Below are 112,992 nucleotides of genomic sequence, written 5' to 3'. Positions count from 1 at the left end.
AAAGCCGCTATATGCATCTGTTTTGCGATGACATGGACACGCTGATCACCACGGTGGAAGCACTCTCGCCGCTGGAAGACGATGACGATCTGCGTGCCCGGGTTGAAGCACTGGAAGGCGAGGTGGCGGAATTGAAAGCGCGCCTTGACTCGCTGTTACACCATCTGGGGGACTAAACGTGGGGACAAGACTGCGCATTGGGGTGGTTGGCTTAGGGGGCATCGCGCAGAAAGCGTGGCTGCCGGTGTTAGGCGCTGCGGAAAGCTGGACGCTGCAGGCAGCCTGGTCGCCGGGAAAAGAGAAGGCGTTGCGCATCTGCGAAACCTGGCGGATCCCGTATGCTGATTCGCTGGATGCCCTGGCGGCGCAATGCGATGCGGTCTTTGTCCATACGTCGACGGCTTCACATCATGAAGTAGTGAATCACTTGTTGAATGCCGGGGTTCATGTTTGTGTGGATAAACCGCTGGCGGACAAGCTGAGCGAGGCGGAAGCGCTGGTCGAGCTGGCTGCCCGGCGTCATCTGACGCTGATGGTCGGTTTCAATCGCCGCTTTGCGCCACTCTATCGTGAACTGAAGGGGCGGCTGGGCGAGGCGGCCTCGCTGCGGATGGATAAGCATCGTAGCGACAGCGTAGGCAACGATCTGCGCTTTACCCTTCTCGATGACTATCTGCACGTGGTGGATACTGCGTTGTGGCTGGCTGATGGTCAGGCGCGCCTGCGCGGCGGCACGTTGCAGATCACTCCTCAGGGTGAAATGCTCTATGCCGAACACCAGTTCAGTTCGCCCCGGCTGCAGGTTACCACCAGCATGCACCGCCGCGCTGGAAGCCAGCGTGAGTGGGTGCAGGCGGTCACCGATGGCGGGTTATATGCGGTGAGTGAGATGCGCGAATGGCAGGAGGAGTGTGGTCTTGGCGTGGTCCAGCGCCCGGTGGCGGGCTGGCAAACCACCCTCGAGCAGCGCGGTTTTGTCGGCTGCGCGCGACATTTCATCGAATGCGTGCAAAATCAGACGGTTCCGGAAACCGCTGGCGAACAGGCGCTGCTGGCTCAGCGGGTGGTTGACAAACTCTGGCGTGACGCCATCAGCGAATAATCCGTTGTAACAACTGACAGTAGTAATTCATATTGAACCCGGTAGACTATCGCCACTTTCCAGCGCCCGCATTTGCGGGCGTTTTACTCCAGGGTTTGGAATAACAGCGTAATGAATCTTTTAAAATCACTGGCGGCCGTCAGTTCGATGACCATGTTTTCGCGCGTGCTGGGCTTTGCCCGCGATGCGATTGTGGCGCGCATTTTTGGTGCCGGGATGGCGACCGATGCCTTTTTTGTCGCCTTCAAACTGCCTAATCTGCTGCGGCGTATTTTTGCCGAAGGCGCCTTCTCGCAGGCGTTTGTGCCGATCCTTGCCGAATATAAAAGCAAGCAGGGCGAAGATGCCACCCGGGTGTTTGTCTCGTATGTCTCCGGATTACTGACCCTGGCCCTGGCGATCGTCACCGTTATCGGGATGCTGGCGGCGCCGTGGGTGATCACCATCACCGCCCCCGGGTTTGCTGATACCGCCGATAAATTTGCGCTGACCACCCAATTGCTGCGCATTACCTTCCCCTATATTTTGCTGATCTCCCTGGCCTCGCTGGTGGGGGCGATCCTCAATACCTGGAACCGTTTCTCGGTGCCGGCCTTTGCCCCGACGTTCCTCAACGTCAGCATGATTGGCTTTGCGCTGTTTGCCGCGCCGTACTTCCATCCGCCGGTGCTGGCGCTGGCCTGGGCGGTGACGGTCGGCGGCGTGCTGCAGCTGGCCTACCAGTTGCCGCACCTGAAGAAGATTGGCATGCTGGTTCTGCCCAGAATTAATCTGAAAGATGCTGGCGCGATGCGGGTAGTGAAGCAGATGGGGCCGGCGATCCTTGGCGTGTCGGTAAGCCAGATCTCCCTCATCATCAATACCATCTTCGCCTCGTTTCTCGTGTCGGGATCGGTGTCATGGATGTACTATGCCGACCGTCTGATGGAGTTTCCGTCAGGTGTCCTGGGCGTGGCCCTTGGCACCATCCTGCTGCCGTCGTTGTCGAAAAGCTTCGCCAGTGGTAACCATGACGAGTATTGCCGCCTGATGGACTGGGGCCTTCGACTCTGCTTCCTGCTGGCGCTGCCGAGCGCGGTGGCGCTGGGGATCCTCGCTAAACCGCTGACCGTGGCCCTGTTCCAGTACGGTAAATTCAGCGCCTTTGACGCGGCGATGACCCAGCGCGCGCTGGTGGCCTATTCCGTGGGACTGATGGGGCTTATCGTGGTGAAAGTGCTGGCGCCGGGCTTCTATTCCCGTCAGGACATCAAAACGCCGGTGAAAATTGCCATTGTCACCCTGATTATGACCCAGGTGATGAACCTGGCGTTTATCGGCCCGCTCAAGCACGCGGGCCTGTCACTGTCCATCGGGCTGGCGGCCTGCCTGAACGCCGCGCTGCTCTACTGGCAACTGCGTAAACAGAAAATTTTCACCCCACAGCCCGGCTGGCTGACTTTCCTGCTGCGTCTGGTCGCGGCGGTGGTGGTGATGGCCGCGGCGCTGCTGGGCGTCATGCATCTCATGCCGGAGTGGTCTCAGGGGACGATGCCGTTCCGCCTGATGCGCCTGCTGGTGGTGGTGGTCGCCGGAGTAGTGGCTTATTTCGCTACGCTACTGGTGTTGGGCTTCCGCGTAAAAGAGTTTGCCCGTCGCACAGCGTAAGCCATTGCGAGGGAAAGAGGAAACCCGCTTCGCTCAGGCGAAGCGGGTTTTTTTTATGATGTGCGGCGTTCGGCTGCGATGAGGCGCGCATTCTCCAGCAGGCGGATCGCCAGGGCAATTGCCCCGCTGACGACGGCGAGGGTGACCACTCCGTTCCAGCCCGCCAGCACGTACAACTTGCTGCCCAGCACCGACCCCAGTGACATCCCGATAAAGACCACGGTGAACAGCAGAGCGTTCAGGCGGCCACGGGCCTGCGGCTCCAGGCTGTAAACCAGGTTCTGATGTGCCACCAGGCTTGACTGCAGGCCGAGATCGAAGCCAATAGCCGAGAGAGCAATCAGCGCCAGCTGGCCATGCAGAGGGAGCAGCGGCAGCATAAACATCAGGGCGAAGGAGAGGGTGACCAGCGCCGCGCCCATCTGAGTCACTTTACCGGCGCCAAACTTATCGGCCAGTCCGCCGGCCAGCGGTGCCGCCAGCGCCCCGGCGGCACCGGCGATACCAAAGCCACCCGCTACTGCGCTCCCCATGTGATAGTGTTCTGAGAGCATCACCGCCAGCGTCGACCAGAAAGCGCTAAAGGCGACAGAGAGCGCCCCTTGAGCCAGCGCAGCGCGGCGTAACGCCGGATAACGCAGCCACAGATGCGCCATTGAGGCCATCAGCTGCGGATAGCTCAGCGTCGAGTGAATGGCGAAGCGCGGCAGGACCCGCCACATCACCAGGCCAATCAGCGCCACGCTGACTGCAGCCGCCTGATACATCACCCGCCAGCCGAATACGGCGCCCACTACGCCGCTGACCGTCCTGGAAAGCAGGATCCCCAGCAGCAGCCCGGTCATCACCGTGCCCACCATTTTTCCCTGCTTGCCTGCCGGAGCGAGGATCGCCGCCGCCGGGACGATATCCTGCGCCATGGTGGCCGCCATACCGATCAGCAGACTGACCACCAGCAGTGAGGTGAGCTGGCCGGTAAGGCTGCACAGGAACAGCAGGATCGCCAGCATTGCGCTCTTCAGCAGGATCAGCCGGCGGCGATCGTGACGGTCGCCGAGCGGGAGCAGGAACAGAATGCCGAGCGCGTAGCCAGCCTGCGTCAGGGTAGGAACCAGCCCCATCCCTTCTACCGACAGATGGAGGTTGGCGCCCATCAGCGGCAGTAGCGGCTGCGCATAATAGATAGAGGCGACGCTAAAGCCGGCGCCGAGCGCGAGAATGAAGATAATCCAGCCTGCGTCGCGGGTGGAAAGGGAAGTCGGTGTCATGATCAGTACCTCATAGATGCGATGGCGCTATTTTTCCCTGAATGCAGCTGGCGCGGTAGCCGGGCTGGTGGTAAAACGGTTATACGTAGCACGTATAGGCAAAAGAAAAATGAAAAGACAGGAGCGTATAGACCGCATTGAGCTGATGCGCACCTATATTCGTATTATAGAGGCCGGCTCACTCTCCGCCGCCGCGGGGCAGATGGATACCACCCAGGCAACCGTCAGCCGCCGCCTGCAGTCCCTGGAAGGACTGCTGGGGGTGAAGTTGATCCTGCGCACCACTCATGCGATGAAGCTCACTGACGATGGCGAACGCTGTTATCGCCATGCCCGTCAGGTCGTGGACGCCTGGCTGGCGCTGGAGGATGATCTGCGTATTGCCGACGATCAGCCCGTGGGGGTGCTGCGGGTACGGGCGCCCCATGCTTTTGGCCAGCAACAGCTGCTGGCGCCGCTGGTCGCATTTCTGCAGCGTCATCCGCAACTGTCGGTCGAGTGGATGCTGAATGATAATACCGTCGACTTTCTCAGCGATAATATCGACTGCGCCATCCGCGTTGGCGCGGAGGTGGATCCGGCCACGGTATCCGTGCTGCTGGCGGAAGTGCCGCGCTGCGTGGTGGCTTCCCCTGAACTCCTGGCGAAGTACCCGCCGTTAACCTCGCTGGAGGCGCTATCCGGCCTGCCGTGGATCGCCATTAATACCTTTTATCAGCATGAGGTACGGCTCCGGCATCTGGAAAGTGGGCAAATCGTCTCGACGGCCATCACCCCCTGCCTGAGCACTGACAGCCTGTACGTCGCGCGAAATACCGCGCTGGCGGGGCTGGGGGTGGCGATGGTGTCCAGCTGGACAGTCGTGGAGGATATTGCCGCCGGACGGCTGATTGAGCTGTTCCCGCAGTGGCGTCCCGCCTCGCTACCGGTTCATCTGGTTTATCCCTGGGCGCGCTATTATCCGACACGCCTGCGTAAGTTCCTTGACCTGATGCGGGAGATCATGCCGGATCTGGCCGGGATGCAGCGTCCGCAAAGCGCATAAAAAAACCGGCCAGAGGCCGGTTTTTTTATTAAGCACGCTTATTCGACGGGCTGTGGGCGGGTCGGTTCTGCGGTGGCTTTACGCGTCGCACTATGACCACCGGCGGCGCCTTTACCTTCAAAAGCGAACGGCGGGCGCACCCAGGTGCTGTGGCGCGGCGCTTCCGGGACATAGTCCGGAGCAGGCGCCCGGGTCATCGGCGCGGTAGCATGGCGATCGCCAGCCACAACCACGGGTTTGCTTACCGGCGTTTCAGCTTTGACCGGTTCGGCAGGGGCTGTTGGGGCGGCTTCGGTCACCGGTGCTTCCACCACGGTTTCCGTGGCCGGAACGATGGTTTCCACTGGCGCTTCAACGACAGGCGCCGTTTCCACCACTTCAGGTTCAACCGTGACCGGCTCGGCGTCGATCGTCACTGGCGCAATAGCCTGAGGCGCTTCGACAGCTGGCGCTTCGACCGGCGCTGGCTCGACAGCGGCTGGCTCGACAATTTCCGGAGTATCAACGATCACCGGCTCGGCGGCTACGACAGGTTCGACGACCACCGGCTCAGCGGTAACGGGCTCCATGGTCGCCGGCTCGACGGTAACTGGCGCGGCAGTGACGGTTTCAACCACGGCAACCGGTGTCGCAACAGCCTCAATGGCTTCAATGGCGCTGGTGTCCTGAACCGGAACCTCTTCCGGCTGCTGGTCCTGCGGACGAACGACCGGGTAGCGGATCCAGACTTTACCGGAAGCCATCTCCGGCGAGGCGCAGGCGACGGTCAGCGGCATCGGCGACTGGGTCGGATAGCGTTCGTCACGATAGCGACGACGACGCTGACCGCTCACGCGCAGATGACGCGGGGAACGACGAGAGCGGCGCGGCATACCGTTCGCTTCACGGGGTTCGCCGTTTTCATCGTGTTCCACTACGTTTTCCACTACCGCCGGCAGTTCGGCTTTCACCGGCTCTCTGCGCGGGGCGGCGACTTCAGCCACAACGGTCTCAGGCGCGATCTCGGCAGTCTGCTCGGCAACGGCTGACTCAATGCGTACTTTCTGGGAGAGCTGACGCGGTTTACGACGCGGCAGAGTCTGCACACGCTCTTCCTGCTCAGTCTCCTGTACTTCCGGCTCTTCACGCGTCTGCACCTTGGCTTCCTGCTGCGCCTGACGTTTATCGTCATTGCGGCGGCGGGAGCGTTCGCGGCGCGGCTGCTGCTCGTCGCGGGATTTGGCTTTGTCCGCGTCATCGCCGACGGTCTGGCGAGCGTCACGCGCTTCTACGTTTTGCGGCTGCTTTTCGCGACGATTGCGACGGTTTTCTTCACGCGATTCGCGCGGCTCACGACCCTCGGCATTGTCCGCACGGGTGTCGCGATTGTCACGGTTATCGCGGTTGTCACGATTGTCGCGGTTATCACGGCGATCGTTGCGGTCGTTGCGATCGCGGCGGTTGTTGCTCCGCGGTTTACGGCGCTCCTGCTGACGCTCCGGTTTTTCTTCCGCTTTCTTCTCGACCGGAACTTCAACCGGTTTGGCTTCTTCAGTGCCAGAGAAGATATTTTTCAGCGCGCTGAAGAAGCGTGAGAGCAGTCCCGGCTGGGCCGGCGCGGCGGCCGCGACCGGGGCAGCGGCGACCGCAGGGGCAGTCACAGGCTCTTCCAGCATCGGTGCCGGCGGGGCGTCAGGCATCACAAAGGCGGCCAGCGCAGGCTGCTCCGGACGTTTACGTTCTGCTGGCTCCTCGTCACCAGGCAGCGCCATCTCTTCTTCATGCAGCTTCGGCAGCAGATAGCTCAGCGTTGAGGTCTCTTCACCTTTACGCACGCGCAGGACGGAGTAGTGCGGCGTCTGCATCTCGTCGTTTGGCACGATAATGACGCGGACATCGCCCTGACGGGATTCGATTGCGCTCACTGCGGCACGTTTTTCGTTCAGCAGATAAGAGGCGATCGGTACCGGAACGATGGCGTGGACTTCTTTGGTGTTCTCTTTCAGCGCCTCTTCTTCAATCAGACGCAGAATAGAGAGCGACAGCGATTCGTTATCACGCACGGTACCGGTGCCGGAGCAGCGCGGGCAGACGTGATGGCTGGATTCGCCCAGCGACGGGCTCAGGCGCTGGCGAGACATCTCCAGCAGGCCGAAGCGCGAAATATGGCTAATCTGAATGCGCGCGCGGTCCTGACGAACGGCTTCACGCAGACGGTTTTCCACCGCACGCTGGTGGCGAACCGGGGTCATATCGATGAAGTCGATAACGATCAAGCCGCCGAGGTCGCGCAGACGCAGCTGGCGGGCAATCTCGTCAGCCGCTTCAAGGTTGGTATTGAAGGCTGTCTCTTCGATATCGCCGCCGCGGGTGGCGCGGGCGGAGTTGATATCGATCGCGGTCAGCGCTTCGGTGCTGTCGATAACGATAGACCCACCGGAAGGCAGGCGCACTTCACGCTGGAAGGCGGACTCAATTTGCGATTCAATCTGATAATGGCTGAACAGCGGGATTTCACCGGTGTACAGTTTGATTTTGCTGCTGAAATCCGGACGACCCAGTGCGGCGATATGCTGGCGCGCCAGCTCGAGCACTTTCGGGTTATCGATCAGGATTTCGCCGATGTCCTGGCGCAGATAATCGCGGAATGCGCGGACAATCACGTTGCTTTCCTGGTGGATCAGGAACGGCGCCGGACGGCTTTCCGCGGCTTTCTGAATCGCTTCCCAGTGCTTCAGGCGGAAGCTCAGGTCCCACTGCAGGGCTTCGGCAGATTTGCCGACGCCAGCGGTGCGAACGATAAGACCCATGCCGTCCGGAAGCTCCAGGCTCGCCAGCGCTTCTTTCAGTTCAGTGCGGTCGTCGCCCTCGATACGGCGGGAAATTCCCCCCGCGCGCGGGTTGTTCGGCATCAGGACCAGATAGCTGCCTGCCAGGCTGATAAAGGTGGTGAGCGCAGCGCCTTTGTTGCCGCGTTCTTCTTTATCAATCTGCACGATAACTTCCTGACCTTCACGCAGCACGTCTTTGATATTAGGACGACCGTGCGCATTGTAGTTAGCGGGGAAGTATTCGCGGGCGATTTCTTTGAGGGGGAGGAAACCATGACGCTCGGCGCCGTAATCGACAAACGCGGCTTCAAGGCTAGGTTCAATGCGGGTGATTTTGCCTTTGTAGATGTTCGCTTTTTTCTGTTCGTGCCCGGGGCTTTCGATATCCAGGTCGTACAGGCGCTGCCCATCAACAAGGGCGACGCGCAACTCTTCCTGCTGAGTTGCGTTGATTAACATTCTTTTCATCGTAACTTACTCATTATTCTTACATTGACGACTAAGCTGCGGGCAGAGTAATGCCTTTCCGGGGGAAAACCGATGGCCTCGTGTCTGGTTCACGTCGCCAACCTCACGGTTGTCGCGCGCTTAAGAGGCGCAGAGTGTCGGTCGCCTGTGTTTCAAACGGAAACACAGCGCAATTATTCAGGGGAACAGCCTGGGATGTATCACCAGAGAATATTCCATTTATACTCGTCGTCTTTCGCGTTGCAGGCATGGTGGCTTAACCTGCTCACCTCGATCAAGGGATCCAGATGAGCTCCCGGGAGTCCCGGAGTTGACGCCTTCCTGCGACTTGAAATCCATAGAGCCTGTACCGGTAAGGACTGCAACCCGCAGCCCGCTAACTGTCTGAAAGATCACAACGTCTTACGCCATTGCTGCGTGGGCGATCGGTCAGACAAAATTGGTCATTCCGCTAATGTCTTGTTCTAACAAGATGCAATACGGAAAACGGTCTCATTATTCCATTGCTAACCTTGTTATAGCAAGTTGACTTTCACCTTTTATCACCCGGTTACTCACAGTTTTATCACCTGCCCATACAGATTGTTCTAATAACAAACAAAATGGCGGTCAGGTAAACCGTGAAAACAGGATAATGATAAATATAAGCATATAAAAATGAGTGGCGCTAATGCGTCCGGCTATTTAGAATCGCGCACCATGAAAACTGAGACCCCAACCGTAAAAATGGTTGCCATTGCTGCTGATGAAGCGGGGCAACGTATCGACAACTTTTTGCGTACCCAATTGAAAGGTGTACCGAAGAGCATGATTTATCGCATCCTGCGTAAAGGCGAGGTGCGGGTAAACAAAAAGCGCGTGAAGCCGGAGTATAAGCTGGAAGCGGGTGATGAAGTCCGTATCCCGCCGGTGCGCGTGGCGGAGCGTGAAGAAGAGGCGGTATCGCCGCATCTGCAGAAAGTGGCCGCGCTCTCTGAGGTGATCCTCTATGAAGACGATCATATTCTGGTACTCAACAAACCTTCCGGTACTGCGGTACACGGCGGCAGCGGACTGAGCTTTGGCGTGATTGAAGGGCTGCGCGCCCTGCGCCCGGAGGCACGTTTCCTTGAGCTGGTGCATCGTCTCGACCGCGATACCTCCGGCGTGCTGCTGGTGGCGAAAAAGCGCTCGGCGCTGCGTTCGCTGCACGAGCAGCTGCGCGATAAAGGCATGCAGAAAGACTACCTGGCGCTGGTGCGCGGCCAGTGGCAGTCGCATACCAAAGTGGTCCAGGCCCCGCTGTTGAAGAATATTCTGCAGAGTGGGGAGCGTATCGTTCGCGTGAGTCAGGAAGGCAAGCCGTCGGAGACGCGCTTTAAAGTGGAAGAGCGTTACGAATTCGCCACGCTGGTGCGCTGCAGCCCGGTCACCGGCCGCACGCATCAGATCCGCGTTCATACCCAGTATGCCGGGCATCCTATCGCTTTTGACGATCGCTATGGCGACCGCGAGTTCGACAAGCAGCTGTCCGGTACCGGCTTAAACCGCCTGTTCCTGCACGCGGCGGCGCTGAAGTTTACCCACCCGGGGAGCGGGGAGGTGATGCGCGTTGAGGCGCCGCTGGATAACCAGCTGAAGCACTGTTTACAGGTGCTACGTAAGAGCAAATAAGCGCAACGGCGGAATCAGTTCCGCCGTTTTTTTTGCTTTAACCTAACAGCGGATTGTTATTCTCGCGGCGCAGCATCTGACAGAGCGCGATTAAGGGTAAACCGACCAGAGTGTTCGGGTCGCGGCCTTCCAGTCGTTCAAATAGCGTAATCCCTAACCCCTCGCTCTTGAAACTCCCGGCGCATTGCAGCGGGTTCTCTTTGCGGACGTAGCCTTCAATCTCTTTATCGCTGAGATGGCGAAAGTGAACGTCAAAGGGCTCGCATTCGGTTTGCAGATGGCCGGTGGCGGAGTTGTATAGCGCCAGACCGGTATAAAAGGTGACGATGGTCCCGCTGGCCTTTCGCAACTGCCGGCGGGCATTTTCTTCGGTGTGCGGTTTGCCGGTGATTTCACCGTCTAATACGCAAACCTGATCGGAGCCTATAATAAGGTGGTGCGGATAGCGGGAGGCCAGGCTTTGCGCTTTGGCTTGCGCCAGTCGGGCGACAAGCTGACGCGCGGATTCTTCCGGCAGCGGCGTTTCGTCAACGTCAGGCGCGGCACATTCAAACGGTAACCCCAGTTTTTCCAGCAGCATGCGCCGCCAGGGAGAGGTTGACGCGAGGATAAGTTCAGACATATTTTTTCATCCACATATAGCGCTTCGCAGAGCATCATCTTAAACTATGCGCCGCAATGTGTGCGAATAAATGGCAAAAGGCAACCTGAGGCTGCCTTTTTCTTTGACTCTATGACATTACAAAGTTAATATGCGCGCCCTATGCAAAAGGTAAAATTACCCCTGACTCTTGATCCGGTCCGCACGGCTCAAAAACGCCTTGATTACGAAGGCATCTATGCCCGCGATCAGGTTGAACGTGTAGCCGATTCTGTAGTCAGCGTGGACAGCGATGTGGAATGCAGCATGTCGTTCGCTATCGATAACCAGCGTCTCGCCGTCATTACTGGCGATGCAAAGGTAACGGTAACCCTCGAATGCCAGCGTTGCGGGAAACCGTTCCCTCATCACGTCCACACCACGTATTGTTTTAGCCCCGTCAGAAATGACGAACAGGCCGAAGCACTACCGGAAGCGTATGAGCCGATTGAGGTTAACGAATTCGGTGAAATCGACCTGCAGGCAATGGTCGAGGATGAAATTATCCTCTCCCTGCCCGTAGTTCCGGTGCATGATTCTGAACACTGTGAAGTGTCCGACGCGGACATGGTCTTTGGCGAACTGCCTGAAGAGGCACAAAAACCAAACCCATTTGCCGTATTAGCCAGCTTAAAGCGTAAGTAATTGAGGAGTAAGGTCCATGGCCGTACAACAGAATAAACCAACCCGTTCCAAACGTGGCATGCGTCGTTCCCATGACGCGCTGACCGCAGTCACCAGCCTGTCTGTAGACAAAACTTCTGGTGAGAAACACCTGCGTCACCACATCACTGCCGACGGTTTCTACCGCGGTCGCAAGGTTATCGCTAAGTAATCACGCGATACTCGCAGGATTTCCCGTTGCAGGCCATGGCGGGCGTGTGCGTCCCTGGACATTCGGTTAACCCGATCACCAGGGGCATCAATGCCCAAATTGTTGCGTCTGCAGCGTGAACATTCGCGAGTGCCAGCGTGATGAAGCTTAGTGAGGACTCCCCGGGCAACTGGGGAATCACCGAACCGGGCAGCGACGATACCTTGACACGTCTAACCCTGGCGTTAGATGTCATGGGGGGCGATTTTGGCCCATCCGTGACGGTGCCTGCAGCACTGCAGGCACTGAACTCTAATTCGCAACTCACACTTCTTTTAGTCGGCGACCCCGACGCCATCACGCCATTACTTGCCAAAGCTGACTTCGAACAACGTTCGCGTCTGCAGATTATTCCTGCGCAGTCAGTTATTGCCAGTGATGCGCGACCCGCACAGGCTATCCGCAGCAGTCGCGGAAGCTCAATGCGCGTGGCGCTGGAGCTTGTGAAAGAAGGGCGGGCGGAAGCCTGCGTCAGCGCCGGCAACACCGGCGCGCTGATGGGACTGGCGAAACTGTTGCTCAAACCGATCGAAGGTATTGAGCGGCCGGCGCTGGTGACGGTTCTGCCGCACCAGCAGAAGGGCAAAACCGTGGTGCTGGATCTCGGCGCCAACGTCGATTGCGACAGCACGATGCTGGTGCAGTTCGCCGTCATGGGCGCGGTGCTGGCGGAGGAAGTGGTTGGCATGACCAACCCGCGCGTCGCCTTGCTGAATATCGGCGAAGAAGAGATGAAAGGCCTCAGCAGCATTCGCGATGCTGCCGCAGTGCTGAAAACGCTGCCTTCCCTCAACTACATCGGCTATCTTGAAGCCAATGAACTGTTGACTGGAAAAACCGATGTGCTGGTTTGTGATGGATTCACGGGCAACGTCACATTAAAAACCATGGAAGGTGTTGTCAGAATGTTCCTTTCGCTGCTGAAATCTCAGGGAGAGGGCAAAAAACGGTCGTGGTGGCTGCTGTTATTAAAACGTTGGTTACAAAAAAGCCTGGCGAGGCGATTCAGTCACCTCAACCCCGACCAGTATAATGGCGCCTGTCTGTTAGGATTGCGCGGTTCCGTGATCAAGAGTCATGGTGCTGCCAATCAACGCGCCTTTAGCGTCGCGATAGAGCAGGCAGTGCAGGCGGTGCAGCGGCAAATTCCTCAACGGATCGCCGCGCGCCTGGAATCTTTATACCCAGCTGGTTTCGCGCTGCCGGAAAGCGACAGTGACGTGAACTCCCGACAGCAAAGCGGGACGAATGGCCACGATTGACGCCGCGGCAGGTTGAAAGAGGCGGGTATATTACCCAAGAGTGACTGAGCGTACATGTATACGAAGATTATTGGTACCGGCAGCTATCTGCCCGAGCAAGTGCGTACAAACGCCGACCTGGAAAAAATGGTAGAGACCTCTGACGAGTGGATTGTCACCCGCACAGGTATCCGTGAGCGTCGTATTGCCGCAGCGCATGAAACAGTTGCTACGATGGGCTTTGAAGCCGCAAAGCAGGCGCTGGCGATGGCGGGCGTGTCCGCGGAGCAGATTGGTCTGATTATCGTTGCGACCACCTCCGGCACGCACGCGTTTCCGAGTTCGGCATGCCAGATCCAGTCTATGCTGGGCGTTAAGGGTTGCCCGGCGTTTGATGTCGCCGCCGCCTGCGCCGGTTTCACCTATGCGCTGAGCGTCGCCGATCAGTACGTGAAGAACGGCGCGGTGGATTATGCGCTGGTGATTGGCGCCGATGTGCTGGCGCGTACCTGCGATCCGGCGGATCGCGGCACGATTATTATTTTCGGCGACGGCGCGGGCGCGGTAGTACTTGGCGCTTCCGAAGAGCCAGGCATTATCTCGACGCATCTGCATGCTGACGGCAGCTATGGCGAACTGCTGACCCTGCCGAACGCCGATCGCGTCGATCCGGAAAACCCGATCTATCTGACGATGGCCGGCAATGAAGTCTTCAAAGTGGCGGTCACCGAGCTGGCGCACATCGTTGATGAGACGCTGGCAGCGAATAATCTTGAACGTTCAGCGCTGGACTGGCTGGTGCCGCACCAGGCAAACCTGCGTATTATCAGCGCGACGGCGAAGAAACTGGGCATGTCGATGGATAACGTCGTTGTGACCCTCGACCGCCATGGCAACACCTCCGCGGCGTCAGTCCCTTGCGCGCTGGATGAAGCCGTTCGCGATGGCCGTATCCAACGCGGTCAGTTGATTCTGCTGGAAGCCTTTGGTGGCGGTTTCACCTGGGGTTCCGCGCTGGTTCGTTTTTAGTATAAGGATTTAAACATGACGCAATTTGCTTTTGTGTTCCCGGGACAAGGTTCCCAGGCCGTAGGCATGCTGGCCGATATGGCTGCCACCTGGCCGGTGATTGAAGAGACCTTCGGTGAAGCGTCCGCAGCGTTGGGTTACGATCTGTGGGCGCTGGCTCAACAGGGCCCGGCAGAAGAACTGAATAAAACCTGGCAGACTCAGCCGGCGCTGCTGACCGCCTCCGTGGCGCTATACCGCGTCTGGCAGCAGCAGGGCGGCAAAGCGCCGACCCTGCTGGCGGGCCACAGCCTCGGCGAATACTCCGCGCTGGTTTGCGCAGGGGTTATCGGTTTCGCTGATGCCGTTCGTCTGGTTGAACTGCGCGGGAAATTCATGCAGGAAGCCGTACCGGAAGGTACCGGCGCCATGTCCGCGATTATCGGCCTGGATGACGCTTCTATCGCCAAAGCCTGTGAAGAATCGGCCGAAGGGCAGGTTGTCTCTCCGGTGAACTACAATTCCCCGGGCCAGGTGGTTATCGCCGGGCATAAAGAGGCCGTTGAACGCGCTGGCGCCGCTTGTAAAGCCGCTGGCGCCAAACGCGCGCTGCCGCTGCCGGTGAGCGTGCCGTCCCACTGCGCGCTGATGAAGCCAGCTGCAGAAAAACTGGCGCTGGAGTTGCAGAAAATCACCTTCAACGCGCCGACGATTCCGGTAGTGAATAACGTCGACGTGAAATGCGAAACCACGCCGGACGCCATTCGCGACGCGCTGGTACGCCAGCTGTACAGCCCGGTCCAGTGGACCAAAACCGTTGAGTTTATGGCGGCGCAGGGCGTAACGCATCTGTATGAAGTTGGCCCGGGTAAAGTCCTCACCGGCCTGACCAAACGTATTGTTGACACCCTGACCGCTTCCGCGCTTAACGAGCCGGCGGCGATGTCTGCGGCGCTTGAGCAATAAAAGAGGAAAACCATGAGTTTTGAAGGAAAAATCGCGCTGGTTACCGGTGCAAGCCGCGGTATTGGCCGTGCAATCGCTGAAACGCTCGTCGCTCGTGGCGCGAAAGTTATCGGTACTGCGACCAGCGAAAGCGGCGCGCAGGCCATCAGCGACTATTTAGGCGCCAACGGTAAAGGTCTGATGTTGAATGTGACCGACCCGGCATCTATTGAATCTGTTCTGGAAAATGTGCGCGCAGAGTTTGGCGAAGTGGATATCCTGGTGAATAATGCCGGGATCACTCGCGACAATCTGTTGATGCGCATGAAAGATGACGAGTGGAACGATATTATCGAAACCAACCTGTCATCGGTTTTCCGTCTGTCAAAAGCGGTAATGCGCGCTATGATGAAAAAGCGTCATGGACGTATTATCACTATCGGTTCTGTGGTTGGTACCATGGGAAATGCGGGTCAGGCCAACTACGCTGCGGCGAAAGCGGGTCTGATCGGCTTCAGTAAATCACTGGCGCGTGAAGTTGCGTCCCGCGGTATTACTGTAAACGTTGTTGCTCCGGGCTTTATTGAAACGGACATGACGCGTGCGCTGACCGATGAGCAGCGTGCGGGTACGCTGGCGGCAGTTCCTGCGGGGCGCCTTGGCACCCCAAATGAAATCGCCAGCGCGGTTGCATTTTTAGCCTCTGACGAAGCAAGTTACATCACTGGTGAAACGCTGCACGTCAACGGCGGAATGTACATGGTCTGACCGAGATTTGTGCAAAACGTTCAGGAACCGCGCACTTCGCACGGTTCCCTGTGCGGTTTTGTGCGAAAAGATTTGCGTTCTTAGGGCAAACGGCCTCAAAATAGCGCAAAATCGTGGTAAGACCTGCCGGGATTTAGTTGCAAATTTTTCAACATTTTATACACTACGAAAACCATCGCGAAAGCGAGTTTTGATAGGAAATTTAAGAGTATGAGCACTATCGAAGAACGCGTTAAGAAAATTATCGGCGAGCAGCTGGGCGTTAAGCAGGAAGAAGTTACCAACAATGCTTCCTTCGTTGAAGACCTGGGCGCTGATTCTCTTGACACCGTTGAGCTGGTAATGGCTCTGGAAGAAGAGTTTGATACTGAGATTCCGGACGAAGAAGCTGAGAAAATCACCACCGTTCAGGCTGCCATTGATTACATCAACGGCCACCAGGCGTAAGTGAACATCTCCAGGCGGTCATTCGACCGCCTGAGTTTTATCTTTTTATTGTCCCACAAGAATCTATTTTCCCTCCCTGGAGGACAAACGTGTCTAAGCGTCGTGTAGTTGTGACCGGACTGGGCATGTTGTCTCCTGTCGGCAATACCGTAGAGTCTACCTGGAAAGCTCTCCTTGCCGGTCAGAGTGGCATCAGCCTGATCGACCATTTCGATACTAGCGCCTATGCAACGAAATTTGCTGGCTTAGTAAAGGATTTTAACTGTGATGACATTATCTCGCGCAAAGAACAGCGCAAGATGGATGCCTTCATTCAATATGGAATTGTCGCTGGCGTTCAGGCCATGCAGGATTCTGGCCTTGAAGTGACGGAAGAGAATGCAACCCGTATTGGCGCCGCTATCGGCTCCGGTATTGGCGGTCTCGGCTTGATCGAAGAAAACCACAGTTCGCTGGTTAACGGCGGACCGCGTAAGATCAGCCCATTCTTCGTTCCTTCCACAATTGTTAACATGGTGGCCGGGCATCTGACCATCATGTTTGGTCTGCGTGGGCCAAGTATCTCTATCGCGACCGCGTGTACTTCAGGCGTGCACAACATCGGCCAGGCCGCGCGCATCATCGCCTATGGCGATGCCGATGCGATGGTGGCAGGCGGTGCGGAAAAAGCCAGTACCCCGCTTGGCGTGGGCGGCTTCGGCGCGGCGCGTGCGCTCTCCACGCGCAATGACAACCCGCAGGCGGCGAGCCGTCCGTGGGATAAAGATCGCGACGGCTTCGTGCTGGGCGACGGCGCGGGTATGGTGGTGCTGGAAGAGTACGAGCATGCTAAAAAACGCGGTGCCAAAATCTACGCCGAGATCGTTGGCTTCGGCATGAGCAGCGATGCTTACCACATGACGTCACCGCCGGAAGATGGTGCGGGCGCCGCGCTGGCGATGGTGAATGCCATTCGCGATGCGGGCATCGAACCGGGCCAGATTGGCTACGTCAACGCCCACGGCACCTCGACGCCGGCTGGCGATAAAGCAGAAGCGCAGGCCGTTAAGTCAGTCTTCGGTGATGCGGCGAGCCGCGTCATGGTAAGCTCCACCAAATCCATGACCGGGCACCTGCTGGGCGCGGCAGGGGCCGTAGAGTCGATCTACTCTATCCTGGCGCTGCGCGACCAGGCGGTTCCGCCGACGATCAACCTCGACAACCCGGATGACGGCTGCGACCTCGATTTCGTGCCACACGAAGCGCGTCAGGTTTCCGGTATGGAGTACACCCTGTGCAACTCCTTCGGTTTTGGCGGCACTAACGGTTCGCTGATCTTCAAGAAAGTGTGACAGGGCTTGCCCCGGTACTGCTTTAACAAAAGGCCCGTTCGTCGGGCCTTTTTTATTCGGCTTTCTCCGCTTGTCCTCTGCTCCGTGTCCTGAGACACTCACCGACCAGTGAAAAGGAGTCCTTTATGTTCTTGATAAATGGCGTTGAACAGGACACGCTGGCGGCGAACGATCGCGCCGCCCAGTTTGGCGACGGCTGTTTTACCACCGCCCGCATTCAGCAGGGGCAGGTTGCGCTACTGGATGCCCATCTGCAGCGTTTGCAGACAACCTGTGAAAAATTACAAATACCATTTCACGACTGGCTGACGCTGAGCGAAGAGATGCAGCGTCTGGCGCGGCCGCACGCGCAGGGCGTGTTGAAGGTGATCCTCACCCGCGGCGTTGGGGGAAGGGGATACAGTACGGCGGGCTGCGTGTCGCCCACCCGCATTCTCAGTGTCTCTCCATTCCCGGCGCATTATGCGCGCTGGCGGGAGGAGGGCATTACCCTGACCCAGAGCCCGGTGCCCCTGGGGCGCAACCCGTGGCTTGCCGGACTGAAGCATCTTAATCGCCTTGAGCAGGTGCTGATCCGCTCTCATCTTGAGCAGACGGACGCCGATGAGGCGCTGGTCCTTGACAGTGACGGGTGGCTTACGGAATGCTGTGCCGCGAATTTATTCTGGCGTCAGGGACGGGATGTATTTACTCCGCGGCTCGATTACGCCGGGGTCAACGGCATTATGCGGCAGCGCTGTATCGCACAGCTGGCACCATCGGCGTTTCGCGTTGTCGAAGTGACAGCGCGTCCTGAGGTATTGCGTGAAGCCGATGAAGTGCTGATCTGCAATGCGCTGATGCCGCTGGTGCCGGTTCGTCGCTGGGAGGAGACCGTCTGGTCCTCGCGCGAGCTTTACCATTTTTTAGCCCCTTTGTGTGAGCTGTCTGGTTAGTATGAAGAAAATGTTACGTTTTATTCTGCTGTTGGTGGTGGTGCTGGGCATCGCCGCGGCGGCAGGCATGTGGAAAGTACGCCAGCTGGCGGACAGCAAGCTGCTGATTAAAGAAGAGACCATCTTCACCCTGGAGCCCGGTACCGGCCGTCTGGCGCTGGGCCAGGATCTTTATCGCGAGAAGGTGATCAACCGCCCGCGCGTTTTCCAGTGGCTGCTGCGGGTGGAACCTGAGCTGTCTCACTTCAAAGCCGGGACCTATCGCTTCACGCCGCAGATGACGGTGCGCGAGATGCTGCAGCTGCTGGCCAGCGGTAAAGAGGCGCAGTTTCCGCTGCGCTTTGTCGAAGGTATGCGCGTTAGCGACTACCTGCGCCAGCTGCGCGATGCCCCGTACGTGAAGCACACTCTCGATGATGATAGCTATGCGACGGTGGCTAAGGCGTTAGGTCTTGAGCATGCCGACTGGGTGGAGGGCTGGTTCTGGCCGGATACCTGGATGTACACCGCCAATACCAGCGATATCGCCATCCTCAAGCGCGCGCATCAGAAAATGGTCGCCGAAGTGGCGAAGATCTGGGAAGGACGGATGGACAATCTGCCCTATGCCGATCAGAACCAGCTGTTGACCATGGCCTCGATTATTGAGAAAGAGACCGCGGTGGCGGAAGAGCGCGACCGCGTCGCGTCGGTATTTATCAATCGCCTGCGCATCGGTATGCGCTTACAGACCGATCCGACCGTGATTTACGGGATGGGCGAGGGGTATACTGGTAAGTTAACGCGTAAGGATCTCGAGACGCCGACCGCATACAATACCTATACCATCAGCGGCCTGCCGCCTGGTCCTATCGCAGTGCCGGGCGAGGCGTCGCTGAAGGCGGCCGCCCATCCGGCGAAAACGTCATACCTCTATTTTGTCGCCGACGGGAAAGGGGGCCATACGTTTACCACAAACCTGGTCAGTCATAACCGTGCGGTGCAGGACTATCTGAAAGTACTTAAGGAAAAAAATGCGCAGTAACTATATCGTCATCGAGGGGCTGGAGGGCGCCGGGAAGACCACCGCACGTCAGCTGGTGGTGGAGACGCTGCAGTCGGCAGGTATTCACGATATGGTGTTTACCCGCGAGCCGGGGGGCACTGTCCTTGCCGAAAAACTGCGTAGCCTGGTGCTGGATATCCAGTCCACGGGTGATGAGGTCATTAATGATAAAGCGGAAGTGCTGATGTTTTACGCGGCGCGCGTCCAGCTGGTGGAGACCGTGATTAAGCCCGCGCTGGCCCGCGGCCAGTGGGTGATCGGCGATCGTCACGATCTGTCGACTCAGGCTTATCAGGGCGGCGGCCGGGGAATCGACCGTACGATGCTGGCGACGCTGCGCGACGCGGTACTCGGCAATTTCCGCCCCAATCTGACGCTGTACCTCGACGTCACGCCGGAAGTGGGGCTGCAGCGCGCCCGGGCCCGCGGAGAGCTTGATCGCATTGAGCAGGAGTCCATGAACTTCTTCAATCGCACCCGCGCGCGCTACCTTGAGCTGGCCGCTGCAGACCCGTCGATCCGCACGGTTGACGCGACCCAGCCGCTCGACGCCGTCGCTCGCGACATTCGCGCCACGATCGCCCAGTGGATGGCGGAGCAACCGGCATGAAATGGTATCCGTGGCTGCGCCCGTCGTTCGAGCAACTGGTCGGAAGCTATCAGGCCGGACGAGGCCACCACGCCTTGCTGTTACAGTCTCTGAGCGGGATGGGCGGTGAGGCGTTGATTTACGCGCTGTGCCGCTTCCTGATGTGCCGCCAGCCCGAAGGACATAAAAGCTGCGGCCGCTGCCATAGTTGCCAGCTGATGCAGGCCGGCACACATCCCGATTACTATCCGCTGATCCCCGAAAAGGGCAAGAGTGCGCTGGGCATTGATGCGGTGCGCGATGTCAATGAAAAGCTCTATGAGCGCGCGCGCCTCGGTGGGGCGAAAGTGGTGTGGATTAGCGATGCCGCTTTGCTGACCGATGCCGCCGCCAACGCGTTGCTGAAAACGCTGGAGGAGCCGCCGGAGAATACCTGGTTCTTCCTCGCCTGCCAGGAGCCGGCGCGTCTGCTGACGACTCTGCGCAGCCGTTGTCGCCTGCACCACCTGGCGCCGCCGTCGGAGTCTTATGCCCTGGCCTGGCTGGAGCGAGAGGTGAACCTGCCGCAGGAGTCACTGTTGACCGCGTTGCGTCTGTGCGCCAGCGCGCCGGCCGCGGCGCTCGAACTATTACAGGAACCGCAGTGGACGGCGCGGCAGCAGCTGTGTCAGGCGCTGGCGGCCACCCTGGCGAGTGGTGACTGGCTGGCGTTGCTGCCGATACTCAATCATGAACAGGCGGCGGTTCGCCTGCACTGGCTGGCATCGCTGCTGGTCGATGCGCAAAAACGACAGCAGGGGATTGCCCTGGTGAGTAACCCGGACGTCTGGCCGCTGCTGGAGCAGCTGGCGCACAGCCTGCCCGCCGCCCGGCTGCAGGCGATCGCCCATGACGTCTGTACCTGCCGTGAGCAATTGCTGAACGTCGTCGGCGTCAACCGCGAACTGCTGCTCACCGAGCGCCTGCTGCGCTGGGAACATTACCTGCAACCCGGGACGGTTTTACCCGTATCCCACCTCTGAGTGAGACATTATGTTTTTAGTCGACTCCCACTGCCATCTTGATGGTCTGGATTATCAAACTCTGCACAAAAACGTCGACGACGTGCTGGCAAAAGCGGCCGCGCGCGATGTGAAATTCTGCCTGGCGGTCGCCACGACCTTGCCCGGCTACCGCAGTATGCGTGAGCTGGTGGGGACGCGTGACAACGTCGTCTTCTCCTGCGGCGTGCATCCGTTAAACCAGGACGAAGCCTACGAGGTGGAGACCCTGCGCACGCTGGCGGCGGAAGAGGGCGTTGTGGCGATGGGGGAGACCGGTCTGGATTATTTTTATACCCCGGAAACCAAAGCCCAGCAGCAAACCTCGTTTCGCGACCACATACGCATTGGCCGCGAGCTGAATAAGCCGGTGATCGTCCACACCCGTGACGCGCGCGCCGATACCCTGGCCATTTTACGCGAAGAAAAGGTGACGGATTGCGGTGGCGTACTACACTGTTTCACTGAGGACAGGGAGACAGCGGGTAAATTGCTCGACATGGGGTTCTATATCTCGTTTTCCGGTATCGTCACTTTTCGTAACGCCGAGCAGCTGCGCGATGCGGCGCGCTATGTTCCGCTGGATCGCCTGCTGGTGGAGACCGATTCGCCGTACCTGGCGCCAGTCCCCCATCGCGGCAAAGAGAACCAGCCGGCGCTGGTCCGTGACGTTGCGGAATACATGGCGGTACTGAAAGGCGTGTCGCTGGAGCAACTGGCCCAGCAGACCACCGATAATTTTGCCACTCTGTTCCATATTGACCCCGCCCGCTTACAACCTGCTTGATCTGCTTATTATTTTAAGGCTCGTAATTAATAACCAAAGCGAGTAAAGTTCACCGCCACAAAAGTGGCGGTGAAGGTTTTTTGGCAACATCTGGATACAACTTATGTAAGCTGATGTAAATTTTTACCGGAAGGCTGATTGAAACGTGATAGCCGTCAAACAATCATCCCGTTAATTATTTTACTCTGTGTAATAAATAAAGGGCGCTTAGATGTCCTGTCCACGGCACGGTTCTCCCCCCGGGCCAATGCGTGAAAACGTAAAAAAGTACCAAATACTCAGGAGCACTCTCAATTATGTTTAAGAATGCATTTGCTAACCTGCAGAAGGTCGGTAAATCGCTGATGCTGCCGGTATCCGTACTGCCTATCGCAGGTATCCTGCTGGGCGTCGGTTCCGCAAACTTCAGCTGGCTGCCAGCCGTGGTCTCCCACGTTATGGCAGAAGCAGGCGGTTCAGTTTTCGCCAACATGCCGCTGATCTTCGCTATCGGTGTGGCCCTCGGCTTCACCAATAACGACGGTGTATCCGCACTGGCTGCAGTCGTGGCTTACGGCATCATGGTGAAAACCATGGCGGTGGTTGCACCGCTGGTGCTGCATTTACCTGCTGAAGAGATTGCGGCAAAACACCTGGCTGATACCGGCGTGCTTGGCGGTATTATCTCCGGTGCTATCGCCGCGTACATGTTCAACCGCTTCTATCGTATCAAGCTGCCAGAATACCTGGGCTTCTTTGCGGGCAAGCGCTTTGTACCGATTATCTCTGGTCTGGCCGCTATCTTCACCGGCGTGATCCTCTCCTTCATTTGGCCGCCGATCGGTTCCGCGATCCAGACCTTCTCCCAGTGGGCTGCTTATCAGAACCCGGTGGTAGCGTTTGGTATCTACGGTTTCATCGAGCGTTGCCTGGTGCCGTTTGGTCTGCACCACATCTGGAACGTTCCTTTCCAGATGCAGATCGGCGAATACACCAACGCGGCTGGTCAGGTGTTCCACGGCGATATCCCGCGCTACATGGCAGGCGACCCGACCGCGGGCAAACTGTCTGGCGGCTTCCTGTTCAAAATGTACGGTCTGCCGGCAGCGGCAATCGCGATTTGGCACTCTGCTAAACCGGAAAACCGCGCCAAAGTGGGCGGTATCATGATCTCCGCCGCGCTGACCTCGTTCCTGACCGGTATCACCGAGCCGATCGAGTTCTCCTTCATGTTCGTGGCGCCGATCCTGTACGTTATCCATGCCATTCTGGCGGGTCTGGCGTTCCCGATCTGTATCCTGCTGGGTATGCGTGACGGTACCTCGTTCTCTCACGGCCTGATCGACTTTATCGTCCTGTCCGGTAACAGCAGCAAGCTGTGGCTGTTCCCGATTGTCGGTATCTGCTATGCGATCGTGTACTACGTCATTTTCCGCGTGCTGATTAAAGCCCTGGATCTGAAAACACCGGGTCGTGAAGATACCACCGAAGAGAGCAAAGCTGGCGCAACCAGCGAGATGGCTCCGGCTCTGATCGCCGCTTTCGGCGGTAAAGAGAACATCACCAACCTCGACGCATGTATTACTCGTCTGCGTGTTAGCGTGGCGGATGTAGCGAAAGTTGACCAGGCTGGCCTGAAAAAACTGGGCGCCGCTGGCGTGGTAGTGGCAGGTTCTGGCGTACAGGCCATCTTCGGTACCAAGTCCGATAACCTGAAAACTGAAATGGATGAGTACATCCGTAACAGTTAAGACGTAGTATCGGGGAGACTAAGGCAGCCTATTGGCTGCCTTTTTTACGTTACGAGGTGAGGTTTTCTGAGGCGATAACCCTGAAGAGTATCCGGCAAATGCTTAATCCCTCAGCAGCTAAGTCTATAGTTGAATAAGAAAAACTGCTTTCAGGTTGAAAGAGAGGGAGGATGTCGCTCATACTCTTATCTGAACCTGTGCGTCCGCGTTTATCTGCAGAAGCAGGCCAGCGTATGGGATAAAACTAATAAGGAATCAGTCATGGCAGAAGAAACGATTTTCAGCAAAATCATTCGCCGGGAGATCCCGTCGGATATTGTCTATCAGGATGAGCTTGTGACCGCTTTTCGCGACATCTCCCCGCAGGCACCCACCCACATTCTGATTGTCCCGAATGTTCTGATTCCTACCGTGAATGACGTCACCACCGAACATGAGCTGGCGCTGGGCCGGATGATGACCGTCGCGGCGAAGATCGCCCGCGATGAAGGTCTTGCCGACGATGGCTACCGTTTGATCGTTAATTGCAACCGCCACGGCGGCCAGGAAGTTTACCATATCCACATGCATCTGCTGGGCGGTCGTCCGCTGGGCCCGATGCTGGCGCATAAAGGCTAACGCCATGCTCAGGACCCTTTTGGGCGCTTGCCTGGCGGCGGGACTGCTGGCCGGGTGTAGTTCACATCCGGAGATCCCGGTTTCTGACCAGCAGGCGCTGGTGATGGAGTCGAGCGTGCTGGCGGCCGGGATCAGCGCCAGCGAGCCTGCCGTGGTGGCGACGGAGATTCAGGCTACCGCCTCCTCAACGCTGTATAACGAGCGCCAGCAGCCGGTCACCGTGCACTATCGTTTTTTCTGGTATGACGCCCGAGGGCTGGAGATGCATCCGCTGGAAGCGCCGCGCACCATCGTGGTTCCGGCACGCTCTTCGGTGACATTGTATGGTAGCGCCAATATCCTGGGGGCGCATAAGGCCCGCCTTTATCTTTATCTGTAAGGGGTAATTATAATGATGAAAATGTGTCGCTATGCGTTAATCACAGCACTGGCGATATTCCTCGCAGGCTGTGCGGGGTTACGTGAGCAGCCTGCGCCGGTCGAAGAGGCCAAACCGCAGCCGCAGCAGCCTGCGCAGCCGCAGCCCACGGTGCCGACGGTACCGGCGGTTCCTGCCGTACCGTCGCAGCCGGGGCCCATTGAGCATCAGGATCAGCAGTCTGGTCAGCCGGCGCCGCGCGTGCGTCATTATGACTGGAACGGCGCGGTCCAGCCGCTGGTGGGGCAGATGCTGCAGGCCAGCGGCGTCAATGCGGGCAGTATTCTGCTGGTTGACAGCGTGAACAACCGCACCAATGGTACGCTGAATGCGGGAGAAGCCACTACCGCGCTGCGTAATGCGCTGGCCGGCAACGGCAAGTTTACGCTGGTCTCGGCGCAGCAGCTGGGGGTCGCCAAACAGCAGCTGGGCCTGTCGCCGCAGGACAGCCTCGGCAGCCGCAGCAAAGCCATGGGTATCGCCCGCAACGTGGGCGCGCAGTATGTGCTTTACTCCAATGCCACCGGCAACGTCAACGCGCCTGAACTGAAGATGCAGTTGATGCTGGTGCAAACCGGCGAGATTATCTGGTCAGGTAAAGGTGCTGTTCAGCAACAATAAGCTGACGCGCGATGAGCTCTTGTCGCGCTTCTTCCCCCGCTATCATCCTGTCGCCTCGCTGAGCCAGAATGGCCTCAGCGGCGGCAGTGTTATTATCAGCGACGGCGACCAGCGGCACGTGCTACGTCAGCCGCACGACCCATCAGCCGCTTCCTGTTATTTCCGCCGTCAGTATCGCGCGCTCCGCCAACTGCCTGCCAGGCTGGCGCCAGCCCCGCTGTTTTACTCACCCTGCTGGATGGTGGTGGAATATTGCGCAGGGGAGGTGAAAAGCGAGTTACCGGCCTGCCCTATGCTGTCAGACTTATTGTATGACGTGCATCAGCAACCGCGATTCGGCTGGCGTGTTACCCTCGCACCGCTGCTGGCCCAGTACTGGCAGACGTGCGATCCGGCACGGCGCACGCCGCGCTGGCTGCGCTGGCATCAGCGGCTGCGCCGCCGGGGCGAGCCCCGTCCTCTGCGGCTGGCGCCGCTGCATATGGACGTCCATGCCGGCAATATTATCCACAGCGAGTCCGGCCTGAGGCTGATCGACTGGGAATATGCCGGCGATGGCGATATCGCGCTGGAGCTGGCCGCGGTGTGGATTTCCCCTCACCAGCGCCGCCAGCTGGTGGCGGCGTATGCCCGGCGGGCGGCCATCGACGCGCAGCAGCTTTGGCGGCAGGTTGTACTTTGGCGCCCGTGGGTATTGCTGCTGATGGCGGGATGGTATGAAATGCGCTGGCAGCAGAGCGGCGATCGGCAATTTATCACGCTGGCAGATGAAATATGGTGTCAGTTAGACAACGAACGTAAAGGATAAGAGAGGTCAGTGTGGGCCCAGTCATGTTGGATGTCGAAGGGTATGAACTGGATGCGGAAGAGCGAGAGATTCTGGCGCATCCGCTGGTGGGAGGGTTGATCCTCTTTACCCGTAATTATCACGATCCGGCGCAGCTGCGGGAGCTGGTGCGCCAGATCCGCGATGCCTCCCGGAACCATCTGGTGGTGGCGGTCGATCAGGAAGGGGGACGCGTTCAGCGTTTCCGCGAAGGCTTTACCCGTTTACCGGCGGCCCAGTCTTTCGCCGCGCTGCTGGGGATGGAAGAGGGGGGCAAACTGGCCGCCGAAGCCGGCTGGCTGATGGCCAGCGAAATGATCGCCATGGATATCGATATCAGCTTTGCGCCGGTGCTGGACGTGGGCCATATCAGTGCCGCGATCGGCGAACGTTCTTATCATGAAGATCCGCAGAAAGCGCTGGCGATAGCGCGTCATTTTATTGACGGGATGCACGCCGCGGGCATGAAAACCACCGGCAAACACTTTCCGGGACACGGAGCGGTGACCGCCGATTCGCACAAAGAGACCCCGTTCGATCCGCGTCCGGCATCGGTGATTCGCGACCACGATATGGCGGTATTCAAAAGCCTCATCGCCGAACAGCGTCTGGATGCCATCATGCCCGCGCATGTGATTTACCCGGAGCTCGACCCGCGCCCGGCCAGCGGCTCAGCGTACTGGTTAAAAACGGTGCTGCGCGGTGAGCTGGGCTTCGACGGGGTGATTTTCTCCGACGATCTGTCGATGGAAGGGGCGGCGATCATGGGCAGCTATGCCGAACGCGGTCAGGCGTCGCTGGACGCCGGTTGCGATATGATACTGGTCTGCAATAATCGTAAGGGCGCGGTCAGTGTGCTGGATAACCTGTCGCCGATCAAAGCAGAGCGTGTTACGAAATTGTATCATAAAGGTTCCTTTTCCCGTCAGGAGTTAAGGGATTCAGCCCGTTGGAAAACGGTGAGTGCCCAGCTGGAGCAGCTTCATGCGCGCTGGCAAGAGGCGAAGTCCGCGTAACGCTCTGCGGGGCGTTGTTGTCTGGTGAGGATGCGATGATTATCTATTTACACGGTTTTGACTCGAACAGCCCCGGTAACCATGAGAAGGTGATGCAGCTGCAGTTTATCGACCCGGACGTGCGGTTGATTAGCTACAGCACGCGCCACCCCAAGCACGACATGCAGCATCTGCTGAAAGAGGTCGATAAAATGCTGCAGCTTACCGCCGATGACCGGCCGCTGATCTGCGGCGTCGGCCTTGGCGGCTACTGGGCGGAGCGGATTGGTTTTCTGTGCGATATCCGCCAGGCGGTGTTCAATCCAAACCTGTTTCCGCATGAAAACATGGAAGGCAAAATCGACCGCCCGGAAGAGTATGCTGACATCGCCACCAAGTGTGTGACCAACTTCCGTGAGAAGAATCGCGATCGCTGCCTGGTGGTGCTCTCCCGGCAGGACGAAGCGCTGGACAGCCAGCGTTCCGCCGATCTCCTGCACCACTATTATGAAATTATCTGGGATGAAGAGCAGACCCATAAATTTAAAAACATCTCGCCGCACCTGCAGCGGCTGAAAGCGTTTAAAACCCTCGGTTAAGCCTTTTCCCCTGTCGCCAAACCCGCGCCGTGTTCACCGCGCGGGTTTTTTTATGCCTACACTTATTGGTTTCGCTGAAAAAATACGCGACAAAACTTGATGCATATCAATTTTGGTATGACCAATGCACCGTTCATGGTATTCTCGACGGTGCTGAATGGTTTCATTGACGTAACTTGTTGTTAAATAAAGGCTATTATCATAACTTTTATTTAACAATTGGTTAATAATTTTAGGGGTACACATGACTACGCCATTGAAAAAAATCGTAATTGTGGGTGGCGGCGCTGGCGGACTGGAACTGGCAACTCAGCTGGGGAAAAAGTTAGGGCGCCATAAAAAAGCGAAAATCACCCTGGTGGACCGTAACCACAGCCATCTGTGGAAGCCGCTGCTGCATGAAGTGGCCACCGGTTCTCTGGATGAAGGTGTCGATGCGCTGAGCTATCTGGCCCATGCCCGCAACCACGGTTTCCAGTTCCAGCTGGGTTCGGTGGTGGATATCAACCGCGAAGGGAAGACCATCACCCTCGGCGAGCTGCGTAATGAAAAAGGCGAGCTGCTGGTGGCTGAGCGTAAACTGCCGTACGACACGCTGGTGATGGCGTTGGGCAGTACCTCGAATGACTTCAACACCCCTGGCGTGAAAGAGAACTGCATTTTCCTCGACAACCCGCATCAGGCGCGTCGTTTCCATCAGGAAATGCTCAACCTGTTCCTCAAATACTCCGCCAACCTGGGCGCCAACGGTAAAGTGAACATCGCCATTGTCGGCGGCGGCGCCACCGGCGTGGAACTCTCCGCTGAACTGCATAATGCGGTGAAACAGCTGCACAGCTACGGCTACAAAGGGCTGACTAACGAAGCGCTGAACGTCACGCTGGTCGAGGCGGGCGAGCGTATTCTGCCCGCACTACCGCCGCGCATTTCCGGGGCGGCGCATAATGAGCTGACCAAGCTGGGCGTACGGGTGCTGACGCAGACCATGGTCACCAGCGCGGATGCAGGCGGTCTGCACACCAAAGATGGCGAATATATTGAAGCGGATCTGATGGTCTGGGCGGCCGGGATCAAAGCGCCAGATTTCATGAAAGAGATCGGCGGCCTCGAAACCAACCGTATCAATCAGCTGGTGGTCGAGCCGACGCTGCAGACCACCCGGGATGCGGATATTTTCGCCATCGGCGACTGCGCCTCCTGTGCGCGTCCGGAAGGCGGCTTTGTCCCTCCGCGGGCACAGGCGGCGCACCAGATGGCTACCTGCGCGCTGAACAACATCCTGGCGCAGATGAAAGGCAAGCCGTTGAAGGCGTACACCTATAAAGACCATGGCTCGCTGGTGTCGCTGTCCAATTACTCCACCGTCGGCAGCCTGATGGGTAACCTGATGCGCGGCTCGATGATGGTGGAAGGGCGTATTGCGCGCTTCGTGTACATCTCCCTGTACCGTATGCACCAGATCGCCCTGCACGGCTATTTCAAAACCGGCCTGATGATGCTGGTCGGGCGTATCAACCGCATCATTCGCCCGCGTCTTAAGCTGCACTAATACGCTGTCTTTACCCGGAGCCGCCCTGACGGCGCTCCGGGCTCTTCTGCTGAAACCGCGGCGATCCCGCTCGGAATCCTCTGAATCCCCTTGATTTGCTGCGAATTCTCGCACTTTTCATCCGCTATCTGATTTGCGCCCTCCCGGCTCCGGTTGCAAAATTGTATCAACAGCAACAAAGGAGGATCTCCCGTGAATAAATCTATGTTGGCGGGTATAGGGATAGGCGTGGCTGCCGCGCTGGGCGTTGCAGCTGTCGCTGGTCTCAACGTGTTAGATCGCGGCCCGCAGTATGCGCAAGTGGTCTCCAGTACACCGATTAAAGAAACCGTGAAAACGCCGCGTCAGGAATGCCGCAATGTCACGGTGACCCATCGTCGTCCGGTCCAGGATGAAAACCGTATCGCCGGTTCGGTACTCGGCGCGGTGGCCGGTGGGGTGATTGGCCACCAGTTTGGCGGCGGTCGCGGACGTAGTGTAGCGACGGTGGTAGGTGCGCTGGGCGGCGGCTATGCCGGCAACCAGCTCCAGGGGGCGATGCAGGACAACGATACCTACACTACCACCCAGCAGCGTTGTAAAACGGTGTATGACAAATCCGATAAAATGCTGGGCTACGATGTGACCTATAAAATAGGCGATCAGCAGGGGAAAATCCGTATGGATCACAATCCTGGCAGCCAGATCCCGCTGGACAACAACGGCCAGCTGGTCCTGAACAACAAAATCTAAAAACAGATTTATGTATTGATTAGCCCCTCAATCGCTCAGGCTGAGGGGCTTTTTTTATCAGAAGGTTAACGCGTAATTCAGACCGAAGGTACGGCCACGGCCTTTATATTCGTACAGCGATGAACTGCCGTAGGTCGGGCTGTAGAGCAGCGGCGCCCGCTGGCCCCAGATGGTGACATAGTCTTCGTTAAGCAGGTTTTCGATACTGAAGGTCAGTTTCCCCACCGGCAGCGCGTAACTGCCAATAAAATCAACGGTGTTATAGCCTTCCAGCTTGTTACCGGCGGCGTCGCTGAGGTCAAACACCTGCTGGCTCTGCACGCGCAGGCTCCACGGATCCGGCGCCCAACCCACCCAGGCGGTGGCTTTGGACGGTGAGGCGAGGGTGACATCCCATTTTTGCCAGCGGCCGTCGGTCTGCACCTGTGATTTCAGCACGTTGAAGTTACCGCCGACGCTCCAGTCGCTGTCCGGAATAAAGTAATCGACCGCTCCCTCAACGCCGTAAATACGCCGTTTGTCGGACTGAACGTCGATGGTCATGTCGGTGCGGTTGACGACGATGGTCTTATCCGAAGTCGAGTAATACGCCGCCAGCTGGGTGCGCAGGTTATCGCCGGTGTAGCGCCAGCCCAGCTCATACGAGTTAACTTTGATCCCCTGCAGCGGCGAGTCATCGACGTTGACGCTGGAGATCAGCGGCAGATGGCCATTGACCGCCGCGCCGTATTTACCGATGCCGTAGTATTTACCGGGGTCCGGCAGCTCGACGCCCTGCGAGAAGTTAAACCAGGTCTGCTGACGCTCGGTCAGATGCGCCACGATCCCGGCGTTAAACAGGAAGTTATCGTAATCGGTTTTGCCGCCTTTGATGGCGTCGGCGGAGCGCGCTTTGCCGTTGGCGATATCCTGTTGCTGGGCGTAGCCGACAAAGTCGTCAACCCGATTTTCGGTCCACTGGTAGCGAACCCCGCCGCTGAGGGTAAAGATCTCGTTCAGATCGTAGCTGGACTGCAGGAACGGCGCGACGTTGGAGATGCTGTATCCCGGATAGCGGCCGGTGGTGTAGATCGATTCGTTGTGCAGCCCGCCCGACGCCAGCGATTGCTGCAGATCGAAGAACATCTGGTTGGCATTGAAGGTCTCATGATCGGCGTCGAGACCCCAGGTGAGGTCCCATCCCGCCAGCGGCTGGCTGTTAAGGGTCAGCTTTGCCCCATACTGATCGGTATCCTGCTGCGACGAGGAGAAGCTACTGACCTGGCCTTTCGTGAGCGTCGGGAACGGATAGAAGGTGAGGGACTCATCGCGATAGTATACCTGGCTCACCAGATTCTGGCCGAAGAAGTCGGCATCGGAGTACTGGAGGCTGATTAAGTGCCGCTCTGTACCGGGGATGCGATCGGAATTGAGCCCGTCGGTGGTGTACGCTTTGCCGCCGCTGGTGACAGCGGACATGTTCTTCCCGAGCCACAGGCCGTAGTCATCATCGCCCTGGCTTTTATAATACTGGGTGACAAGCTGCAGCTGGCGGTTGTCATCGATCTCAATCGTCCCCGTCCCCATCACGTCGAGGCGGTCAGAGTGCTGGAGCCCCGTTTGCGTGTTATCGAGGATCAGCGCATCGTTATTGCCATCGTACCAGCCGCCGAAACGCTGATAGGCTACCGATAAGCGCCCGGATGCATGGTCTGTCCCGCCGCTGACGGCCGCCGCGATGCGCTCATCGTGATCGTTACTGTTCGCAAACCCGCTCTTGCTGCCCACCTCGAGATCGACCTGGCGATCCTGCTGCCCTTTCTTGGTGACGATGTTGATAAGCCCGCCGGTACTGCCTCCGCCGTACAGCGAGGTCGCCCCGGAGATCACTTCGATATGTTCGATGTTAAAGGGGTCGATGGCGTCGAGCTGGCGACTGTCGGTGCGTGAGGAATTGAGCCGGACGCCGTCGATCAGCACGACGATGGCGCGCCCGCGCATGTTCATCCCGTAATTGGTGCGCCCCTGGCTGCTGACATCGATGCCCGGGATCAGCTGCGCCAGCACGTCTTTGAACTCTTTCCCGCCCTGGACCTGCTGCTCAATCTCCTGGCCCTCAATGACCCAGGTGGTTTGGGCCATTTCGGCCACGGTGCGATGGGTGCGGTTTGCACTAACGATGATGCTGTCTTCATCAGACTGAGCCGCCAGCGCAGGCAGCGAGCTGACCAGCAGCAGGGGGTGGAGCACCCAGAGGCGCTTTTTCATATCCATTCCTTTTATGAGCAAGTTGCTTTGTCGTTGTTATAGGCCGACGCCGGGTCGGCATTAGTTACAATGCGAAACATCTGGAAAAACTCAAAAAAGGATTTTGCACATAATGAATATCGCAATCAATATCATTTGCGTTTATCTTGCACGAGAAAAGGTAATAAAAATCAATCTATTTTGTGGGGATAAAGCCAACAGGAGAGTGGATCCGGCGGCAGAATACCGCCGGAGGCAGGGCACATCAGGACTCGAGGATCTGCGGCCAGAGACGGAGAGTGGTGTCGGTGATTTGCATCAGCTTGTCGAAATCCGCGCCTTCCCGCGCGCTAATCGACATCCCCTGCAGGACACAGTTGAGAAACTGCGCCAGCGGCGCGACGTCGCGGCCCGCGGGGAGTTCGCCCTGCGCTTGCCGCTGCTGCAGAAACTGAGTGAGCGCCTGCTCCTGCATCGCATGGCGGGATTTGATGGTATTGGCGATATCCGTCGAGGAGGCGGCCAGCGCGGCGGAGGTATTGATAATAAAGCAGCCGGCCGGCGTCTCTTTGCTGGTAAAGCAGGTGGCGACCGCCGTGAAGTAGTCGCGCAACGCCTGATCGACGGATTTCCCTTCGGCCAACAGCACGGCTTCGTGCTTCGCGGCAAAGCGCGAAATGTAACGATCCAACACTGCGCGGAACAGGCCTTCTTTATTCACAAATTCCGCATACAGGGTGGGGGCTTTTGCTCCTGTCGCCTCGACCAGATCGGCGAGCGAGGTCGCCTCATAGCCGTGCTGCCAGAAGAGTGTCATGGCTTTGTCCAGCGCCGCATCCCTGTCGAACACCTTCGGTCGGCCACGGCTTTTTTTGGCGCAACTTTGAACGTCAGTTGTCATGGTGCCGTTGTACCTATGTTGGTTTGGTGAAAAGCCATTATAAAAATAAACGATCGCCGGGGCCAGCGCTGTTGGTTTAAAAATAAATAAATCATATGCGTATGAAATTTAAGCATTTTATAAATAGTTAAACGATCGTTATAAAAATGCGTTGACGTGTGATGTAGATCACATTAATATTTACCTATCGATCGTTAAGTTAATACTTACGACCCTACTAAAAAATTCATCTGCACAGGTATAATAATCATGAAAACCGTTAATACTCTGGCTATTGCCGCCGTTCTTAGCTCACTCTCTTTCGCCAGCTTTGCCGCTGTTGAGGTGCAGTCCACCCCAGCGGGTCAGCATAAAGTAGGCACCATCTCTGCTTCTGCCGGGACTAACCTGGGCTCGCTGGAAGATCAGCTGGCGCAGAAAGCGGATGAGATGGGCGCCACCTCATTCCGTATTACTTCGGTAACCGGTCCGAATACCCTTCACGGCACCGCTGTTATCTACAAGTAAGCCCGATGCGTCGTTGCCCGGCCCCCTTCACCGGACAGCGATGAGTAAGACCCTGTTGTACCCCTGTTTGACCCTTGCCAACAAAAAACCCGCCATCAGGCGGGTTTTTTGTTTTGTGCAGCGTAAGACTACAACGACTGCGGTCCAGGGGCAGCATGACGCGTGACGTCAATGGGCATGCCCGAGCGGTAATTCATCGCGCGCTCCATCACCGTCCCGTCGGTTTGCGGCGCCTGTTTGAACTCCGTCATGGTCGCGTTAAGCGTAATGGGCAAGGTCTGCGGGTCGTCATCGATATGCTCAGACAGCGGCTGATGGACTTCAACCAGACGGCGGCCATCCGGCTCTACCGATACCTTGATCGGCGTGTTAATGATATTCACCTTAGTGCCTGGCGAAATGGCGTTGTACAGCGCCTTGATATCGCTGTCGCGCAGACGAATACAGCCGGAGCTGACGCGCATGCCGATGCCGAAATCGGCATTGGTGCCGTGCAGGAGATAGACTCCGCCATAGGCGGCGAGGCGGATGGCGTGATGGCCCATCGGGTTGTCAGGACCGGCTGGCACCACCGCCGGCAGCTCAATCCCCATTGCCTTATAGCGGGCGCGAATGTTAGCGGTGGGCGTCCAGGTCGGATTGGCCCGCTTGTCAGACACGGTCGTGACCATCGTCGGCGTGATGGTGGTTCCGCCCAGCTGGCCGATGCCGATCGGGTAGACGGTCACTTCATTCTTACCCGGCGGGTAATAGTAGAGGCGCAGTTCGGCAAGGTTAATCACCAGCCCTTCGCGCGGCGCATCGGGCAGCAGCGTCTGCAGGGGGATGGTCAGCACGCTGCCGGCGCGGGGAACATAGGGGTCAACCCCGGGATTGGCCTGCAGCAGGGCCAGAAAGCCGACATTGTACTTTTTGGCAATCGCCTCCAGCGAACCGCCGTTATCCTGCACCACGTGGAACGTATTCTGACCTACCAGCCGGCTGCCCGGCGGGGGAAGGGGCCAGGTGTTGGCGCGCGCGGGCAGAGCCAGCGCGGCGACCAGCGCGACCAGCGCCAGCCAGAGCGTAACGGGGAAACGGTTTCTCATTACCATAACTCCAAAATATATAAGTGGTTATTTTTATATGAAAAGCAGATGAGATTATGGCGTGAGTCTGTGTGGGGAAATCCAGGCGGATTGCAAAATGTTTGTAAAGATTGCCAGGTATGTAAGAAGGGAGATACGGCCAGGGGGCCGTATCTCCTGCCAGTCAGGCGACGGCGTTCTCTTCCAGCTGACGCATAAACTGGCGAACCCAGTCCATCCGCGTTTTACGCTCTTCCAGATCCTGCATGAATTTCAGGCGCGTCGGCCCGTCCAGCCGGAAGTGCTGGGGCTGCTTCTGCAGCAGGCCGATCAACCACACCGGATTGACGTTGTTTTTCTCGTTAAATTCAATCACGCCGCCTTTTTCGTTGCTTTCCAGTTTGCGGATCCCCAGTTTCTGCGCCTGCTGACGCAGACGGGCAATATCCAGCAGGTTGCGGGCGGCATCGGGCAGGCGGCCAAAACGATCGATCAGCTCGACTTTGATCTCCTCCAGATCGAGTTCGTTTTTGGCGCTGGCAATGCGCTTATAGAATGACAGTCGCGTATTGACGTCAGGGATGAAATCGTCAGGCAGCAGGGAAGGCATGCGCAGTTCGACCTCCGTCTGCTGGCTGGTGAGATCTTCCAGCGAGGGTTCGCGTCCGGCTTTCAGCGCATCGACTGCGTTCTCCAGCAGCTCCATATACAGAGAGAAACCGATGGTTTCCATCTGACCGCTCTGATCTTCGCCGAGCAGTTCCCCGGCCCCGCGAATCTCCAGATCGTGGGTCGCCAGCGCAAAGCCGGCGCCGAGATCTTCCAGCGACGCAATGGCTTCAAGGCGCTTTTGCGCATCGGTGGTCATCGCTTTCGGATGCGGCGTCAGCAGCCAGGCATAGGCCTGATGATGCGAACGGCCAACGCGGCCGCGCAGCTGGTGCAGCTGGGCGAGGCCAAAATGGTCGGCGCGTTCGATGATGATGGTGTTGGCGGTGGGAATATCGATCCCGGTTTCGATGATGGTGGTGCACACCAGCACATTGAAGCGCTGGTGATGGAAGTCATTCATCACCCGCTCCAGTTCGCGCTCCCGCATCTGGCCGTGGCCGATGGCTATCCGCGCCTCCGGCACCAGCTCCGCCAGCTTGTCGGCGGCTTTCTGGATGTTTTCGACGTCATTAAATAGATAGTAGACCTGGCCTCCGCGCAGCGTTTCGCGCAGGATCGCCTCGCGCACCACCAGGGCGTCGTATTCGCGAACGAAGGTCTTCACCGCCAGACGGCGCGCCGGCGGCGTGGCGATGATCGACAGGTCCCGCATCCCGCTCATCGCCATGTTCAGCGTCCGCGGGATCGGCGTGGCGGTGAGGGTCAGGATATCGACATCGGCGCGCATTGCTTTGATGCGTTCTTTGTGACGAACGCCAAAGCGGTGCTCTTCGTCGACGATCAGCAGCCCCAGATCGCGCAGCTTCACCTCGCTCTGCAACAGCTTATGGGTGCCGATTAAGATATCGATTTTGCCTTCCGCGGCCTGCTCGAGGATCTGCGCCTGCTCTTTAGCGCTGCGGAAGCGGGAGAGCATTTCGATGCGTACCGGCCAGTTGGCGAAACGATCGCGGAAGTTGTCATAGTGTTGCTGAGCCAGCAGGGTGGTCGGCACCAGCACCGCCACCTGCTTGTGGTTCTCCACGGCGAGGAAGGCGGCGCGCATAGCCACTTCGGTCTTACCGAAGCCCACATCGCCGCACACCAGGCGGTCCATGGCCAGCGGCTGGCACATATCGCTGAGGACGGCGTTAATCGCCTGCGCCTGATCCGGCGTGGTTTCAAACGGGAAGCCGTCGCAGAACAGCTGATACTGTTCGCGGTCGTGTTTAAAGGCAAAGCCCGCCTTCGCCGCGCGCTGGGCGTAGATATCCAGCAGCTCTGCCGCCACGTCGCGTACTTTCTCAGCCGCTTTTTGTCGCGCCCGGGTCCAGGCATCGCCGCCCAGCTTGTGCAGGGGCGCGTTCTCTTCCGCCCCGCCGGCGTAACGGCTGATAAGATGCAGGGAGGATACCGGAACGTATAGCTTGGCATCGTTGGCGTAAGTCAGCATCAGGTATTCGCCGGTGATGCCGCCGGCTTCCAGGGTGGTCATTCCCGCATAGCGGCCCACGCCGTGCTCCAGATGGACAACCGGCTGGCCGATATGCAGTTCGGCAAGGTTGCGAATGAGGATGTCAGGGTTGATTGTGCGACGTGAATCCTGCCGGCGGCGCGCCACGCGCTCGCCGAGCAGGTCGCTTTCGCAAATCAGCGCCAGGCCGCGCTGACTGTCAATAAACCCGTGTTCGGCGGCGCCAATCATCAGATAGCGGCCATTGCCGGTGGCTTCTTCCAGACGCAGCACGTGTTTTGGCGCAATTTTAATCCGCGCCAGCATTTCGCTCAGCGCTTCACGGCGACCCTCGCTTTCCACGGAGAAGATCACCGGGCCGGTAAAGGACTCGAGGAAGCGGCGCAGATTATCCAGCGGCGCTTTGTTTTGCGCCTGCACCGCGAGATCAGGCAGCGTCTGGTAGCCCAGATTGGTATTCGCCGCTTTGTCCGCCAGGCGCTCGGTTTTCAGCTGTACGCGCGGCCATTTTTTCAGTTCGCCGAACAGCTCATCGCTGCGCAGCCACAGCAGTTCCGGCGGCAGGAGCGGGCGCATCGGATCGACGCCGCGGTTTTCGAAGCGGGCGCGGGCTTCATTCTGGAAACGTTCCGCGCTGGCCTCGAGATCGCCGGTGTTGACGATCAGGGTGCTGGCCGGGAAATAGCTAAATAACGGCGGCAGCGGCTCGCTGAAGAACAGCGGCTGCCAGTATTCGATACCGGCAGGCAGTGTCCCTTTACTGACCTGCTGATAGATATGCTCGGCATCGCGCTTCACCTCAAAACGGTCGCGCCACTGACTGCGGAACAGCTCGATGGCGGTCTGGTCGGTGGGAAACTCGTGCGCCGGCAGCAGGTTAATGGCCGCCACTTCCTCCAGCGTGCGCTGGCTGTCGACGTCGAACAGACGCAGGCTGTCGATTTCATCGTCAAAGAAATCGAGGCGGTAGGGCTGGTCGCTGCCCATCGGGAACAGGTCGAGCAGCGCGCCGCGGGTGGCATATTCGCCGTGCTCCATCACCTGATCGACATGGCGATAGCCGGCGCCCTCCAGCTGATCGCGCAGCGCATCGCGCGACAGGCGCTGGCCCTTTTTCATCACCAGCGCGTGCCCGTGAAGGAAGCTGTGCGGGCAAACGCGCTGCATCAGGGTGCTGACCGGGACGATCAGTACGCCGCGCTGCATGGTGGGTAACTGGTAAAGGGTGGCTAGGCGGGAGGAGATGATATCCTGGTGCGGCGAGAAGCTGTCGTAGGGGAGCGTTTCCCAGTCAGCCAGCCCCATCACCATGCTGTCGGTGAACTGCCTGATCTCGTCGTTCAGACGCAGCGCGTTTTGCATGTCAGGTGCCACCAGCACCACCGGGCCTTTGTGGCGTTCGGCCATCTCTGCCACCAGGGTAGCGCAGGCCGCGCCGGTCAACTCGCCAAGCTGGCGCAGATCACCAGCTTTGGCCGGCAATGAGTATCGATATTGTTCAGGCATAGACGGTTTCATGGTCTCTTGGGGATTCGCTCTGCCGATATGGAGGGCAACTCGCTGATATTCAATAGTGAGATTATCCGCGATTGGTCTGGATTCGCCAACCCGAATTGCCATCAGGTGTTGGTTCAACAAACATCCGGGTTGCGGATAAGCGTAAAGATATATCAGCAAGGTCTTATCTATCCGATTGTATTTGCTTGGTTTTTAGGATTATTGCTAATAAAGTCGTCAGGTATCAGTCATTTACGCTGCTCGTATTCGCTTATATACTCGGGCATCGGCTATCAGCAACCAGATGGATGACATGTACCAACCTGCCGCACTCTTTATCGGCCTGCGCTATATGCGCGGGCGCGCAGCCGACCGCTTCGGTCGATTCGTCTCCTGGCTCTCAACCATCGGCATTACGCTTGGCGTAATGGCGCTGGTGACGGTCCTGTCGGTGATGAACGGCTTTGAACGCGAGCTGCAAAACAACATCCTGGGGCTGATGCCGCAGGCCATTCTTAGCGCCAAACAGGGTTCGGTGAATCCACAGCAACTGCCGGAGCGCGAGGCGAAACTCCAGGGGGTGACCCGCGTGGCGCCGATCACCACCGGTGACGTCGTCCTGCAGAGCGCGCGCAGCGTGGCGGTCGGGGTCATGCTGGGCATTGATCCGGCGCAGAACGATCCCCTGACTCCGTACCTGGTGAACGTCAAACAGAGCGATCTGCAGGCGGGCAAATATAACGTTATTCTCGGCGAACAGCTGGCGGGCCAGCTGGGGGTTAATCGTGGCGATCAAATTCGTGTGATGGTTCCTTCCGCCAGTCAGTTTACGCCAATGGGCCGCGTGCCGAGCCAGCGTCTGTTCACGGTCATCGGCACCTTCGCCGCCAACAGCGAAGTCGATGGTTATCAGATGCTGACCAACATCGACGACGCCTCTCGTTTAATGCGTTATCCGCTGGGGAATATCACCGGCTGGCGCCTGTGGCTGGATAAACCGCTGCAAGTGGATACCCTGAGTCAGCAGACGCTGCCGCCGGGTACCCAGTGGCAGGACTGGCGCGAGCGCAAGGGCGAACTGTTCCAGGCGGTGCGCATGGAGAAAAACATGATGGGCCTGCTGCTGAGCCTGATCGTCGCCGTCGCGGCCTTCAACATTATTACCTCGCTGGGGATGATGGTGATGGAGAAGCAGGGCGAAGTGGCTATCCTGCAAACTCAAGGGCTGACGCCGCGGCAGATCATGGCCGTCTTTATGGTGCAGGGCGCCAGCGCCGGGATCGTCGGCGCGCTGTTGGGAGCCGTGCTTGGCGCGCTGCTCGCCAGCCAGTTGAATAATTTAATGCCAGTCATCGGCGCCTTCCTTGACGGCGCGGCGCTGCCGGTGGCGATTGAGCCGCTGCAGGTTATTGTTATCGCCCTGGTGGCGATGGTGCTGGCCTTGTTGTCTACGTTGTACCCTTCCTGGCGCGCTGCCGCCACCCAACCCGCTGAGGCTTTACGTTATGAATAAGATCCTGCTGCAATGCGACAACCTGTGCAAACGCTATCAGGAAGGCAATGTGCAAACCGATGTCCTGCACAATGTCAGCTTCAGCATTGGTGAAGGCGAGATGATGGCCATTGTCGGCACCTCCGGCTCTGGCAAAAGTACGCTGCTGCATCTGCTCGGCGGCCTGGATACGCCCACCTCTGGCGACGTGATTTTCTCCGGCCAGCCGATGAGTAAACTCTCCACCGCCGCGCGCGCCGACCTGCGTAACCGCGAGCTGGGCTTTATCTATCAGTTCCACCATTTGCTGCCGGACTTTAGCGCGCTGGAAAACGTGGCGATGCCGCTGCTGATTGGCAAAAAGAAGCCAGCGGATATTGAACGCCAGGCGAAAGCGATGCTGCAGGCAGTCGGGCTTGAACACCGCAGCCATCACCGTCCGTCGGAGCTCTCCGGCGGTGAACGCCAGCGGGTGGCGATTGCCCGCGCGCTGGTGAATAAACCGCGGCTGGTGCTGGCGGATGAACCGACCGGTAACCTTGATGCTCGCAACGCCGACAGCATCTTCCAGCTGCTGGGCGAACTGAACGTCGCGCAGCGCACCGCGTTTCTGGTGGTGACCCACGACCTGCAGCTGGCGAAACGCATGAGCCGCCAGCTGGAGATGCGTGATGGCCGTCTGACCGCCGACCTGACCCTGATGGGGGCCGAGTAATGGCGTCTCCGTTATCGTTACTGATTGCATTACGTTTCAGCCGCGGACGGCGGCGCGGCGGCATGGTGTCGCTGATCTCGGTGATCTCCACCATCGGCATTGCGCTGGGGGTGGCGGTGCTGATCGTCGGCCTCAGCGCGATGAACGGTTTTGAACGCGAGCTGAACAACCGCGTGCTGGCGGTGGTGCCGCACGGCGAAATCGAACCCGTGAACCAGCCGTGGAATAACTGGCAGGAGGCGCTGGCGAAGGTGCAGAAGGTGAAGGGGATTGTCGCGGCAGCGCCCTATATTAACTTCACCGGCCTGGTGGAGAGCGGCAGCAATATGCGCGCCATCCAGGTGAAAGGGGTCGACCCGCAGCAGGAAACCCGGCTCAGCGCGCTGCCCACCTTTGTGCAGAATAACGCGTGGGCCGGATTCAAGGCCGGCGAACAGCAGGTGATTCTGGGGAAAGGGGTCGCCGATGCGCTGCACGTGAAGCAGGGGGACTGGGTGTCGATCATGATCCCTAACGCCGACGCCGACCATCAACTGCTGCAGCCAAAACGCGTCAGGCTGCATGTGACCGGAATTTTACAGCTGAGCGGCCAGCTCGATCATAGTTTTGCCATGATCCCGATGCAGGATGCGCAGCAGTACCTGGAGATGGGCAGCAGCGTGACCGGCATCGCCATCAAGGTCACCGACGTTTTCCACGCGAACAAGCTGGTGCGCGACGCCGGCGAGGTGACCAACAGCTACGTCTACATCAAGAGCTGGATCGGCACCTATGGCTATATGTATCGCGATATCCAGATGATCCGCGCCATTATGTACCTGGCGATGGTGCTGGTGATCGGCGTGGCCTGCTTTAACATCGTCTCGACGCTGGTGATGGCGGTCAAAGACAAAAGCGGCGATATTGCGGTGCTGCGCACGCTTGGCGCAAAAGACGGCTTAATTCGCGCGATTTTCGTGTGGTATGGTTTATTAGCCGGATCGGTAGGCAGCCTGTTCGGGGTAGTGATCGGCGTGATCTGCGCGTTGAACCTGACGTCAATCATCAACGGTATCGAATACCTGATTGGGCATAAATTCCTCTCCGGCGACATCTATTTTATTGACTTCCTGCCGTCAGAACTGCACTGGCTGGACGTCTTTTATGTGCTGGTGACAGCACTGTTGCTGAGTTTGCTGGCCAGCTGGTATCCCGCCCGCCGCGCCAGCCGCATCGACCCGGCGAGGGTGCTGAGTGGCCAGTAATTTATCGTCATCGTCGGCTTTGCTGACGACACAAGAGGAATTGCTGAAATGTATTATGGATTTGACATTGGCGGCAGCAAGATAGCGCTGGGCGTATTTAATCAGGAGCGGCGACTGCAGTGGGAAAAACGCGTCGCCACGCCGAAAAGCAGTTATGAGGATTTTCTCCAGGCGGTGGAGGCGCTGGTCCGCGAGGCCGATGAGCGCTTCGACCAGCAGGGGTCGGTCGGGATCGGTATTCCGGGGATGCCGGAAACGGCAGACGGCACGCTGTATGCCGCTAACGTGCCAGCCGCCAGCGGCCGGCCGCTGCGCACCGACCTCAGCGCGCGGCTGGGGCGCGATGTGCGCCTCGATAATGACGCCAACTGTTTCGCGCTGTCTGAAGCGTGGGACGATGAGTTTACGCAATACCCGCTGGTGATGGGGCTGATCCTCGGCACCGGCGTGGGCGGCGGCCTGGTGTTGAACGGTAAATCGATTACCGGACATAGCTATATCACCGGCGAGTTCGGCCATATTCGCCTGCCGGTGGATGCCCTGGAGGTGGTCGGGCGCGATTTTCCGCTGCTGCGCTGCGGCTGCGGCCAGCTGTGCTGCATTGAAAATTATCTCTCCGGCCGCGGTTTCGCCTGGCTGTACGAACATTTTTACCAGCAACCGCTCTCCTCGCCGGAGATAGTGGCGCAGTGGCAGCAGCACGATCCGCGCGCCCAGGCGCACGTTGAGCGCTATCTCGATCTGCTGGCGGTGTGTCTGGGGAATATACTGACCATTGTCGACCCGGATTTACTGGTGCTCGGCGGTGGATTATCTAACTTTACGGCCATTAGCGAAGGGCTGGCGCAACGATTGCCGCGCCATCTTCTGCCGGTCGCCAGGGTTCCGCGCATTGAGCGCGCACGCCACGGCGATGCCGGGGGAATGCGCGGTGCGGCCTTCCTTCACCTGACCCATTAATCACAGAGGTAGCTATGCAGTCGCGCCGTTTACATCGATTGAGCCGTTTTCGTCGCAATAAACGTCGGTTGCGTGACCGTCTGCGTCAGCGGATTTTCTTTAGGGAGGACAGGATGAAACCTGAAGCGATGGCAAAACCGAGAGTGGTGGTGTTAACCGGCGCGGGCATCTCGGCAGAGTCGGGGATCAAAACCTTCCGCGCGGCGGATGGCCTGTGGGAAGAGCATCGGGTGGAAGATGTGGCGACGCCGGAAGGCTTCGCCCGCGATCCGGCGCTGGTGCAGGCGTTCTACAACGCCCGTCGTCGCCAGCTGCAGAGCCCGGAGATCGCGCCGAACGCGGCGCATCTGGCGCTGGCGCGTCTGGAAGATCTACTGGGCGACCATTTCCTGCTGGTCACCCAGAATATTGATAATCTGCACGAGCGCGCCGGCAACCGCCGGGTGATCCATATGCACGGCGAGCTGCTAAAGGTGCGCTGTTCGTGGAGCGGCCAGGTGCTGGAGTGGACCGGCGACGTCACCGCTGAGGACAAATGCCACTGTTGCCAGTTCCCGGCGGCGCTGCGTCCGCACGTAGTCTGGTTTGGCGAGATGCCGCTGGGGATGGATGAGATCTACAGCGCGCTGGCCGACGCGGATATTTTTATCGCCATCGGTACCTCCGGCCATGTCTATCCGGCGGCTGGCTTTGTGCACGAGGCGAGGCTGCACGGCGCCCATACCGTTGAACTGAACCTGGAACCCAGCCAGGTGGGCAGCGAGTTTGCCGAGAAGCACTACGGGCTGGCAAGCGAAGTGGTGCCTGCCTTTATCGATAAGCTGCTGCAGGAAAACCCGCTATAAACTGAAGCCGCCTGCCGGTAGCCAGGGCCCTGGCCACTGCTTCCGGCAGCGCTGCTGACAAGGATGAAACGTCATGACAGGAGTCAGACCATGCATAATCCGCTGGTTATCGAAGCGATCATGTTGATCGCGGCCATTATCGTTGGCGTCTGGAGCCAGCGCGCTTTACCGCTACACGCCGATAGTCGGCCGATCCTTTTCATACTGTGCTATCTCATCAGCATCGGCAGCGTGTTGTGCCTGCTGCTGGATATCTTAGCCCTGCTGTTCACCGGTCAGGTCGCGACAGGTAGTGTTGTGCGGATATACGGCCCGTTGCTGCTGCTGGTGGTGCTGTGGAAACCTCTCAACTGGGTTGTCGGCATCATTGAAGATTTTGTGCAGCGGCGAGCCGAAAAAGGGAAGGGCAAAGGCCAGCGCGACGGTGGACGACGCTGATCGTTTTCCGCTGCGCCACACACGCTATCGCCCGGCCCGCTGCCGGGCGATACCCGCCCTGAGCAATGACCTGCCTGTTATGATTTCGTCTTTTTCCTCCTGAATCATTTCTTACTCTATTTTGTGCGTGACCGCTGATTTCTGTACGTTTTTTTGTGCAGACCGGCAAATGTAGACCAGATTCAATAGGCGCTCGCACGATCGCGTCGCGACCCTGTTCCCTGCCGGAAGTCTGTAAAGGAGACCCCGTAATGCCGTCACCGATGATTTATCAGGATCTCACCACTGCCGCGCTGCTTGGCCATGCGGCGCAATATCACAGCGAGACCGAGATTGTCTCGGTGAGTACTGGCGGTGAGCAGGAGCGCAGCAGCTGGGGGGAGGTGGCCAGCCGCGCTCAGCGGCTGGCGTCGGCGCTGGCGTCGCTGGGGCTGCCGCCAGGCGCCCGCTGCGCTACCCTGGCATGGAACAATCGCCGCCACCTGGAGATCTATTTTGCCGTCGCCTCCGGCGGCTGGGTGACACACACTGTCAACCCGCGGCTGTCGGTTGACCATCTGCGGTATATCCTCAACGACGCTGCCGACGAAGTGCTGTTTTTTGACCAGACCTTTCTGCCACTGGTGGCGCAGCTGCTGCCGCAGCTGCCGACGGTGAAACACATCGTGCTGATGGAACCCCGCAGCGAAGCGGCGCTCAGCCAGTTGCCCTCATTGCTGTTTTTTGACGATCTGTTGCAGCAGGGGACAGTAGACTATCGCTGGCCGCAGCTCAATGAACTGACCCCAGCTTCGCTCTGCTACACCTCGGGAACTACCGGCCGGCCGAAAGGGGTGTTGAATACCCATCGTTCGCTGGTCCTGCACGCCCTGAGCGGCAACCAGCCGGACGCCGCCGGCATATCGGCGAAGGACAGCCTGTTGCCGGTGGTGCCGATGTTCCATGTCAACGCGTGGGGGACGCCGTTTATCGCCGCTATGGTCGGCGCGCGGCTGGTGCTGCCGGGGCCGCACCTCGATGGCGACAGCCTGCTGCAGCTGCTGGCCGCCGAGAAGGTAACGGTGGGGTTTGGCGTGCCGGTGATCTGGGCCGGCTTGCTGGCGGCGATGCGCAGGACAGAGGTCCGGCTGCCTGAATTTAAACGTGCACTGGTTGGCGGCTCCGCGCTGCCGCCGTCGATGGCCGAGGCCTTTCAGCGTGATTACGGCATTGAACTGACCCACGCCTGGGGAATGACCGAAACATCGCCTATCGGCACCATCAACACGCCGTTGAGCAAACATGACGCGCTCCCGGCACAGGAGCAGCAAAAGCAGCGCGCCGGTCAGGGGCGGCCCATATTCGGCATCGAACTGCAGGTAGTGGACGTGGATGGCGAACCGTTGCCCCGGGATGGTCAAAGTCAGGGGTATCTGCAGGTCAGAGGGCACTGGGTGGTGGAGCAGTACTATGGTCAGGACGCGAGCGCCCTGACCGCGGGAGGCTGGTTTGATACCGGCGATATCGGTACGCTCGACGCCAATGGTTATCTGGTGATCTGCGATCGGGCAAAGGATATTATCAAGTCCGGTGGCGAGTGGATCTCCACCGTTGAGCTGGAGAATATCGCCATCGCGCATCCGGCGGTGCGCAGCGCGGCGGCCATCGCCGCCCGTCATCCGCGCTGGGACGAGCGGCCGGTGCTGCTGTGCGTTCGCGCGGAAGGGGGCGAAGTGGAAGAGACCGATCTGCTGACCTGGTTTGAGACGCGGGTGCCAAAGTGGCAGATCCCGGACCGGGTGATATTTGTCGACGCGCTACCGGTCAGCGCCACGGGTAAGGTGCTCAAAAATCAACTGCGCCAGGCCTACGGAGAGATTTTAATGAGTGAGGGAAAATGAGCCATGCGCGACCCGGTCTGACGACCTGCTCTCAGTATGATGCTGCCCTGTACGCCTTGTCGGCGGCGCGCCAGCGTTGGGCGGAAACCTCAGTGAACCGTCGTCTGGCGCTGCTACGCCAGATCAAGGATGCCCTGGCTGGTATTGCCCCGGCGTGGGTGGCCGCGGCGGCGGCGGCCAAAGGGCTGCCGGCGGGCGATCCGCTGGCGGGGGAGGAGTGGCTGGCGGGCCCCTGCGCGCTAATGGTCGGCTGCAACGGGCTCATCGCCACCCTGGAGCAGCTGGAAGAGAAGACCTTTCTGCGGCGGATCCCGCTGCGGACGCTGGCGGACGGCCGCCTGGCGCTGCGGGTGGTGCCCGGCACGCTCTGGGATCGACTGTTGCTGTCTGGAGTTCGCGCTGAGATATGGATGCAGCCAGGCGTCACCCGGGCCCATCTCGACCGCTATGCGGCGCGGGCATACGACATCCCGCCGACCGCGCGGCAGGGCAAGCTGGCGCTGGTGCTTGGCGCCGGCAATGTGGCCTCGATTGCGCCACTGGATGTGCTACACAAGCTGTTTATTGAAAATCAGGTCTGCCTGCTGAAGCTCAACCCGGTGAATGATTATCTGCACGATCTGCTGGCCCAGGCCCTGGCACCGCTGATTGCCATGGATGCGCTCCGCATCGTCACCGGCGACGCCCAGGCGGGAGCATGGCTGACCAGCCATCCCGCTGTCGATGAGATCCATATCACCGGCTCTCGCGAGACCCATGACGTCATCGTCTGGGGCGACGGTGAAGCGGCTCGCCAGCGTCGGGCCGCCGGGACGCCGCTGAACCCGCGTCGGGTGACTTCGGAGCTGGGCGGCGTCAGCCCTACCATTATCGTACCCGGGCCGTGGAGCGAGGCGGATATTGCGTTTCAGGCGCAGCAGCTGGCGACGCAGAAGATGAACAACGGCGGGTTTAACTGCGTGGCCAGCCAGGTGCTGATCCTGCAGCAGGGCTGGGAGCCAGCGACGGGCTTGCTGAATCAGCTGTACCGACTGATCGCCGCGAATACCCGCCCGGACTACTACCCCGGCGCTGAAAAACGGCTGACCGACTTTCGCCTGCGCGCCCGCCAGCCGCTGGAGATAGCGCGCGGCGACGCGCTGCCGTTGATTGTGGCGAACACCGACGATGACCCGGCGCTCTGTCAGCAGGAGGTCTTTGGCCCGGGGCTGTCGGTCACTCGTCTTGAGGCCGACAGTGCGGAAAGTTTTCTGCGCCAGGCGATCGGCTATGCGAATCAGCGGCTGCAGGGCACGCTGGGGGCCAATATTGTGATCCATCCGCGCACCCGCAAAGCGATTGGACGTAAGCGTTTTAACGCGTTAATCGCTGAGCTGCGCTACGGCACGGTGGCGATCAACTGCTGGAGCGGGGTGGCCTTCCTGTTGGCCTCTTGCCCGTGGGGCGCGTTTCCCGGCCACACGCTCGACGATATTCAGAGCGGGCAGGGCAAGGTGCATAACAGCTTTATGCTGGAGAAAACCGAGCGCACGGTGATTGAGGCGCCGTTTCGGCCGTTTCCGCGCAGTCTGTGGCATGGCGAACTGACGCTGATGCCCCTGCCGCCCTGGTTTATTACCCACCGGGGGCAGGAAGCGGTGGCGCAGAAGCTGGTGGATTTTTATCATCGGCCGCGCTGGCGCAAGCTGCCGGCGATCCTCTGGCGCGCGCTGAGGGGCTAAGGTGAGAGCAAAAAAAAGGCGGAACCGCGGTTCCGCCCTGCGGGATTAGCGGCCCGCTTTCAGCTTCTGGTAATACTCTTCATAAATGGCGCTGGCGCTGCCGACGTCATTCTGCCATTCGCCTTTCTCAATGGTCGCAGCGTCCGGATAGAGCGATTTATCGTTGGCCACTGCCGGGCTGAGCATTTTGCGCGCCGCCAGGTTTGGCGTGGGGTAGCCGATGGTTTCCGCGACCTGTTTGGCGACATCCGGGCGCAGCAGGAAGTTAATCAGCTTCAGCGCGCCGTCGACGTTTTTGGCATTCGCCGGGATCGACAGGCTGTCCATCCAGAAGATGCCGCCTTCTTTCGGCCAGATCACCTCCAGCGGGGTACCGGCCTGGCGTGCGACGTAAGCCGAGCCGTTCCATACCATCCCGAGGTTCACTTCGCCTTCCATATACGGGTTCGCCGGGTTATCGGAGTTAAACGCCGCGACGTTAGGCATTAACTTTTTCAGCTCGTTATAGGCGGCTTCAATCTCTTTCGGGTCGGTGGTGTTGCCGGAATAGCCCAGCTTACGCAGCGCCATCTGGAACACTTCGCGCGCGTCGTCGGTCAGCAGCAGGCTGCTTTTGTATTCCGGCTTCCACAGGTCGGCCCAGCTGGTGATGGTTTTCGGATCAATCGCATCGCTGTTGACGCCGATAGCCGTCGCCCCCCAGATATAGGGAATGGAGTAGTCGTTATTCGGATCGAACGGTTTGTTCAGCATCTGCGGATCGAGGTTGCTGAAGTTAGTCAGCTTACTCTTATCGATCTTCTGCAGCATCCCTTCTTTACGCATCTTGTCGACGAAGTAGGTCGACGGGACGACCAGGTCGTACGCGCCGTCTTTATAGGTCTTGAGCTTGGCATACATGGTTTCGTTCGACTCGTAGGTCGAATAGATGACCTTGATGCCGGTCTCTTTGGTGAACTGCTCCAGCAGGCCCGGCGGTACGTATTCGGTCCAGTTATAAAAATAGAGCGTTTTGCTATCGTCCGCGTGCGCGGCGCTCATGCCGATTGCCAGAGCGCCGGCTGCGAGCAGGTGGCGTGACCATTTTTTCATTTTAACGTCCCCTGAGTTTTATCACGTGCAATTAACTGACTGGCGATGACCATCACCAGCGACAGAACCAACAGAATCGTGGCCAGGGCGTTCACCTCAGGCGAAACGCCAACCTTGACCATCGAATAGATCTTCAGCGGCAGAATTTCATATCCCGGACCGGTCACGAACGAAGAGACCACCACGTCATCCATCGACAACGTGAAGCTCAGCAGCCATCCGGCGGCGACCGCCGGCAGGGCCAGCGGCAGGATGATTTTGCGCAGGATGGTCATCTCGCTGGCGCCCAGATCTTTCGCCGCCTCCAGCATCCGCACATCAAAGCCTTTCAGCCGGGAGTAAACGGTGACCACCACAAACGGCAGGCAGAAGGTGATATGCGAAAACAGCAGCGACCAGAAACCAAGCTGAATACCGATCAGCATAAACAGCACCAGCAGGGAGATGGCCATGACAATATCGGGCGACATCATCACCACAAACAGCATGCCGCTAACGAACGGCTTGCCGCGAAAGCGGTAGCGGTACAGCGCCACGGCGGTCAGCGAGCCGATAAGGGTGGCGAAGGTTGCCGACAGCACCGCCATGGTCAGGGAATGCTGGGCGGCCTGCAGCAGGCTATCGTTGTTCATCAGCAGGCTATACCAGTCGGTGGTGAACCCCTGCCAGTTGATACCAAAGCGCGACCGGTTAAACGAGTTAACGATCAGAATAATAATAGGGATGTAGAGATACGCGTAGATGGCGGTCATAAAGCCGCCGCGCAGCAGTCGACCGATCATTCCAGCTCCACCTTTTTATTCAGCAGGCGCGCCGCGCGCCAGTAAATCAACAGCATCAGGCCCATCACCAGGGTTAAGGTAATGCTGGTTGCCGCGCCGAACGGCCAGTCGCGAATATTCAGGAACTGACTCTTGATCACGTTGCCGATCAGCAGGTTCTTGGCGCCGCCCATCAGGTCGGAAACGTAGAACAGCCCCATCGCCGGCAACATCACCAGCAGACAGCCGGCGATGATCCCCGGCATGGTCAGCGGGATGATAATGCGGATAAAGGTCTGCAGCTTGCTGGCACCGAGATCTTTCGCCGCTTCCAGCAGCGGGCGATCCAGTTTCTCAATGCTGGAGTAGAGCGGCATCACCATAAACGGCAGCAGGATATACACCAGGCCGATAATCACCGCCGAGGGGGTGAACATAATGCGTATCGGCGTGTCGATCACCCCTAACCACAGCAGGAACTCGTTCAGATAGCCTTTGGTACTGAGGAAAATCTTCAGCCCGTAAATACGGATCAACGAGTTGGTCCAGAAGGGGACGATCAGCAGAAACAGCAGCAGGGGGCGCACCTTCTGCGGCAGCCGGGCGAGGAACCACGCAAACGGGTAGCCCAGCGCCAGGCAGGCGAGGGTCGCCAGCAGCGCCATGTTCAGTGAATGCAGCAGCACGTCGTAGTAGAGCGGATCCAGCAGCCGCGAGTAGTTGTCCAGCGTGAAGACCAGCTTGACGAAGTTGGCGTCGTCGCGGGTCAGAAAGCTGGTGGCGATGATCATCAGGTTGGGCAGGAAGACAAACAGCACCAGCCAACCGACGATGGTGGCGATCACCACATTCTGGAATTTACTGGAGTTCTTCATCGGCCAGCACCACCTCCCAGCTCTCCACCCAATTGATAGACATTTTCTGGTCAAGAGAGTGGTCGAAATCCGGGTCGTCTTCGTTAAAGAACTCGCTGACCATCACCATTTTGCCGTTTTCCAGCTCGACCACCGACTCAAGGGTCATCCCCTTATAGTTACGCTCTCGCACATAGCCGATCAGGCCGTCGGCGTCGCTGTTGTGGTGGATCTCATCGACGCGCAGATCTTCCGGGCGCAGCAGGACGTGCAGACGCTGGCCGGCCTCCACGGCAAAATTGACGGTGATGTTGCACTCCCGTCCTTCGACACTGGCACGCACGCGCTGCTCGTCGAGGCGCTCGATCACGGTGGCGTCGAAGATATTGATCTCGCCGATAAAGCTGGCGACGAACAGGTTTTTCGGCTCTTCGTAGATCTCTCGCGGGGTGCCGTCCTGTTCGATTTTGCCATCGCGCATGACCACGATGCGATCGGACATGGTCAGGGCCTCTTCCTGATCGTGGGTCACGAAGACGAAGGTGATCCCGAGCTTACGCTGCAGCGCTTTCAGTTCGTTCTGCATCTGCTTGCGCAACTTGTAATCCAGCGCCGAAAGGGATTCATCGAGCAGCAGCAGGCGCGGTTTGTTAACCACCGCGCGGGCGATGGCCACGCGCTGCTGCTGGCCGCCGGAGAGCTGGTGCGGTTTGCGCTGGGCAAAGTCTTCCAGCTGTACCATCTTTAAGGCATCCAGAACCCGCGGGGTGATTTCCGCCGCCGGGGTTTTCTGCATCCGCAGGCCAAAGGCGACGTTCTCGAATACCGTCATATGCGGAAACAGGGCGTAGCTTTGAAAGACGGTATTGACGTGGCGGTTTTCCGCCGGGACATGGGTGATATCGTGATCTTCGAGATGGATCCGTCCGCTGTCGACGTTTTCCAGGCCGGCGATAAGGCGCAGAACGGTGGTTTTACCGCAGCCAGAGGGGCCAAGCAGGGTGAGAAACTCACCATTGTTGATGGTCAGGTTAAGGTTATCGATGACCGTTTTACCATCAAAGCTCTTGCGAATTCCCGCCAGTTGCACCAGCGGCGAACGCGAACGCGGTTGTATATTCAATTTTTGACTCTGTCCCATGTAGACGCAACGGAAACTTCCGACCGCTGCGGGGTTTGTGATTAACCACCTTTGGGGTTGCACGTTTTTAATAAGGGCCAGCATTCTACGGCAAACGAGGGTAATCGCCAATCCTTGATACGCCTGCATAGTCTACCTTTACACCATAACGTCGGTTCCGTTATTAAATTTCGCTTTACGGGCTAAGAATGACCTGACGCAATATTTGTCTTTTCTGGCTTATGAATAATGTTGTCACAAAAGAAGAGGGTGGCTACATGGATAAATTGCTTGAGCGTTTTTTGCAGTACGTTTCTTTGGACACGCAGTCGAAGCCTGGCGTTCGTCAGGTCCCCAGCACGGAAGGGCAGTGGAAGCTGTTACGCCTGTTGCAGGCGCAGCTGGAAGAAATGGGACTGATCAAGGTAACGCTGAGTGAAAAAGGGACGGTAATGGGAACCCTGCCCGCCAACGTGGAGGGCGATATCCCGGCCATCGGCTTTATCTCTCACGTCGATACTTCCCCGGATTTCAGCGGTAAAAACGTTAATCCGCAGATTGTCGAAAACTATCGCGGCGGCGATATCGCGCTGGGCATCGGCGATGAGGTGCTCTCCCCGGTGATGTTCCCGGTTCTGCATCAGCTTTTGGGGCAGACGCTGATCACCACCGACGGGAAAACGCTGCTGGGGGCGGACGACAAGGCCGGCATCGCCGAGATCATGACCGCGCTGGCGACCCTGCAGGCGAAAAACATCCCTCATGGCGATATCCGCGTGGCCTTCACCCCCGATGAAGAGGTCGGAAAAGGGGCGAAGCATTTCGATGTCGAGGCCTTTGATGCCCGCTGGGCCTATACCGTCGACGGCGGTGGCGTGGGGGAACTGGAGTTTGAAAACTTCAACGCCGCCTCGGTGACCATTAAGATTGTCGGCAATAACGTGCATCCCGGCACCGCAAAAGGGGTGATGGTCAACGCGCTGTCGCTGGCTGCGCGCATTCATGCCGAAGTGCCAGCCGACGAGGCGCCGGAGACCACCGAAGGTTATGAAGGCTTTTATCACCTCACCAGCATCAAAGGCAGCGTGGATCGGGCCGAGATGCACTACATCATCCGCGATTTTGACCGCAAGCACTTTGAGGCGCGTAAACGCAAGATGATGGAGATCGCCAAAAAGGTCGGCAAGGGGCTGCACCCGGACTGCTATATCGAGCTGGTGATCGAGGATAGTTATTACAACATGCATGAGCAGGTGATCGCCCATCCGCACGTGGTCGATATTGCCCGCCAGGCGATGGTGGACTGCGATATTGAACCGCAGATGAAGCCGATCCGCGGCGGCACCGACGGCGCGCAGCTCTCGTTTATGGGACTGCCGTGCCCGAATCTGTTTACCGGCGGCTACAACTATCACGGCAAACATGAGTTTGTCACCCTGGAAGGGATGGAGAAGGCGGTGCAGGTGATCGTGCGTATCGCCGAGCTGACGGCAACACGAAAAGGGAAATAGCCTTCGCAACCAGGCCGCTCATTCTGCTTGTCGCACAAGATGCCGGATGGCGGCTAACGCCTTATCCGGCCTACGACTCGTGCGATCTGATGCTAATTTACCCACTTGCGCGACTGAAACTGCCGGTGTTGGCGGCCTCAAAATCGCTGAGACGTTCCCGGAAGGCAGGGGCAGCCCGCATGGATGCGGGCTGAGGGCCGTGTTTTGCACGGACGCTGCCTCGGCCCGACCCGAAGCCTGCAGGGATAAGTCGAAGGCACCACGAAGTGGCGATTTTGCTGGCCGGAGCCCGGGGGTACAGGGGGCGGCGGCGACTGGCCGCCCCCTGTGCGCTCCCTACTTCATGAGTAACATAACGCAGAATACATATTGGGAGCGCAATCTGCTCGGAAATAACACAGAACAAACGTTTTTCCCGGGTCGAAACCGTTGCAAACCGATACAGGAGCTACGGAAATCGTGCTGTTTGTAGGCCCGGCAAGCGCAGCGCCGCCGGGCAGGATGATGGCTCAGTCGCCAAAGAACCAGTAGCCGCTGTTGACCAGCGCTGCCAGCATGGCGAGGAATGACGGATCTTCCAGCGCATCGCCAAAATGGTCGGCGCGCAGCGTCAGATGGGTGGCTAAGGCGTCCAGCGCCGGGCGGTGCGGGGAGTTGATCTTCTCGCCATTGACGAACACCTCGCCGTCAATGCGCAGCACCCGCAGGCCGCCCAGGCGTTCCAGCGTGTCGCCCTGCTGCAGAGCATCGTAAATTTCATCTGGCTGATACGGCGGCTCCGGCGGTGCGACGTCGAGCTCATGACGCGACTGGGTGATAAACTCGCCAAACCACTGTTTAAAGTGCTCTGGTTGATTAATCAGCCCCAGCATCATCTCGCGCAGGCGGTCGAGTTCGACGGGTAAAATATCCGCCGGATGGTCGCGGGACGGCACGTCCGGATCGGCGTAGCGCTGGCTGCCCAGTTCGCGCTGGAGAACGTAGTCGGCAAAGCCGCTGAACAGCTCGCGGGCATTCGGCGCGCGATAGCCGACCGAATAGTTGAGCGAATTTTCCAGCGAGTACCCCTCATGCGGGAATCCTGGTGGAATATAGAGAATATCCCCCGGCTCCATCTCTTCATCGATGATCGCCTCGAAGGGGTCAACCTGCAGCAGGTCCGGATGCGGGCAGTGCTGTTTCATCGGCACCTTTTCCCCGACGCGCCAGCGCCGACGGCCGGTGCCCTGAATGATAAACACATCATACTGATCCAGATGCGGACCGACGCCGCCCCCGGGTACCGAGAAGGAGATCATCAGATCGTCGATACGCCAGTCCGGCAGAGCGCGGAACGGATGCATCAGCGCCGCTGAGGGTTCATGCCAGTGGTTAACCGCCTGCACCAGCAGGGACCAGTTGTTTTCACTCAGGTGATCGTAGCTTTCGAAGGGACCGTGACTGACCTGCCATTTTCCATCCTGATGGCTGACAAGGCGGCTATCGACCTCGCTCTCCATGGCCAGTCCAGCCAGTTCGTCCGGGCTTAGGGGGTCGATAAAATTGGCGAAGCCGCGCTTCAGTACCACCGGCCGTTTTTGCCAGTAGCGTTCGATAAAGTCGGGCCAGTTAAGCGTTAATTGATAATCCATATTGATATTCCACTGCAGGTGTCTGACAGGGATTATAACGGATGCGGCGCCCCGGCGATGCAGGCGCCGTTAAAAAACTCAATGATTAACCCTGTTTATCTTCCATCAGCTGGCGGCCAAACACCACCTCCATGCAGGCGCCGCCGAGCAGGCTTTCGCTGGCGATAATCTCCCCGTCATATTGCTCGACGATTTCGCGGGCGACGGAGAGCCCCACGCCCTGGCCGGGACGCAGCGTATCTGCCCGCTGGCCGCGGTCGAAGACGGCGCGGCGCTGGCTCTGCGGGATCCCCGGGCCATCGTCTTCCACCAGAATATGCAGATGGCTGTCGGTGGTTTGGCGCACGGAAACCTCCACGAACTCCAGACAGTACTTACAGGCGTTATCGAGAACGTTACCCATCACTTCCATAAAATCGTTCTGCTCGCCGACAAAAGTGATCTCCGGCGAGATGTCGAGCGAGATATTGACCCCTTTGCGCTGATAGACCTTGTTGAGAGCGGAGGTCAGGCTATCAAGCAGGGGGGCGATCGGATGCAGCTCCCGGCTCAACAGGGTGCCGCCGCTGCGCATGCTGGCGCGATGCAGATAGTAACCAATCTGCTGCGAGATGCGGCTTATCTGCTCCAGCATCACCGGCTCCGCCTCGTCGACGCTGATCTTCTCGCCGCGCAGCGAGCGCAGGGTGCTCTGCATCACCGCCAGCGGCGTTTTCAGGCTGTGGGTGAGATCGGTGAGGGTGGTGCGGTATTTGTCATAGCGTTCACGCTCGCTGCGAACCAGGCGGTTAAGGTTGCTGACCAGCCGGGTCAGCTCACGGGTGGTGTTGGGATTGAGCTTTTCGCGGTGGTGCTCCTCCAGCTCACGTACCTCTTTCGCCAGCGACTCGATAGGCCGCAGGCTCCACCATGCGGCGACCCACAGCAGGGGGATCACCAGCAGCAGGTTGGCGGCCAGCACGTAGATAAACCAGCTCCACACCATATAGCTGCGCTTGAGCTCCACCGGAATGGTATCGACCACCACAATGCTGAGCTGGGGCATTTTGCTGGTGGCCGGATAGAGGTTGATCGCCACCGAGTGGGTCATCTCCGAATCGTCGCCCTGCTCGCGGATGGCGTCCAGCTGTTCCTGAATCTCGTGGTTGTTGCGCAGCAGCATGCTGCTGCTGTCGACATCGGCTTCGATCTCATGGAAACCATTGCGCTTCAGCCATTCCGGTTGAATGCGTTTCGCCAGCCAGGGGACATCGCGCTGTGCCCACAGCAGTTTACCCTTCTCATCGTAGATAAGGGTCACCGTCGGGCTTTCCATATTCAGGTTTTCCGGGATATCGACGTCAATAGCGCCGTTCTCCCATTTCGCCAGCATATAAAAGAGATTGCTCTCGCCGCGCAGCAGGCGGAAGGTGGTTTTATCAAAGCTGACGCTGTAGCCCACCAGCGCCACCATGCCATAGGCCAGGGAGAGCACCAGTACGACCCCGGCGGTCGCCAGCAGGAAGCGAACCCGTAATGACAGGGGGAAGATATGCCGCAACAGTCCCTTCATCAGCGCAGTTCGAACAGATAGCCCTGGCCGCGCACCGTGGTGATGACGTCCTGCGGGTATTCAGCCTGAATTTTCTTGCGCAGCCGGCCCATCAGTACGTCGATGGTATGGCTCTCACGCAGTTCGGCATCCGGGTAAAGCTGGAGCATCAGGGAATCTTTGCTGACCACTTTGCCGCGGTTGCGGATCAGGGTTTCCATAATGGTGTACTCAAAGGCCGTCAGCTTGATCGGCTGATCGTTGACTGACAGCTCGCGCCGGGAGAGGTCGACCTGGAACGGCGGCAGGGAGATCACCTGTGAGGCCAGGCCGCTGTTGCGGCGCAGCAGCGCCTGCATGCGGGCGGCAACCTCTTCAATATGGAAAGGCTTGGTGACGTAATCATCCGCCCCGGCGCTCAGCACTTCCACTTTATCCTGCCACCCTTCGCGGGCGGTCAGCACCAGCACCGGCAGCGACACATCGTGGCTGCGCCAGCGGCGGATCAGCGATAGTCCGTCTTCATCCGGCAGGCCGAGGTCGACGATGGCGATATCCGGGAGATGTTCGCCCAGATAGTAGTCCGCTTCCCTGGCATCTTCCGCCGCATCGACCTGATGGCCCAGCTCCTGCAGCTGAACTTTGAGGTGGTGACGCAGCAGGGCGTTATCCTCAACCACGAGTACGCGCATGACTGTTCTCCCTTCCTGTGTTGATAGTAATCTGACGCTCATTATATACGCAAAATATAAACAGCTGTTAAATAAAGCTTTTTATACCATCGGCGCATAACACCGCCAGGCAGGCCAGCCTTCGGCGATGCCCTTTGCGCATAGTGCATGGAACTCCTTCATTCTATGCGTAATTTCAGCAAACGCCCAGCGGCAGAGCGCGGGCAGTGCGCGGGTTGGTGATGTTAATTTTTTGTGTAATAGTGCTGGAATCACCCCTCAATGACGCCGCAGGTTATCCATTATGTCTCAGCAGAAAAGTGCGGACTGGGTCAGGCTGGCGCAGTCGCCCAGTCAGACGGAACGCATCGAAGCCTTCTTCGGCGGCCACGGTTATGAGCCCCACCGGCATGATACCTATGCTATCGGCCAGACGATCGCCGGCGTGCAGAGCTTTCACTATCGCGGCGGACTCCAGCACAGCCTGCCCGGCGGAACGATGGTGCTTCACCCGGACGAAATACATGACGGCGAGGCGGGCACCGAGGCGGGGTTTCACTACCGCATGGTCTATATCGAACCGGCGCTGATCCAGAAGATACTCGGCGGCAGGCCATTGCCGTTTATCCCCGGCGGCCTGTCGGCGGATCCGCGCCTGCGTTGCGCCGCGCAGCCGTTGTTAAAAGCGGTCACGGACACCTTCGAGCCGCTGGAGGAAGAGGATGCTCTGTACGACCTGGCGCAGACCCTGGCTGTGGTCGGCGGGCAGCGTTCCCGTCGCCAGGCATTTGACTATCAGGCGGCGGAGAGGGCCCGGGAGTATATCCATGCCTGTTTTATGCAGGATATGACCCTCGACACCTTATCGCAGGTGAGCGGCCGGGACCGCTGGAGCCTGAGTCGTGATTTCAGAACGCTGTACGGCACCAGCCCGTGGCGTTACGTCATGATGCGCCGGCTCGATTTTTGCCGCCAGCGGATGCGCGCCGGGGAACGTCTGGTGGATATTGCCGCCGACGCGGGGTTTGCCGATCAGAGCCACATGACGCGCCAGTTTATCAGCCGCTTTGGTCTCTCTCCGGGCCGTTGGCTGCGGGCGATCCGCGGCTAGCGCGGTTCAGGTTGCACAATCGTTCAAGCGTGACCGCGGCGAGGCGAACTATGCTGACTGCCTTTATCACAAGGAGACAGCCCATGTATCAACTCGTTAATCTTGCTCAGAAATTTTCCCTGTTCAGCGAACAATGGCAGCCCAAAGTGGTGGCTGAGATGAACGACTATCAGTTCAAGATCGTGCGCATCGCCGGCGATTTTATCTGGCACAGCCACCCGGAAACCGATGAGACACTGATGGTGGTGGAGGGGGTATTACGCGTGGACTTCCGCGACGGACATGTGCTGGTGAAGGCCGGGGAGATGATCGTCGTGCCGCGCGGGGTGGAACATAAGACCTCGGCGGAGACGGAAGCGAAGCTCATGCTGATTGAGCCGCGTGGCGTGCTGAATACCGGCCATGAGGGCGGCGAGCGGACGGCGGTGAACGACGTCTGGATCTGATTGCTTTCCGGCGACAAAACGCCCCTCTTTCCGGCGGAAAGAGGGGCAGGGCGATTACTTCAGCTCGTCAACCATGGTGGTTGCCCGACCAATATAGTTGGCCGGGGTCATCGCTTTGAGGCGCACTTTTTCGTCTTCCGGCAGGGCGAGGCTGTCAATAAACTGCTTCATCCCTTCCGCGTCAACGCGTTTGCCGCGGGTCAGCTCTTTCAGCTTCTCGTACGGTTTTTCGATACCGTAACGGCGCATCACGGTCTGGATCGGCTCAGCCAGTACTTCCCAGTTGTGATCCAGTTCGTCCAGCAGGCGATCCTGGTTCAGCTCCAGCTTGCTGATCCCTTTGAGGGTGGACTGATAGGCGATCAGCGCATAGCCGATTCCCACGCCGAGGTTACGCAGGACGGTGGAGTCGGTCAGGTCGCGCTGCCAGCGGGAAACCGGCAGTTTGCTGGCCAGGTGCTGCATGACCGCATTGGCCAGGCCGAGGTTGCCTTCGGAGTTTTCGAAGTCAATCGGGTTCACCTTGTGCGGCATGGTGGAGGAGCCGATTTCCCCGGCGATGGTCTTCTGTTTGAAGTGGTTGAGCGCGATGTAGCCCCACACATCGCGATCGAAATCGATCAGAATGGTGTTGAAGCGCGCGATGCAGTCAAACAGCTCAGCGATGTAGTCATGCGGCTCGATCTGGGTGGTGTACGGGTTCCACTGAATGCCCAGCGAGGTGACGAACTCTTCGCTGAACTGATGCCAGTCGACTTCCGGGTAGGCCGCGATGTGGGCGTTGTAGTTACCCACCGCGCCGTTGATTTTACCGAGGATTTCCACCTGGTTCAGCTGGCGGTACTGGCGCTCCATACGGTAGGCGACGTTCGCCATCTCTTTACCCATGGTGGACGGCGTTGCCGGCTGACCGTGGGTACGGGAGAGCAGCGGCACATCGCGGTACTGGGTTGCCAGATCTTTTACCGCGTCAATCAGCTTGCGCCAGTAAGGCAGAACCACTTCGTCGCGGGCGGTTTTCAGCATCAGCGCGTGGGAGAGGTTATTGATGTCTTCAGACGTACAGGCGAAGTGAATAAACTCTGATACCGCGTGCAGCTCGGCGACGTCAGCGACTTTCTCTTTCAGAAAATACTCTACCGCTTTCACGTCGTGGTTAGTGGTGCGCTCGATGGTTTTGATGCGCTCCGCGTCTTCGACGCTGAAATCGGCGACGATTTTGTCAAGGAAACCGTTTGCGTCGGCAGCAAAAGCAGGAACTTCCTTGATCGCTGCGTGGGCGGCCAGTTTTTGCAGCCAACGTACTTCCACCTGAACGCGGAATTTCAGCAAACCGAATTCGCTGAAGATACCGCGCAGCGCGCTGACTTTATCGCCGTAGCGGCCGTCTACAGGGGAAACGGCGGTCAGTGAGGATAATTCCATAGATCACAACTCCGGGGTTAAATGAGCAAGAATTTGCTTTGCCTGGTTAACCAGACGATTACGGGAAAACATAAGCTGCAGACGTCCGCCGCCCACCTGATGCCAGAGCACCGCGGCGCGAATACCCGCCAGCAGCGCTGAACGAACTTTCGCCTGCACCTGCGGGCTTTGCAGCACGGCAGGCGAACCGGTCACCTGAATACGCGGCCCCAGCGGGCTTATCACGTCAACATAGATGCCTGCCATGGCGCTGAGCAGCGTTTCGGACTGCAGGTCAAAGTGTTCCAGTTGACGGTGCAGGCCGGCGATGCGGTTGCCGAGCGTATCCATCGCCCCTTTACTGGCGGCGAGCTTGCGCTCCAGCACCATCAGGCTCAGGGTATAGCGCGTCAGTTCTGCATTGAGGCCCTGACGGCTACTGGTATTGAGCACCCCGAGCAGCGTTTCAAGGCCGAGGCGAAGATTGGCTTCACTGCCACCGAACACCGCCAGCGTCGACTCGGGATCGAGGTCGATGATGCTGTTCAGCGACACATGCAGGGCATCGCTGTCGCAATGTCCCTGATGCGCCAGTTGCTGAACCAGTCGTGCCGCCTGGCAAACGCCAGCCAGCGCCAGCGTGATGTCATAGTAATTCTTCGCCACACATACTCCTTGTCAGCCGTCGGGGCGGTTCGTCCCGACGGAAATAACGCGCGTTCAGGACTGCAGAGGCAGTCGTTGTTCAATAATTCCGCCGCCGAGGCACACTTCACCCAGATAGAACACCGCGGACTGGCCCGGGGTGACCGCCGCGACCGGCTCATCGAAGCGAACTTCGATACGGTCTTCATCCAGCGCGGTGACGGTGCAGGGGATATCGGTCTGGCGATAGCGGGTTTTCACCGTGCAGCGCAGGGTGCCCTGCAGCGGTTCACGGTCAACCCAGTGCAGCTGTTGGGCAATCAGGCCGACGGACATCAGGCGCGGGTGGTCATGGCCCTGGGCGACGATAAGAATATTATTCTCAACGTCTTTATCGACCACGTACCACGGATCTTCGCTACCCTCTTTGGTGCCGCCGATGCCCAGCCCTTTACGCTGGCCCAGCGTATGGTACATCAGCCCCTGATGGGTACCGATCTCCTCGCCGTCGACGGTGAGAATTTTGCCCGGCTGCGCCGGCAGATAGCGGCCAAGGAAATCGCGGAATTTACGTTCGCCGATAAAGCAGATGCCGGTGGAATCTTTTTTCTTCGCGGTGATCAGATCCAGCTCTTCGGCGATCTTACGTACCTGCGGTTTTTCCAGCTCACCCACCGGGAACAGGCTCTGGGCAATCTGCTCGTGGCTAAGGGTATAAAGGAAGTAGCTCTGATCTTTGTTACCGTCGAGGCCGCGCAGCAGCTGGCTTTTGCCGTCGACATCGGCGCGGCGCACATAGTGCCCGGTGGCGATGTAGTCGGCGCCGAGGTCTTCGGCGGCAAACTCGAGGAAGGCTTTAAACTTGATCTCTTTATTGCACAGAATATCCGGGTTCGGCGTGCGGCCGGCTTTGTACTCTTCCAGGAAGAGCTCAAAGACGTTGTCCCAATATTCGGCGGCAAAGTTAACGGTGTGCAGTTCAATGCCCAGCTTATCGCAGACCGCTTGCGCATCGGCAAGGTCGGCGGCGGCGGTGCAGTATTCCTCGCCGTCGTCTTCCTCCCAGTTCTTCATGAACAGGCCTTCCACCTTATACCCTTGCTGCAGCAGCAGGTACGCGGAGACCGAGGAGTCGACGCCGCCGGACATGCCGACGATCACTTTTTTCTGGCTTTCTGACATGGAAATACTCGCTACATTGAACTTCGAGGCGGCGTATTCTAGCACGCGCTCACCGTTCATTCACCCCCTGTGAACGGCCAGTTAAATGCGCCAATCAGCGACAGCGGCTGGCGCGGGTCCTGCAGGTAGCAGCGAATGCTTTCGGCAACCAGCGGCGAGCGCAGGTTCGGCGCGTTAAGAATTTCCTCAGCACTGAGCCACAGGCAGCGATCGATATCGCTGTCATGCGGTTCGGTGGCGCACAGATCGCTAAGTTCGATGGCGAACAGGAAGCGCAGAAACGGCGTGTTATCGGGAGCGACCCACTGGTGCATGCGGATGAAGTGCTGCGGCGTGGCGCGAATGCCGGTCTCTTCCCACAGTTCGCGTTCGGCGGCCTGCAGCAGCGTTTCGTTGGCCTCCAGGTGGCCCGCCGGCTGGTTCCACAGCGCTTTGCCGTTAATGGTCTCTTCGACGATGAGGAATTTATCCTCGGCGTGAACCACGCAGGCAACGGTGACATGAGGTTTAAACATCGCTTTTCCTTTTTAGTTATTCGGCTTTACGCCATTCGCCGTTGGCTAGCCCGTCAAGCGTATAGCCGCCCATGGCGTAGCGGATCAGACGCAGGGTGGGGAAGCCGACGTGGGCGGTCATCCGGCGCACCTGGCGGTTACGTCCCTCGTAAAGGGTGATTTTCAGCCAGCGGGTGGGGATCGATTTGCGCTCGCGAATAGGCGGGTTGCGCGGCCACAGCCACGCGGGCTCCTCCACCACTTCCACGCCTGCAGGCAGGGTGGGGCCATCGTTGAGCGTGACGCCGTCGCGTAGCGCGGCCAGCGCCTCGGCGGTGGGTTCGCCTTCCACCTGGACGTAGTAAATCTTGCCGGTGCGTTTACCCGGCTGGGTTAGCTTCGCCTGCAGCGCGCCATCGTTGGTCAGCACCAGCAGCCCTTCGCTGTCGCGGTCAAGACGACCGGCGGCGTAGACGCCCGCCACGGGGATAAAATCTTTCAGCGTGCTGCGCCCGGCTTCGTCGGTAAATTGCGGCAACACATCATAGGGTTTATTGAACAAGATCACAGTTTTTGGCTGGCGTTCTTTACGTTGTCTGGTGACTTGTTGTGTGCTGAATCGCTCAACGCGATGTTTTCTAAATGAAGTTTTCTGCATGGTATTTTCAGGCTCTATCAATTGCCGCATTATAGCCTAATTACGAATGCCTTTCATGGACGCAAACATTCAGGTAGTATTGACATGCTCATTACAAATTATTAACAAAAAATTGCTCAAACCGATTCGCACTACAGGCAGGAAGGCGACACGGACGCGATAGCTCCGCTTAGCGGGAAAACCCGGTACGCTGGAGCTGGCCGACTCAGCCAACACCAGGCTCGCGTGAAGAGGGAAGAGCAGAACCAGAAGCGCTCGAAGGAGAGGTTAATGGAAAGCAAAGTAGTAGTTCCGGCGGAAGGTCAAAAAATCACCCTGCAAAACGGCAAACTGAACGTCCCTCACAATCCGATTATCCCGTTCATTGAAGGTGATGGTATCGGCGTTGACGTTACCCCAGCGATGCTGAAAGTGGTTGATGCCGCCGTTGAGAAAGCCTATAAGGGCGAGCGTAAAATTTCCTGGATGGAAGTTTACACCGGTGAAAAATCGACCCAAGTCTATGGCCAGGATGTCTGGCTGCCAGCTGAAACCCTCGATCTGATTCGTGACTACCGCGTTGCTATCAAAGGTCCTCTGACCACCCCAGTCGGCGGCGGCATCCGTTCTCTGAACGTGGCGCTGCGCCAGGAGCTGGACCTCTACGTCTGCCTGCGTCCGGTACGTTACTACCAGGGCACCCCGAGCCCGGTTAAGCACCCTGAACTGACCGATATGGTTATCTTCCGTGAAAACTCTGAAGATATCTATGCCGGTATCGAGTGGAAAGCCGACTCTGCTGAAGCAGACAAAGTCATCAAATTCCTGCGCGATGAGATGGGCGTGAAGAAAATTCGCTTCCCGGAACATTGCGGTATCGGCATCAAGCCGTGCTCTGAAGAAGGCACCAAACGCCTGGTTCGCGCCGCGATTGAATACGCGATCACCAACGATCGTGATTCCCTCACCCTGGTGCACAAAGGCAACATCATGAAGTTCACCGAAGGCGCGTTCAAAGACTGGGGCTACCAGCTGGCTCGCGAAGAGTTCGGCGGCGAGCTGATCGACGGCGGCCCGTGGGTGAAAATCAAGAACCCGAACACCGGTAAAGAGATCGTGGTGAAAGACGTGATCGCCGATGCGTTCCTGCAGCAGATCCTGCTGCGTCCGGCGGAATACGACGTTATCGCCTGTATGAACCTGAACGGCGACTACATCTCTGACGCGCTGGCGGCACAGGTTGGCGGTATCGGTATCGCCCCGGGCGCCAACATCGGTGACGAGTGCGCACTGTTCGAAGCGACTCACGGTACTGCGCCGAAGTATGCCGGCCAGGACAAAGTGAACCCGGGCTCCATCATCCTGTCCGCAGAGATGATGCTGCGCCACATGCAGTGGTTCGAAGCCGCAGACCTGATCGTCAAAGGCATGGAAGGCGCTATCGCCGCCAAGACCGTGACCTATGACTTTGAACGTCTGATGGAAGGCGCTAAACTGCTGAAATGTAGCGAGTTTGGCGACGCGATTATCGCGAACATGTAATCTGGCCCCCAGATTATGTCAGAACGGGAACCTGGTGGTTCCCGTTTTTATTATTAGTTTTCGAACGGTTATCAAAATTTTATCAAAACAAGTTATCAAAACCCCTCCCGAAAAACCTCATAAGGCCACCTTTGTCCACCCCTTACCTCGATCATCATGGTACCTATCCGTTTGTTGTTGAGTTTTGTGTCCAAGTAAATCTTTCGTGTTTATACCCTGGGCTTTATATAACCGCTCGGAAAGCGATCTTTGTTCATGGAAAGTTGCCGGTGTACCTTGTCCCCAGTCAATATCTGCACTGTCTCTTGCCTTGCTGAAATTCATGGTCAGTGTTCTGGGTTTCACCTGCGCTCCTCGCTCAGCCTGTGAGGTGGTTCTAAAGAAATGAACCAAATAAGGGCTTACTGCATAATCCCGGCAACGACTGATTACATCTCGGAGGCTCCAGTTGATTGCGTTGCAACGCAGAGCTAATGGTATCGCGATTTTGCTTCCGGTTTTCTCTTGCTCAACGTGTAGATGATCGTCCCAGATGTCCGAGAATTTCATACGGGATATATCACCTAGTCGTTGTCCTGTTACTATGGCTAAAAGCATGGCGTTCCCCATGTATTTGTGATTTTCATCGGCTATATCAAAAATCTTTTGCCATTCCTCAAGAGTTAGGCGCTGGCGAGTGATCTTTCTACGAGGTTGTTTAGTTGCTAGTGCAGGGTTATAACCAGGAGGTACTTCTCCCGCATGCTGAGCTTCTTTAAAAACATCTATTAGGACAGAGCGAATGACCTGAGCCATTCTGGGTTGTCCCTCTGCTAAATATTCATCAAGAATTTGCGCAACATCTCGAACATTGACAGCGAATATTAATTTCATTCCTACCCGTTCCTTAAGCAGAGATACTGGTTTTGCTTTTTGCTTGATAGTGTTTTCTTTAATATCTCCGGACCTTAATCTTTCCTGCTGAATCTTCCAGTAACGTTCAAGCCAGGTGTTAGTTGATATTGATTTTCCTGAGCTGGTGGAAATTCTGTCAGTGATTGCCATTATCTGGCGGGTTTGTTGTTCCGCCAGTCTTTTATTTGCTTCAATAGCTATTGCTGTGGCCTCTGCTTCGTCTGTTCCTAGACTATGAAACTTACCAGTTATCGGGTGCTTATAACGCCAGTATACTTTATTAACCTTTCTACTGAAGAGCGGGTATAAATTTGGAATAGATATATTATTTTTACGTGGTCTGGCAGCCATCGTTCAAAATCCTCTGCAAAAGAACAGGGTCGCTTTTCTTTACTACGGGAGTGGTCAATGTACCAACCAACTCAGCATCCTCCCTGACGCGCCAGAATCGACCTTCTTTTTTGGCTGGGGGAGAAAACATATTCTGTTTAGCATAATTCCTGAGAGTGGAAACACTTGGAGGATTGCTTCTGTATTTCTCGTTTGCCCACTCTTCAAGGGTTAACATCTGGAGCATATGTTTTACCTCATTATGGCCCATTGCTGGGCCAGCATCTGAAAATAAAAAATCAGTTTTGTATCAATTTTTGGAGTACCTGATTGCTCGCAATTATTCGCTGCCAGATTGCTGATACATAGCGGGCCTTATGAATAGCATCAGCGAGGGCATTGTGACGATCGCCTTCAAACGGGATCGTTGTTTTGGGGCCGAAGCTAATGGCCTGACCGAGCTCTACCATTGTTCGCACGTCCCGATCGTTCCAGTATTCCCACGGATAATCTTCAGCAATGCAATCGTAAGAAGAACGCATAATAGAGTTATCGAATTTTGCGCTCGGCGCGAGAATCGGATTTAGTAGAGAACCAGCGGAAGAGACTTTTCGCTTCGTTTGCTTTTGCCTTAGCTTTAATGAGATACGGGTAGTTGTTCATTGCGTTTGGGCTCCTTTGGATTGTAAGATACCCGGCAGCTGATGGCAGCCGCCCTGGTGGTGGTCATTGGTCAAAACTCGATTCCGGAAAGCTTTGGTCGGCTGACCGGGTACTTAACCCGCCTTGCGCGGGTTTTGTGCTTTATGGGGCTGGCGAATCACCCCGCAGCAGCTGTGATACGCGAACGTCGTCAAGCGCTCGCAGGATAGGCTCAAAAGTTTTATGGGCTGGCAGTTTAGATACCGCAGTGATCACTTCTGTAACGGTGATGTCATCGCCGCGGGGGCTATAACCACCACCTGGGCCACGCTGTGAAATTACCAGGTTACCCGCCCGCAGCTTTTTGAAGATCTGCTCAAGGTATGAAGTAGACAGCTTTGACTCTTTACTGATGGCCGTCAGTGAAACGGGCGAGCCGTCATAGAGCTTATTCAAAGTGGCTGCGGCCTGGACAGATGCCAGAACGCGTTTCATTCCAAATTCCATAATCACTTCTCCGGCCGTAACGGCCATTGGTCAAAACTCGATTCAAAAACTCAGTGCAGGCTGTTGGTCGACAGCCATCTTTTGTGCATTTCGGTAGGGGAGGCACTGGCCCAGTACTTTTTGTTCATCGGCGTTGCTGTTGCAACTGGCCTCTGATGGATAAACACCGATCAGAACATCAGAGCATTCACCAGTGAGAGCACATACGCTGATGACAAGGACAAACAGGGTATTCATGCCTCAGCCTCAGGGTTTCCTTTCTGCGCCAGTAAGTAACACAGCTGGCGTAGTCTCACCTCGAACCAGTTCAGGCGGGTCGCCTGGTTCCCGGTAGGTACTCGGGCAAAATCCTTCATAGTTATCTCCAGTTAACTCAGTATTAGGATGTGGTTTTGCAATGCGGCGCCGGGTGCCTCCCGGTGACGGCAGCCAGTTAACAACTACCGCCGACAACTTTTTCCCCACAACGTGTGAATAACCGCCATGTTTACTTTTTTAACTGTGTCGCGTGCGCATAGCCGCATTCACCGCATTGCAAACCCTGATTTTTTATTTTCACTACTTTGACGCGCTTCGTCGGTGGTGTCGTGACGCTGATCTTCACGATTGAGCTTTTTCACCCTGCAATTCACCACCACGAAGCGCGCAGGATTTCCATTACATTTCAGAAGAGGCGCAGTCTGCCGGCTTACCTGAAAGTGCCGCGGTAAACTCGCTGAAACTCAGTGCCTCTTCACCTTCAGAGAGGTTTTCAAAATAGTCTTCGTATGCTTTATCCATACTTATTTCCTTCCCTTAAGGCCGGGCAGCCGAACATTGAACCTGCTGCGATTGATATTGCTGTCATCTCATCCGGTGTTTCGTATGCCGCCGGCAGCTACTTCGTGGGCTTCCTGCCTCGATGACTTGCTGCGATGGAATGATTAAAGCATTGGTTTATGTTTGATGTCAATATTGGATTTATGTAGATGCAAACTTTTGCTTTAATCGAGACAGGGGAGCTGTTGGATTGATTGAGGCTGCGCGGCAGGCAAAAAAAAACCGGCATTTGCCGGTTTCATGGGGTGAGATCAGAGATGTTAGTTAGTGTCGCTAGCCTTAAATCGACCACGGAGATATTTCTCAACATAATCATCGATTTCTTTTAGGCGGACTTCAAAAGTATCGATCATTCTCTCTTGTTCTGCCTCAGGTAACTGCCTAAACAGACGTAACATTTTGCTCTCATTTGGCTTGAGGCCTGAATCTTCAGATACTTTCTCTCCAAGCAACCAAGTTACAGACACATTGGCAGCTTCCGCGAGGGCAATTGCGGACTTTTTACTGATTACTCCTTTCTTAAACCACCCATTCACCGCTTGAGGTGTAACTCCAGCAATGCGAGCCATATCCGCCTTGCTGATCCCTCTTTGAGTAATTTCTTCCAAACGAGCAATCAGTTGGTTGTTGAGTTCTTCAGTGTTTTTCATAAGCCCATTGTAAAGGTTTAGTTTATAGCCACAATAAATTAAAAATTTGCATTGAATATAAACCTATGCTTTATTATGCCTAACTTAACGAGGAGATAGATATGACAGCCCTTGATAACGCAATTCGAGTAGCTGGCTCAGCCAATAAATTAGCATCAACGCTTGGAGTAAGCGGCATGGCAGTAAGTCAGTGGAAAACAAAAGGTATTGTGCCTTCATCGCGAGTTTTACAGGTTTTTAATGCAACGGGCGTTACGCCTCATGAATTACGTCCTGATCTATATCCGAATCCAACGGATGGAATACCTAAGGAGTGACCATGCGAACCACCTCTTTTGAAAATCATACTCCGGTGATGAGTATGCAACTGAAAACGGAAAATCAGTATTTGCCCCGTCGGCGTGACGGCAAGAAATGCCGAGCCATTTTGGCCGCCGTTCAGGAATGGGAGTCCTCATTACCTGGGCGTGCGCAAGACCACGTCGCGCAGCTGGTGGCCGAACAGTGGGAGAAACAAAACGGGCGCGGTATCAGCGTCAATAAACAAAATCTGTATCGCTACCTGAAAAACGAGGGCGGTTCAGAGAAGTACACCAGTTATGTCATCCAGCTTTCGGCGGCGATCGCTGATGCAATGCCGATAGAGATCGCGCGCAAACATGGCCTAAAACATGGCTTAACTGAAACCGAGCTGGTGGCCAATGCAATCAAAGAATGCAGCGAAGCGCACCAGGCCAAGTTACTTGGCGCACCTCTGCAGAAACTAGAGCGTGAAATACGGGAAGCTGCAATTGCACTTTTTAACATGCTCCCTGCAGATGCGGCGGGACCACTACTGGCGAGCATCAGCGCCGTAGCGCCGCAGTTTTTCTAATCGAGTTTTGACAATGACCACCAGCACCAGCTGGTTAATAAGAGGTTTCAGATGGCCCGCATCAGAACAGTTAAACCTGAATTCTGGACAGATGAGAAGGTGGTGGAATGTTCAATTCCAGCGCGTCTCCTGTTTATCGGGTTGTTCAACTTCGCCAACGATATGGGATGCCTTGAGCGTTCGCCAAAACGGTTGAAGATGCAAATCTTCCCTGCGGACGCGCTCGATTGCGAACCACTAATACAGGAACTGATTACTCATGGATTACTCACTGAGTATTCAGTGAATGATGTCTGCTATTTGCAGATTAAAGGTTTCCTTAAGCATCAAAAAATAAACAGGCCTTCGGCCTCAAAAATACCTCTTCCGCCGGAATTCACTGAGTCTAAGGCAGGAAAGGAAGAAAAGAGAGCTCCTAATCAAGGAGGGCTCAGTGAGGACTCAGTGAATCCTCATGGAGGACTCACTGACGGAAAAGGAAGGGAAGGGAAGGGAAAAGGATCAAACCCCACTCTCTATGCGCAGGAGAGAAATTTTCCCCAGCAACCTCAGTATCTGCCTGGAGTGGATATTCCGATCGGGAAATTCGCCATGCACGACCTTTGGCTGCCGTCACAGGACTGGCCGCGACTGGCTGCTACCTGGGGTATAGCGCTTCCCGAACCGGCATACCTGCCGACAGAGCTGGCAGAGTTCACCGCGTACTGGAAATCCGAGGGGAAAGTATTCACTCAGGTTCAGTGGGAGCAGAAATTTGCCCGCAGCGTGATAAATGCCAGAGCCAAATCCAAACCACAACCAGCAACCGGAGGTAAAGACCATGCAGGAATTCAACCAGTTAACACCGCATCCCGGGCAGTTCAGGAAATTCAGGCAGCCAGAGAACGCTGGGAAAAACAGAACGGACTTGCTGGCGGCGGATACGGCATGGCGGCTATGGACAGTCATGGGGGAAATATTTTCGAACCGGTGGACCCAGAAGAACGGGGCGGCGCCCTCGGATATGTGGATTGCCCAGATTGGATCGATGAGTGATGCCCAGATCACCATGGTCTGCAGGCAGTGTATGGAGCGCTGTGCAGCAGGAAACACATGGCCGCCGGATCTTGCTGAGTTTGTTGCTCTGGTATCAGCCAGCGGCGCTAACCCGTTCAATCTGACATCCGAAGCTGTAATGGCGGAATACAAGCGCTGGAGGAATGAGTCTTACCGATACTCGGGCAGCGATAAATACCCATGGAAACAGGATGTTCTCTATCACATTTGCATTGAGATGCGCAGAACCGGAGTTGAGAGGAACCTGACGGAGGGAGAGCTGAAAAAACTGGCAGAAAACTTACTCACGAAATGGACCAAGCACCTGGCTAACGGGTTTTCGATTCCGCCAATTCGTCAGCAGTTGGCAGCACCGAGACATCCAGCTGGACCGACGCCAGCACAGATTCTGATGGAAGAGTACAAACGCCGCAAGGCGGCAGGTTTAACCAAGTAAACGAGTTTTGACCATGACCAAACAATCAAAAACCAAAGTAACCAAAGCACAGATAGTGCTTGCCATCGTTAGCCGGACGCCAGAATGCGTCCTGCAGGATGTCTGCGATGCGCTCGACTTGCAAGCCAGTACAGCAGGTAACTTGCTGCGGCAGCTCCATGCCGCGGGAAAACTCCATCGTACCCATAACGGCTACCAGTATGTCTATCGAGTGGTTGCAGGCGTTGAGGTTCCCGATGTTGCCCTACCGCAGACTGCAACACCATTATCTGAAGAGGATGTGAAAAAAGTCCAAAACGCACTGTCCCTGGCGAAGACGCTGGAAGACAAAAAGCTGTGGCGCCGGGCTGCGACTGTTTACACATCGATGCTTGGGATGACTACAACAGCAAACGAACTCTGGTTGCTTGCCAAAATGCGTAACCGCTGCCTGCGCAATGCGGCGAGGTGCTGATTATGCCCAAAATAGAATCAACAGCAGCTGGTACGGGATGTCAAAGCTAAGTTTAATTATTCCGGGGTGAGGCAAAGCTGAGATGTCCGCTGAGTGCCATTAACGGACCTTTGGTATGCCTTTGACTTCCAGTCAGTAGCCCCAGATTACAAGCCTATCATTCCATGGTTTTAAGACAGAAAGTGAGCGCTAGAAATCATAACCTGTCGGAGCCTGAATACAGCATCTGGTAAAGCCTTTCAAAAACCGCTTTACATTCATTCACATCAGTATTGGCAAACCCTATCACGATAAAATCGGACGTAGCGTTAGTTTCTGACGCGTAGTTTTCTATATCAGCAATCTGAATATTATTCCTGGAAAGCCAGTCAGCAATCCTTTGGCTTTTCCCGGGTTGGCTGAATCTTATATAAAGCTGTAACCCTCCAGATGGAACACTGAATTGCGCGTCCGGCAGGAATTTCCGTACCAGGGCGACCATATCGTCTCGTTTATGCCGGTATACCATACGCATCCTTCGCAAATGTCGTGCGTAAGTTCCGCTTTTCAGCAATTCAGCAACCCATTGCTGCAGCAGGCCGCTTGTACCACGAGACAGACTCCAGTGCAGGGCTGCCATCTGTTGTACGAGGCGGGTGTCTGCAACCAGATATCCGAGCCGGACGTTATTAAACAGTACCTTGGAAAAGGTGCCCATATAAACCACCTGCGCCGCTGCTGCTGTTGAACGAAGTGCGGGACGCGGAACCTTGTCGAAGTAAAATTCACTGTCGTAATCATCTTCCAGTAGAAGCACCTTTTTCTGACAGGCCAGATGAATTATCTCGCTTCGTCTGGCATCTGACAGCGTGATGCACTGTGGAAAATGATGCTCCGGCATCAGATAAAGAATGTCCTTTGAAGACGGTCGGAAGCCAGAAATATCGATCCCCTCAGGATCCATCCTGTATGACTGCAGCTCGTAGCCGAAACGCGAAAAATTACGGGCAAATTCCAGATAGCCCGGTTCGCCAAAATGAAAACATGTTCTCTCCTGCCGTACAGTCATGGCAAGAAGCAGGCTTCCGTACTGTGAACCGGGCACAATCAGCACTTCCTGGGGACTGGCTGAGATCCCTCGGGAAGGGAGGATCTGGTCGCAGATAAGCTGACGTAACTCCAGGTTCCCTGCGCTCTCGCCGAAATGATTAAGCCGGTCAGGATAACGCAGCACGCGGTTGAAAGCCTGCCGGAACTCACTGACTGGAAGATGGGCCGTGCTGGCATGGCTGGGAAGCAGGGATAAGCCCCCGGGAAGAAATTTATCTATCGCGTGGGGAATCGGGGATGGAATAGACGTAGCCGGATCTGGCGGTGACGCATCCGGCTTTTCCCGGTAAATCACCATCGTTCCTCTTCCCGTATGGCTGTGACAGTACTCTTTCACGCAAAGCGCTTCATAAGCCCGGACAACGCTTCCACGGGATACCCTCAGCTGACGGGCCAGCTCCCGGGAAGGGGGAAGGTACTCGCCATAATTCAGCCGGCCTTTGATGATCTGCCAGCTGATCTGCTGCTCAATCTGATGGTAAAGCGGAAGAGCCGTCGCGCTACGGCTGAGATGAATGTCAATCACGCAAACCCCTGTGGTCCAATTATTTTCGTAAATTGGACCTTTAAACAGTGATGGTACAGGACCAATATAGCGGAAATTTAGCATTCTTCTGTCCGCGGCGCAGTAAATTTGCCCGGAAATTAAAAGTGAGATGAACGGTGTCCGAAAAACTTAGAACTGTTAGCTTCGATCTCTATTCCTCGGTAATGGGGATAACCGGCCTGGGCCTGGTATGGCGGGCCGCAGCAAAAACCTACGGCGTGTCCGCGTTGCCTGGTGAAGTCTTCCTTGCGACAGGATTAGCGGTATTTTTAGTACTGACCGGTATCCAACTTCTGCGGCTGGTTTTTTGCCGTCAGATTATCCTTGCAGAATGGCACTCGCGCGCCAGTAAGAATTTTTTTTGTGCGGCCACGATCTCAGGTTTTCTGCTCGCAATGGGGCTGCTGCCATACAGTATTCTGCTGGCGAAGGTGTTATGGGTAGCGGCCGTCAGCGCACAAATTTTTTTCCTGACATGTACGTTCCGCCGCTGGCTTATCGATCAGCTTGATACGCATGAAATCAGTCCGGTATGGCTTATCCCGATGGTGGGTAATGCGTCTCCTGCCTTTGCGGGCGTGGATTTGGGGTTTCCGGGCCTGAGTAAGATGCTGCTGTTTTCAGCCCTGCTCTGCTGGGCGCTTTTTATGCCGCTTATCCTCTGGCGCATCGTGTTTGTTCGTCCTGTTACCCCGCAGAAGGCCATGCCCGGCCTGGCTATTATGGTTTCAGCGCCTGCGGTCATCGCCGTCGGACTGTACTGTATTTATGGCGGTATGAATGACGTGATTGAATTCATGGCCTGGACCGCACTCTTCTTTGCCATTGTGCTCATCAGCCTGTGGCGAAGAATGATCCCGGATACGTTTGGGCGGATCTGGTGGGGTTTTACCTTCCCGTCAACGGCACTGGCATCTGCCCTTATAAGGGTTGACGCGGCAACCATGACCACACTGAACCATACGCTTGCACTGGCGGCACTGACATTCGCGACCTTTGTAGTATGCTCCATTATTGTTATGACCGTCAGCCAATCACTGTTAACTTTCTGTTGGGGCAAGCATGCAAAACACTCCGGATAGCGTATTTTACAGTCCTCTTTATGTGAGAGTATCTGAATATCTTTTTTATGCCGGTAAGCGAAACGTCTTTACCACCATTGCGATGGCGGTAATTGCTAAAATCGAAGAATTTCCGTATGTGAATATCGAAGAGCTGGCGTCGTACTGTAATACGACGCCTTCGAGCATCACCAAATTCGTCAGGGAACTGGGATACGGCTCGTTCCAGGAATTAAAAAATGACATAGCTCCCTATCGGTTGACGCATCAAGGTATAAAAGGAATGACCGAAAAAGAGGTCATCGAAGAAATATATAAATATATACCTTATGAAGAGTGCAGAAAAATGGCAGAGGTCATTAATAACAGTCGCTCTGTCATTATTCTGTCTAACTCATTCCTTTTCAATATTGCAAATGTCATGAGGGAAAGCATCAGCAGCAGCAATCGGAAGGTTTATCTGGTCGAGCGTTCAAACAACGAACTAATCAAAACCATTCTGCGACAGGTGGACTGCGTTTTTATTCTTACCCTGACAGGACAATGGATAAACTCATGCCAGTATATAAATAACGTGTCTGAAAAGTCGCAACTATGCCTTATTTCAGGAAGCGTGCCAACCATCCTGAATAACAAACCAGTCCATTCCATTGAACTTAACAATTACCCTCAAATGTTATACGCAAACTATTTTTCGCATAAATACCTTGAAAGTATTGTTTTTAATATCGTACAGAATGTGATTTAGCTCGCAAAGTTATTTTCCAAAACAGGAAAATGATACTTTTTGATTTACAGCCTGTTCACGGATATTTTCAGGTTATACCCTACATCAAGAGAGTCCCGCAAATGTCTGAACAACAGCAGATATTGTCTATCATTGACAATTTAGGTGGCCGTGAAAATATTAAGGATTATTACCACTGCGCTACGCGCTTACGTTTTAATCTCTTCGATTATGACAAGATTAACAAGGATGCCCTTAATGCGAACCCGCTGGTCCTCTCAGTGGTTCAGGCCAGCGGACAGTGCCAGCTCATTATCGGCAACAAGGTAGGGGCAGTATACAGTGCCCTGCATGGTGTGCTTGAAACCGGTGATCAGAACAGCGCGCCGTCTTCTTCCGGGACGGCAGCAAACCGGGAATCCTTCATCAGCCGTATCTTTGCATTCATTTCAGGCAGCTTCCTGCCTTTGATCGGTATTCTTGCCGCCGCAGGTCTGCTGCGTGCCTTCACCACGTTGTTACTGAGCCTGCCTTCTCTGACGGGAAACAGTACGCTAACCCTGCTGTCATTTATCGCTAATGTGCCGTTTTATTTCATGCCAGTGCTGCTTGGTTTTACCATCGCCAGGAAGCTTAAATCCAATGAGCTGACAGGCGCGATAATCGGCGCGTCATTACTGTATCCCGAATTTACCAGTCTGGCAGGGCAGACGCTGAATATCATCGGCCTGCCGCTTGTGGTTATGGAATACGGCTACAGCATATTCCCGGTATTCTTTGCCGTACCGGTTGCTGCCGCGCTGGAGCGCTTCCTGAAGGCCAGGCTGTGGGATTCAGTACAGCTGTTTATGGTGCCGTTGTTATGCGTCGTAATAGTGGTTCCGCTCACCATGTTTTTACTTGGCCCCTTCGGCAAGTACCTTGGCGATTATCTGGCATCAGCCATCGTTTACATCATTGGTGTGAACAGTCTTGTGGCCGGGATGATCATCGGGGCAGCCTATTCCTTTATCGTTCTGTTCGGGCTGCACTGGGCCATTATTCCGGTAGTCTTTTCAAACATTGCCCATGGCGGTGACCCTATCTATGCCATTGGCGGTATGTCAGCCATTGCTCAGATGGGCGTGGCTCTGGGGATCCTCATCAGAACTCGTGATGCAGGCACACGACAACTTGCCAGCAGTGCCTTCTTCCCTTCATTAATCAGCGGTGTGACTGAGCCTATCTTATACGGCCTCATCATCCCTAACCGCCGCACGATTTATTACATCATTATTGCCGGTGCGGTCGGCGGAGGAATTGTGGGTGGCTATAACATCACGATTAATAACCTTGTTTTTGCGAGTCTGCTTTCCATCCCGACCGCAAGTAACATGCTGATCTACAGCGTGGGTCTATTCGCCACTTTAATTACTGGCGCAGTTTTACCGGTTATTTTTGGTTACAAGAGCCGGTCTTAAAAATGGGAGAGAACATGAGTAACGAAACACTGAATTTTCCTGAGAACTTCCTCTGGGGCGGCGCTATCGCGGCAAACCAGGCTGAGGGAGCCTGGGATCTTGATGGTAAAGGTATCAGCGTTGCCGATATCAATGAATATGTTTTCAATGAAGACATGCGCAAGATGTATAATATCGAGCTCACCCGGGACTATGCTGTTCAGGCAAAGGACGATAAAGACGGCGTGTTTCCTAAAAGAACGGGTATCGATTTTTATCACACTTTCCGTGAAGATCTGGCGCTGCTCAAGGCCGCCGGTCTGAAGACCTTCCGTACCTCAATCAGCTGGGCGCGTATTTTTCCTGACGGGGATAACACGTCACCTAACGAAGCGGGCCTGAAATTTTACGATGAGCTGATAGACGAAATTATCAAAAATGGAATGGAGCCGATGATAACGCTCGCCCATTATGAGATGCCGCTGAACCTCGCGCTAAAATATAATGGCTGGAAGAACCGTCAGTTAATCGATTTTTATTTTAACTTTGCCCGTACCTGCCTCGATCGCTATCACGATCGCGTTAAGTACTGGATCCCTTTTAACCAGATAAACCTCATACGCTATGAGTCCTTTAATCATCTGGGTATTTTCGAAGATGAGGGCATCTATCTGGAGCAGGATAAATATCAGGGCGTTCACCATGAACTGGTGGCATCGGCGATGGTAAAAAAATATGCCGCATCCCTGGACGGTGATATTAAGATCGGCATGATGCTGTATACCGATTTCTCTTATCCCGAAACGACAAGCCCGGAAGACAACTTCGCTACATGGCAGAAAAACCAGTATGAAGTCTACTTCGCTGATGTGCTTTTGCGGGGTGAGTACCCTGGCTATATCAAACGGTTCTTCAGAGAGAAAAATATTGTTCTCAATATTACGGATGAAGATAAAGCTCTTCTGAATAATACGGCAGATTTTATGACTTTTTCTTATTACACCACCTATGTGAGCAATGCTGAGATTGCGCACCAGTTCAAGGGGAATAACAAGCGTAATCCGCTTTTATCGCAGACCCCCTGGGGCTGGGCAATTGACCCGGTAGGGCTTCGCTATGTGCTGAACTTCTTCTGGGATCGCTGGCAAAAGCCCATCATGATCACCGAGAACGGTATTGGCTGCTTTGATGAGCTGGTTAACGAGAGCGTAGATGATGATTACCGTATAGCCTTCTTCAGGGACCATATCCGCTCTGTCGGTGAAGCCATTGCCGATGGCGTGGAGGTGCTGGGCTATTACATGTGGTCTCCGATTGACATCATCAGCTGTTCCTCGAACCAGATGTCAAAACGTTATGGCCTGGTTTACGTCAATCTTGACGATCTGGGGCATGGTGACGGCAAACGTTTCTGCAAGAAAAGCTACTACTGGTATCAGAAACTCATTGCCACCAACGGTAAATCACTCGAGGAATAATGTCTCAGGGCTGCGCAGAGGATTTGACAGATCCTGATGCAGTCCTGTTTTACCTTTATCCTGGTGCATCACCTACGTGTATCGGTATGTTTGACTCGGGGGCTGTGTGGAGGGGGCTTGTTGCCAGTGCGCCGGATATATTTGCCCTTTTTGTTGAGTTTGATTGATTTATTCGCAAAGGTCCGCTCCTCGCTCACAGCGGCCCCCTCGGTTCATCAGGCGCTTCCGTTTCGTGCCAACAGCGGAAGTTGAATATGTACTCTTATGCTAGATTAATCATGTTCTGACACGATAAATCTGGGACTGCAGGGAGTCATAGGTGGAAGCATTTACAGTACGGCGCATATGTGAGAGAGATCTGGACGATTTCAGGAAATTGAGGCTGGAGGCTTTGCGGCTTCACCCTGAGGCCTTTGGCGCATCTTATGAAGAATGCAGCCAGAAACCACTGCAGTTCTTTGCCGAACAACTACGAACCAGTCATGTCTTCGGCGGTTTTGATGTCCATAACACCTTGCAGGGCATGATTGGCGTGAACAGAAACCCCTTACCAAAGCTGAGTCATGTTGCGAATATCTGGGGGATGTATGTTCGTGCCGAGAAGAGAGGTTCCGGGCTTGCAGCCAGGCTCATGGATACGGCGCTGGAAGCCGCCAGTTCAGCCAAAACAATAAAACTGTCAGTAGTTACAACCAACCAGGCTGCATATGCGCTTTATCGCTCCTTCGGGTTCACCGAGTGGGCGACTGATACTGCTGCGCTATGCGTTGATGGGGAGTTTCATGACGAATTTCTGATGAGACGCGACTCGTAGCGATCTATGTCCGCTTCTAGCTCAGAGCGAACCTTCTGCCCATTGAGCTAGTCCGCTGCGTGCCATAGGCGGACATTAGCTGAATAGAAAGCAGACGTGATGTGTTTTCATTAACTCTGGTTACGTTAGAATAGCCTCGATGAAAACGAGAGAGCTGGAGTAAAAATGTTTGCTGATTTTGGTATCGTGAATTTCTGGACGTATCTGCTTGGTGCGACACTGATAGTCCTTGCTCCTGGCCCGGAGACCATGTTCGTGATTAAAACAAGCATTACGAGCGGCATCAAACGAGGCTTTGCTGCAATCTTTTCCATTCTCATGAGTGACGTACTTCTGGTTCTGCTGGCATGGTGTGGGCTGGCTGCGGTCATAAGCTCAACCCCTGCCTTGTTTAACGCCATCAAATACGCAGGTGCTGCCTACCTTTTCTATCTCGGTGCCCAGACGATACGCGCTATTTTTAAGCCAGCTGTCGACACGAGTGAGGAAAAGAAATCTTCAGCAGATGCCAGGGGAATCATCGGGCGCGGAATGCTGGTTACTCTATTGAATCCAAAGACGCTGCTGTTCTATATCTCTTTCTTCGCCCAGTTCATCAATGTTCAGGCTGAACACTCCTGGATGGCGTTTATCATTCTTGCTGCAGTAATGTTCGCAATTACTCTCGTTTATTTCGGCTTCCTCGTTTTCTGCGGTTCTTATCTGCTCAGCCGTCTGAAAGGCAACCGTAGGTTATCAACCATTGGAAACGCGCTAGTAGGTATGTTCTTCATCGGATTTGCAGCGCGACTCGCAAGCGCAACTTCCTAACAAGACAGCTAAACCGCCTCACGGCGGTTTTTTTACGTTCTTACGCTGGATGGGACGGCCGCTCTTCGCTCGCAGCAGACCTTCAGCTCAGTTACCTAGTCCGCTTAGTGCCAAAAACGGACATTAATACATGGGGTCAACAATGGGTGTGAATTTTTCTGCTGAATCGATTTCTGTGCTAAGATAACCCCATAGGGGATGGCATTCCCCCTTGAACCGCCATGTGGCTAATGATGCCTGCATTTATTCCCGGACCGGGAAGATGCAGGCTTATTGTTTTATCTGCCATGCAGCGTTGTGTGTCCGGGATGATTAACCATCTGAGGATGCTTTAATGCGCTCAAATCACTTCCTACTCAATAATTCAATCAGTTATCTTGCGCAATGGCTTGGCCTTGCTTTCCTGATTGCCGTGCTGATCGGCACAGCTTCTGCGTTCTTTCTGTTTTCCCTTGACTGGGCTACGGCGACCCGGCTCAGACACCATTGGCTTATCTGGCTGCTTCCCGTTGCAGGATTTGCCGTGGGATGGGTTTATCTGCGCTACGGAAGTTCAGTAGAAGGCGGGAATAACCTGGTGCTCGATGAAATTCATGATCCCCAAAAAATTATCCGTCTGCGCATGGCCCCGCTGGTATTTATCGGCACTGTTGTTTCGCATCTCTTTGGTGCTTCGGTTGGGCGCGAAGGGACCGCAGTACAGATGGGTGCCTCAATAGCCGATCAGTTTACTCGTATGTTTGGCCTGACGCCGGATACCCGACGCATTGTCCTGATGGCCGGTATCAGTGCCGGTTTCTCATCAGTATTCGGCACCCCTCTCGCGGGCGCCATTTTTGGGCTTGAGGTTCTGGCCGTAGGGCGGATGAATTACAACGCATTAATACCGTGTATTTTCGCTGCCATTGTGGCCGATCAAACTGGGTTATTATGGGGAGTACATCATACTCATTACTCAGTCTCGTTTATTCCTCATATGTCTGCTTGGGCACTGATTGCTGTCATCATCGCCGGTGGGCTCTTTGGTCTGACTGCCAGGGCTTTTGCCAGCGCAACACATGCCATCGGCAGTTTCATGAAGAATACTATCCATTATGCGCCACTGAGACCGTTTATTGGCGGACTGGTAGTGGCGGTGTCGGTCTTTTGCCTGGGTGCTGATCGCTATATCGGTCTGGGTATTCCCGTTATCGTTGACGCCTTTCATCAGCATCTGGCTCCATGGGATTTCTTGGGAAAACTGGTATTTACGGTCACTTCTCTGGGCGCAGGTTTTAAAGGTGGGGAAGTCACTCCGCTCTTTTATATTGGGGCCACACTGGGTAACGCGCTGGCTCCTGTGTTGCATTTACCGGTCAGTTTTCTGGCAGGGATTGGCTTTGTGGCCGTCTTTGCCGGAGCTGCGAATACCCCTGTGGCTTCAACACTGATGGCGATTGAGCTATTTGGCTCTGAGATGGGCGTTTATGCTGCACTGGCCTGTGCTGTTGCCTGGCTGATATCGGGTTATACCGGCATTTATCGTTCCCAGCGCGTAGCCTGCCTGAAACATGGCTTCGTGCCAGAGCATATTAAACTTGCTGATGTCCCTGACTGGTTGGCAAACAATGTAAAGCCCCGGAAATCGAAAAGCAGCGAAACCTGTTCGGCAGAGGTGAATAAGTGAAGAGGGAAACGCTATCGACGCTACGAATCTATATCCCGTCAGGCACCAGGGTAAAAGCATCGGGATTTATGAAAAAACTCACCGCTCCTCCATTGAGCCATTATCTGCTGCGTCAGGCCTGGGCAGAGGGAGTACCTCAGGCTATCATCCACAACGTAAGTGCAGGGTATCTTGTCGGGATGAAAATAAGCTATTCCCACCATGAAATTAAAGCAGGTGTTCACCCGGAATGCCTTGAACTGATTGGACATGTAACTGAATTAAAAAAATTCATCGCTGATTATGAAGAGCATCTCGAAGGATTAAGCTGCATCATCTCAATGCCTGAGGAACATACCATCATTTCTGAAGAAGTATTACCATGAATGATATACATCTGTTTTTATAGCTCGGATAGCTCTGAATCACCATGGGTTCAAAGGCAACTTCGTGCAAGTAATGGGCTGGGATTAGCCCATTACTTGCAGACACGGACAAATATCATGAATGTCCGCTATTCGCTCACAGCGGACCTTTGGCTCAGTTAGCTTGTCCGCTCTGTGCCAAGAGCGGAATCTGGAGCGGCCAGAGGCAGCAACGTTTCTTATCAAAGGTGTTGATCACCACAAAAATGACCGTATCCCTGTGATAGCGGATTTCGTCCTTTGTGGAGAAAAGATCAATCTAAACATGAGCATGGGTTAGCGAAAAGTGGCATTAAAAGCTTGAACATTTTACCTAACAAGTATACTGTTTATTTATACAGTATTTGCGTGAGGAGCTAGTTATGAAAGTGGAAATCACAATTGATCGCCAAAAAAAATTGCCGGATAGCGCTGTGCCTGCTCTGAAGAAGGAGCTACTGCGGCGATTGGATCAAAACTTTAATAACTGCCGACTTGTGATTCGCCGGGCCAGCTCTGATGGGTTAACCGTGCTTGGTGGAATGGACGGAGATAAAAAACGTATCGAAGAAATCCTTCAGGATACCTGGGAAAGCGCTGATGACTGGTTCTGTTAAGTTGAGGCCCAGTGGCTTACCTGGTTTATTTTGAGGATTTTGCTGTGGGTAAAAAACAAGAAATGCCGAACACCGGCTATGCAATTATCAGATGCGACGATGGTGTGATCGTTGCCCGTCTGACATCTTTTCCTGTATGCGAGCGCGCTTTGATGTACCGGCGCGGCGATACTGTTTCGTTTATGCCTCTGCAGCCGGATGAGATCGTGGGGACTCTCTCTCTCTTTTCACAGATGATTGAAAAGGCTAAGTCTGGAGTTGGTTACCAGTTTCCGCCTGGTTCTGTTACACTCCCGTCATAGGCCTGAACAACCTATACCTGCTGCGTCGCGGAGAGAAACCATGACGCAAACCCCCGAAGTATCAAAATCCCATCAGACTGGTGCTCCTTCATCGAGCGCCAGTTTGCTTTCGTCTTCAAAACTAACTTTTCGACAGCAGGAAGTTTTCGATCTGCTGGTGGCCTACATCAATCAGCATGGCTACCCACCTACGCTATCTGAGCTGGCCGATATGCTCGGCGTTAGCTCGTCTAATGCTGTCCTGTTGCATCTGCGTGCGTTAGAGAGAAAAAATTTTATAAAACTCTCTCGCCGTGTCTCCAGAGGAATTTCAATCGTCGGGCGAAAGGAGCCTATGCTCGCCGTGCAGCTGCTGCAGGAAATGATCGCTGAAGAACCCGGAGCGCGGGAAAGAGCGATTGAGTTTTTGCGACTGTTTGGTGATCAGCCATGAAGAAAAGTTGGTTTTTACACGAGCAGCTTTCAGAGGCTGAGGCTACAGAGCTGGTGGAGCGATACCGTAAAAATAACTGTGTGGCTGAGAAGAGCTTATCCAGAGACTTTGCATCGTGGGAGATCCGCGTGTTGTTGCCGGAATCGAAGAAGCCGCCACGGATTGACAGGACCTACATACAGAAGATGTGGAGGGACTGATGAGAGCTTTGCTTAACGTGGATATTGCACGCCATCTTGGAATTGTGCTGCTTAAGCCGGGTAGTGAATTAATGCCGTTATTCGGTGCCGGCCGAGTTCTTGTTGAAATACCGCCGGCAAGCATGAAAAAGATACCCAGTGGTCGTCTTCCTGATACCCGGCAGCCATTGCGGGATGATATGGGGATCAGACCTTTTTTCATGAAGAAGGCAGTTATCACTGCAGCTGGTGGGGTTAGTGCCCTCGAGTCATGGTTGCGTAGGCAGGTTAAAAACTGTCAGTGGACACATTCCGATTACCATCACCATGAGCTCGTCCCGTTTCGCCATTCGACGGGTGTAATAATCGCATGCTGGCACTGTGATAATGAGCTGAAAAACCAAACGGAACAAACCCTCGATCAACTGGTAGGTGTTAATAACGCTGACTGGGTAATCGACACTGCCCGCATCGCGCTTGGTCTGGACGCTCAGCGCTCATTGTCACTGGCGGAGCTATGCTGGTGGGCGGTAGGCGCCGGGATTGGCGATGAAATTACAGAAGAAATGGCGCGCCGATCCCTGCGTATTAAAGACGATGGAATTAAATCGGTTTACAGGGAGAGTGAGATTGTTCCGTCGGTACCGGCCACCAGCATTCTTTCTCCCCGTCTCGAAAAAGCAATCAAGCCAACGGCAAAAACAACGCCGGGCAAACCTCTGGTTCCTGTGAACGTCGATCCTGTTGCTCCGGCGACACTATTCGCGAGACCTAAGCGGAGCCGATGGTTATCAGCTGACTTTATCTCATGGGTTAAAAAACAGCCGTGCATGTGCTGCGGGCAGCCTGCAGATGATGCACACCATCTTATTGGCTGGGGGCAGGGCGGCGTAGGCACCAAGGCCCACGATATTTTTACGATCCCATTATGCCGCAAGCACCACCGTGCTTTGCACCATGACCCTGCCGCTTTTGAGCGTGAATACGGCACCCAGCCGGTATTGATTATTAAATTGCTGGACCGGGCATACGCGCTCGGCGTTCTGGCGTAGTAAGGAGAAGAACAGAATGACACCACGTCAACGCCGTCTGCACCGTGCAGGATTAGAAACAGTGGCCGCCGCCCCGCGCAAAAGCTGGCTGGGGCGATTCACTCCCCTTAATGGCATTCAGTCCGCCTGGATAAAATCTCTGCTTACTGTTTGGGGGGAAGGGATGAGAGGAAATGCTGCCCCACGTAAACCATCAGGACATTCATGCTGGCGAGGCATGAAGGGTGATCACTGGTCAGATAAAGCATTAGAACGCTTTACGGCAGCAATTGAGCAGGCAAGAAGTGAAGGGTATCGCGGGCGGCAGGCATTAAGCAGGGCACATGCCATTTTGTGGCCGAAGCCTGCAACGGTCGCCATTGACGCTGCGATCACTGAGGATGATGTTGAATTTGTTGAACGATGTGTACTGGCGATATTTGAAACGGGTGATCCGGTTTATCTCGTTGGCGTTAACTATTACACCACCCGTAAAAAAATCTCAGACATAACACGGGAAATACAGCTGGTGGCGCCATGGCTAACAGACAGTGAGGCCCGGAAAAGAGTGCGCTGGTGCCTTGAAATATTCAGAGCAAAAGCTTTCCTGGCTGTTCATAAGGCGATTCATGTGAATTAACAAAAAGTGCTATCCCCCCTTTTTGGTATTGAAAACGGGCCAGAAAATCAGATAATGCATTCATGCTTGGCAGAGCTGCGCCACTCGGCAGCGGCAAAAGCGACAATCTGAATATAACGAAGACCCCGCACTTGCGGGGTTTTTGCTTTCCGGCGATACGACAGGGGTATTCGCGAGATGCATTGCATCAGTACCCCTGTCATATCGCCGAATGTCAGTATTTTGGCTCTTTTGCGTGGTGTCCTAGGAAACTGAGCTTTCTTCAGCAGCCGATGCTTTCATCCCCCTTGTTCATGACTCATAATGAGTTAAAAAAAAGGGGGGATAAAATATGTCGTTTTCAGCATTGAGCAGTGACGATTTCTATACCCGGTTGTATCAGGTCGTTCGACCATCGCAGCCAATTGATGCTTCTGAGTTTTTGTTTGGTAGAGACCGTCAGTACGAAGCTATGAAACAGGCCCTCTATGCTCCGGGGAGACATAGTTTCATTTTTGGTCACAGAGGTGTAGGTAAATCATCTCTTGCTCATTCTATTGCTTTTGATCTTCAAGAACAGACTGACCCTATTCTTTTAAGCTGTGATGAAAGCACGACTATGGAATCTATAGTAGCAGATGCGCTGCGTGAAGCTGGTGCTACTGGTGCTTATAAAAGTGAGTGGGGGGTATCTGTTAGTCTCGGAGTCAGTGGAACAGGAATAAAATTTGAAAAGAAAGGGACATCGGCTCCTCAAGAAATAAAAATAGTTGATACGTCATCAGCTGTATTTGCTCTAGAGTATCTGCAAAAAATTCATTCAGATAAGCCTTTTATAATAATTGATGAGTTTGATCGAATTGAAAATGCTAAAGAAAGGGAGAAGTTTGGCACCTTATTGAAGCAACTAGGAGATAAGCGGTCTAATGTAAAGTTTATCTTCACTGGTATTGCAGAATCATATGATGAGTTACTTATGGGGCATGCTTCAAGTTCACGGCAAATACATGAGCTTAAGCTTGATCCTCTACATTATTCAGGTTGCTTTGCAATTATTGACAGGGCATTTAGTGAATTTGGTTTGGTTGTGCCTGAAGATTTAAGGATTCGTATTGCTGGCATTAGTGATGGTTATCCCCATTATGTGCATCTCATTTGTGAAAAGATGCTTGTTTTGGCCTACGAGAGAGATTTAAATACCATTACTAATAGTCTGTATCTAGATGGACTGAATGAAGCTGTGACGTCAGTAGCACAATCGCTTAGGGGGCCATACGAAAAAGCCACATTAGCCCGTGATCGCCATTATACTTATGTTTTATGGGCAGTTGCAGACTCAAGAGACTTGCAACGCACTATTTGGGATGTAAAAGCATCCTATTGCAGTGTGATAGACCAAGTGTCATGGAGAAAAAAAGAAGAGATTCCGATGTTAGGGGATGACGCTTTTTCTAGAATTTTAAGGAATTTTAAATCCATAGATTTTGGGGAGGTTGTTGTACCTGCTTTTGATGGAAAACGTAGAGGGTGGTATACTTTTAAAGAAAACATGCTCCGCGGATACATCCGTATGTGTGCTGAAGCAAATCGGGTTAAACTGGATTTTGAAAAACACTTTACAGCAGAACCTACTGCACAAGCTCGAATTGGAGTACGCTCTCGTAAAACAGTATCGCAAATCGAAGAAGAGATTGAGAGAGAACAGCGGAATTACATACCAAAAGATGGGCCGTGAAAACGCTCAATGTTATTTTTAAGTTATAAAATTACAGTTTTGCAAATGAAACATTAAACCTCATCTTGGTGAGGTTTTTTATTTCAGATTTGGGTATCACTTCAATTCCTCTCTTCTGTATAAGAGCCCGATACCCAAGTAACTGGCCTGATCTGCTGGAGCTGGTGCAGAGCTGGTGGTTCGGAGATACGCCTCTCGGCGCTGTGCTGCTTTCTGTGGTTAAGGGGGGAGGCTTAGTAAACACTGGTAGTTATTTTTCTGCCATTGACGCCTCGAATGTTTGGAGCATAAATTATTGATGTGGTGAATCCCCTATGCGGAGGGGCGACCAGTCAGTGACAGAAACCTGTAAATGCAGCGCGGGCCATGCCGACTGGGGCATGCTCACCGGGAGGCACCCGGCACCACACTGCCACTAAACATATTTAAGATTCATGGCGGGTTTACTGTTTACAGTTACCCTTCTATGTTTAAAGAACGTAACGGTAAAAACAAATGCATCCTGGTAAATCGGTAGCTCGGACAATCAGGCGCGCCCTTACCGTTGCTCCTTGAAGTGCCAACTTCAGCCCGCCTCTCTCAGCGGGCTTCTTTTTTCTCGTAACCAATTCAAATCAAAAGGCACAGCTTTTCCCTCAACTAATAGTCACTCCCGTAAATGAGAAGGAGAGGGGAAGGATGAATTACATCGAAGGCTTTGGTCAGAGCAACGCATTGCATTGAAGTAACGTTATCGAGATGTTAAGTTTTATGGGTGGTGAATCCCCCTAGCGGAGGGGCGTAAACAGTTAGAAGTGAATCCTCAGCGCGAGTCACGGTGACTGACCAACGACTTACCGGGAAGCACCCGGCACCACAACTTCACCTCAAGCCCACGTAAACGCGTGGGCTGTTCTTTTCCAGCGGCTCTATTCAAAGGCTGCGCATTTGCGTGGCCTTTTTCATTTCAGGCTCACGGGAATCATCATCGATACGGCTTGTTGTTAAATCAGCCCGATGGGCCTGTTCCTATCAAACACACGCACAGCACCCGCACACAGCGAGGTGAGAGTATGTATCGCATGGACAAACTAACAACCGGCATTGCCTATGGCGCATCAGCTGGAAACGCCGGGTTCTGGATGCTCCAGGTGCTAGATAAAGTCAGTCCATCACAATGGGCAGCCATTGGCGTGCTTGGCAGCCTTCTTTTTGGTCTGCTTACGTACCTGACGAATCTGTATTTCAAAATTAAAGATGACCGGCGCAAAGCGGCACGGAGTGGTGATGGGAAACAGAGCGAAACTTAGTGCAGCAATGCTGGTCCTCATTGCTGCTGGTGTATCAGCTCCTACATTGATGGATCAGTTCCTTGATGAGAAAGAAGGAAACAGCCTTACAGCGTATCGCGATGGCAGTCAGGGGATCTGGACAATTTGCCGCGGGGCCACGCGTATAGATGGTAAACCTGTCACTCAGGGTATGAAACTGACTCAGGCCAAATGCGATCAGGTAAACGCGATAGAGCGCGACAAAGCGCTGGCATGGGTGGATCGGAATATCCATGTCCCTTTGACCCCGCCACAAAAAGTAGGCATTGCCTCGTTCTGTCCATACAACATCGGGCCCGGAAAATGCTTCCCGTCTACGTTCTATCAGCGGATTAACGCCGGTGATCGTAAAGGCGCATGTGAAGCGATTCGCTGGTGGATAAAAGACGGAGGGAAGGATTGCCGGGTGCGCTCCAATAACTGCTATGGGCAGGTAACACGCCGTGATCAGGAAAGTGCGCTGACTTGCTGGGGGATTGACCAGTGAGTGCAGCCTACTTAAAGCCAGCTATCGCCGTAATGATTATTGCTGGTGCCTTTGTTGCTGGTTTAGCCTGGAGCGATCGGGCATGGGAAAAGCGGTGGGCAGAACGTGATAGCGACGAATCGTCCCAGGAAGTTAACGCGCAAACCGCCGCCCGGATGATTGAACAGGGGCGTCTGATCGCCCGCGATGAGGCCGTAAAAAATGCTCAAGCGCAAGCAGCTGCAGCGCGTACTGCTGCCGCTAATCTCTCTGATACTGTTAGCCAGCTGCGGCAGCAGGCAAAAAACCTTGCCACCCGCCTGGACGCCGCAAGCCACACCGCAAGTCTTGCCGCTACCGTCAGAAGCAAAACAACCGGCGCCAACGCCGGAGTGCTTGCCGACATGCTTGGAAACCTTGCAGAAGAAGCTCGACGGTATGCTGCAATCGCTGACGAACGCTACACAGCAGGAATGACCTGTGAGCGGATTTACGAATCGGTGAGAGTGAAAAACAAACAGCCCAAGCCCAAATAATGAGCGATTCAGGTGGATTTATGAGTATAATCGTGAGCGATTTGCTTATACAGAGGGAGGTAGTAAATGGACGATATACGATTAAAGATTTTTTTAACTGACTTGGTTTATTCTTTTACCGTTCATAGTTTTATTATTTTCTGGGGCGGTGTTGGAATGCTGTTACTAGGAGTTGTAGGCCTTGAATTAACTGGCGCATCTTCGAATATATTGACTGAGGTAAGTGGCTATATGATATTTTCAGCTATTTCGCTGGAAGTTATTCAGGCTGTTTTCAATAAAGTAGTATGGAAGTCATTCATATAATTTCCAATGGTATGACTTGAGCCCTGTGTTAGCAGGGCTTTTTATGTAGTTGAAGAACTACAGCTTAGAGGGGTAATGCTTTGTTAAAAAATAAGACAGATGGTCAAATGCCCACGCTAACCCACTTTGATTCTTCTCACGGAATGTCAGATTCACTTTTGAGTACTCTTCGCCGTAGATTTCAAGAGGCGATGCCAGCCAAAGGAAATGGTGCTGAGTGTATTGAATGGCCTTCAGACGGCTTTCCTCATCCGGAATGGCCTGAGAGAGATATTCGTAAAAATGTTCGTCAAGGTTTATAAGTTTATTTTTAATGGTGATTGGCGTGTTCGGGCGTAATGAGAAGTCGATATAACCATATAATATCTCCTCCTCATAACCGATAGCACAGCCTAAAGTCATAAATAATCCGTCAACACTGTTCACCTGAACAATGAAATCTTTAAACCATGGGAAATCGTTCACTTCATGGATGTCATTTATCTTTTCTGGGAATTGTATAAGGTCAAATCCACCATTGTTGATATCACCGTTTTCTCTGACATCTCGACGGTAAGGGAATCGGGTGAAATTATAGCGCTCAGTAAATTCCATGAGGTTTCCTTAACTATGTGTGAAAAACATACTCAGCCATTTATGTGCTCATAAATTTGCCAGTGTCCAACCATTAGTGGGCTGAGGGTCAACCTTACACTCTGTAGTTTCTCAGTAACACCCTGATATTTAAACAGTAGCCTCGCATCTGCGGGGCTTTTTTATTCGCAAAAGGTAACGCGATGAAGAGCTTAAAAATTGAATACGTAGACGAGAAGCTGGTGGCGATTGAGTGTGACAGATTGTCATGCTCATCGCTGCCCGTTTCAGAGTTTACCATCGACAGTACCGCTTTAACTCTCCCTCAACTCATGCTCGAGGATGCTTATGCCGCCACGAGCTAAACGACCTTGCCGGCACAGAGGATGCGCGACTGTGACCAATGATGTCGGAGGATACTGTGAGATGCATCGGCAGCAACACGCTGGTGATGGCTGGCGTAACTACCAGCCCGGAAAAACTCGGCAGGAACGTGGTTATGGTCGACCGTGGGAAATTAAACGGGCCCGTATCATGAAGAGGGATAAATACCTTTGTCAGAACTGCAGGCGAGACGGTATTGCCACGAAAGCCTCAAGTGTCGACCACATCATTCCTAAAGCTCATGGCGGTACCGATGATGACTTTAATCTGGAGTCATTGTGCTGGACCTGCCACAGCAAGAAAACAGCAACAGAGAGAACCCGATGAAGAGTTTCAAAATTGAATACGTTGATGGCGTTTTGACCGTTCTGGAGACGGATGGTCAGTCACGAATGAATGAAGCCGTGCATGGCATCCATTTTGAGCATGTCCAGGGCGGCCGCCCACTGCTGAAACTGACGATTGCGCATGATATTGCACCGGCACCGGCTGCTGAGTCGGCTCAGGAACCTTTAGTGGGTGAGCTGGTACAGGATCAACAATCTCCGTTTCCCGGCGGTCGTCGTTCCCGCCATCGTAGGGGAGGTAAGCAATGATGTATAAACGCACGGATCTGACGCTCTCCATGTTCTATGCATCCAGCGCTGATGCAGACGGGAACAAAGTGGCTACGTTGACGATGCAGGTAATTGCAGCAGAGGTTGGAGCCGTCCAGACCAGCCAGCTGCGATGTATAACCGATAGCGCGAAGAAAAAAACGTATAGCGTAGGTGAACAATCTGTCAGTAATGGTTCCGATCCGTTGCTGGTCGCGATTGAGAATTACTGGCGTCAGAGCACGGATGTCGTCGTTAAAGGATTGATCGCCGAGGTGACCGACTTCATCGCAGGGAACATCAACTCAGTTAGCACCTGGATCGGTCAGTTTGGGATGAAGGTTTTCGAGAACCAGCCATTAGATGAACGGCTTCCAGAAAGCGTACTGCAGGCCGATGGAGGATCTGCTACAGCGACAGGATCCTGACCGCCGGTATAACAACTGGTGTTCATTGAACGTCTGAGATATGCCGGCCCACGCAGTGCGAACCGTATTCGCCGCCGGCGCAGCCGGAATGACGACCACCACCTCGACTGAGGCAGCTGCAGCCAGGGGGAGGGGGGATCAAATCCCTGACCCCTTTCGCGCTTCGGGACTGCCCGTTGAAGTCTATTTTTACACGCCAGAAATAAGAAACTTTTTTCCGGAAGGTTTCATCTATCAAAGGAACGTTTATGGCCGGAGGAATTCGATCGTCCGGTGGTGGCCGAAAACCCACTTTACCCACCGGGCAAAAAAGCAAATTAACACGTATTGCGCCTCCCGCTGAGTTAATGGGGGAGGCGGCAATAAGAATGTGGAAAACGCAAAGCAAAATACTCATCGACCGAGGGGTGTTTGAGCTGGAGGACGCACCTTTGTTGCTGGCTTACTGCAATGCTTTTCATCTGATGCTCGAAGCCGAAAAAATGCTGGCCAGCGGACTGACCTCAGAAAGTGAAATGGGGGGCCTGAAAAAACACCCTGCAGTTAATGTCCGGAATGACTCGGTTTCCCAGCTTGCCCGCCTGGGCTCTCTGTTGGGGTTAGATCCGCTCAGTCGTCTTCGCATGACCAGCGGACAAAAGGATCCGGATGATGACGGGAATGAATTCGATGAGTTTGACTGATGGCAACCTATCCGAACGTCAATGCAGCGAACCAGTATGCGCGGGATATCGTTGGCGGGAAGATTCTGGCGTGTCAGTTAACGATACTTGCCTGTCAGCGACATCTGGACGACCTCGAACGAGCAAAGGATCCCCACTGGCCCTACCGCTTCGATAAAAACAAAGCAGAACGATTTCTTCGTTTTGCCCAGAAAATGCCTCATACCTCAGGGGAATGGGCCCGGCGTAAACTCCGGATTGAATTTGAAGCCTGGCAGAAGTTCGCTCTTGGCGTACCGTTTGGATGGGTACACAAGAAGACAGGCCTGCGTCGTTTCTCTGAAATCTACATCGAGGTGCCCAGGAAGAACGGGAAATCCGCTATTGCCGCTGCTGTAGGAAATTATATGTTTTGTGCAGATGGCGAGCATGGTGCAGAAGTCTATTGCGGCGCCACGACTGAAAAACAGGCATGGAAGGTATTTTCTCCGGCGCTGCAAATGGTGAAAAAGCTGCCGGCATTGCGGCAAAAATTCTCGATAAAACCCTGGGCAAAAAAAATGACGCGCCCTGATGGTTCGGTTTTTGCGCCTGTGATCGGTGACCCGGGGGATGGTGATTCGCCATCATGCGCCATCATTGATGAATATCACGAACATACTACTGATGCGCTTTACACCACCATGACCACCGGTATGGGGGCTCGTGAACAACCGATGACGCTGATCATCACCACCGCCGGCTATGACATTACATCCCCTTGCTATGAAAAGCGTACTCAGGTTGTCGAGATCCTGCGGAGAACCCGTAATGGTGAGGAAAATGAAACCATATTTGGGCTGATTTATGGCCTTGATGACGATGATGACTGGACGACTCCTGAGGCATTAATCAAGGCAAACCCCAACTATGGCATTTCGGTAAAAGCAGATTTTCTCCGGGCTAAACAATTATTGGGTATGTCGACGCCCGGGCAGACAAACAAGATTCTGACCAAGCATTTCAATCGCTGGGTAAGCGCAAAATCAGCTTATTACGACCTGAGGAAATGGATGGATGCAGCCGATAAAAATCTTAAGTTGTCAGATTTTGAAGGGGAAGAATGCTGGCTGGGTATCGATCTGGCCTCGAAAGTTGACCTCAATGCTGTGGTTCCAGTTTTTCGTCGTGAAATAGACGGAATAACACATTTTTACTGTGTTTCTCCTCTGTTCTGGGCACCCGAAGAAACCATTTACTCGCAGGAGACCGCGCTGAAAAGTACCGCAGAACGTTATCAGTCCTTTGTCCGGCAGGGTAAGTTGATCCCGACCGATGGTGGCGAAGTTGATTACAGGCTGATATTTGAAACGATCCTGAAACTGCGGAATACCGTAAAAATTGCCCAATGCCCCATTGACCCTTATGGCGCGACTTCATTACGTCACATGCTCGAGGAAGAGGGGCTTGAACCTGTCGAGATAAGACAAAATTTTACCCATATGAGTGATCCTATGAGAGAGATTGAGGCTGCGCTCATCTCGGGGAGATTCCATCATGACGGACACCCTGTCATGAACTGGTGTATTTCCAATATCGTCGGCCAGTACCTTCCCGGAAGTGACGATATTGTGCGTCCCGGGAAAGAAGGGCGGCAGAATAAGATAGATGGTGCGGTTGGTTTAATGATGGGGCTGGGGCGCGCCATGCTTAACAGTTCAGTGATGACATCCGTATACGATGAGGAAGATATAGCATGCTAATTTCAGTTCTGAGTTTTATTGTCGGCCTCACTGGTGCTGGATTGTTATCCGCAGGTGCCTGGCTTATTTCTCCATCAGTGGGATTGATAACAGGAGGGATTATTTGTCTGGGCTGGTCATATATGACAACCCGGGCCTTTTCCTCCGGCGTCAGCAATGGCGGAGGTAAATAATGTTCCTACCCCAGATGTTCAGGGGCCGACAATACTCGGGTAATAGCTTCTGGGAAGCTATGCTGGGCGGGGTTCGTTCAAGCCAGAGCAAAACTGGCATCATAATCACGCCGGAAACCGCTCTGGGACTTTCAGCGGTCCGGGCCTGTGTCACCCTCCTGGCTGAGTCCGTCGCGCAGCTGCCGTGCGAACTTTACCGGCGGGATAAAAATGGCGGGCGCCAGCGTGCGACGGACCACCCGGTTTATGACCTGATTCACTCCCAGCCCAACAGGAAAGACACCTCATTCGAGTATTTCGAGCAGCAGCAGGGGTTGCTGGGGCTGGAGGGAAATTGCTACTCGATCATCGAACGGGACGGAAAAGGCTACCCGAAAGAGCTGATCCCCATTAACCCGAAAAAGGTCATTGTGCTGAAAGGGCCGGACGGTATGCCGTATTACCAACTCCCGGAAGTCGGCGAAATTCTGCCGATGCGCATGATGCACCATGTGAAGGTCTTTTCTCTGGATGGCTATATCGGCAGTTCCCCCATTCAGACGAACGCCGATGTTCTGGGGCTGAATTTGGCGGTTGAGGAGCATGCGGCCGCGACATTCCGGCGCGGGACAACGATGAGCGGGGTGATAGAGCGTCCGAAAGAGGCTGCGACCATTAAAAGCCAGGATGCTATTGATCGCCTGCTGGCGAAATGGACCGAGCGCCATTCCGGTATTCACAATATGTTCTCTGTGGCATTGCTGCAGGAGGGCATGAGCTACAAACAACTGTCGCAGGATAACGAAAAGGCGCAGCTGCTACAGTCGCGGCAGTGGGGCGTGGAAGAGGTCTGCCGGCTCTATAAAATCCCGCCACATATGGTGCAGATGCTGGCGAAAGCGACCAACAATAACATCGAGCACCAGGGCCTGCAGTTCGTGATGTATACGCTTCTGGCCTGGCTGAAACGCCATGAGGGTGCGCTGCAGCGCGATCTGCTTCTGCCCAGCGAACGCCGCGATTTGTACATCGAGTTCAACGTTTCCGGGCTGCTGCGAGGCGACCAGAAGTCACGCTATGAATCGTATGCGCTGGGCCGCCAGTGGGGATGGCTATCCACCAACGATATCCGGCGTATGGAGAATCTGCCGCCAATTGCCGGCGGGGACAAATACCTGACGCCGCTCAATATGGTCGACAGCGCGAAGATCCTTCCTGGCGATAAGTCGCCGACAGCAAAACAGCTGGCCGAAATCGAAACCCTTCTGGCCAGAGCCTGATTATTTCCCGCTGCGCGGGATGACCTGGAAGACAACATGACAACGAAATTAATTAACCTGCCGCACCTGGCAGATATGGTCTTTGGTGTGCCGCATTACGTGACGCGGCAAACAATGGACTCCGTGAAAGCGGTGCTCATCCCCCGTATTCAGGGGATCACCGAAGATGCCGCCATTCAGATGGCGTTGAATCCGGGTAAATCACCTGCTGCTGAGCAGGTCCAGCCCACCGGCGGGGTGGCGGTGATCCCCGTTCACGGCATTCTTGTTCCACGCCGGGGGCAGATTACGGCGATGTGCTCCGAGCTGACCAGCTACGAGCGGATCCGCGGGCAGTTGCAGGCGGCGTTAAACGACCCCTCAATCAGCGAAATCGTTCTGGATATTAACTCCGGCGGCGGCGCAGCGGTGGGGTGCAAGGAGCTGGCCGATTACATTTATCAGTCTCGCGACACGAAACCCATCACGGCTATTGTGAACTACAGCGCGTATTCCGCCGCGTATTTCATCGCATCGGCCTGCAGCAAAATCATCGTCAGCCAGACCAGTGGCGTGGGGTCGATTGGTGTGATCATGGAGCACCTCGATACGTCGAAGATGGAAGAAAAAATGGGGCTGACGTTCACCACCATTTACCGGGGAGATAACAAAAATAACGGCACCCAACATGAACCACTGAGTGAAGAGTCGCTGGGTATGTTCCAGGGCATGATCGACGAAATGTACGAGACGTTTACGGGGTCAGTGGCCGAATATCGCGGCCTGAAGCAGCAGGCCGTCATTGATACGCAGGCGGGGCTGTATTTTGGCCCTGGCGCTGTGTCTGCCGGCCTGGCGGATGAAGTCTCTGACCCCCAGGCGGCGATCAATGCTATCGCGGCAAAGTATCAGCAAGCCCGTCAAAAAACCTCCATTCAGATGCAGGCAGCCGCGATGGATCTGCAAACCAAAATGTAATCCGGCGCAAACACAAACCGCGTCACCTTAAGCAGCCAGCAGGCTGCTTTTTTTATGTCTAAAAAGAGAGAAATAAAATGCCACATATTGAAGAATTGCGTCGTCAGCGTGCGGGTATCAACGAACAGGTTCAGGCCCTGGCAACCATTGACGCCAGCGGCAGCACGCTGACTGCGGAGCAGCTGACGGAGTTTGCGAACCTGCAGCAGCAGTTCACTGATATCAGCGCCAAAATTGAACGCCTGGAAGCCGCCGAACGAGCTGCGGCGCTGGTCGCAAAACCCGTGAAAGCGACTCAGCAGGCCCCCGGCATTATTGTTAAGCAGGAGCCGAAACAGTACACCGGTGCTGGCATGACCCGACTGGTTATGTCTGTCGCCGCAGGCGCAGGGAATCTGCAGGACGCGGCAAAATTCGCTTCAGAAGAGCTGAATGACCAGTCAGTATCGATGGCCATTTCCACCGCAGCGGCGTCCGGGGGTGTGCTTATTCCGCAGAACCTCCACAGTGAGGTGATCGAGCTACTGAGCGACCGAACCATCGTCCGCAAGCTGGGTGCCCGTCCCGTTCCGCTGCCTAACGGTAATATGACGCTACCACGCGTGGCCGGTGGAGCAACGGCAAGCTACACAGGAGAAAACAAAGACGCCAAGACATCAGAAACACGCTTTGATGATGTAAAACTTACGGCGAAAACTCTGATTGCGATGGTGCCTATTTCCAATGCACTGATTGGCCGCGCCGGATTCAACGTCGAGCAGCTGGTCCTGCAGGATATTCTGACCGCCATCTCAGTGCGTGAGGATAAAGCCTTTATGCGCGATGACGGTACCGGCGATACACCGATTGGTATGAAGGCGCGCGCGACGCAGTGGAACCGCCTGCTGCCGTGGGAAGCTGATGCAGCGATCAACCTGAACACGGTTGACGAGTACCTGGACAAGATCATTTTGATGGCGATGGACGGCAACAGCAATATGATCAGCAGCGGCTGGGGCATGTCGAACCGTACCTATATGAAGTTGTTTGGGCTGCGTGACGGCAACGGCAACAAAGTCTATCCGGAAATGGCTCAGGGATTACTTAAAGGATATCCGGTTCAGCGTACCAGCGCGATCCCTGCGAATCTGGGGACCGGGGGTAAGGAGACTGAGATTTACTTTGCTGACTTCAATGATGTGGTTATCGCTGAAGACGGCAATATGAAAGTCGACTTCTCGAAGGAAGCCTCTTACATCGATGCCGATGGCACCCTGGTATCTGCGTTTTCCCGTAACCAGTCGCTAATCCGCGTTGTTACTGAGCATGATATTGGCTTCCGTCATCCGGAAGGTCTGGTGCTGGGTACCGGCGTCCTGTTCTAACCCATCCCTCAGTAAATACGGCCCGCATATGCGGGCTTTTCCCTTTCAGGAGAATGTTATGGCTGCGAAAAATAAAGCAGTGGAGCCGGAAGAAACGGTCGCACAGGACAACCATGCGACCGTGGTCGCACAGGCAGAGCGTAAATCCGTTGTGTTCCTTGGGCCGCACCACCGTTATTCCCGTGGTGATATCGCGTGCTTTGAAGGAACGCGCGCCGAAGAACTGGTTAAGCGGCGTATCGCGGTATGGCCGGAGGATGCCGAACGTGCGCTGAAACCGAAGCCGGGAGACAGCGATTTTGATACTGACATTGGGTGATGTGAAAACCCAGCTACGCCTGGAACTGGATTTCACGGAGCATGACGCCATGCTCACGCAAATGGTGAATGCCGCGCAGCGGAGCATCGAGCGTGATTATTACTGCAAGCTGGTCACCAGTGATGAAGAGCTGCAGGCACTCCCGGAGACCGTCCGCGGATTTATCGCGGATGAAGATATCCGGCTGGCCATTCAGTTTCTGGTCAGCGATGCGTATCTGAATGGCCATACCGGACAGTGGCTGGAAACCGCTGCGGTGAGGCATCTTCTTTTCCCCCTGCAGGAGCATACGCTATGAGCCTGAAACCGGGTGATATGAACTGTCGCATTGCAATTAGCTACGTTCAGTCCGGTCGTGGGCCGCTGGGCGAACCGCTCCCGGAAAAGCAGGTTGAATCGGGAAAAGCGTGGGCAAAACGGGAGCTGGTATCGGGGCGAAAAGTCCGCACGCTGGATCAGCAGCAGGTGGTGGAAACCTGCCTGTTTACGGTATATCCGGGCGTGCTGGTTGATATTGACTGGAAAATCACGACGAAAAATCTGGTTTATACCGTCCGGAATATCGACCGCAAAACAGACCGGATCATTATCACGGGGGAGGCTGACGGGCGGCATGATAGAGCTGGCGATTAAGGGTGCGCTGGAGCGCATCACCGGCATGAATGCGTATCCGCTTTTACTGCCGGACACGGTCAAGGAAGGAGCGACCTTTCAGCGTATCTCTGACCCGGAAATGGTCTCGGGAATGTTGCGAACGGGGATCGTCTCTGCCCGTATCCAGGTGAATCTGTACCGTCTCGATGATTACACCTCACTGCTGCAGCTGGATAAAAAAATCTGGACGGAACTGAAGTCCGTCGTTCATGGACAGCTGGAGGGTATTCCGGTTCAGTATGTGGAACGAGGCGGTATCCATCAGGATAAAAACCAGCTGACGAATCGTCGCATTCAGTATCGCCTGACCCGCGATTTCATCATTCACTACGTGGAGGACTCCTCGTGATCCGAATGGAAGTTAAAGGGCTGGATGAGCTGGAGCGGCAGTTAATGGCCCTGGGCGAAAAAGTGGCGACGAAGGTATTGCGGGATGCCGGGCGCGAAGCGCTAAAGGTCGTCGAGGAAGATATGAAGCAGCATGCCGGCTTTGACGAAACGTCCGCCGGGCCGCACATGCGGGACTCAATCAAAATCCGCTCTTCCACCCGCAAGGGTAAAGGGAACGCGGTTGTAACGCTCCGTGTCGGCCCCAGCAAGCAGCACCATATGAAGGCGCTGGCGCAGGAGTTTGGCACGGTTAAACAGGTTGCAGACCCCTTTATCCGACCCGCCCTGGATTACAACCTCCAGACCGTTTTGCGCGTGTTAACCGTGGAAATCCGAAACGGCATTGAAAACAGGTAGCATCCGCTGCCGTATAAAAAGAGAGAGAAACATGGCTGATAAAACTTCGCCTGAATATGCGATGTTGCCGGCGGGCACCATTGTGAAATACGGGGAGCCTGGCGCTGCCACGTCAGCGCTGAAACCGTTGATTAACTGTAAAGCGCTGGGTGCAATGGGGCAGACGGGGGGCTTTGTCGACTGCACCACGTTACTGGATAAGCAGAAACAGTCCATCAGTGATCTGCCTGATGGGCCTGAAAAGTCGCTGGGCTTCATTGATGATCCGGGCAATACCGATTTTGCCGCGCTGCTGAACGCAGCAGAGGCCCGCAAGACCATCCAGTTATACGTCGAATTACCCAACAAGCGAACCGCGACGATGCTCCTGGCGCTGTCCGGCTGGCAGATGAATGAAATCGCCGCTCCGGCGAATGAGGTCATCCAGATCACTGTTCAGGGTAAGCAGAACAAGATCACCTGGGGAACCGTCGCTGTCTCCGGCGGCGCCTGATTAACTTAACCTGTAAACAGCCACCTTCGGGTGGCTTTTTATTTTTAAGGACTACCTGTGAAAGATAAAGATTACCTGTCCACGCTGAAATCCGCATTGCTTAAATCGGAGCCAACCGTCATTAAAACCGAGTTATTTGGCGCCACCGTATTCATCCGCCGCCTGACCGGGGATTACCTCATCAGCTATGAAGAGAAAATGGCTGAAACCGCAAAAGCTGGCGCAGCGCGTGAGGCATCGGAGCAAGTCATTCAGATCGTCATCGATGCACTGGTTCAGCCGGATGGAACGGCCATTCCGGATGAGTTTAAACCCACGGCAGCCGAACTGCTGAAGGCCCATGAAAACCCCGAACTGCTGGCCGCAGTGGAAAAAGTGAAGCAACACGCAATCGGCAAGCTGGAGGAAGCGGAAAAAAACTGAGTGACTCGCCCTGGCTGGAGCTGATCTTCTGGCTGGCCGACCGCTGGGGCGAGCCTGACCCATCCAAAATTGCCGCATTGCCGGCAAACACTCTGTACCACTGGCGAGCCTACTTCCTGAAACAGGGCACTTTCCGCCGTCCTGGCGATGAAAACGCGCCACCTACCGAAACCACACCTGCGCCATCCCGGGTCGATGATGAATGCGCGGCAGTCATGAGGGCATTAATGTAATGGCAGACGTCGCATCTTTAGCGGTCGGGCTGCACCTGAACGCAGCCAGTTTTAAATCCCAGCTGCTGGGAGCGTATGGCGATGCGGAGAACCAGTCACGACGGTTTAACCGTAATGCCCAGGCGGACGCGAAAAAGACGGAGGACGCCTATAAGAAGGTCGGTCTGTCGATATCCGGGATGGCCAGCCGGCTGGCGGGGCTGGCAGGAGCCGGCCTTTCCATCGGCACGATCGTCACCACGTCCAGACAATATGGACAGGCATTATCAGACCTGCAGGCCATCACCGGTGCGACTGCAGCTGAAATGAAAGCGCTGGATCTGGCTGCGCAGGAAATGGGACGCACGACAGAGTACAGCGCCAGCCAGGCCGCCGAAGCGCTAAAGCTGATGGCGTCGGCTAAACCGGAGCTTTTAAAAACGTCCGATGGACTGCAGAAGGCTACGAACAGCGCGCTTATCCTGGCGCAGGCCGCCGGCACAACGTTGCCCGATGCGACCAGAACGCTGGCGCTCTCCTTAAACCAGTACGGGGCGAGCGCGCAGGAGGCGGATCGTTATATCAACGTGCTGGCCGCCGGCGCGAAGTACGGGTCGTCGGAGATTGTGGATACGGCGGCTGCCATTAAAAATGGTGGCGTCGCAGCCGCACAGGCCGGCGTTGGTTTTGAGCAGCTGAATGCCGCGATTCAGGTGCTGGCAGAGCGTGAAATTAAAGGCGGTGAAGCCGGCACGGCGCTGCGTAACGTCATCCTGAATCTGGAAAAGGGCACGGACAAGAGCCTCAAGCCGTCCGTGGTTGGTCTCAGCCAGGCGCTGACCAATCTTTCCGGGAAAAATCTCTCCACGGCCCAGGCCGTAAAACTGTTTGGCGTGGAGAACCTGAATGCGGCGTCTATCCTGGTCCAGAACCGTTCAAAGCTTGATGAGCTGACCGCTTCCCTGACCGGTACCAAAACGGCGCATGAGCAGGCATCCATCAGGGTTAACAACCTGAACGGCGATTTGCTGGGGCTGAGCAGTGCGTTTGAAGGGATGGTCATTAAGATCGGCCAGAGTAGTAACGGGCCACTCCGCAGCGGGATTCAGGTTGCCACGGAGGCACTGAACAGCCTGGCAGACAATTTCAACACCGTCTCCAGCGTGGCGCTTTACAGCCTGATCCCCGTGTTATCCACGAAACTGACTGCAGGACTGCGGGAGAATATCGCGGCCTGGCGGGAAAGCCAGGCGGCGGTAAAAGCGCGGGCGCAGGCTGATGCGGATATTGCCCGCAAAACGCTGGATTCGACAGCGGCCATCCTGAAACAGAACGACGCTGAGTTTGGCCACTACCGGCAGATGGAGCGGACGGCTAAACAGTATGGGATGAATATCAGTTACCAGGATGAGTTTACCCGGCTTATTCGGCAGGAAACTGAGCAAACCAATCTGGCCAGCCAGGCGAAACTGAAACTGGCAGCGGCAAACCGGCAGATGTCGATATCGGCCCGCGCGGCTTCCGTTGCGGTGGGGCTGGCAAGAGGCGCATTAAATTTAATCGGTGGTCCGTTCGGCGCCGCGATGCTGGCCGGCTCAGGCATTCTTTACTTTCATGAGAAGGCAAAGGAAGCCCGGCAGTCAGCCATTGATTTAAAAGATGCCGTAGTGGAAACCAGTGAAGCGCTGATGCGCCTCTCGCTTAACCAGTTAAATGTGAAGCAGTTCGACCTGGAGGATCAGTACGAAAACCAGGTCGTACAGCGTAACCAGCTGATAAAAGAGATTCAGGATGCCGACAGCCGTATCGGCAGCCTGAAAGCGTTTGACCCATTCGGCCTGCTGGAAGGGGTGACAAAAGACCAGACGCGGGCGCGGGCGGATCTCGATAGCGTTAACGAGGGACTCCGCAAAACCGAGGAAAACATTAAGCGAGTCAGTGATGCAAAAACACTGGCTCAGCTGGGGTTATCGGGAAAAATAACCTCCCTTACGGACGATCTGAAAGGAGCGTTAAGCACGCCCCCCAAAGAGACCGGAGATGGAAATCCCTGGGGCGGCGATGGCGGTACCGGCACGGGGAAAGGCAGTAAGTCCCAAGTCGACCAGTTCAAAACGCTACGGCAGCAAATTGAAGAAGCCCATGCATCCAGCCTGGCCAGAATTAACCTGCAGGAAAAGGACAGCAACAGGGAGCTGCAGGAAGCGGCGAAGAAAAATGGCGCCAGTGATGCTGACCTGCAGCGCGCGCTGTTAATGAATGCAGAGAACTACCAGAAACAGCGACTGGATCTGGCCGCGCAGTATTCCCCCGCCCAGGAAACTCTGCGAAAAGAGCAGGAAGCCAGCCGGGACCTGGCTGAGCTTTTCAAAGCCCGCCTTCTTGATGAAAAAGAGTACCAGGCCGCACGAATAACGCTGGCCAGAGATACTGCGAAAGAGCTGCTGCAGGCGCATGCCGATGAAATCGCTGCGCCGGCACTGGATATCGCCGGCGAAGTTGATCCACTGGTCTCACTGCGCAATCAGCTTGCTCAGCGGCAGGCATTGCTGCAGGCGTACTACCAGGGCAGCGCGATCAGCAAAGAACAGTACGAAATGCTGATGCAGAAGGCGACGAAAGAATCCGCCGATGCGCAGTATCAGACGTCACTGGAGTTATACCGATCACAGGGAGAATTCCAGAGCCTGGCCGTCGGGTTATTTGAAACGGCCCATGAGCGCTCGGGCAACTTCCTGACGAGCATGCTGACGCGGACGAGAAGCTTTAAGGAGAACATGGCTGACCTGTTTTCCTCACTCACGCAGTCGGTCATAAAAAACCTCGTTGATATGGCCGCTCAGGCGCTGGTCACCAGTACCGTCATGCAAACCATTATGGGCGTGGTGGGCGTCGGGACCAGCGTTGTCACGGGCGCTGCGGGCGCAGGCTCGGGGACGGCGATCCAGAATGCCGCCAGTAACTTCCAGTTCAACGCCAAAGGCGGCGTTTATGACTCACCGTCGCTAAGCGCATACAGCAACCAGGTCTACGACTCTCCGCAGTTCTTCGCCTTCGCAAAAGGGGCCGGCGTATTTGGCGAGGCCGGGCCGGAGGCCATCATGCCGCTGACGCGTGCCGGCGATGGTTCGCTGGGTGTACGCGCTGTCGGTGGTGGTCAGAACGCCGGCGCGTCGGAAGGGCCAAAAGTCTATATCACGATTGAAGGCGGAAACACCTCAACGCAGGCGCCGTTTGGTTTTGAGCAGTTTGGCCAGCAGATCGGCTCGTTTGTGGAGAAAAAATACAGGGAGCTGATGGCGCAGGATATGCGCCCTGGCGGGATGGTCTGGAATGCAGTTAAAGGGCAACGTTGATGGCTATTGAGATATTCACCTGGAGTCCGCGGGTTAATCCCCAGCAGACTGTTAACTTTCGTGTCCGGAAGGCGCAGTTCGGTGACGGGTATGCGCAGGTATCCGGCGATGGTATTAACACCCGATCACAGGACTGGGAGCTGAGTTTTGTCGGTACGGAGGACTATATCCGTCCGATTAAGCAGTTCCTCGACCGTCATGCCGGCACCCGCGCGTTTCAGTGGACCCCGCCTCTGGAAGAGGTGGGGCTTTACCGCTGCGAACAATATAAACCGGTGCCGCTGGGCGGCGGAAATTACTCACTTTCAGCCACTTTTATTCAGGCATTTAAACCATGAGCCTTAACGCGAATTATCAGAAGTTAGAGCCAGGCGATGAGGTTCGTCTCCTGGAGATCGATGGCCAGGCGTTTGGCCTAGATGAGGTTTTGTATTTCCACGGCTATAACGTTCCCCATACTGCAGCCGAAATCCTCGCCGCTGGCGGCGACCTGGATAAGCTGCCGGCGAAAAGCATCTGGTGGCAGGGGCGGGAGTATAAAGCCTGGCCATGTGAAATCGAAGGGTTCGAGTCATCCACCACGGGCAGCGACGCGCAGCCAACGCTGCGGGTAGGGAACATCGACGGAAAGATATCCGCGCTCTGTCTTCATTACGACGATCTGGCTCTGGCGCGGGTTGTCATCCACGACACGCAAAAACAGTATCTCGATGCGAAGAACTTTCCGGACGGGAATGTCTCAGCTGATCCGACTCAGGAGAAACGGCGCCTTTTCTTCATTGACGTAAAGCATTATGAAGACGATGAGAAGGTGGAATTTACTCTCTCCAGCCCGTTTGCCTTGCAGGGGATGATGATCCCCACTCGCCAGCTGCATGCGATTTGCACCTGGTGTATCCGCAATCAGTACCGCAGCGGTAACGGGTGCGACTATGCCGGCACCCGGTATTTTGACAGGAACAATCAGCCAGTTGATGACCCGTCGCAGGATGTCTGCAACGGAACGCTCACGGCCTGCAAATTACGTCATGGTGAGAATAGCGAACTGCCGTTTGGCGGGTTCCCCGGCACTTCATTAATCAGGAGCTGATATGCGTCAGAAAACGATTAAGGCCATCCAGGAACATGCGGCCGCAGAATATCCGCGCGAGGCCTGCGGCCTCGTCGCCCAGAGGGGCCGAGCGGAGCGTTATTTCCCCTGCCGGAACCTGGCCACAGAGTCGAAAGATAATTTTGTGCTGGCGCCGGAGGATTATGCGGAGGTTGAGGAATGGGGAACGATCACCGGTATTGTTCACAGCCATCCTGATGCCACCACCCAGCCGAGCGAACTGGATAAAGCGCAATGCGACGCGACCCTTCTCCCCTGGCATATTATCAGCTGGCCAGAAGGCGATCTCCGTACCATCCACCCGCGTGGTGAGTTGCCGCTCCTCGAGCGACCATTCGTGCTGGGCCACTACGATTGCTGGGGCCTGGTGATGAGCTATTTTCGGCAAACCCACGGCATCGAGCTGCACGATTACCGCGTCGATTATCCGTGGTGGGAAAAGGAGTATCCGGACAATTTTTATCAGGACTGCTGGTATGAATGCGGGTTCCGTGAGTTTGATGGTCCACCGCAACCGGGTGATATGGTGATCATGCAGGTGCAGGCGGATAAGTGGAACCACGCCGGGATTCTGCTGGAAGGGAACCTGCTGCTGCATCACCTGTATGGCCATCTCAGCAAGCGCGTGCCGTATGGTGGGTACTGGTTAGACCGAACGATGAAAATCGTTCGATACCATTCTCTGTGTTAATCTTTTGTGGCATTTGAATTAAAAACAAAAGGGACAAAGAGATGAAAAAAATTGCACTAGCTTTAGTGATTGTGGGAATTAATGGGTGTGCGACTAAACCAGTAACAAATGAACAGGCACAAAATATACCCGCCAAGCAAATATTAGACTCATCGTTTTTTTCTAAAAAAGAAGGTACGGGCGAAGTTATTATAAAGCGGGACTCTGGTGTTATGGGAAGCGCTTGTATGACGCGAGTATATCTTGATGGAAAAGAGATAGCTGATTTAGATACTGCCCAAAAAGCTGTGATTTATCCAAAAGTAGGGAATCATATATTTAGCGCATGGCCAAAAGGAATGTGTGGTGGTGGCATGAGTGAGCAATCAGGGACAGTGATTGATGGAAAAACATTAATGTACCGAATTGGTTATGGCACCAATGGGGATTTTGGAATATACCCCACAGCTTTTTAACTTATCTTTATGAGAAGAACCGCCATCAGGCGGTTTTTTTTGGAGAAAGAAATGCAAGAAGTTATGACGCGTATTGAATTAAGTGGAATGCTCGGTAAAAAGTTTGGGAAAACTCATCATCGTCTTATTTCGTGCATCCATGAAGCAGGCATAGCGTTGGCGAAAACGATACCAGGCTTCGAAAAATTCATGATTACCAGCAAAGAGCGTGGACTAACCTATGCGGTATTTAAGGATGAAAAAAATATAGGTCTAGATGACTTAGGATTCCCCATAACCGGGGAAGTAATTCGCATTGTTCCTGTAGTCATTGGTAGCAAAAAAGCCGGTTTTCTTCAGACTATTTTGGGTGCGGTCATCGTTGCGGTTGGAGCTATAGCCACTTTCGGATTCGGCCAGGCGTGGGGCGTAAACGTAATGATGGGAGGCGGCGCCATGATGCTCGGCGGCGTCGTTCAAATGCTTTCTCCACAGCCAGCAGGCCTGGCACGAAAAGAATCCGCTGACAATAAAGCGTCCTACGCCTTTGGGGGCGTGACGAATACTGCCTCTCAGGGATACCCGGTCCCTTTGCTTTATGGCAAACGCCGAATTGGCGGCGCCATTATATCTGCCGGTATTTACGTAGAAGACCAGCAATAAGTTTTATTCAGTAAACCATCCAATTCAGGCCACCTTGCGGTGGCTTTTTTTATGGGCGTAATATGGCAAATAACATAATTAAAGGGCGCAAGGGTGGCGGCTCAAAGCAGCGTACACCGACGGAACAGCCGGATGATTTACAGTCCGTTGCGAAAGCCAAAATTCTGCTCGCATTAGGTGAGGGTGAATTTGCAGGTGGTTTAACCGGTAAAGATATTTATCTTGATGGCACCCCGCTTGAAAATGCTGATGGTTCGCAAAACTTCAGTGGCGTGTCCTGGGAATTTCGACCCGGCACGCAGGCTCAGACTTATATTCAGGGTATTCCCGGCACTGAAAATGAAATCAGTGTGGGAACGGAAGTTTCCAGCAAGACAGCCTGGACCCATACCTTTACTAATACCCAGCTTTCTGCCGTTCGTGTCCGCCTGAAATGGCCGTCCCTGATGAAACAGGAAGATGACGGCGACGTGGTGGGCAATACCGTCAAGTATGCGATTGACCTGCAGACCGACGGTGGCGCCTGGCAGACGGTGCTGGAAACCGCTGTCACGGGTAAAACCACCTCCGGTTATGAGCGGAGCCATCGTATTGATCTGCCCCATGCCGGCAGTACCTGGACGCTACGCCTGCGTAAAATCTCTCCGGATGCAAACAGTGTCAAAGTTGGCGACGTGATGACGCTGCAGAGCTATACCGAAGTGATTGACGCGAAGCTGCGTTATCCCAACACCGCGCTGCTTTATATCGAGTTCGACTCCAGCCAGTTTAATGGCTCCATTCCGCAAATTTCCTGTGAGCCGCGTGGGCGCGTGATTCGTGTGCCGGATAACTACAATCCGGAAACCCGCGAATATACCGGCGTCTGGACCGGCGGGTTTAAATGGGCCTGGACGGATAACCCGGCCTGGATCTATTACGACATTGTTATAGCTGACCGTTTTGGTCTCGGTAATCGTCTGAGCAGCGCCAATATTTCGAAATGGACGCTGTACCAGATTGCACAGTACTGCGATCAGCTGGTTCCTGACGGGCGCGGTGGTGACGGCATGGAGCCGCGCTATACCTGTAACGTCTATGTCCAGGAACGCAACGATGCTTACACCGTGCTGCGAGACTTTGCCGCCATTTTCCGGGGCATGACCTGCTGGAACGGTGAGCAGATTGTTGTGCAGGCTGATATGCCGCGTGATGTCGATTTTACCTATACGCGCGCCAATATTGTCGGCAAACCCCGTTATTCGAGCAGCAGCAGCCAGGTTCGGTACACCAACGCCCTGGTCTCCTGGTCTGATCCGGATAATGCTTATGCTGATGCAATGGAGCCGGCGTTTATCCCGGAACTGGTTTCCCGCTACAGTTTTAACCAGCTCGAACTGACCGCGATTGGCTGTACGCGGCAGAGCGAAGCCCACCGTAAGGGGCTGTGGGGCATACTGACCAACAACAAAGACCGGGTCGTTGAGGTTGATGTGGGGCTGGACGGTCGCATTCCTCAACCCGGTTATATCATTGCCCTGGCGGATGAATTGCTGGCCGGACGGGTCAACGGCGGGCGAATCAGCGCGGTGAATGGCCGGGTGATTACGCTGGATCGTGATGTGGATGCCAAACCTGGCGACCGACTCCAGCTAAACCTGCCATCCGGTATCTCACAGAGCCGGACCATTCAGGCTGTTAACGGACGTCGGCAGATTACGGTCACAACGGCGTACAGTGAGACGCCAGAACGGGAATGCGTCTGGGCCGTTGAATCCGATGACCTCTTCCTGCAGCAGTACCGGGTTACAGGGGTAAAGGAGAACAGCGATGCCACCCTCACGATCACCGGCGTGGCACATGACCCGGATAAATTCGCCCGCATCGATACCGGCGCTATTATCGACCAGCGCCCGGTTAGCGTATTGCCGGCGGGCAACCAGTCCCCTCCTGACGATATTGTCATCACATCCCGCTCGGTCGTGAATCAGGGGATCAGCGTCGAAACGATGCAGGTTGACTGGTCAGCGGTCAGCGGCGCTATTGCCTACGAGGCACAGTGGCGCCGTAACGACGGGAACTGGATCAATGTGCCGCGCAGCTCGACCACCTCGTTTGAGGTCAGCGGCATTTATGCCGGTCGTTATCTGGTTCGTGTCCGCGCGATCAATGCGGCGGAGATTTCGAGCGGGTGGGCGCATTCCGAAGAGAAAACCCTGACCGGCAAGGTTGGCGAGCCGCTGGCACCGCTGGCGCTGGCAACCCGTTCGCTGGTTCATGGGGTCCAGGTTAGCTGGGAATTCCCGACCGGCTCGGAGGATACGCTGCGCACCGAACTGCAGTACAGCAAAAATCAGGACGGCAGTGCGCCGATGCTGTTATCAGACGTGGCCTATCCGGGGAAAAGCTATCAGCAGATGGGCCTCAGTATGGGCGCAGAATTCTGGTATCGGGCGCGCCTTGTGGATCGTCTGGGCAATGAAAGCCCGTGGACCGGCTGGGTCCAGGGGATGGCCAGCGATAACTTTGATGACTACTACGAAAACCTGACCGACGCGATCAAGGATACGGCTGCCTGGGAGGAAACGCAGCGCACCATTAGCGAAACGCAGGAAGGTATCCGCAATACGCAGCAGGAACTGGAGCAGACCGCTGAAGAGCTGCGTCAGGAAGCCGCAGATCAGGCGAAGCAAGTCAGCCAGGATATTGATGCATCGGCGAAAAGCATCACTGCTGATGTTGACGGGAAGATCTCCGCCGTGAATAAAACCATCACGGATGAGCTTACCTCGGTAAATGAGTCTCTCGATTCTGGTCTGGCTCAGGCAAACAAGGGGATTCAGGAGGCAAAATCCGCCGTCGCTGATGCGAATCAGCAGATAGCAATTTTGAGCAAGTCGCTGGCCGACGGCGATGCCGCATTGAATGCGCAGATTAAAACTGCCGAGAATGGCCTGAAGCAGTCGTTGTCTCAGGTCAACACCACGTTAACCAATGCGGTTAAGCAGGAAACTGCGGATCGTATCGCAGATGTTAACGCGAAGGCGGCACAGGCTGCTGATGAACTGCTGGCGGCAACGCAGGGGATTGAGGCGAGTATCGAGAGCCTGACTCAGGTAATGAAGAGTGCCGATGAAAATCTGGCGCGGGAAATGTCCAGCCTCGCTGCCGGCGCTAATATCCAGTTCGATTCGCAGGTTATCTGGCATTTCAACAATCAGACGACCGAGGGCTGGACCGGAAGCGCCGGCGTACCGGGAGTGTCCCAGGATGGCTGGTTACGCCCTGCTGACAGCGCCACCGATCCGTACATTACCTCTCCTGGCGGTTTGGCTGTCGATGGTGCGGCGTACCGCTTCATCATGCTGCGCTTTCGTAAAACCGGCAAACCAGTCTGGGCGGGTGAGATCCGTTGGGTGTCTGCCGGCGAAAACTTCAATAACACGAAGCGATACATTGTTGCTGAGCCAGAATATGACGATGGGGTGGCAACCCTGACGGTGCGTGATATTCCTTGGACAGGGAACATTGATCGTATTCGTCTGGACCTGACGAACCAGCAGGATGCCAGCAACTTTATCGAATTCGACTGGATCGCCGTTGGCCGGCCAGCACCCGGCGCCAGTACGGCGGCTCTGCAGGATGTGCGCAGTACGCTGAGTAACGCGCTGACCGCCGAAGCGCAGGCACGCAGCACGCTGGCGGCGCAGATGCGTGGCTCCTATGAGGGCAGCGATCTGGAGAAAGTCACCTCCGGGCTGCTGTACCAGGAAAAAACGGCGCGCGTTACCGCCATCTCAGCGGAAGTTAAGGCCAGAGAGTCCCTGCAGACGCAGTTTAACGACAACAAAGCTGCTGTTTCTGGTGAACTGAGTTCTCTGACGACAGAGCAGAGTGCGCAGGCGAGTCGTATCGGAGGCCTGGAAACCAGCCTCGGGAAAAAAGCCGATGCGACCGCGCTGACGTCCCTGACGCAGAAAGTTGAGCAACAGGGTGCCACGCTGACATCGCAGGGAGCCGCGTTAACATCACTCACTAACCGGGTGGGCCAGACGGAAACGGGCCTGGCTGGTACGAATGAGGCGTTGAGCGGGCTGGAGTCTACTGTTACCCAGCAGGGCGACAGGATAACCAGCCAGGGTCAGTCCATCACGAAACTGACGAGCGATTTGGGCACGACAAATGCCGCGCTGGCGAAGAAAGCGGAGGCGAGTGCGGTCACCGCGTTAACACAGCAGGTAGAGCAAAACGGCCAGGATATTCGCAGCAATACTGACAGCATCACCAGTCTGTCGAATCAGCTGGTCAATGGCCAGCCGAATAGCTGGTCCCGTCGGATCTATCCTGTGCAGCTGGCTAACGCCGGGACAGTCCCGTCATTCAGCGATATTCGCGCCGTGGCGCCCGTGGTCGTGGATGAGGCGGCCGACGCGGCCAAACTGGACTTTACGTCCTCCGGTAGCTATCTGATCGCGCTGTATTCCTGCCAGGTAAAAGTGGCCGCCGATACCACCATCACAATGGCGCCCGGTAACAGGATTTTTGATGATACCGGTGCTGTATTTGTAAATGGCGTTCAGGTTGCCTGGGGAAACGCCAGCTGGACTACCGTCAGTTTTGAACTGAAAGCCGGCTGGAACACCGTTGAGTTTCTGGTGAATCAGTGGACCGGCCAGGCGTATATCAACCTGGGCCTGAAGCTATCAGACAAGGTTGCTGAGATGTACTCCGGTCTCGGTGTTTCCGCGCTGGCAAACGCAGCCGGCGTACTCAGCTCGAATGTCAGCCAGATTGGCAACGATGTAGTCAGCAATTCGCAGAGCATCACCCAGCTCCGGAATGCGCTGACGCAGACAGACGCGAACGTGGCCAGCAAAGCGGATCAGACGGCGATGAACTCGCTAACCGGACGAGTGGAGAAGACGGAATCCGGGTTGACGGCTGCTAACGCCAACATTACCTCGCTGAAATCCGCTGTACGGGCCGGAAACGCATCAGGCGGGGATTTAATTCCCAACCCGACATTTGACCCAACTTACGACCAGATGGGGTTCAGTGTGGTATCCACGACGGCTGAGGATGTTCCGTCGGGATGCCCGTATGGTTATGCGGCCAGAATTGCCAGCCGGGATCACCATCCTAACTTTGCCGCGTTCCCGGCCACGCTTAACGATGTGATTGAGATCAGCGCACTGGTTGCCTGCGGCGCCGGCAGCGCGAATTTTAATCTGTATGTTGGTACCGCCGTTCGGCCAGATACGAGCACCGGTGCGCCACTCATGGCGGGTGGCGGAAAATCCCCCTCCGCGACCTGGCAGAGAACCACCTGGCGCTTCAAGGTCACGCAGGCGATGGTGGACAGGGGTTATATCCGCCCGTTCCTGCAGATCTCGCAGAACAGCCCGTATGGCACCGTATGGTTCGTTACGGACTGGCATATGCGAAATGTGACAGCGGCGCAAAAGGTTCAGGATACTGCGGACGCCACGGCGGCGGCGGTTGACTCCCTGACCACCACCGTGACTCAACAGGGTAATCTGCTGACCTCGACCGGCAACCGGACAACCCAGCTGGAAAACGGGCTGGCAACCACCAATGCCGCAGTGGCCAAAAAGGCTGATGCGACAGCGGTGCAGGATTTGACCAATACCGTCAAACAGCTGGGCAATGACCTGACGGCTGCGAACAGCGCCATCACGAAGCTGACCGGAAATCTGGCGAATACCGATAAAGCGCTGGCGCAGAAAGCCGATGCGACTGCGCTGGCCACGCTCGACACGAAAGTGACGCAGCAGGGCAAAACGCTGGAGAGCCAGAGCAATTCGCTGACGAACCTGTCGAACAGCCTCTCGCAGGTCGCGGCAGATATCGATGCCAGCGGGCAGATACCGGGTAACCTAGTCGTGAATCCCTCGTTTGAACGCGGGCTGGATGGTTATACCGGGCGGTCAACCGCGACCAGTGTGGTGGAGGTTTCCGCTCCTCACAGCGGGACGCGGGCGCTGAAGGTTGATCCGGGAAGCGTGTCTCCGGGGCAATACATCCCGTTTGTTCAGGGGCGAACCTATGAAATCGGGGTGTGGGTCAAGGAACCCGGAGCGACGACGGATAATGGCGCGGGGAACAACAAGCTGCGGATCGGTAACTCTGCCGGCCAGCCGGTTTTTGAGCGTCCATATAACAGCGGTACGGTGGGGACAAACTGGAGCCTGATTTCCGGTCGCTGGAAAGCGACGGAGACAGCCAGCCTGCCGGTGACGATGAGCAACTATCTGATTAGCGGAAGCCGCTACTTCGATGATTTTTACGTCACTGACGTTACCGACCGGGTGGACATCGATGCCACCGCCGGCGCCGTTACCGGACTGACGAACCGGGTCAGTACAGCGGAAGGGCATATCACCTCGCAAAGCCAGCAGCTGACGAACCTGCAGAACAGCCTGAACACGACAAATGCCGCGCTGGCGAAGAAAGCGGAGGCGAGCGCGGTCACCGCGTTAACACAGCAGGTAGAGCAAAACGGCCAGGATATTCGAAGCAATACTGACAGCATCACCAGTCTGTCGAATCAGCTGGTCAATGGCCAGCCGAATAGCTGGTCCCGTCGGATCTATCCTGTGCAGCTGGCTAACTCCGGGACAGTCCCGTCATTCAGCGATATTCGCGCCGTGGCGCCCGTGGTCGTGGATGAGGTGGCCGACGCGGCCAAACTGGACTTTACGTCCTCCGGTAGCTATCTGATCGCGCTGTATTCCTGCCAGGTAAAAGTGGCCGCCGATACCACCATCACAATGGCGCCCGGTAACAGGATTTTTGATGATACCGGTGCTGTATTTGTAAATGGCGTTCAGGTTGCCTGGGGAAACGCCAGCTGGACTACCGTCAGTTTTGAACTGAAAGCCGGCTGGAACACCGTTGAGTTTCTGGTGAATCAGTGGACCGGCCAGGCGTATATCAACCTGGGCCTGAAGCTATCAGACAAGGTTGCTGAGATGTACTCCGGTCTCGGTGTTTCCGCGCTGGCAAACGCAGCCGGCGTACTCAGCTCGAATGTAAGCCAGATTGGCAACGATGTGGTCAGCAATTCGCAGAGCATCACCCAGCTCCGGAATGCGCTGACGCAGACAGACGCGAATGTGGCCAGCAAAGCGGATCAGACGGCGATGAACTCGCTAACCGGACGAGTGGAGAAGACGGAGTCCGGTCTGACGGCGGCGAACAGCAACATTACGTCGCTCAGCAGCTCTCTGAGCCAGCAATCCAAACGCGGCGCTAATCTGCTTCCTGATGGCACTTTTGAAAGCTACGCGGTTGGCCACAATCTGGCGAATAACCGTGCCATCGTGACCACTGACGACTCGCATGGCGGCAATAAATGCATTCGTGTGACGCGTCCGAATGACTACAATGCCAATGCAACTGACAACACTGATACCCACATTTTCAGCGGATTCCAGGTTCGCGATAACGCAGTCTTCTATATTGAATGCTGGGTTAAGCTGGATGCCAAGAGTACCGCTATGGCCGAGAACGTGCAGATTTCCGTCGGCTTATCGCTCCAGTATCAGGACAACTCCTGGC

At 55.5% G+C, this 112,992-nt stretch carries 117 protein-coding genes, 2 pseudogenes and 1 riboswitch (2 of these 120 only partly in view); of the genes and pseudogenes, 90 read left to right on the top strand and 29 right to left on the bottom strand.

Translation table 11 applies throughout. The annotated features are described in order from the left end of the window. The 3 genes from DTA24_RS18470 to murJ all read left to right on the top strand — a co-directional run. A protein-coding gene (locus DTA24_RS18470) for a YceH family protein (protein ID WP_012542247.1) crosses the window boundary here: on the top strand, window positions 1-176 show its 3' portion. Its footprint begins 478 nt before the window's first position; 176 of the gene's 654 nt are visible here — the last part of the coding sequence; its start codon lies beyond the left edge, outside the window; the stop codon is at window positions 174-176. A 14-nt stretch (window positions 177-190) separates the two neighbouring features. Next, window positions 191-1,102, top strand: coding sequence for a Gfo/Idh/MocA family protein (locus DTA24_RS18465; protein ID WP_164481370.1), 912 nt, complete (start codon window positions 191-193; stop codon window positions 1,100-1,102). Window positions 1,103-1,213: 111 nt separating this feature from the next. Further along, window positions 1,214-2,749: a murein biosynthesis integral membrane protein MurJ gene (gene murJ, locus DTA24_RS18460; protein WP_008805976.1), complete on the top strand. Its 1,536-nt coding sequence runs from the start codon at window positions 1,214-1,216 to the stop codon at window positions 2,747-2,749. 53 nt (window positions 2,750-2,802) lie between these two features. Here murJ and DTA24_RS18455 read toward each other — a convergent pair whose 3' ends face one another. Beyond that, window positions 2,803-4,017 (bottom strand): MFS transporter, encoded by a 1,215-nt coding sequence (locus tag DTA24_RS18455; RefSeq protein WP_008805977.1) that lies wholly within the window; start codon window positions 4,015-4,017, stop codon window positions 2,803-2,805. 16 nt (window positions 4,018-4,033) lie between these two features. Here DTA24_RS18455 and DTA24_RS18450 point away from each other — a divergent pair, with 16 nt between their 5' ends. Beyond that, window positions 4,034-5,062 carry a LysR family transcriptional regulator gene (locus DTA24_RS18450; RefSeq protein ID WP_008805978.1) on the top strand — a complete coding sequence of 343 codons (1,029 nt, stop codon included), beginning with the start codon at window positions 4,034-4,036 and terminating at the stop codon, window positions 5,060-5,062. A 38-nt stretch (window positions 5,063-5,100) separates the two neighbouring features. Here DTA24_RS18450 and rne read toward each other — a convergent pair whose 3' ends face one another. After that, a complete protein-coding gene (gene rne / locus DTA24_RS18445) occupies window positions 5,101-8,340 on the bottom strand; it encodes a ribonuclease E (protein WP_110196077.1) in 3,240 nt (1,079 codons plus the stop codon). Between the two features lie 699 nt (window positions 8,341-9,039). On the opposite strand from rne, the gene rluC reads away from it, so the two are divergent. Beyond that, entirely contained in the window at window positions 9,040-9,993 is a 954-nt protein-coding gene (gene rluC, locus DTA24_RS18435) for a 23S rRNA pseudouridine(955/2504/2580) synthase RluC (RefSeq protein ID WP_012542245.1), read from the top strand. Between the two features lie 37 nt (window positions 9,994-10,030). Here the strand turns inward: rluC and DTA24_RS18430 are convergent, their stop codons facing one another. Then, window positions 10,031-10,615, bottom strand: a complete 585-nt coding sequence (locus DTA24_RS18430; RefSeq protein WP_008805982.1) for a Maf family protein — start codon at window positions 10,613-10,615, stop codon at window positions 10,031-10,033. A gap of 141 nt (window positions 10,616-10,756) precedes the next feature. On the opposite strand from DTA24_RS18430, the gene yceD reads away from it, so the two are divergent. From yceD to DTA24_RS18315, 22 genes are all read left to right on the top strand, one after another. Further along, window positions 10,757-11,278, top strand: coding sequence for a 23S rRNA accumulation protein YceD (gene yceD, locus DTA24_RS18425; RefSeq protein ID WP_008805983.1), 522 nt, complete (start codon window positions 10,757-10,759; stop codon window positions 11,276-11,278). Between the two features lie 16 nt (window positions 11,279-11,294). Beyond that, on the top strand, window positions 11,295-11,468 hold the full coding sequence (gene rpmF / locus DTA24_RS18420) for a 50S ribosomal protein L32 (protein ID WP_000290724.1): 174 nt from the start codon (window positions 11,295-11,297) through the stop codon (window positions 11,466-11,468). A gap of 203 nt (window positions 11,469-11,671) precedes the next feature. After that, window positions 11,672-12,769 carry a phosphate acyltransferase PlsX gene (plsX, locus tag DTA24_RS18415; protein WP_012542244.1) on the top strand — a complete coding sequence of 366 codons (1,098 nt, stop codon included), beginning with the start codon at window positions 11,672-11,674 and terminating at the stop codon, window positions 12,767-12,769. Window positions 12,770-12,823: 54 nt separating this feature from the next. Continuing rightward, on the top strand, window positions 12,824-13,777 hold the full coding sequence (locus DTA24_RS18410) for a beta-ketoacyl-ACP synthase III (protein ID WP_012968572.1): 954 nt from the start codon (window positions 12,824-12,826) through the stop codon (window positions 13,775-13,777). 15 nt (window positions 13,778-13,792) lie between these two features. Then, the gene (fabD, locus tag DTA24_RS18405; RefSeq protein ID WP_012542242.1) at window positions 13,793-14,722 is read left to right on the top strand and encodes an ACP S-malonyltransferase; all 930 of its coding nucleotides are present in this window, start codon (window positions 13,793-13,795) and stop codon (window positions 14,720-14,722) included. Between the two features lie 12 nt (window positions 14,723-14,734). Then, window positions 14,735-15,469, top strand: coding sequence for a 3-oxoacyl-ACP reductase FabG (gene fabG / locus DTA24_RS18400; protein WP_002899294.1), 735 nt, complete (start codon window positions 14,735-14,737; stop codon window positions 15,467-15,469). A gap of 210 nt (window positions 15,470-15,679) precedes the next feature. Then, entirely contained in the window at window positions 15,680-15,916 is a 237-nt protein-coding gene (gene acpP, locus DTA24_RS18395; protein ID WP_000103754.1) for an acyl carrier protein, read from the top strand. An 89-nt stretch (window positions 15,917-16,005) separates the two neighbouring features. Continuing rightward, window positions 16,006-17,247 carry a beta-ketoacyl-ACP synthase II gene (fabF, locus tag DTA24_RS18390; protein ID WP_023339886.1) on the top strand — a complete coding sequence of 414 codons (1,242 nt, stop codon included), beginning with the start codon at window positions 16,006-16,008 and terminating at the stop codon, window positions 17,245-17,247. 125 nt (window positions 17,248-17,372) lie between these two features. Beyond that, the gene (gene pabC, locus DTA24_RS18385; RefSeq protein ID WP_012542240.1) at window positions 17,373-18,182 is read left to right on the top strand and encodes an aminodeoxychorismate lyase; all 810 of its coding nucleotides are present in this window, start codon (window positions 17,373-17,375) and stop codon (window positions 18,180-18,182) included. 1 nt (window position 18,183) lies between these two features. Beyond that, the gene (yceG, locus tag DTA24_RS18380) at window positions 18,184-19,206 is read left to right on the top strand and encodes a cell division protein YceG (RefSeq protein ID WP_008805989.1); all 1,023 of its coding nucleotides are present in this window, start codon (window positions 18,184-18,186) and stop codon (window positions 19,204-19,206) included. Further along, the gene (gene tmk, locus DTA24_RS18375; protein WP_023339888.1) at window positions 19,196-19,837 is read left to right on the top strand and encodes a dTMP kinase; all 642 of its coding nucleotides are present in this window, start codon (window positions 19,196-19,198) and stop codon (window positions 19,835-19,837) included. Before yceG ends, tmk begins: the two co-directional genes overlap by 11 nt. Continuing rightward, window positions 19,834-20,838, top strand: a complete 1,005-nt coding sequence (holB, locus tag DTA24_RS18370) for a DNA polymerase III subunit delta' (protein WP_012968571.1) — start codon at window positions 19,834-19,836, stop codon at window positions 20,836-20,838. The genes tmk and holB overlap by 4 nt, the downstream gene beginning before the upstream one ends. 10 nt (window positions 20,839-20,848) lie before the next feature. After that, a complete protein-coding gene (locus DTA24_RS18365) occupies window positions 20,849-21,643 on the top strand; it encodes a metal-dependent hydrolase (RefSeq protein WP_008805992.1) in 795 nt (264 codons plus the stop codon). Window positions 21,644-21,939: 296 nt separating this feature from the next. Further along, window positions 21,940-23,373 (top strand): PTS glucose transporter subunit IIBC, encoded by a 1,434-nt coding sequence (gene ptsG, locus DTA24_RS18360; protein WP_008805993.1) that lies wholly within the window; start codon window positions 21,940-21,942, stop codon window positions 23,371-23,373. A gap of 261 nt (window positions 23,374-23,634) precedes the next feature. Continuing rightward, window positions 23,635-23,991, top strand: a complete 357-nt coding sequence (gene hinT, locus DTA24_RS18350; RefSeq protein WP_004204571.1) for a purine nucleoside phosphoramidase — start codon at window positions 23,635-23,637, stop codon at window positions 23,989-23,991. Between the two features lie 4 nt (window positions 23,992-23,995). Beyond that, the gene (locus tag DTA24_RS18345) at window positions 23,996-24,370 is read left to right on the top strand and encodes a YcfL family protein (protein WP_023322316.1); all 375 of its coding nucleotides are present in this window, start codon (window positions 23,996-23,998) and stop codon (window positions 24,368-24,370) included. Window positions 24,371-24,391: 21 nt separating this feature from the next. Continuing rightward, entirely contained in the window at window positions 24,392-25,030 is a 639-nt protein-coding gene (lpoB, locus tag DTA24_RS18340; protein ID WP_162493324.1) for a penicillin-binding protein activator LpoB, read from the top strand. Further along, window positions 25,011-25,838 (top strand): thiamine kinase, encoded by an 828-nt coding sequence (gene thiK / locus DTA24_RS18335; protein ID WP_022065356.1) that lies wholly within the window; start codon window positions 25,011-25,013, stop codon window positions 25,836-25,838. Before lpoB ends, thiK begins: the two co-directional genes overlap by 20 nt. Before the next feature lie 23 nt (window positions 25,839-25,861). Next, window positions 25,862-26,872, top strand: a complete 1,011-nt coding sequence (nagZ, locus tag DTA24_RS18330) for a beta-N-acetylhexosaminidase (RefSeq protein ID WP_155870606.1) — start codon at window positions 25,862-25,864, stop codon at window positions 26,870-26,872. A 35-nt stretch (window positions 26,873-26,907) separates the two neighbouring features. Then, a complete protein-coding gene (ycfP, locus tag DTA24_RS18325; protein ID WP_002900775.1) occupies window positions 26,908-27,450 on the top strand; it encodes an alpha/beta hydrolase YcfP in 543 nt (180 codons plus the stop codon). Window positions 27,451-27,694: 244 nt separating this feature from the next. After that, window positions 27,695-28,999, top strand: a complete 1,305-nt coding sequence (locus DTA24_RS18320; protein ID WP_008805997.1) for an NAD(P)/FAD-dependent oxidoreductase — start codon at window positions 27,695-27,697, stop codon at window positions 28,997-28,999. A gap of 192 nt (window positions 29,000-29,191) precedes the next feature. Continuing rightward, the gene (locus DTA24_RS18315; RefSeq protein WP_008805999.1) at window positions 29,192-29,731 is read left to right on the top strand and encodes a glycine zipper 2TM domain-containing protein; all 540 of its coding nucleotides are present in this window, start codon (window positions 29,192-29,194) and stop codon (window positions 29,729-29,731) included. A gap of 57 nt (window positions 29,732-29,788) precedes the next feature. On the opposite strand, the gene DTA24_RS18310 is transcribed toward DTA24_RS18315, so the two are convergent. Further along, on the bottom strand, window positions 29,789-31,978 hold the full coding sequence (locus tag DTA24_RS18310; protein WP_023297364.1) for a TonB-dependent siderophore receptor: 2,190 nt from the start codon (window positions 31,976-31,978) through the stop codon (window positions 29,789-29,791). A 69-nt stretch (window positions 31,979-32,047) separates the two neighbouring features. Here DTA24_RS18310 and DTA24_RS28320 point away from each other — a divergent pair, with 69 nt between their 5' ends. Beyond that, the gene (locus DTA24_RS28320) at window positions 32,048-32,170 is read left to right on the top strand and encodes a hypothetical protein (RefSeq protein WP_012542233.1); all 123 of its coding nucleotides are present in this window, start codon (window positions 32,048-32,050) and stop codon (window positions 32,168-32,170) included. Window positions 32,171-32,222: 52 nt separating this feature from the next. Here DTA24_RS28320 and DTA24_RS18305 read toward each other — a convergent pair whose 3' ends face one another. Together DTA24_RS18305 and DTA24_RS28315 are read right to left on the bottom strand one after the other, a co-directional pair. Beyond that, on the bottom strand, window positions 32,223-32,858 hold the full coding sequence (locus DTA24_RS18305; protein WP_008806001.1) for a TetR/AcrR family transcriptional regulator: 636 nt from the start codon (window positions 32,856-32,858) through the stop codon (window positions 32,223-32,225). Continuing rightward, window positions 32,855-32,974, bottom strand: a complete 120-nt coding sequence (locus DTA24_RS28315) for a hypothetical protein (RefSeq protein ID WP_046622381.1) — start codon at window positions 32,972-32,974, stop codon at window positions 32,855-32,857. The genes DTA24_RS18305 and DTA24_RS28315 overlap by 4 nt, the downstream gene beginning before the upstream one ends. A gap of 133 nt (window positions 32,975-33,107) precedes the next feature. On the opposite strand from DTA24_RS28315, the gene bhsA reads away from it, so the two are divergent. Further along, window positions 33,108-33,365, top strand: a complete 258-nt coding sequence (gene bhsA, locus DTA24_RS18300) for a multiple stress resistance protein BhsA (protein ID WP_012542232.1) — start codon at window positions 33,108-33,110, stop codon at window positions 33,363-33,365. A 128-nt stretch (window positions 33,366-33,493) separates the two neighbouring features. On the opposite strand, the gene ldtC is transcribed toward bhsA, so the two are convergent. Both ldtC and mfd read right to left on the bottom strand, forming a co-directional pair. Continuing rightward, window positions 33,494-34,453, bottom strand: a complete 960-nt coding sequence (gene ldtC, locus DTA24_RS18295; protein WP_123837017.1) for a L,D-transpeptidase LdtC — start codon at window positions 34,451-34,453, stop codon at window positions 33,494-33,496. Window positions 34,454-34,616: 163 nt separating this feature from the next. Continuing rightward, a complete protein-coding gene (gene mfd / locus DTA24_RS18290; RefSeq protein ID WP_012542229.1) occupies window positions 34,617-38,063 on the bottom strand; it encodes a transcription-repair coupling factor in 3,447 nt (1,148 codons plus the stop codon). Window positions 38,064-38,102: 39 nt separating this feature from the next. On the opposite strand from mfd, the pseudogene DTA24_RS28310 reads away from it, so the two are divergent. The 9 genes and pseudogenes from DTA24_RS28310 to DTA24_RS18245 all read left to right on the top strand — a co-directional run. Continuing rightward, window positions 38,103-38,225, top strand: a pseudogene (locus DTA24_RS28310) (hypothetical protein); the annotation flags it as partial. Window positions 38,226-38,367: 142 nt separating this feature from the next. Beyond that, window positions 38,368-39,567: a lipoprotein-releasing ABC transporter permease subunit LolC gene (gene lolC / locus DTA24_RS18280; RefSeq protein WP_046622379.1), complete on the top strand. Its 1,200-nt coding sequence runs from the start codon at window positions 38,368-38,370 to the stop codon at window positions 39,565-39,567. Further along, window positions 39,560-40,261, top strand: a complete 702-nt coding sequence (lolD, locus tag DTA24_RS18275) for a lipoprotein-releasing ABC transporter ATP-binding protein LolD (RefSeq protein WP_002900798.1) — start codon at window positions 39,560-39,562, stop codon at window positions 40,259-40,261. The genes lolC and lolD overlap by 8 nt, the downstream gene beginning before the upstream one ends. Next, a complete protein-coding gene (gene lolE, locus DTA24_RS18270) occupies window positions 40,261-41,505 on the top strand; it encodes a lipoprotein-releasing ABC transporter permease subunit LolE (protein WP_012542227.1) in 1,245 nt (414 codons plus the stop codon). Before lolD ends, lolE begins: the two co-directional genes overlap by 1 nt. A gap of 48 nt (window positions 41,506-41,553) precedes the next feature. Next, the gene (nagK, locus tag DTA24_RS18265) at window positions 41,554-42,465 is read left to right on the top strand and encodes an N-acetylglucosamine kinase (protein WP_123837016.1); all 912 of its coding nucleotides are present in this window, start codon (window positions 41,554-41,556) and stop codon (window positions 42,463-42,465) included. A gap of 14 nt (window positions 42,466-42,479) precedes the next feature. Further along, window positions 42,480-43,310 carry a Sir2 family NAD+-dependent deacetylase gene (gene cobB / locus DTA24_RS18260; RefSeq protein WP_008806007.1) on the top strand — a complete coding sequence of 277 codons (831 nt, stop codon included), beginning with the start codon at window positions 42,480-42,482 and terminating at the stop codon, window positions 43,308-43,310. 90 nt (window positions 43,311-43,400) lie between these two features. Then, a complete protein-coding gene (locus DTA24_RS18255) occupies window positions 43,401-43,748 on the top strand; it encodes a hypothetical protein (RefSeq protein ID WP_123837015.1) in 348 nt (115 codons plus the stop codon). Window positions 43,749-43,999: 251 nt separating this feature from the next. Beyond that, a complete protein-coding gene (locus DTA24_RS18250; RefSeq protein WP_023322319.1) occupies window positions 44,000-45,628 on the top strand; it encodes a long-chain fatty acid--CoA ligase in 1,629 nt (542 codons plus the stop codon). After that, window positions 45,625-47,349, top strand: a complete 1,725-nt coding sequence (locus tag DTA24_RS18245; protein WP_080928807.1) for an aldehyde dehydrogenase family protein — start codon at window positions 45,625-45,627, stop codon at window positions 47,347-47,349. Before DTA24_RS18250 ends, DTA24_RS18245 begins: the two co-directional genes overlap by 4 nt. Window positions 47,350-47,394: 45 nt before the next feature. Here DTA24_RS18245 and potD read toward each other — a convergent pair whose 3' ends face one another. From potD to potA, 4 genes are read right to left on the bottom strand one after another with little or no spacing between them, the layout of a single operon-like run. After that, a complete protein-coding gene (gene potD / locus DTA24_RS18240; RefSeq protein ID WP_008806018.1) occupies window positions 47,395-48,441 on the bottom strand; it encodes a spermidine/putrescine ABC transporter substrate-binding protein PotD in 1,047 nt (348 codons plus the stop codon). Continuing rightward, entirely contained in the window at window positions 48,438-49,223 is a 786-nt protein-coding gene (gene potC / locus DTA24_RS18235) for a spermidine/putrescine ABC transporter permease PotC (protein ID WP_012542218.1), read from the bottom strand. The genes potD and potC overlap by 4 nt, the downstream gene beginning before the upstream one ends. Beyond that, window positions 49,220-50,077, bottom strand: coding sequence for a spermidine/putrescine ABC transporter permease PotB (potB, locus tag DTA24_RS18230; protein WP_008806020.1), 858 nt, complete (start codon window positions 50,075-50,077; stop codon window positions 49,220-49,222). The genes potC and potB overlap by 4 nt, the downstream gene beginning before the upstream one ends. Further along, the gene (gene potA / locus DTA24_RS18225; RefSeq protein WP_008806021.1) at window positions 50,061-51,197 is read right to left on the bottom strand and encodes a spermidine/putrescine ABC transporter ATP-binding protein PotA; all 1,137 of its coding nucleotides are present in this window, start codon (window positions 51,195-51,197) and stop codon (window positions 50,061-50,063) included. The genes potB and potA overlap by 17 nt, the downstream gene beginning before the upstream one ends. Window positions 51,198-51,454: 257 nt before the next feature. Between potA and pepT the strand changes: the two genes are divergently transcribed. Beyond that, a complete protein-coding gene (gene pepT / locus DTA24_RS18220; protein ID WP_016160629.1) occupies window positions 51,455-52,687 on the top strand; it encodes a peptidase T in 1,233 nt (410 codons plus the stop codon). A gap of 509 nt (window positions 52,688-53,196) precedes the next feature. Here pepT and DTA24_RS18210 read toward each other — a convergent pair. The 3 genes from DTA24_RS18210 to phoP form a co-directional block, all read right to left on the bottom strand. Then, window positions 53,197-54,318 carry a cupin domain-containing protein gene (locus DTA24_RS18210; RefSeq protein ID WP_012542214.1) on the bottom strand — a complete coding sequence of 374 codons (1,122 nt, stop codon included), beginning with the start codon at window positions 54,316-54,318 and terminating at the stop codon, window positions 53,197-53,199. Between the two features lie 85 nt (window positions 54,319-54,403). Beyond that, window positions 54,404-55,870 carry a two-component system sensor histidine kinase PhoQ gene (phoQ, locus tag DTA24_RS18205; RefSeq protein ID WP_022065903.1) on the bottom strand — a complete coding sequence of 489 codons (1,467 nt, stop codon included), beginning with the start codon at window positions 55,868-55,870 and terminating at the stop codon, window positions 54,404-54,406. Then, window positions 55,870-56,541 carry a two-component system response regulator PhoP gene (gene phoP / locus DTA24_RS18200; protein WP_004150807.1) on the bottom strand — a complete coding sequence of 224 codons (672 nt, stop codon included), beginning with the start codon at window positions 56,539-56,541 and terminating at the stop codon, window positions 55,870-55,872. The genes phoQ and phoP overlap by 1 nt, the downstream gene beginning before the upstream one ends. 283 nt (window positions 56,542-56,824) lie before the next feature. On the opposite strand from phoP, the gene DTA24_RS18195 reads away from it, so the two are divergent. Further along, window positions 56,825-57,631 carry an AraC family transcriptional regulator gene (locus DTA24_RS18195; RefSeq protein WP_008806026.1) on the top strand — a complete coding sequence of 269 codons (807 nt, stop codon included), beginning with the start codon at window positions 56,825-56,827 and terminating at the stop codon, window positions 57,629-57,631. An 83-nt stretch (window positions 57,632-57,714) separates the two neighbouring features. Beyond that, window positions 57,715-58,077 (top strand): cupin domain-containing protein, encoded by a 363-nt coding sequence (locus tag DTA24_RS18190; protein ID WP_012542212.1) that lies wholly within the window; start codon window positions 57,715-57,717, stop codon window positions 58,075-58,077. A 54-nt stretch (window positions 58,078-58,131) separates the two neighbouring features. Here the strand turns inward: DTA24_RS18190 and purB are convergent, their stop codons facing one another. From purB to rluE, 5 genes are read right to left on the bottom strand one after another with little or no spacing between them, the layout of a single operon-like run. Then, window positions 58,132-59,502 (bottom strand): adenylosuccinate lyase, encoded by a 1,371-nt coding sequence (purB, locus tag DTA24_RS18185; protein ID WP_012968556.1) that lies wholly within the window; start codon window positions 59,500-59,502, stop codon window positions 58,132-58,134. A 3-nt stretch (window positions 59,503-59,505) separates the two neighbouring features. Beyond that, window positions 59,506-60,147: a high frequency lysogenization protein HflD gene (gene hflD / locus DTA24_RS18180; protein ID WP_004140557.1), complete on the bottom strand. Its 642-nt coding sequence runs from the start codon at window positions 60,145-60,147 to the stop codon at window positions 59,506-59,508. 54 nt (window positions 60,148-60,201) lie between these two features. Further along, window positions 60,202-61,308 carry a tRNA 2-thiouridine(34) synthase MnmA gene (gene mnmA / locus DTA24_RS18175; protein WP_012542211.1) on the bottom strand — a complete coding sequence of 369 codons (1,107 nt, stop codon included), beginning with the start codon at window positions 61,306-61,308 and terminating at the stop codon, window positions 60,202-60,204. Between the two features lie 56 nt (window positions 61,309-61,364). Further along, on the bottom strand, window positions 61,365-61,823 hold the full coding sequence (locus DTA24_RS18170; protein WP_008806030.1) for an NUDIX hydrolase: 459 nt from the start codon (window positions 61,821-61,823) through the stop codon (window positions 61,365-61,367). 16 nt (window positions 61,824-61,839) lie between these two features. Next, the gene (gene rluE / locus DTA24_RS18165) at window positions 61,840-62,490 is read right to left on the bottom strand and encodes a 23S rRNA pseudouridine(2457) synthase RluE (protein ID WP_023339894.1); all 651 of its coding nucleotides are present in this window, start codon (window positions 62,488-62,490) and stop codon (window positions 61,840-61,842) included. A gap of 240 nt (window positions 62,491-62,730) precedes the next feature. Between rluE and icd the strand changes: the two genes are divergently transcribed. After that, a complete protein-coding gene (gene icd / locus DTA24_RS18160; protein ID WP_008806032.1) occupies window positions 62,731-63,981 on the top strand; it encodes an NADP-dependent isocitrate dehydrogenase in 1,251 nt (416 codons plus the stop codon). A 117-nt stretch (window positions 63,982-64,098) separates the two neighbouring features. On the opposite strand, the gene DTA24_RS18155 is transcribed toward icd, so the two are convergent. From DTA24_RS18155 to DTA24_RS18125, 7 genes are all read right to left on the bottom strand, one after another. Continuing rightward, window positions 64,099-65,226, bottom strand: coding sequence for a site-specific integrase (locus DTA24_RS18155; RefSeq protein ID WP_123837014.1), 1,128 nt, complete (start codon window positions 65,224-65,226; stop codon window positions 64,099-64,101). Then, window positions 65,207-65,452 carry an excisionase gene (locus tag DTA24_RS18150; RefSeq protein WP_012542206.1) on the bottom strand — a complete coding sequence of 82 codons (246 nt, stop codon included), beginning with the start codon at window positions 65,450-65,452 and terminating at the stop codon, window positions 65,207-65,209. The genes DTA24_RS18155 and DTA24_RS18150 overlap by 20 nt, the downstream gene beginning before the upstream one ends. A gap of 52 nt (window positions 65,453-65,504) precedes the next feature. Beyond that, the gene (locus DTA24_RS18145) at window positions 65,505-65,747 is read right to left on the bottom strand and encodes a 3'-5' exonuclease (protein WP_264756984.1); all 243 of its coding nucleotides are present in this window, start codon (window positions 65,745-65,747) and stop codon (window positions 65,505-65,507) included. 262 nt (window positions 65,748-66,009) lie between these two features. Further along, window positions 66,010-66,354 (bottom strand): Rrf2 family transcriptional regulator, encoded by a 345-nt coding sequence (locus DTA24_RS18140; RefSeq protein WP_014228879.1) that lies wholly within the window; start codon window positions 66,352-66,354, stop codon window positions 66,010-66,012. A 42-nt stretch (window positions 66,355-66,396) separates the two neighbouring features. Next, on the bottom strand, window positions 66,397-66,591 hold the full coding sequence (locus DTA24_RS18135; RefSeq protein ID WP_123837013.1) for a DUF1482 family protein: 195 nt from the start codon (window positions 66,589-66,591) through the stop codon (window positions 66,397-66,399). A gap of 420 nt (window positions 66,592-67,011) precedes the next feature. Beyond that, window positions 67,012-67,134: a hypothetical protein gene (locus tag DTA24_RS28960; protein WP_016529975.1), complete on the bottom strand. Its 123-nt coding sequence runs from the start codon at window positions 67,132-67,134 to the stop codon at window positions 67,012-67,014. 299 nt (window positions 67,135-67,433) lie between these two features. Then, window positions 67,434-67,823 (bottom strand): helix-turn-helix domain-containing protein, encoded by a 390-nt coding sequence (locus DTA24_RS18125; protein ID WP_012542200.1) that lies wholly within the window; start codon window positions 67,821-67,823, stop codon window positions 67,434-67,436. A 101-nt stretch (window positions 67,824-67,924) separates the two neighbouring features. Between DTA24_RS18125 and DTA24_RS18120 the strand changes: the two genes are divergently transcribed. The 5 genes from DTA24_RS18120 to DTA24_RS18100 are packed head-to-tail and all read left to right on the top strand — an operon-like array spanning window position 67,925 to window position 70,643. Further along, window positions 67,925-68,140 (top strand): transcriptional regulator, encoded by a 216-nt coding sequence (locus tag DTA24_RS18120; protein WP_012542199.1) that lies wholly within the window; start codon window positions 67,925-67,927, stop codon window positions 68,138-68,140. 2 nt (window positions 68,141-68,142) lie between these two features. Then, on the top strand, window positions 68,143-68,697 hold the full coding sequence (locus DTA24_RS18115; protein WP_123837012.1) for a toxin YdaT family protein: 555 nt from the start codon (window positions 68,143-68,145) through the stop codon (window positions 68,695-68,697). Window positions 68,698-68,748: 51 nt separating this feature from the next. Then, a complete protein-coding gene (locus DTA24_RS28905) occupies window positions 68,749-69,732 on the top strand; it encodes a DnaT-like ssDNA-binding domain-containing protein (protein ID WP_123837011.1) in 984 nt (327 codons plus the stop codon). Then, window positions 69,644-70,189: a replication protein P gene (locus tag DTA24_RS18105; protein ID WP_227540380.1), complete on the top strand. Its 546-nt coding sequence runs from the start codon at window positions 69,644-69,646 to the stop codon at window positions 70,187-70,189. Before DTA24_RS28905 ends, DTA24_RS18105 begins: the two co-directional genes overlap by 89 nt. Before the next feature lie 13 nt (window positions 70,190-70,202). Beyond that, entirely contained in the window at window positions 70,203-70,643 is a 441-nt protein-coding gene (locus DTA24_RS18100) for a PerC family transcriptional regulator (protein WP_123837010.1), read from the top strand. 196 nt (window positions 70,644-70,839) lie between these two features. Here the strand turns inward: DTA24_RS18100 and DTA24_RS18095 are convergent, their stop codons facing one another. After that, the gene (locus DTA24_RS18095) at window positions 70,840-72,342 is read right to left on the bottom strand and encodes a PLP-dependent aminotransferase family protein (RefSeq protein ID WP_123837009.1); all 1,503 of its coding nucleotides are present in this window, start codon (window positions 72,340-72,342) and stop codon (window positions 70,840-70,842) included. Window positions 72,343-72,395: 53 nt separating this feature from the next. Here DTA24_RS18095 and DTA24_RS18090 point away from each other — a divergent pair, with 53 nt between their 5' ends. From DTA24_RS18090 to DTA24_RS17995, 19 genes and pseudogenes are all read left to right on the top strand, one after another. Then, window positions 72,396-73,361, top strand: a complete 966-nt coding sequence (locus tag DTA24_RS18090) for a C4-dicarboxylate transporter (protein WP_123837008.1) — start codon at window positions 72,396-72,398, stop codon at window positions 73,359-73,361. Further along, on the top strand, window positions 73,342-74,088 hold the full coding sequence (locus DTA24_RS18085; protein ID WP_123837007.1) for a MurR/RpiR family transcriptional regulator: 747 nt from the start codon (window positions 73,342-73,344) through the stop codon (window positions 74,086-74,088). Before DTA24_RS18090 ends, DTA24_RS18085 begins: the two co-directional genes overlap by 20 nt. A 101-nt stretch (window positions 74,089-74,189) precedes the next feature. Beyond that, a complete protein-coding gene (locus DTA24_RS18080; RefSeq protein ID WP_123837006.1) occupies window positions 74,190-75,527 on the top strand; it encodes a PTS transporter subunit EIIC in 1,338 nt (445 codons plus the stop codon). 14 nt (window positions 75,528-75,541) lie between these two features. Beyond that, window positions 75,542-76,984 carry a glycoside hydrolase family 1 protein gene (locus DTA24_RS18075; RefSeq protein ID WP_227540379.1) on the top strand — a complete coding sequence of 481 codons (1,443 nt, stop codon included), beginning with the start codon at window positions 75,542-75,544 and terminating at the stop codon, window positions 76,982-76,984. Window positions 76,985-77,303: 319 nt separating this feature from the next. Beyond that, entirely contained in the window at window positions 77,304-77,798 is a 495-nt protein-coding gene (locus DTA24_RS18070) for a GNAT family N-acetyltransferase (protein ID WP_123837004.1), read from the top strand. A gap of 165 nt (window positions 77,799-77,963) precedes the next feature. Then, a complete protein-coding gene (gene leuE / locus DTA24_RS18065; protein ID WP_032209718.1) occupies window positions 77,964-78,608 on the top strand; it encodes a leucine efflux protein LeuE in 645 nt (214 codons plus the stop codon). A gap of 185 nt (window positions 78,609-78,793) precedes the next feature. Continuing rightward, window positions 78,794-78,855, top strand: a riboswitch (Fluoride riboswitch). 87 nt (window positions 78,856-78,942) lie between these two features. Beyond that, entirely contained in the window at window positions 78,943-80,274 is a 1,332-nt protein-coding gene (locus DTA24_RS18060; protein ID WP_123837003.1) for a voltage-gated chloride channel family protein, read from the top strand. Window positions 80,275-80,342: 68 nt separating this feature from the next. Further along, window positions 80,343-80,639, top strand: a complete 297-nt coding sequence (locus DTA24_RS18055; protein WP_123837002.1) for a hypothetical protein — start codon at window positions 80,343-80,345, stop codon at window positions 80,637-80,639. A 401-nt stretch (window positions 80,640-81,040) separates the two neighbouring features. Further along, a complete protein-coding gene (locus DTA24_RS18050) occupies window positions 81,041-81,274 on the top strand; it encodes a DinI family protein (RefSeq protein WP_123837001.1) in 234 nt (77 codons plus the stop codon). Window positions 81,275-81,285: 11 nt separating this feature from the next. Next, window positions 81,286-81,576: a hypothetical protein gene (locus tag DTA24_RS18045; RefSeq protein WP_077253554.1), complete on the top strand. Its 291-nt coding sequence runs from the start codon at window positions 81,286-81,288 to the stop codon at window positions 81,574-81,576. Between the two features lie 40 nt (window positions 81,577-81,616). Further along, window positions 81,617-82,009, top strand: coding sequence for a DNA-binding protein (locus DTA24_RS18040; protein ID WP_080848173.1), 393 nt, complete (start codon window positions 81,617-81,619; stop codon window positions 82,007-82,009). Between the two features lie 199 nt (window positions 82,010-82,208). Next, the gene (locus DTA24_RS18030) at window positions 82,209-83,240 is read left to right on the top strand and encodes a DUF968 domain-containing protein (RefSeq protein WP_123836999.1); all 1,032 of its coding nucleotides are present in this window, start codon (window positions 82,209-82,211) and stop codon (window positions 83,238-83,240) included. 16 nt (window positions 83,241-83,256) lie between these two features. Then, entirely contained in the window at window positions 83,257-83,859 is a 603-nt protein-coding gene (locus DTA24_RS18025) for a hypothetical protein (protein WP_123836998.1), read from the top strand. Window positions 83,860-84,190: 331 nt separating this feature from the next. Continuing rightward, window positions 84,191-85,573 carry an AAA family ATPase gene (locus tag DTA24_RS18020; protein ID WP_123836997.1) on the top strand — a complete coding sequence of 461 codons (1,383 nt, stop codon included), beginning with the start codon at window positions 84,191-84,193 and terminating at the stop codon, window positions 85,571-85,573. 119 nt (window positions 85,574-85,692) lie between these two features. Continuing rightward, window positions 85,693-85,803 (top strand): annotated as a pseudogene (locus DTA24_RS28900) (hypothetical protein); the annotation flags it as partial. Window positions 85,804-86,625: 822 nt separating this feature from the next. Further along, window positions 86,626-86,862 carry a class II holin family protein gene (locus DTA24_RS18010; protein WP_004111739.1) on the top strand — a complete coding sequence of 79 codons (237 nt, stop codon included), beginning with the start codon at window positions 86,626-86,628 and terminating at the stop codon, window positions 86,860-86,862. Next, on the top strand, window positions 86,840-87,370 hold the full coding sequence (locus DTA24_RS18005) for a lysozyme (RefSeq protein WP_123836995.1): 531 nt from the start codon (window positions 86,840-86,842) through the stop codon (window positions 87,368-87,370). The genes DTA24_RS18010 and DTA24_RS18005 overlap by 23 nt, the downstream gene beginning before the upstream one ends. Before the next feature lie 32 nt (window positions 87,371-87,402). Further along, entirely contained in the window at window positions 87,403-87,885 is a 483-nt protein-coding gene (locus tag DTA24_RS18000) for a DUF2514 domain-containing protein (protein ID WP_123837188.1), read from the top strand. 66 nt (window positions 87,886-87,951) lie between these two features. Beyond that, window positions 87,952-88,191, top strand: coding sequence for a hypothetical protein (locus DTA24_RS17995; protein WP_123836994.1), 240 nt, complete (start codon window positions 87,952-87,954; stop codon window positions 88,189-88,191). 57 nt (window positions 88,192-88,248) lie between these two features. Here the strand turns inward: DTA24_RS17995 and DTA24_RS17990 are convergent, their stop codons facing one another. Then, window positions 88,249-88,785: a hypothetical protein gene (locus DTA24_RS17990; RefSeq protein WP_123836993.1), complete on the bottom strand. Its 537-nt coding sequence runs from the start codon at window positions 88,783-88,785 to the stop codon at window positions 88,249-88,251. Between the two features lie 182 nt (window positions 88,786-88,967). On the opposite strand from DTA24_RS17990, the gene DTA24_RS28305 reads away from it, so the two are divergent. From DTA24_RS28305 to DTA24_RS17870, 24 genes are all read left to right on the top strand, one after another. After that, window positions 88,968-89,129: a hypothetical protein gene (locus tag DTA24_RS28305; protein ID WP_164481344.1), complete on the top strand. Its 162-nt coding sequence runs from the start codon at window positions 88,968-88,970 to the stop codon at window positions 89,127-89,129. Further along, window positions 89,113-89,475: an HNH endonuclease gene (locus DTA24_RS17985; RefSeq protein WP_014228901.1), complete on the top strand. Its 363-nt coding sequence runs from the start codon at window positions 89,113-89,115 to the stop codon at window positions 89,473-89,475. The genes DTA24_RS28305 and DTA24_RS17985 overlap by 17 nt, the downstream gene beginning before the upstream one ends. Further along, on the top strand, window positions 89,427-89,744 hold the full coding sequence (locus DTA24_RS17980; RefSeq protein WP_014228902.1) for a hypothetical protein: 318 nt from the start codon (window positions 89,427-89,429) through the stop codon (window positions 89,742-89,744). Before DTA24_RS17985 ends, DTA24_RS17980 begins: the two co-directional genes overlap by 49 nt. Further along, entirely contained in the window at window positions 89,741-90,172 is a 432-nt protein-coding gene (locus DTA24_RS17975; protein WP_017898991.1) for a hypothetical protein, read from the top strand. Before DTA24_RS17980 ends, DTA24_RS17975 begins: the two co-directional genes overlap by 4 nt. 248 nt (window positions 90,173-90,420) lie before the next feature. After that, on the top strand, window positions 90,421-90,855 hold the full coding sequence (locus DTA24_RS17970; RefSeq protein ID WP_012542168.1) for a phage terminase small subunit P27 family: 435 nt from the start codon (window positions 90,421-90,423) through the stop codon (window positions 90,853-90,855). Further along, window positions 90,855-92,576 (top strand): terminase large subunit, encoded by a 1,722-nt coding sequence (locus DTA24_RS17965; RefSeq protein WP_021462603.1) that lies wholly within the window; start codon window positions 90,855-90,857, stop codon window positions 92,574-92,576. Before DTA24_RS17970 ends, DTA24_RS17965 begins: the two co-directional genes overlap by 1 nt. Continuing rightward, window positions 92,570-92,749 carry a hypothetical protein gene (locus tag DTA24_RS17960; RefSeq protein WP_017898992.1) on the top strand — a complete coding sequence of 60 codons (180 nt, stop codon included), beginning with the start codon at window positions 92,570-92,572 and terminating at the stop codon, window positions 92,747-92,749. The genes DTA24_RS17965 and DTA24_RS17960 overlap by 7 nt, the downstream gene beginning before the upstream one ends. Then, window positions 92,749-94,008: a phage portal protein gene (locus DTA24_RS17955; protein ID WP_004148010.1), complete on the top strand. Its 1,260-nt coding sequence runs from the start codon at window positions 92,749-92,751 to the stop codon at window positions 94,006-94,008. Before DTA24_RS17960 ends, DTA24_RS17955 begins: the two co-directional genes overlap by 1 nt. Window positions 94,009-94,044: 36 nt before the next feature. After that, entirely contained in the window at window positions 94,045-94,965 is a 921-nt protein-coding gene (locus tag DTA24_RS17950; RefSeq protein WP_032439853.1) for a S49 family peptidase, read from the top strand. Between the two features lie 77 nt (window positions 94,966-95,042). After that, window positions 95,043-96,329 (top strand): phage major capsid protein, encoded by a 1,287-nt coding sequence (locus DTA24_RS17945; protein ID WP_014228907.1) that lies wholly within the window; start codon window positions 95,043-95,045, stop codon window positions 96,327-96,329. 58 nt (window positions 96,330-96,387) lie between these two features. After that, window positions 96,388-96,648 carry a hypothetical protein gene (locus DTA24_RS17940; RefSeq protein WP_014228908.1) on the top strand — a complete coding sequence of 87 codons (261 nt, stop codon included), beginning with the start codon at window positions 96,388-96,390 and terminating at the stop codon, window positions 96,646-96,648. Beyond that, window positions 96,629-96,946: a head-tail connector protein gene (locus tag DTA24_RS17935; protein ID WP_032439854.1), complete on the top strand. Its 318-nt coding sequence runs from the start codon at window positions 96,629-96,631 to the stop codon at window positions 96,944-96,946. The genes DTA24_RS17940 and DTA24_RS17935 overlap by 20 nt, the downstream gene beginning before the upstream one ends. Beyond that, window positions 96,943-97,281: a head-tail adaptor protein gene (locus DTA24_RS17930; RefSeq protein ID WP_014228910.1), complete on the top strand. Its 339-nt coding sequence runs from the start codon at window positions 96,943-96,945 to the stop codon at window positions 97,279-97,281. Before DTA24_RS17935 ends, DTA24_RS17930 begins: the two co-directional genes overlap by 4 nt. Further along, window positions 97,262-97,651 (top strand): hypothetical protein, encoded by a 390-nt coding sequence (locus DTA24_RS17925; RefSeq protein ID WP_123836992.1) that lies wholly within the window; start codon window positions 97,262-97,264, stop codon window positions 97,649-97,651. Before DTA24_RS17930 ends, DTA24_RS17925 begins: the two co-directional genes overlap by 20 nt. Window positions 97,652-97,656: 5 nt before the next feature. Next, window positions 97,657-98,049 carry an HK97-gp10 family putative phage morphogenesis protein gene (locus DTA24_RS17920; protein ID WP_014907811.1) on the top strand — a complete coding sequence of 131 codons (393 nt, stop codon included), beginning with the start codon at window positions 97,657-97,659 and terminating at the stop codon, window positions 98,047-98,049. A 31-nt stretch (window positions 98,050-98,080) separates the two neighbouring features. Further along, complete coding sequence (locus DTA24_RS17915) at window positions 98,081-98,542, top strand: major tail shaft subunit (RefSeq protein ID WP_014228913.1); 462 nt, start codon at window positions 98,081-98,083, stop codon at window positions 98,540-98,542. Between the two features lie 57 nt (window positions 98,543-98,599). Next, on the top strand, window positions 98,600-98,965 hold the full coding sequence (locus DTA24_RS17910; RefSeq protein WP_014228914.1) for a phage tail protein: 366 nt from the start codon (window positions 98,600-98,602) through the stop codon (window positions 98,963-98,965). Between the two features lie 232 nt (window positions 98,966-99,197). After that, entirely contained in the window at window positions 99,198-102,533 is a 3,336-nt protein-coding gene (locus DTA24_RS17900) for a phage tail tape measure protein (protein ID WP_123836991.1), read from the top strand. Then, on the top strand, window positions 102,533-102,871 hold the full coding sequence (locus DTA24_RS17895) for a phage tail protein (RefSeq protein WP_017880254.1): 339 nt from the start codon (window positions 102,533-102,535) through the stop codon (window positions 102,869-102,871). Before DTA24_RS17900 ends, DTA24_RS17895 begins: the two co-directional genes overlap by 1 nt. Then, window positions 102,868-103,623 (top strand): phage minor tail protein L, encoded by a 756-nt coding sequence (locus DTA24_RS17890; protein ID WP_123836990.1) that lies wholly within the window; start codon window positions 102,868-102,870, stop codon window positions 103,621-103,623. Before DTA24_RS17895 ends, DTA24_RS17890 begins: the two co-directional genes overlap by 4 nt. Before the next feature lies 1 nt (window position 103,624). Continuing rightward, a complete protein-coding gene (locus DTA24_RS17885) occupies window positions 103,625-104,335 on the top strand; it encodes a C40 family peptidase (RefSeq protein ID WP_065519967.1) in 711 nt (236 codons plus the stop codon). 41 nt (window positions 104,336-104,376) lie between these two features. Then, window positions 104,377-104,790 carry a hypothetical protein gene (locus DTA24_RS17880; RefSeq protein WP_123836989.1) on the top strand — a complete coding sequence of 138 codons (414 nt, stop codon included), beginning with the start codon at window positions 104,377-104,379 and terminating at the stop codon, window positions 104,788-104,790. Window positions 104,791-104,841: 51 nt separating this feature from the next. Beyond that, on the top strand, window positions 104,842-105,432 hold the full coding sequence (locus DTA24_RS17875; protein ID WP_065519970.1) for a tail assembly protein: 591 nt from the start codon (window positions 104,842-104,844) through the stop codon (window positions 105,430-105,432). 62 nt (window positions 105,433-105,494) lie between these two features. Beyond that, on the top strand, window positions 105,495-112,992 hold the 5' portion of the coding sequence (locus DTA24_RS17870; RefSeq protein ID WP_123836988.1) for a DUF1983 domain-containing protein. The gene runs 3,719 nt beyond the window's last position; only the first 7,498 of its 11,217 coding nucleotides appear in the window; the start codon lies at window positions 105,495-105,497; its stop codon lies off the right edge, out of view.

The organism is Klebsiella sp. P1CD1 (assembly GCF_003790505.1).
GTDB lineage: Bacteria > Pseudomonadota > Gammaproteobacteria > Enterobacterales > Enterobacteriaceae > Klebsiella > Klebsiella variicola.
Note: the sequence above shows the minus strand (reverse complement) of the source record. Positions and strands in the feature narration are given on the sequence as shown.

What these genes read in the sequence shown, in the direction of transcription:
- murJ (WP_008805976.1), top strand. Translation starts at nt 1,214, where the DNA reads ATGAATCTTTTAAAATCACTGGCGGCCGTCAGTTCGATGACCATGTTT.
- DTA24_RS18455 (WP_008805977.1), bottom strand. Translation starts at nt 4,017, where the DNA reads ATGACACCGACTTCCCTTTCCACCCGCGACGCAGGCTGGATTATCTTC.
- DTA24_RS18450 (WP_008805978.1), top strand. Translation starts at nt 4,034, where the DNA reads ATGCGATGGCGCTATTTTTCCCTGAATGCAGCTGGCGCGGTAGCCGGG.
- rne (WP_110196077.1), bottom strand. Translation starts at nt 8,340, where the DNA reads ATGAAAAGAATGTTAATCAACGCAACTCAGCAGGAAGAGTTGCGCGTC.
- rluC (WP_012542245.1), top strand. Translation starts at nt 9,040, where the DNA reads ATGAAAACTGAGACCCCAACCGTAAAAATGGTTGCCATTGCTGCTGAT.
- DTA24_RS18430 (WP_008805982.1), bottom strand. Translation starts at nt 10,615, where the DNA reads ATGTCTGAACTTATCCTCGCGTCAACCTCTCCCTGGCGGCGCATGCTG.
- yceD (WP_008805983.1), top strand. Translation starts at nt 10,757, where the DNA reads ATGCAAAAGGTAAAATTACCCCTGACTCTTGATCCGGTCCGCACGGCT.
- rpmF (WP_000290724.1), top strand. Translation starts at nt 11,295, where the DNA reads ATGGCCGTACAACAGAATAAACCAACCCGTTCCAAACGTGGCATGCGT.
- DTA24_RS18410 (WP_012968572.1), top strand. Translation starts at nt 12,824, where the DNA reads ATGTATACGAAGATTATTGGTACCGGCAGCTATCTGCCCGAGCAAGTG.
- fabD (WP_012542242.1), top strand. Translation starts at nt 13,793, where the DNA reads ATGACGCAATTTGCTTTTGTGTTCCCGGGACAAGGTTCCCAGGCCGTA.
- fabG (WP_002899294.1), top strand. Translation starts at nt 14,735, where the DNA reads ATGAGTTTTGAAGGAAAAATCGCGCTGGTTACCGGTGCAAGCCGCGGT.
- acpP (WP_000103754.1), top strand. Translation starts at nt 15,680, where the DNA reads ATGAGCACTATCGAAGAACGCGTTAAGAAAATTATCGGCGAGCAGCTG.
- pabC (WP_012542240.1), top strand. Translation starts at nt 17,373, where the DNA reads ATGTTCTTGATAAATGGCGTTGAACAGGACACGCTGGCGGCGAACGAT.
- yceG (WP_008805989.1), top strand. Translation starts at nt 18,184, where the DNA reads ATGAAGAAAATGTTACGTTTTATTCTGCTGTTGGTGGTGGTGCTGGGC.
- tmk (WP_023339888.1), top strand. Translation starts at nt 19,196, where the DNA reads ATGCGCAGTAACTATATCGTCATCGAGGGGCTGGAGGGCGCCGGGAAG.
- holB (WP_012968571.1), top strand. Translation starts at nt 19,834, where the DNA reads ATGAAATGGTATCCGTGGCTGCGCCCGTCGTTCGAGCAACTGGTCGGA.
- DTA24_RS18365 (WP_008805992.1), top strand. Translation starts at nt 20,849, where the DNA reads ATGTTTTTAGTCGACTCCCACTGCCATCTTGATGGTCTGGATTATCAA.
- ptsG (WP_008805993.1), top strand. Translation starts at nt 21,940, where the DNA reads ATGTTTAAGAATGCATTTGCTAACCTGCAGAAGGTCGGTAAATCGCTG.
- hinT (WP_004204571.1), top strand. Translation starts at nt 23,635, where the DNA reads ATGGCAGAAGAAACGATTTTCAGCAAAATCATTCGCCGGGAGATCCCG.
- DTA24_RS18345 (WP_023322316.1), top strand. Translation starts at nt 23,996, where the DNA reads ATGCTCAGGACCCTTTTGGGCGCTTGCCTGGCGGCGGGACTGCTGGCC.
- lpoB (WP_162493324.1), top strand. Translation starts at nt 24,392, where the DNA reads ATGTGTCGCTATGCGTTAATCACAGCACTGGCGATATTCCTCGCAGGC.
- nagZ (WP_155870606.1), top strand. Translation starts at nt 25,862, where the DNA reads ATGTTGGATGTCGAAGGGTATGAACTGGATGCGGAAGAGCGAGAGATT.
- ycfP (WP_002900775.1), top strand. Translation starts at nt 26,908, where the DNA reads ATGATTATCTATTTACACGGTTTTGACTCGAACAGCCCCGGTAACCAT.
- DTA24_RS18320 (WP_008805997.1), top strand. Translation starts at nt 27,695, where the DNA reads ATGACTACGCCATTGAAAAAAATCGTAATTGTGGGTGGCGGCGCTGGC.
- DTA24_RS18310 (WP_023297364.1), bottom strand. Translation starts at nt 31,978, where the DNA reads ATGAAAAAGCGCCTCTGGGTGCTCCACCCCCTGCTGCTGGTCAGCTCG.
- DTA24_RS28320 (WP_012542233.1), top strand. Translation starts at nt 32,048, where the DNA reads ATGCGAAACATCTGGAAAAACTCAAAAAAGGATTTTGCACATAATGAA.
- DTA24_RS18305 (WP_008806001.1), bottom strand. Translation starts at nt 32,858, where the DNA reads ATGACAACTGACGTTCAAAGTTGCGCCAAAAAAAGCCGTGGCCGACCG.
- DTA24_RS28315 (WP_046622381.1), bottom strand. Translation starts at nt 32,974, where the DNA reads ATGCTTAAATTTCATACGCATATGATTTATTTATTTTTAAACCAACAG.
- bhsA (WP_012542232.1), top strand. Translation starts at nt 33,108, where the DNA reads ATGAAAACCGTTAATACTCTGGCTATTGCCGCCGTTCTTAGCTCACTC.
- ldtC (WP_123837017.1), bottom strand. Translation starts at nt 34,453, where the DNA reads ATGAGAAACCGTTTCCCCGTTACGCTCTGGCTGGCGCTGGTCGCGCTG.
- mfd (WP_012542229.1), bottom strand. Translation starts at nt 38,063, where the DNA reads ATGCCTGAACAATATCGATACTCATTGCCGGCCAAAGCTGGTGATCTG.
- lolC (WP_046622379.1), top strand. Translation starts at nt 38,368, where the DNA reads ATGTACCAACCTGCCGCACTCTTTATCGGCCTGCGCTATATGCGCGGG.
- lolD (WP_002900798.1), top strand. Translation starts at nt 39,560, where the DNA reads ATGAATAAGATCCTGCTGCAATGCGACAACCTGTGCAAACGCTATCAG.
- lolE (WP_012542227.1), top strand. Translation starts at nt 40,261, where the DNA reads ATGGCGTCTCCGTTATCGTTACTGATTGCATTACGTTTCAGCCGCGGA.
- nagK (WP_123837016.1), top strand. Translation starts at nt 41,554, where the DNA reads ATGTATTATGGATTTGACATTGGCGGCAGCAAGATAGCGCTGGGCGTA.
- cobB (WP_008806007.1), top strand. Translation starts at nt 42,480, where the DNA reads ATGCAGTCGCGCCGTTTACATCGATTGAGCCGTTTTCGTCGCAATAAA.
- DTA24_RS18255 (WP_123837015.1), top strand. Translation starts at nt 43,401, where the DNA reads ATGCATAATCCGCTGGTTATCGAAGCGATCATGTTGATCGCGGCCATT.
- DTA24_RS18250 (WP_023322319.1), top strand. Translation starts at nt 44,000, where the DNA reads ATGCCGTCACCGATGATTTATCAGGATCTCACCACTGCCGCGCTGCTT.
- DTA24_RS18245 (WP_080928807.1), top strand. Translation starts at nt 45,625, where the DNA reads ATGAGCCATGCGCGACCCGGTCTGACGACCTGCTCTCAGTATGATGCT.
- potD (WP_008806018.1), bottom strand. Translation starts at nt 48,441, where the DNA reads ATGAAAAAATGGTCACGCCACCTGCTCGCAGCCGGCGCTCTGGCAATC.
- potC (WP_012542218.1), bottom strand. Translation starts at nt 49,223, where the DNA reads ATGATCGGTCGACTGCTGCGCGGCGGCTTTATGACCGCCATCTACGCG.
- potB (WP_008806020.1), bottom strand. Translation starts at nt 50,077, where the DNA reads ATGAAGAACTCCAGTAAATTCCAGAATGTGGTGATCGCCACCATCGTC.
- potA (WP_008806021.1), bottom strand. Translation starts at nt 51,197, where the DNA reads ATGGGACAGAGTCAAAAATTGAATATACAACCGCGTTCGCGTTCGCCG.
- pepT (WP_016160629.1), top strand. Translation starts at nt 51,455, where the DNA reads ATGGATAAATTGCTTGAGCGTTTTTTGCAGTACGTTTCTTTGGACACG.
- DTA24_RS18210 (WP_012542214.1), bottom strand. Translation starts at nt 54,318, where the DNA reads ATGGATTATCAATTAACGCTTAACTGGCCCGACTTTATCGAACGCTAC.
- phoQ (WP_022065903.1), bottom strand. Translation starts at nt 55,870, where the DNA reads ATGAAGGGACTGTTGCGGCATATCTTCCCCCTGTCATTACGGGTTCGC.
- phoP (WP_004150807.1), bottom strand. Translation starts at nt 56,541, where the DNA reads ATGCGCGTACTCGTGGTTGAGGATAACGCCCTGCTGCGTCACCACCTC.
- DTA24_RS18195 (WP_008806026.1), top strand. Translation starts at nt 56,825, where the DNA reads ATGTCTCAGCAGAAAAGTGCGGACTGGGTCAGGCTGGCGCAGTCGCCC.
- DTA24_RS18190 (WP_012542212.1), top strand. Translation starts at nt 57,715, where the DNA reads ATGTATCAACTCGTTAATCTTGCTCAGAAATTTTCCCTGTTCAGCGAA.
- purB (WP_012968556.1), bottom strand. Translation starts at nt 59,502, where the DNA reads ATGGAATTATCCTCACTGACCGCCGTTTCCCCTGTAGACGGCCGCTAC.
- mnmA (WP_012542211.1), bottom strand. Translation starts at nt 61,308, where the DNA reads ATGTCAGAAAGCCAGAAAAAAGTGATCGTCGGCATGTCCGGCGGCGTC.
- DTA24_RS18170 (WP_008806030.1), bottom strand. Translation starts at nt 61,823, where the DNA reads ATGTTTAAACCTCATGTCACCGTTGCCTGCGTGGTTCACGCCGAGGAT.
- rluE (WP_023339894.1), bottom strand. Translation starts at nt 62,490, where the DNA reads ATGCGGCAATTGATAGAGCCTGAAAATACCATGCAGAAAACTTCATTT.
- icd (WP_008806032.1), top strand. Translation starts at nt 62,731, where the DNA reads ATGGAAAGCAAAGTAGTAGTTCCGGCGGAAGGTCAAAAAATCACCCTG.
- DTA24_RS18155 (WP_123837014.1), bottom strand. Translation starts at nt 65,226, where the DNA reads ATGGCTGCCAGACCACGTAAAAATAATATATCTATTCCAAATTTATAC.
- DTA24_RS18150 (WP_012542206.1), bottom strand. Translation starts at nt 65,452, where the DNA reads ATGCTCCAGATGTTAACCCTTGAAGAGTGGGCAAACGAGAAATACAGA.
- DTA24_RS18145 (WP_264756984.1), bottom strand. Translation starts at nt 65,747, where the DNA reads ATGCGTTCTTCTTACGATTGCATTGCTGAAGATTATCCGTGGGAATAC.
- DTA24_RS18140 (WP_014228879.1), bottom strand. Translation starts at nt 66,354, where the DNA reads ATGGAATTTGGAATGAAACGCGTTCTGGCATCTGTCCAGGCCGCAGCC.
- DTA24_RS18135 (WP_123837013.1), bottom strand. Translation starts at nt 66,591, where the DNA reads ATGAATACCCTGTTTGTCCTTGTCATCAGCGTATGTGCTCTCACTGGT.
- DTA24_RS28960 (WP_016529975.1), bottom strand. Translation starts at nt 67,134, where the DNA reads ATGGATAAAGCATACGAAGACTATTTTGAAAACCTCTCTGAAGGTGAA.
- DTA24_RS18125 (WP_012542200.1), bottom strand. Translation starts at nt 67,823, where the DNA reads ATGAAAAACACTGAAGAACTCAACAACCAACTGATTGCTCGTTTGGAA.
- DTA24_RS18120 (WP_012542199.1), top strand. Translation starts at nt 67,925, where the DNA reads ATGACAGCCCTTGATAACGCAATTCGAGTAGCTGGCTCAGCCAATAAA.
- DTA24_RS18115 (WP_123837012.1), top strand. Translation starts at nt 68,143, where the DNA reads ATGCGAACCACCTCTTTTGAAAATCATACTCCGGTGATGAGTATGCAA.
- DTA24_RS28905 (WP_123837011.1), top strand. Translation starts at nt 68,749, where the DNA reads ATGGCCCGCATCAGAACAGTTAAACCTGAATTCTGGACAGATGAGAAG.
- DTA24_RS18105 (WP_227540380.1), top strand. Translation starts at nt 69,644, where the DNA reads ATGGGGGAAATATTTTCGAACCGGTGGACCCAGAAGAACGGGGCGGCG.
- DTA24_RS18100 (WP_123837010.1), top strand. Translation starts at nt 70,203, where the DNA reads ATGACCAAACAATCAAAAACCAAAGTAACCAAAGCACAGATAGTGCTT.
- DTA24_RS18095 (WP_123837009.1), bottom strand. Translation starts at nt 72,342, where the DNA reads ATGCTAAATTTCCGCTATATTGGTCCTGTACCATCACTGTTTAAAGGT.
- DTA24_RS18085 (WP_123837007.1), top strand. Translation starts at nt 73,342, where the DNA reads ATGCAAAACACTCCGGATAGCGTATTTTACAGTCCTCTTTATGTGAGA.
- DTA24_RS18080 (WP_123837006.1), top strand. Translation starts at nt 74,190, where the DNA reads ATGTCTGAACAACAGCAGATATTGTCTATCATTGACAATTTAGGTGGC.
- DTA24_RS18075 (WP_227540379.1), top strand. Translation starts at nt 75,542, where the DNA reads ATGAGTAACGAAACACTGAATTTTCCTGAGAACTTCCTCTGGGGCGGC.
- leuE (WP_032209718.1), top strand. Translation starts at nt 77,964, where the DNA reads ATGTTTGCTGATTTTGGTATCGTGAATTTCTGGACGTATCTGCTTGGT.
- DTA24_RS18060 (WP_123837003.1), top strand. Translation starts at nt 78,943, where the DNA reads ATGCGCTCAAATCACTTCCTACTCAATAATTCAATCAGTTATCTTGCG.
- DTA24_RS18055 (WP_123837002.1), top strand. Translation starts at nt 80,343, where the DNA reads ATGAAAAAACTCACCGCTCCTCCATTGAGCCATTATCTGCTGCGTCAG.
- DTA24_RS18050 (WP_123837001.1), top strand. Translation starts at nt 81,041, where the DNA reads ATGAAAGTGGAAATCACAATTGATCGCCAAAAAAAATTGCCGGATAGC.
- DTA24_RS18040 (WP_080848173.1), top strand. Translation starts at nt 81,617, where the DNA reads ATGACGCAAACCCCCGAAGTATCAAAATCCCATCAGACTGGTGCTCCT.
- DTA24_RS18030 (WP_123836999.1), top strand. Translation starts at nt 82,209, where the DNA reads ATGAGAGCTTTGCTTAACGTGGATATTGCACGCCATCTTGGAATTGTG.
- DTA24_RS18025 (WP_123836998.1), top strand. Translation starts at nt 83,257, where the DNA reads ATGACACCACGTCAACGCCGTCTGCACCGTGCAGGATTAGAAACAGTG.
- DTA24_RS18020 (WP_123836997.1), top strand. Translation starts at nt 84,191, where the DNA reads ATGTCGTTTTCAGCATTGAGCAGTGACGATTTCTATACCCGGTTGTAT.
- DTA24_RS18010 (WP_004111739.1), top strand. Translation starts at nt 86,626, where the DNA reads ATGTATCGCATGGACAAACTAACAACCGGCATTGCCTATGGCGCATCA.
- DTA24_RS18005 (WP_123836995.1), top strand. Translation starts at nt 86,840, where the DNA reads ATGGGAAACAGAGCGAAACTTAGTGCAGCAATGCTGGTCCTCATTGCT.
- DTA24_RS18000 (WP_123837188.1), top strand. Translation starts at nt 87,403, where the DNA reads ATGATTATTGCTGGTGCCTTTGTTGCTGGTTTAGCCTGGAGCGATCGG.
- DTA24_RS17995 (WP_123836994.1), top strand. Translation starts at nt 87,952, where the DNA reads ATGGACGATATACGATTAAAGATTTTTTTAACTGACTTGGTTTATTCT.
- DTA24_RS17990 (WP_123836993.1), bottom strand. Translation starts at nt 88,785, where the DNA reads ATGGAATTTACTGAGCGCTATAATTTCACCCGATTCCCTTACCGTCGA.
- DTA24_RS28305 (WP_164481344.1), top strand. Translation starts at nt 88,968, where the DNA reads ATGAAGAGCTTAAAAATTGAATACGTAGACGAGAAGCTGGTGGCGATT.
- DTA24_RS17985 (WP_014228901.1), top strand. Translation starts at nt 89,113, where the DNA reads ATGCCGCCACGAGCTAAACGACCTTGCCGGCACAGAGGATGCGCGACT.
- DTA24_RS17975 (WP_017898991.1), top strand. Translation starts at nt 89,741, where the DNA reads ATGATGTATAAACGCACGGATCTGACGCTCTCCATGTTCTATGCATCC.
- DTA24_RS17970 (WP_012542168.1), top strand. Translation starts at nt 90,421, where the DNA reads ATGGCCGGAGGAATTCGATCGTCCGGTGGTGGCCGAAAACCCACTTTA.
- DTA24_RS17965 (WP_021462603.1), top strand. Translation starts at nt 90,855, where the DNA reads ATGGCAACCTATCCGAACGTCAATGCAGCGAACCAGTATGCGCGGGAT.
- DTA24_RS17960 (WP_017898992.1), top strand. Translation starts at nt 92,570, where the DNA reads ATGCTAATTTCAGTTCTGAGTTTTATTGTCGGCCTCACTGGTGCTGGA.
- DTA24_RS17955 (WP_004148010.1), top strand. Translation starts at nt 92,749, where the DNA reads ATGTTCCTACCCCAGATGTTCAGGGGCCGACAATACTCGGGTAATAGC.
- DTA24_RS17950 (WP_032439853.1), top strand. Translation starts at nt 94,045, where the DNA reads ATGACAACGAAATTAATTAACCTGCCGCACCTGGCAGATATGGTCTTT.
- DTA24_RS17945 (WP_014228907.1), top strand. Translation starts at nt 95,043, where the DNA reads ATGCCACATATTGAAGAATTGCGTCGTCAGCGTGCGGGTATCAACGAA.
- DTA24_RS17940 (WP_014228908.1), top strand. Translation starts at nt 96,388, where the DNA reads ATGGCTGCGAAAAATAAAGCAGTGGAGCCGGAAGAAACGGTCGCACAG.
- DTA24_RS17930 (WP_014228910.1), top strand. Translation starts at nt 96,943, where the DNA reads ATGAGCCTGAAACCGGGTGATATGAACTGTCGCATTGCAATTAGCTAC.
- DTA24_RS17925 (WP_123836992.1), top strand. Translation starts at nt 97,262, where the DNA reads ATGATAGAGCTGGCGATTAAGGGTGCGCTGGAGCGCATCACCGGCATG.
- DTA24_RS17920 (WP_014907811.1), top strand. Translation starts at nt 97,657, where the DNA reads ATGGAAGTTAAAGGGCTGGATGAGCTGGAGCGGCAGTTAATGGCCCTG.
- DTA24_RS17915 (WP_014228913.1), top strand. Translation starts at nt 98,081, where the DNA reads ATGGCTGATAAAACTTCGCCTGAATATGCGATGTTGCCGGCGGGCACC.
- DTA24_RS17900 (WP_123836991.1), top strand. Translation starts at nt 99,198, where the DNA reads ATGGCAGACGTCGCATCTTTAGCGGTCGGGCTGCACCTGAACGCAGCC.
- DTA24_RS17895 (WP_017880254.1), top strand. Translation starts at nt 102,533, where the DNA reads ATGGCTATTGAGATATTCACCTGGAGTCCGCGGGTTAATCCCCAGCAG.
- DTA24_RS17890 (WP_123836990.1), top strand. Translation starts at nt 102,868, where the DNA reads ATGAGCCTTAACGCGAATTATCAGAAGTTAGAGCCAGGCGATGAGGTT.
- DTA24_RS17885 (WP_065519967.1), top strand. Translation starts at nt 103,625, where the DNA reads ATGCGTCAGAAAACGATTAAGGCCATCCAGGAACATGCGGCCGCAGAA.
- DTA24_RS17880 (WP_123836989.1), top strand. Translation starts at nt 104,377, where the DNA reads ATGAAAAAAATTGCACTAGCTTTAGTGATTGTGGGAATTAATGGGTGT.
- DTA24_RS17875 (WP_065519970.1), top strand. Translation starts at nt 104,842, where the DNA reads ATGCAAGAAGTTATGACGCGTATTGAATTAAGTGGAATGCTCGGTAAA.